Genomic DNA, 115343 nt, shown 5'->3' with positions numbered 1-115343 from the left:
TGTTGAAAAATAATATAAGTCTTAAACACTGGGGGTATTTTAATGAAAAAACTAAAAAAAAGTTTAGTACTTATTCTGGTTTTAATTGTCACAACTATGGCAGCAGGTTGCGGCGGTAGTCAGAGCTCAAGTGAGAAAAAATCAGATTCCTCTGCAAAACAGGAGAAGGCAGTGACTTTAACTGTATCTGCTGCTGCAAGTTTAAAGGATTCTATGAATGAAATCAAACAGCTATATGCAAAAGATCATCCGAATGTTACTATTACATACAATTTTGGATCATCAGGAACTCTTCAACAGCAAATTGAACAGGGTGCACCAGCAGACGTATTTCTTTCTGCATCAACAAAACAGATGAATGCATTAAAGGATAAAAATTTATTAGTAAATGATACTATAGCTGATCTTTTAAAAAATGATGTAGTACTTATAGTACCTAAAAATTCATCTTCTAATGTTAAGAGCTTTAACGACTTAGCAAGTGATAAGGTCAAAAAAATAGCTCTTGGAGAATTTAAGAGTGTGCCAGCAGGACAATATGCCCAGCAAATACTTACGAATTTAAAGCTAATGGATAAGGTTCAGCCAAAGGCTATTTTTGGTAAAGATGTAAAAGAAGTTTTGACCTGGGTTGAAACAGGAAATGCAGATGCAGGTATTGTTTATAAGACAGATGCATTAATATCAAAGAAAGTAAACATTGTAGCTACGGCACCTGAAGACTCTCATAAGGCTGTAATATATCCAGCAGCTATAATTAAAGCTAGCAAAAATCCTACTCAAGCTAAAGATTTTCTTAAATTTTTATCAAGTGATAAAGCTAAAGCTGTATTTCAAAAATATGGATTTAAGCTTGGCAAATAATTTATTGTAATGGAGAGGATAAGTTTATGAATTTTGATGCTTCGCCTGTATGGATTTCGTTAAAGACTACCTTTACGGCTACATTTATAACTTTTTTTATAGGAATTGCAGTAGCTTATTTAATGGCAAATTATAATGGAAAGTTAAGAAATGTTTTGGATACTATACTTACCCTCCCACTTGTTCTGCCACCTACGGTGGCAGGATTCTTTCTACTCCTTATATTTGGAATAAATAGCCCTATAGGCAAATTACTTTCTAGAATTGGAATCAATATAATTTTTTCTTGGCCTGCTACAGTAATAGCAGCAGCTGTTGTAGCTTTTCCTCTTATGTATAAAACTACAAAGGCAGCTTTTGAGCAGATAGATAGAAATATTGTAAGTGCAGCAAGAACATTAGGAGTTTCTGAATGGAAAGTGTTTTGGAAAGTTGTACTGCCTCTTGCCTGGCCAGGTATAGGGGCAGCTACAGTTCTTTCCTTTGCAAGAGCTCTTGGAGAATTTGGAGCTACTTTAATGATAGCAGGTAATATACCTAACAAAACGGAAACTATTCCTATAGCTATTTATTTTGCAGCTGAAAATGGAGAGATGGATAAGGCTCTTATGTGGGTACTGTTAATAGTTGCAATCTCAACTATAGTCATTTTACTTATGAATTATTGGAATGACTATCAACAGAAAAATATATACGGTGTTAGGAGAAATTAAAAATGGGACTGTATGTAGATATTGAAAAGAAGTTACCAGGGTTTAGTTTAAAAGTAAAATTCAACAGTGAAAAAAATATAGTAGGACTTTTAGGAGCTTCGGGATCTGGTAAAAGCATGACACTTAAGTTTATTGCTGGATTAGATACGCCTGATAGGGGAAAAATAGTATTAAATGAAAAAGTACTATATGATTCTGATAAAAAAATAAATATTCCAAGTAGAAAACGAAAAGTGGGTTTCCTATTTCAAAATTATGCTCTGTTTCCCAATATGAATGTAGGGCAAAACATAGGGTTTGGATTGCAGGACATGGATAAAGACAAGAAAAATAGAATAATTTCTGAAAAAATAAATATGATGAACCTTAAAGGATTGGAGGGAAGATTCCCAAGTCAGCTTTCAGGAGGACAGCAGCAGAGGGTTGCTATTGCCAGAGCCCTTGCAATAGAGCCTGAGATACTTCTATTAGATGAACCTTTCTCTGCATTAGATACTCATCTGAGAAGTAAAATGGAAGAACAACTTATAAATATATTGTCTAGCTATAATGGACATACGGTATTTGTGTCCCATAATAGAGATGAGATATATCGTATTTGTAAAAATATAGCGGTAATTAATAAAGGTAAAGTAGAGGCTTTTGGTGATAGAGATTACATATTTAAAAATCCACCTACCATTTCAGCAGCACAGCTTACAGGATGTAAAAATATATCTAAAGTTGAAGTAATAGATGAACATACTATAGAAGCTGTAGATTGGGGATGTACTCTTAAAGTTAAGTATAAAATTGAAGGTAAGGTATCCTACATGGGAATTAGAGCACATTACGTGGAATTAGCAGATGGTAATAAAAGTGAAAACACATTTAAATGCTGTGTAAATCATATAAATGAAAGTCCTTTTACTGTTTCAATTTATTTGGACTGTATAGATGAGAAACCGTATACTAGGACTAAAAGTTTACTGTGGGAAATTCCAAAGGAAAATTGGGTTGCACTGAAAAAAATTAGCCAGCCCTGGAATATGTATATAGACAAAGACAATTTCTTTTTGATTGAATAAGAGCCACAAGATAGGGGTAAACTACAACTATCTTGTGGCTTTTATTTTGTTTAAATTAAAAACACTACAAAATATATTAAAAGGAAGGTAATTTAATATGAAAATCAGTGCAAGAAACCAGTTAAAAGGAAAAGTTTCTGAAATTAAAGAAGGAGCTGTAAATGGTGAGGTTATAGTAGACTTAGGAAATGGAACAACTATATGTTCAATTATTACAATGGAATCTATTAAAAATTTAGGAATTAAAGTTGGTTCTGAAGTTACAGCACTTGTTAAAGCTTCTTCAGTAATTATTATGGCTTAAGGTATTTTTAAAGAAATAATCAGATTATTTACTAAATTAGCAAGAAATGTTTATTGCATGACTTGCTAATTTTTTTATGTATTTCCATTTAGAAATGTAACTTCCTGTATTGTTATATACGATGAATTGTATAAGAATAATGTAAACTTTAATACATTTATATTTTTTATAATAAAAAAACAAAAAATAAAGGAAAATGGATATAGATGTAGAATTTATAAACAAATGAAGATAATATAGAAAAATATAATTAATAATTAAATCGACTTCAAAATTTAATTATAAGGGGGATAAATTTATGTCAAAAGTACTTATTGTTGATGATGCATCTTTTATGAGAATATCGCTAAAGACTATGCTGTCTAAAAATGGATTTGAGGTTGTTGGAGAAGCTAAAGATGGAGTTTCGGCGATTACTAAATATAAGCAATACAATCCTGATATTGTAACAATGGATATTACAATGCCTGATATGGATGGAATTGAGGCGCTTAAAAAGATCAAAGAGTATGATAATAAAGCTAAGGTTGTTATGATAACCGCAATGGGACAAGAAGTTATGGTTAAAAGGGCAATAGTTAGTGGCGCCAGGTCATTTATTGTTAAACCCTTTAAAGAAGATCAATTGGTTAAAGCACTTAATAAAGTATTATCAGTCTAAATAATAAAACTGGGGGTGGTAAATTGTGTCAGATAAAAGCTCAGATGATGTCATACTTGAATCCTATATATTTGAAACATCCCAGCTTATTGATCAACTTGAAACATTGATATTGGAAAATGAAAGTGGAAATTGCTATTCGGAAGAAACTATCAATGAGATATTTCGCATTATGCATACAATTAAAGGATCTTCCGCTATGATGTCCTATGAATATATTTCAAAGTTGGCTCACTCTATAGAAGATTTGTTTTATTTTCTCAGAGAAGAGAAACCTAAAGATGTAGATTATGAAAGTTTATCGGATTTGATTTTAAAATGTGTGGATTTTATAAAAGTGGAACTTGAAAAAATAAAAAATGGAGATAAAGTTGATGGCAGCTGTGATTCTATAATAGATAATAATAAGAATTTCCTTACAAAATTAAAAGATAGGAACTTTAAGGAGGATGTTAATAAGGAAAATGCGGGTGAGGCCAAATCAGCTATTAATGTATATGAGGCAGTTGTATTTTTTGAAGATGACTGTGAAATGGAAAACTTAAGGGCTTATACCGTAGTGGAAACTTTGAGAGAGTTTTCAGAAGAGATTAACTATATACCTAAGGATATAATGGAAAATGATGATACCTGTAAAACAATACATGAGAGCGGTTTTAAAGTATTCATAAAATCCAGTAAGTCTTATGATGAGCTTTCTGAAATTTTAAATCAGACAGTTTTTTTGAAAACCTTTAAACTTGAAAAACTGGAAAATGATGAACAGTTTCAGCAATCTACTAAATCTAATCAGAGAACAAACCTGTGTGTTGAAAATACGAAGGATAAATCAATAATTACACAAGATTTTATAAATGTAAAAGTGGACAAGCTAGATAAGTTGATGTATTTAGTAGAGGAAATGGTTATTGCTGAAGCTATGGTTACTCAAAATCCTGATTTGAGAGGAATGAAACTGAGTAATTTTGAAAAATCATCAAGGCAGCTTCATAAAATTACAAGTGAACTTCAGGATGTGATAATGTCTGTAAGGATGGTGCCTATATCTATAGTATTTCACAAAATGAATCGTATAGTTCGGGATATGAGTAAAAAGTTAAAAAAGCAAGTTCACTTAAAATTAATTGGAGAGGATACTGAAGTAGATAAAAATATAATTGAACATATATCAGATCCACTTATGCATTTGGTACGTAATTCTATTGATCACGGAATAGAATCAATAGAAGATAGAAAATGTTTTGAAAAAAGTGAAACTGGAACGGTTACTTTAGAAGCAAAAAATGAAGGAAATGACATTGTTATAATTGTAAAAGACGATGGTAGGGGATTAGATAAGAAAAGTATATTAGAAAAAGCTGTTTCAAATGGGATACTTAAGAAAAATCCAGAGGAAATGAGTGACAAAGAAATCTATAATTTAATCTTTATTCCTGGCTTTTCTACCAATGAAAATGTTACAGAATTTAGCGGAAGAGGGGTTGGTATGGATGTAGTAGTTAAAAATATTCAAAATGTAGGTGGATCAGTTTCAATAGACAGTTTGGAGAATAGAGGATCTATTACAACTATGAAAATACCTCGAACCCTTGCAATTATAGATGGTATGAATATAAAGGTAGGAAATTCATACTATACTATTCCTATTACATCTATAAAAGAACTTTTTAGTGTGGAAAAAAATAATGTAATTTCTAATATTAATGATGATGAAATGATAATGGTAAGAGGTGAGTGCTATCCTATTTTGCGTATACACAAATTATATAATATAACTACTAATATTGAAAATTTAGAAGATGGAATAATTATTATGGTAGAAAAAGACAATAGGGGACTGTGTATATTTGCAGATGAATTGATTGGACAGCAGCAGGTTGTAGTAAAGTGTTTACCTAATTATATAAAAAAAATAAAAAATATAGATGGACTTTCAGGGTGTACTCTTCTTGGAGATGGGAGTATTAGTTTAATACTTGATGTAGGTGAACTTGTAAATATGCTTGTCAAATAGATGCTTACAGTGAAAGGATGATGTAAATATGTCGGAAGTTGTAATAGATGATAGCTTAATGGAAGAAGAAGATACGCAAAAGAATAAATATCTTACTTTTACTCTTGAGAATGAATTTTATGGTATAGAAATTAAATATGTTATTGAAATAATAGGAATCCAGCCTATAAGTGAAATACCTGAACTTCCTGAATACATAAAGGGAATTATAAATTTGAGAGGCAAAATAATACCTGTAATGGATGTTAGGTTAAGATTTAAAAAGGAAGCAATGGAATATAACGACAGAACATGCATTATTGTAATCCAGATTGAAGATATTTCTGTAGGACTTATTGTAGATGGTGTCTCTGAGGTGATAGATATACCTGATTGTGAGATTGTAGACCCTCCAGAAATCAGCAAAATCAAAAATAAGTTTATAAAGGGTATAGGGAAAATTCAAAATAATGTAAAACTACTTTTAGATTGTGACAAGTTATTAAATCACGAGGACGCAGACAGTTTAAGTAATATTTAATATCAAAGGAGTGGATGGATTTGAAATTATTTAATAATTTAAAAATAAGTATAAGATTATTTATAGGTTTTACTTTAATTACAGCTATTGCATGTATAATTGGAATATTTGGATTAACAAGTATAAATAAGATAGATAATTTGGACTCTCAATTGTATGAAAATAGGGCAGTTCCCCTAGGAAAGTTGACTGAAATTACTTTATCTTCCGGGGATATAAGATCAAATTTAAAGGATGTAATCTTAGAAGATAACCAATCGGATATAAATCAATCTATAAATAAGGTAAATTCTTTTAGCTCCAATTTTGACAGACAATTAGATGAATTTTCAAAGTCAGTTTTAACTGATGCCGGAAAAGAGGCAGTTGAAAAGCTTAAATCCTCTAAAGCAAAATATATGGAAACAGCTAATGAAATTATGGAAATCTCCAAAAACGGAAATAACAAAAGTGAAATAAATTTACTTAATAGTAAGCTTAATACGGCACAGAATGATGTGGCAAATAGCTTAAAAGTTCTTATAAATTTAGAAGAAAATAGTGCCAAAAGTTTTTCAGAGAGCAATGATAAAACAGCAAGTGCAAGTGGAAAACTAATCATAATTTTTATAATTATAGGAATGGCTGCTGCTGCATTACTAGGAACAATTATTTCATTATCTATAATAAGGCCTATTAAAGAACTCATGGCATCTGCAAATAAAATTGCAAGCGGGGATTTAAATGTACATATAGATACTAGTGGAAAAGATGAAGTGGGAATACTTTCAAAGTCATTTAAAAAGATGTCAGATAGTTTGAATGAAGTTATAACTAATATTGAAGCTGCGGCAAATCAGGTAGCTGCCGGTGCAAAACAGGTATCAGATTCGGGAATAGCTCTTTCAGAAGGTTCTACGGAACAAGCAAGTTCTGTGGAGGAACTGACCGCTTCTGTGGAAGAGATTTCTTCACAAATAAAACTCAATGCAGATAATGCAGGCAAGGCAAATAAGTTGACTGAACACGTGAAAGTTAATGCAGTTAAGGGAAATTCACATATGGAGGAAATGCTTAAAAGTATGGATGATATAAATGCAGCTTCAGGTAATATATCCAAGGTTATAAAGGCTATAGATGATATTGCTTTTCAGACAAATATTCTGGCTCTAAACGCTGCTGTTGAGGCCGCAAGGGCAGGTAGGTACGGAAAAGGCTTTGCAGTAGTTGCTGAGGAAGTAAGAAATTTAGCCGCAAAATCACGGGATGCTGCAAAAGAAACTACTGCACTAATAGAAGATTCAATTAAGAAGGTGGATACAGGTACTAAGATTGCAAATGAAACTGCTGAAGCTCTTGGTGAAATTGTAGAAGGAGTTACAAAAGTAGCAGATTTTGTGGAAAGCATAGCAGTAGCTTCTAATGAACAGGCCACTGGTGCAGAGCAGATTAACAGCGGAATAATGGAGGTATCCCAGGTGATTCAAGAAAATTCTGCTACAGCTGAAGAAAGTGCATCAGCAAGTGAAGAACTTTCAAGTCAGGCAGATATTATGCTGGAACAAGTTGAGAAATTTAAAATAAGAAGAGTAAATTCTAGTTATGATAAAATGGAAAATATAAATCCAGAAGTGATTAATATGCTAAAAAATATGAAGTCAAAAAAGAAATATCACGGAAAAATTGATTTAGGTGATGAAGAATGTTAAATAATTCCAATAGGCAGTTATCTAGGTGTCTATTAAGTATTTTTAAATTATTATATTTACAGAAAGGAAAAGACAAATGGAGGCAAAAAAAATAAGGGTTCTAATTGTGGATGACAGTCTAGTGTTTAGAGAAGTTATATCCATGGGTATTTCTTCTGAACCATATATAGAAGTAGTAGCTAGAGCGGTTGATCCTTTTGATGCCAGGGATAAGATACTTGCATTTAATCCTGATGTGATGATATGTGATGTGCAGATGCCAAAGATGAATGGTATTGAGTTTATAAAAAGATTGCTTCCACAGTATCCACTTCCTATAATAGTTGTAAGTTCTATAAATGAATCATTAGTAGATGCAATGGAAGCAGGTGCTGTAGATTTTGTTTCAAAGCCAGATGTACAATCTACAAATAGTGTAAAAGATTTTATAGACACTTTGATAGAAAAGATTAATACGTGCTATGGTGTAAATGTGGTATCTGGCGTAAAAAAGAAAGCCGTTCCATTTAATATAAGTCAGCACATTAATACAAATAAGATAATTGCAATAGGAGCATCTACAGGAGGTACTGAAGCTGTATACAATATACTTAAAACATTTCCAGAAAATATGCCTGGTATTTTAATTGTACAGCACATACCACCTGTCTTTTCAAGAATGTTTGCAGAAAGACTTAATAATCAAACGAAATTACGAGTAAGAGAGGCACAAGGGGGGGAGTATGTTGAGACTGGAAAAGTATTAATTGCCCCTGGTGATAAACATATGACCATTAAAAGGATTGGAAATAAGTATAAGGTTCAACTATTTCGTGGCGAAAAAGTCAATGGACATTGCCCTTCTGTTGATGTACTTTTTGAATCAGTAGCAAAGGAAGCTTCTAAAAATGCAATCGGTATTATACTCACGGGTATGGGCTATGATGGTGCTAAGGGACTTCGCTATATGAGGAGAAAAGGAGCTCAAACTATTGGACAAGATGAGAAATCATCTGTAGTATATGGCATGCCAAAAGTTGCCTACGAAATAGGAGCTGTAGAAAAACAAGTATCTCTTGGTAATATACCTGAGGTGCTGTTTGGCATGCTGCGCTAATTATGAGTTCTATGTTTTTTTGCCCATATTTTAAATACTAATGCGTTTATAATATCATATATACCATAAATGAATGGGAAGATACGATTTATAGTGTAATAACTAAGGGCGTATAAAGGTGAAGGGTAAACGGAATGAAAGTTAAATTTTATGCCTATGAGCATACAGAAGGCTACCCATTTAGGTGGATGAATCGGGAATGGAATGGGTGCCTTTTCACCTGCATTTTTAAAAAAATTTGATGCAGTTGCCACTGGATAAACAAGTGTAAGCTTCCCTCTGTCATTTTTTTCAAAACGGTATGTGTGAGCAAAATGATCTATAGCTGCTTTTGTTGAACAATAAAGGGCATAACCGGGAAGGGGTACGTGGCTTACTGCGGAACAGGTTATTACTACAGTATAACGCCTTCCTTTATTTAGCTCTTTCATTTTTTCAAAGGAGTATATTGGTGAAATTGCGTTTGTTTTAAAAATATTTTCTATATGATCCCAATCAGCTTTGTTTAGTTCTTCACAATAGGCAAAACCTGCATTTGCAATGAATAGATCTATTCCTCCCATCTTTTTTAGAGCAAAGTCAAATAATTTATCTATATTTTCTTTCTGAGATACATCACATTTATAGGGAGTTATTTTATTATTTATATCAGGTATATTTTTTACGTTTCGTCCCACTGCAATAATTGTGGTATCATATTTTGCTAGCATTTTTAAGAGTTCTCCTCCAATCCCAGAAGAAGCACCTGTAATTATAATTCGTTTTCCATTTAAGTTCATAGTATCCTCCTTTAACTAATTTAACTTTTGCACATATAAAGTTTGGACTTAATATAAAAACTTTGCGAAACAATTTGATTAGTTGAGAATTGAGAGTGGAAAGTGGAGAGTTAATGTGGATTTTTTCCGTTACACTACAAAAAATCTTTAATTAAATTTTTGAAGGCTCGTTTCGCTAAAGCGAGACATTGATGTTTCATATAAGTTTAAAGATTTTTTGTGATAGCTAAAAATCAACCTTCATTCTCAACTCTCAATTTTCAACTTTTAACTAAAAAAGTTAAGTTACTAATATTATACTATTTTGAAAAGGTATTAGGACAAAAAATATAAGAGCTAAGAATACAATAAAAGACATAAAATCAATACAAATTTTAATATAATTATATTTTTTATAATAAAATAACAAAAAATAAAAGGAATATGTATATAGATGTAGATGTTATAAACGAATATAAGTAATACAAATAATATTTTTAGTGCCAGTAAATTTAAGTTAATAATTACCATATTGATACTTTTTATCAATAGTTTACCTTATAAAGCTTTTTATAAAATTTAAAAAAACAATCAATGTGTTAATATAAGGGGGAAAAATTTATGTCAAAAGTACTTATTGTTGATGATGCATCTTTTATGAGAATATCTCTAAAGACTATGCTTGCTAGAAATGGATTTGAGGTTGTTGGAGAAGCTGAAAATGGAGCTTCAGCAATTTTTAAATATAAGCAATATAATCCTGATATTGTAACAATGGATATTACAATGCCTGATATGGATGGAATTGAGGCGCTTAAAAAAATCAGGGAACATGATGATAAGGCTAAGGTTGTTATAATAACTTCAATGGGACAAGAAGCTATGGTTAAAAGGGCAATAGTTAGTGGTGCCAGGTCATTTATTGTTAAACCCTTTAAAGAAGATCAATTGGTTAAAGCACTTAATAAAGTATTAGCAATCTAGATATTAAAACTGGGGGTGGTAAATTGTGTCAGATAAAAGCTCAGATGATGTCATACTTGAATCCTATATATTTGAAACATCCCAGCTTATTGATCAACTTGAAACATTAATATTGGAAAATGAAAGTGGAAATTGCTATTCGGAAGAAACTATCAATGAGATATTTCGCATTATGCATACAATTAAAGGATCTTCTGCTATGATGTCCTATGAATATATTTCAAAGTTGGCTCACTCTATAGAAGATTTGTTTTATTTTCTTAGAGAAGAGAGACCTAAAGATGTAGATTACGAAAGTTTATCGGATTTGATTTTAAAATGTGTGGATTTTATGAAGGTGGAACTTGAAAAAATAAAAAAAGGGAATAAAGTGGACGGAAACTGTGATTCTATAATAGAGTACAATAAAAATTTTCTTATGGAGTTACAAGATAAAAGCCCTAAAGATAATATTAGTAGAGAAAATATAAACGAAGAAGTTAAATTGACTAATAGATATAAAGCACTTATATTTTTTGAAGATGACTGTGAAATGGAAAACTTAAGAGCGTATACTGTAGTAGAAACTTTGAAAGAATTTGCGGAGAAGGTTAATTATATACCTAAGGATATAATGGAAAATGATGATACCTGTAAAATAATACATGAGAGCGGTTTTAAAGTATTCATAAAATCCAGTAAGTCTTATGATGAGCTTTCTGAAATTTTAAATCAGACAGTTTTTTTGAAAACCTTTAAACTTGAAAAACTGGAAAATGATGAACAGTTTCAGCAATCTACTAAATCTAATCAGAGAACAAACCTGTGTGTTGAAAATACGAAGGATAAATCAATAATTACACAAGATTTTATAAATGTAAAAGTGGACAAGCTAGATAAGTTGATGTATTTAGTAGAGGAAATGGTTATTGCTGAAGCTATGGTTACTCAAAATCCTGATTTGAGAGGAATGAAACTGAGTAATTTTGAAAAATCATCAAGGCAGCTTCATAAAATTACAAGTGAACTTCAGGATGTGATAATGTCTGTAAGGATGGTGCCTATATCTATAGTATTTCACAAAATGAATCGTATAGTGCATGATATGAGTAAAAAGTTAAAAAAGCAAGTTCACTTAAAATTAATTGGAGAGGATACTGAAGTAGATAAAAATATAATTGAACATATATCAGATCCACTTATGCATTTGGTGCGTAATTCTATTGATCACGGAATAGAATCAGGAGAAGATAGAAAATGTCTTGGAAAAAGTAAAACGGGAACGGTTACCTTAGAAGCAAAGAATGAAGGAAATGACATTGTTATAATTGTAAAAGACGATGGTAGGGGATTAGACAAGAAAAGTATATTAGAAAAAGCTGTTTCAAATGGAATACTTAAGAAAAATCCAAAGGAATTGAGTGACAAAGAAATCTATAGTTTAATCTTTATCCCTGGTTTTTCCACCAATGGAAATGTTACAGAATTTAGCGGAAGAGGGGTTGGTATGGATGTAGTAGTTAAAAATATTCAAGATATATGTGGATCAGTTTCAATAGATAGTTTGGAGAATTATGGGTCTACTACAACTATGAAAATACCTCGAACCCTTGCAATTATAGATGGTATGAATATAAAGGTAGGAAATTCCTATTATACCATTCCTATTACATCTATAAAAGAACTTTTTAGTATAGAAAAAAGCAATATGATTTCTAATATGGACAGCGGTGAAATGATAATGGTGAGGGGAAAGTGTTATCCTCTTATCCGTATACACAAATTATACAATATAAAAACTAATGTTAAAAATTTAGAAGATGGAATAATTGTCATGGTAGAAAAAGACAATAATGGATTATGTATATTTGCAGATGAATTAGCTGGACAGCAGCAGGTTGTAGTAAAGTGTTTACCTAATTATATAAAAAAAATAAAAAATATAGATGGACTTTCAGGGTGTACTCTTCTTGGAGATGGAAGTATTAGTTTAATACTTGATATAGGTGAACTTGTAAATATGCTTGTCAAATAGATGCTTACAGTGAAAGGATGATGTAAATATGTCGGAAGTTGTAATAGATGATAGCTTAATTGAAGAAGAAGATACGCAAAAGAATAAGTATCTTACTTTTACTCTTGAGAATGAATTTTATGGTATAGAAATTAAATATGTTATTGAAATAATAGGAATCCAGCCCATAAGCGAAATACCTGAACTTCCTGAATATATAAAAGGAATTATAAACCTAAGGGGTAAAATAATACCTGTAATGGATATTAGGTTAAGATTTAGAAAGAAACCAATGGAGTATAATGACAGAACATGTATTATTGTAATTCAGATTGAGGGGATTTATGTAGGACTTATTGTAGATGGTGTCTCCGAGGTAATAGATATACCTGATTGTGAAATTGTAGACCCTCCTGAAATCAGCAAAATCAAAAATAAGTTTATAAAGGGTATAGGGAAAATTCAAAATAATGTAAAACTACTTTTGGATTGTAACAAACTGTTAAACCACGAGGACGCAGACAGTTTAAGTAATATTTAATATCAGAGGAGTGGATGGATGTGAAATTATTTAATAATTTAAAAATAGGGATAAGGCTATTTGTAGGATTTTTTTTAATTGTACTTATAATGTGTATAATTGGAATATTTGGATTAACAAGTATGAATAAAATCAATAATTTAGACACTCAATTATATAAAAATATGACAGTTCCGCTAGGGCAGTTGACTGAACTTACTTTAACTTCCGGGGATATAAGATCAAATTTAAAGGATGTAATCTTAGAAGATAACCAATCGGATATAAATCAATCTATAAATAAGGTAAATTCTTTTAGCTCCAATTTTGACAGACAATTAGATGAATTTTCAAAGACACTTTTAACTGATGCTGGAAAAGAAGAAGTTGAAAAGCTTAAATCCTCTAAAGCAAAGTATATGGAAACAGCTAATGAAATTATGAAGATGTCAAAAGATGGGAACCGCAAAAGCGAAATAAATTCACTTAATAGTAAGCTTGCTGTGGCACAGAATGATGTGGCAAATAGTTTAAAGACGATTATAAATTTAAAGGAAAGTATTGCAGAAAGTTCTTCAGAGAACAATGATAAAACAGCCAGTGCAAGTCAAAAAATAATTATAATTTTTATAATTATAGGAGTGCTTGCTGCTGTAGTACTGGGAACAATTATTTCACTATCCATAATAAGACCAATTAGGGAGCTTATGATTTCTACAGATAAAGTTGCAGATGGAGATTTAAATGTAAATATAAATACTAGTAGAAAAGATGAAATAGGAATACTTGCCAGGTCATTTAAAAAGATGAATGATAATTTAAATGAAGTTGTAACAAATATTCAAGCTGCGGCAAACCAGGTGGCTTCCAGTGCAAAACAAGTATCAGATTCGGGTATAGCCCTTTCTCAAGGCTCTACGGAACAAGCAAGTTCTGTAGAAGAATTGACGGCTTCTGTAGAAGAAATTTCTTCACAAATAAGACTTAATGCGGATAATGCAGGTAAGGCAAATGAATTGACTGAACAGGTGAAAGTTAATGCAGTTAAGGGAAATTCACATATGGAGGAAATGCTTAAAAGTATGGATGATATAAATGCAGCTTCAGGTAATATATCCAAGGTTATAAAGGCTATAGATGATATTGCTTTTCAGACAAATATTCTGGCTCTAAATGCTGCTGTTGAAGCTGCGAGGGCAGGTAGGTACGGAAAAGGGTTTGCAGTAGTTGCTGAGGAAGTAAGAAATTTAGCCGCAAAATCACGGGATGCTGCAAAAGAAACTACTGCACTAATAGAAGATTCCATTAAGAAGGTGGATACAGGTACTAAGATTGCAAATGAAACTGCTGAAGCTCTTGGTGAAATTGTAGAAGGAGTTACAAAAGTAGCAGATTTTGTGGAAAGTATAGCAGAAGCTTCTAGTGAACAGGCCACTGGTGCAGAGCAGATTAACAGCGGAATAATGGAGGTATCCCAGGTAATTCAAGAAAATTCTGCTACGTCTGAAGAAAGTGCAGCAGCAAGTGAAGAACTTTCAAGTCAGGCAGATATTATGCTGGAACAAGTTAAAAAATTTGAGATAAGAAGAGTAAATTCTAGTTATGATAAAGGGGAAAATATAAATCCAGAAATACTTAATATGTTAAAAGATATGGAGACAAAAAAGAAATATCGTGGAATTGACTTAGGAGAGCAAGAATAAAAAATTGCAAAATTACCATTGACAATAGAAAAAAATAGGTATATATTGAAAGCATGATAAAACTTAATAAAGTTAAACTTTCGGGGCAGGGTGAAATTCCCGATCGGCGGTATAGTCCGCGAGCTTTTATAGCATGAACTGGTTTGATTCCAGTACCGACAGTAAAGTCTGGATAAAAGAAAGTAAAGATATAGTTTAAGCTATGTTTTTATGTGTTTTGTAATTTTATTCCCTGAAGGTTGTTTCAGGGAATTTTTATATGCAAAATTTCAAGAAAAGTAGGAGTTTTATAAGCATACAATGTTATATTTATACAAAAAAGTAAATAAATATATAATTAAAATTATGGAAGTGAATCTTATGGAAAAAGAAAATACAGATGAAAAGTATATGAAAGAAGCTTTAAAACTAGCTTTATTGGGAAGAGGATTTGTGAATCCAAATCCCCTTGTGGGAGCTGTGATAGTCAAAAATGGAAAGATAATAGGAAAAGGTTATCATAGTTTTTTTGGAGGGCCTCATGCGGAAATATATGCACTTAGAGAAGCAGGAGATAATTCAAAAGGTGCAGATTTGTATGTAACGTTAGAACCTTGTTCACATTATGGAAAAACTCCGCCTTGTGCAAAAGCTATAGTAGAAGCTGGAATAAAAAGGGTAGTAATAGGAAGTGTAGATCCAAATCCTCTTGTATCAGGAAGAGGCGTAAAAATTTTAAAAGATAAAAATATAGAAGTAGTTACCGGGGTTATGGAAAGAGAAGCTGTAAAAATAAATGAGATATTTATGAATTATATAAAGTCAAAGGTACCTTTTGTAATTTTAAAATCTGGAGTTACCTTAGATGGGAAAATAGCTACAGTTAGTGGTGAGTCTAAATGGATAACAGGTGAAGAATCAAGGTTAAAAGTTCATAAGATGCGAAATAGAGTTATGGCAATTATGGTTGGGGTAGGTACTGTGATTTTAGATGATCCTCTTTTAACTACAAGGCTTGAAGAAAAGTGCAAAAGTCCTAAAGCTGTAATTGTAGACTCAAAGCTGAGAGTGCCTGTTGAATCTCAAATTTTTAAAACTTCTCGTGAAAGGGAAATAATAATAGCATGTACAGAAAAGTTTGATAAGGACAAGGCAGAGTCTTTAAAATCTATGGGAGTAAATATAGTTGCCTGTCCAGAAAATAGAGAAGGAAGGGTGGATTTAAAATATTTAACTAAAAAACTTGGAGAAATGGGTATAGATAGTGTACTTGTTGAGGGAGGCGCAGAACTCAATTTTTCTGCAATTAAGTCTGGAATTGTAAATAAAGTTATTTATTTTATTGCACCTAAAATACTTGGAGGTAAGAATGCTAAAACTTCAGTTGAAGGATATGGAATTGAAAACCTCTCAGACAGTATAAAATTAAAAGATATATGTGCAGAAAATGTGGGAGAGGATATTATGATACAAGCCTATGTAATAAATGCTGAAAATTAGAAAGAAGGGATAAACTTGTTTACTGGTTTGGTAGAAGAAATAGGAGAAATATTAAAAGTATCAAAGGGAAGAAATTCTTCAAAAGTCTCCATAAAAGCAGGAAATTTACTAGATGGAGTTAAACTGGGAGACAGCATTGCTGTAAATGGAACTTGTGTTACTGTAGTTGATTTAAAAAAGGATTCTTTTACTGTAGATATTATGGCTGAAACTTTGAGAATAAGCAGTTTAAAAGATTTAAAAATAGGAAGCAAAGTTAACCTGGAAAGGGCTCTAAGGCTTGGAGACAGATTAGGTGGACATATAGTAAGTGGACATATAGATGGTACTGGAAAAATTGTAGATGTGAGAGAAGAGGACATCTCAACCTGGATAGACATAGAGGCGTCTTCTGATTTATTTAGATATATAGTACGAAAAGGTTCTGTGACTATAGATGGTGTGAGCCTTACTGTAGCAGAATTAAATAAAAATTGTTTCAGTGTGTCTCTTATACCCCATACTAAGATGGAAACTATTTTAGATTATAAAAAAATAGGAGATTTAGTAAATATAGAGTGTGATTTAATAGGAAAATATGTAGAAAAAATGGTTTTGAATCCAAAAAAAGAGCCAGAAAAGAGCGGCAGTATAGATGCTTTAAAACTAAAGGAATATGGCTTTATGCAATAAGGCATTTTTTTCAGATGTCTAAACATTTATTTTTGAAGGGAGATAAAAATCATGAATTTTAAATTTGATACTATAGAAGATGCAATAAAAGATCTTAAACAAGGGAAAATGATCATAATTGTAGATGATGAAGGAAGAGAAAATGAAGGTGATTTAGTTATACCTGCAGAGAAGGCAACTGGGGAAAATATTAATTTTATGATCAAATATGCAAAAGGTCTTTTGTGTGCACCAATTGAAGAAGAAATAGCAATAAAACTTGGATTAAATCCTATGGTTCAGCATAATACAGACAATCATGAAACAGCATTTACTGTAACTGTTGACTATAAAGATACTACAACGGGAATATCAGCTTTTGAAAGAGCACGTACCATAAATATGATAGCTGCTTCAAATTATAAAGATGACTTCAGAAGACCAGGACACATATTTCCGCTTATAGCTAAGGGAAATGGAGTATTTGACAGAACTGGTCATACGGAAGCTTCAGTTGATCTAGCTAAGCTTGCAGGATTTAAAGGCGCAGCAGCAATATGTGAAATAATAAAAGATGATGGAACTATGGCAAGAAGAGATGATTTGATGGAGTTTGCTAAAGAACATAATTTAAAAATTGTTACTATAGTGGATTTAATAGCTTATAGAAAGAAGACAGAGAAGTTGGTTAAAAGAGTGGCTTCTGCTAATCTTCCAACTAGATTTGGAAAATTTAAAATTATAGGTTATAAAAATATATTAAATGGTGATGAGCATGTGTGTCTTGTAAAGGGAGATAATTTTGAAAAAGAACCTGTTCTTGTGAGAGTACATTCAGAGTGTCTTACGGGAGATGTTTTTCACTCACTTAGGTGCGATTGTGGACAGCAGCTTCAATCTGCACTTAAACAGATAGAAAAAGAAGGCAAAGGTGTACTTTTATATATGAATCAAGAAGGAAGAGGCATAGGAATTTTAAATAAGATAAAAGCTTATAAGCTTCAAGAAAATGGAATGGATACAGTAGAGGCAAATTTGGCATTGGGATTTCCAGCAGACATGCGTGATTATGGGATAGGAGCACAAATACTTAAAGATATAGGTATTAAAAAAATAAAACTTCTTACGAATAATCCAAAGAAAATTGAGGGACTTTCAGATTATGGATTGGAAATAGTAAAGAGAGTACCTATTGAAGTAGATTGTTCAGAGGAAAGTAAGAGATATATGAGAACTAAACAAGAAAAGATGGGACATTTATTAAAATTATGTAAATAAAAATAGAAAAGAGAGGATTATTTATGAAGACATATGAAGGAAAATTAGTTGCAGAAGGTTTAAAATTTGGAATTGTAATTGCAAGATTTAATGAATTTATAGGTACAAAATTGCTAGAGGGTGCTTTAGACTGTTTAAAAAGACATGGAGCATGCGAAGAAGACATTGAGGTAGCCTGGGTTCCAGGAGCCTTTGAAATACCGATGGTTTCAAAAAAAATGGCTTTCTCTAAAAAGTATGATGCAGTTATTTGTCTGGGAGCAGTAATAAGAGGACAGACACCTCATTTTGATTATGTATCAAATGAAGTATCAAAGGGAGTGGCAAGTGTTTCCCTTGAAAGTGGTATGCCAGTGATATTTAGTGTCCTCACCACAGATAATATAGAGCAAGCCGTAGAAAGAGCAGGAACTAAAGGTGGAAATAAAGGATATGATGGAGCTATGTCAGCTATAGAAATGGCAAATTTGATGAAACAGTTTTAAATCAATTCACAATGAACGATGCACAATTCACAATTAAGGATGATTTTCTGTTGCCACAGAAAATCTACTGAAATTGTGCATTGTGAACTGTGAATTGTGAATTGATTATAGAATATGACAGCAGCTTCTGCTGCTTTTTTTTATTTCTTTCATGTTTAAAATTAAAGTGGTGGATGAAGTTATCATTAAACTTATTCCAGTACTGTATATATTTATCCATGATATGCCTGCAAGTATGTATATTAATATGACTTCTAAAATGGCAGAAATCAAAGAGTTTTTTAATAGTATATTTTGTTTGCCAATGCCATTTAAAATACCAAAAGTAGAGAAGGAGATAAAGGTAACAGGAGCAGCTAATGAAGCAAATTTTATATAATTTCCCAGGTCATTTCTATTATAAAATAATTGTCCTAAGTAATCTCCAGTGAAAAGGCAAATTACCATGGTACAGATACCTAAAAACAAAGATACTTTTATAATTTGATGAATTCTTTTTTCTATAGACCAGTAATTTTTACGGCTCATTTTTTCTGATAAATCTGGAATAAGAACCATGGATATGGAATTTATAATTGTAATTGGAAAAAATATTATATTTAAAGCCATGCCGTCAAATTTGCCTATCATAGCTAGGGCTAAGTTGTACTCTATGCCAGATGCTACAAGCCTTCTTGGAGTTATAAGTGTAGAGACAGCACCAAGTGCAGTAGACAAAAATCCATTTAAACAAAGGGGAAAAGATAGTACCAGTATATTGAATAAAAGCTGAAGTTTTTCCTCGGGATCTGAAGAACTAGATCTAAATTTTCTCCTTCTAGTTTTATACAGTATGTAAAGTAATATAAAACTTATAAATTCTCCTATAGTTAAAGTTATGTAAGCTGCTGTTACAGTGCTGCTTACATCTTTTAAGGAAAATATAGTTATTATGCTAATTATTATGACAATGCGGAGGAATTTTTCCGATATATCTATAAGTGCAGGTATTTTAACTTCAGATATTCCATAAAAATATCCTTTTAATATGGAAGACAAAGCTATAAAAAACATAGCTGGACACATAACCTGCAGGGCATGTACCGATCTAGGGTCATCTACTATTTTAGTACCTATGTAAGGAGCATTTATAAAGACGGTACAGACTATAAGTAAGGCAAAGAGTGAATTAAAAGTTAGAGATGCATCTATGGAATTATTTAAATTATTAAAATCATCTTTGCTAAAATATACAGCAGCTATTTTAGAAATGGCCGCTACCATACCTCCCGATATAAGGCATATGAACAAATCATATATAGGCATTATTAGTCCATAGAGACCTATTCCTTCAGCACCAAGTTCTCTAGATAATATTATGGGAAATATAAATGCAAATATAGAAGTAATTAAATTTGAACAAATTAAAATAAGTGAATTTTTTAAAAACCTGTCTCTTTTCATAAAAACTCCTGTAATTAAAATTAGAATTAATATTAATAATTATGATAAGGATTTGAAGTATATTCTTTTTACTCATAAAAGTTTCTACTAGGCATTTTGTGATATACTAAATTTAAATTACAAAGTTGTAGGAAAATTCATGATAGAAAGGATTGTTTTTGATGAATAAATTAATTTGCAGCATCTGTGGTATGGTTATAGATGATAAAAATTATTTTTTCAATAAGGAGGCTTTTCTTAGAAAAAACTCTTCAGGAAACATAATGTTTTGCCCTTTTTGTGGAGCTCCTGTAAGATATTTAGTTGAAGATGAAAATAAAATCAAAACTTTAGGACATAATTTGGATGAATGGCATTTAAAAATAGTGAGTAATGCGTTTAAGCTAGAAGTATTTAATGGAGATTTTTATAAAGAAGCTTCGAAATTAGCTGAAGATTCAAAAATAAAAGATATGTTTAAAGCACTTTCTAAAATAGAGTATATGCATGCTTCAGTGCACAAGAAAATAGGAGGATTTACTTCTGAACCTAATCTCAAAAAATTAGATTACTCCAAATACGCAGGTAATGGTAAATTGCTTGAAATGGCATGTAAAAGGGAAAAACATGCAGTGGAATACTATGAAAAGTATGCTAACCGTATGGAAGATAATAAAATTAGAGATGTATTTAATGTACTAGCATATGTAGAAAAAATACATATACAGCTTACAGATAAAAAATAAGCTAAAAATTTATAAACCATATATTAAAATTAAAAGGACTCTGCATTTAGTTATTCATATGCAGGGTTCTTTTTTAATATATATATTCTAGGATCTATAATTTTGAGGAGAGTAGTGTATATGAAAAAAATTATAAAAATTTTATTTACAACTATAGTTGTATTTGTGTTAACTTTTGTAATTGTAAATTATTTTTCTAAAACTCATTATAAAGTTGAAGTTCAAATGAAGGACAATACTCTAAGTTATGATTTAAAGTATTCCAGATTAAAAAGTGCAGTTGACTTTACAAAAGATGAAAAACAAAATTATTACATAGCATATAGTAATAGAATACAGATTATAAAAGATAACGGGGAAAGTTATGACATATTGAAAAATTCAAATTTGAATATTCACAGCATGGATTATTATAAGGGCAAGCTATATTATTCTTCGGGAGATAGTATATATTGCTATAATATGAATGAAGGTAAAAATACAATTTTAATAAGAGGATTGCCTAATTATGGTGATTATAAGGACAGCTTAGTAAAAGTAAGCAATGGATGTTTATATATTTCCATAGGTTCTGCTACTAATTCAGGTGTAGTAGGAGATGATAATAAATGGGTAAACGGCAATCTTTACGCCCATGATATGAGCCCGGAGAATATAACTCTTGGGGGAATAAATTTTGGAAAGAGTAAGACAGGTGCTTTTCAAAGCTATAATACTAAAAGTATAAAAGGTCAAATAGTTCCAGCACATTTCCCAGGAAATGCTTGCATTATAATATATAATTTGGAAAGCGGGACAAGTGATACTTTTGCCTGGGGAATAAGGAATGTTACAGGAATGGATTTTACAGATAGTAGTAAATTAATATGTGCTGTAGGTGGAATGGAAAATAGAGGCAGCAGACCTGTTATTGGAGATACAGATTATATATATGAAGTAAAAAAGGGAAGATGGTATGGATGGCCAGATTATAGTGGGGGAGATCCAGTTACTTCGCCTAAATTTAAAAGTGTGAAAAACTCTTCACTGCAATTTATACTGGACAATCACCCTACAACAAATCCACAAGCTCCTATATATCAGCATAAAACAGTGAGTAGTATTGGAACTCTTGCGGTGGATTCAAAAGGTGACTTAAGCGATAGAAATTGTATATTTTTTTATGATAAAATTGATAATATAGTATATAGCTTTCGAGAAACAGGTTTACCGAAGGAAAAAGTTAAATTTAATGGAAGAACTAAAATTTCAAGTATAAAAATATATGATAAATCTTTATTATTACTTGACGGTAAAGAAGGTTATTTATATAGTATAAAAAGAGGTAAGGTTAAAAAAGTTTCAGAGATAAATAAAAAAATTTATCCATACATACTTATGACAACAGTACTTGGAATAATATTAATTTTAAAAGTTCAAGGACGTTGATTTAAGTGTATATTTAAATTAAAGAGGAGATTGTAGTTAGATGAAACAAGAAATTGAAAAAACCTATGGAAGTGCTGTAAGAAAAATATTTTTTGCAGTTAACCCACTTAAGAAAAAAATTATGAAAACTAATTGTACTGTTCACAAATTTATAATCATACGTGCTATTGAAATATTAAAAAATGATAATTATATGGAAGAGTATAATTTTTTTAGAAAACATGTTAAAAGGTTAAATGCAGGAGTTACATGGGCAGATCAGGACTTTAAAAGTTCAAATCATTTCTACCATGTGAGTAAAGGAAAAGGGTTATATGGATTTTCGAATGCACTTACAGAATGTGAGAAATATTATGATAAGTCAATACAATTTCTAAAGAATAAAGAAGTGGAAAGAGCTCTATTTTATTTTGGTGCATCCTGCCACCTTATTCAAGATGTAACAGTCCCTCATCATGTAAATAATAAACTTTTGAGCAGCCATAGAAGATTTGAGCTGTGGATAATAGGAAGGCTTATGACAGATTATTCTTTTGTAGCTGAAGAGGGTGCTATAGTATATAATGAAGTGGAAGATTTTGTAAAAAACAATGCAATAATGGCTAACAGTGTATATATGAAAAATATAGATATACAATCTAGAGATGAAAGATATTCTAAAGTAGCTGCAGCTATTATAAAAGAAGCTGAGAGAACTACAGCAGGCTTTATGATTAAATACTATGGTGAACTAAAAAAACTTTAATATTTTCCCATAAACTGGAGGATTTTTTCCGCTTTTACAGAACATATATAATAGGGATTTAACTCTTTTTATATATGTTAGTAAAGGATAGTGATTAAATTGAGTAAGGATATATTTATAAATATGGAAAAAGAAATATTCAAAGGAAATTTGTTGGATATAGGTATGGATAATCAAGGCATAATTTATAATATATATAAGGAATTTAATGATAATATAAATGTGGAATATGTAAGTGGGAAAGAAGAAGGCAAAAATATAAAAGAAGATTATTATGATAATTGTATATTATTATTTTCCTTTAATAAATTATGGGTAAAATTTAAAAAGAAAAATTTTATAAAAGATATATACAGCCGTTTGGCAAAAAACGGGATTATCCATATATGGGATATTGATAAAGGGTATAGAAAAATTTTTAATGCAGATATAAAGATATTAATACCTGGAGGAAAACTGAAAAAAATAAAAATAAGAGATTTTAACATTTTAAAAGATAATTCTAAGGAAAGTACTATACGACTGCTAGATAATTATTTTAAAATTTTAGAATGTAGAAATTCTGACGGACTTTATTATATAAAGGCTGAAAAAAAGAACTTGGTTTGTAAAAGCTAGGACAACTAAAAAGGATTGGAGACTTATATTATGAAGGTACTATTAGCAGCACTTAATTCAAAGTTTATTCACAGCAATTTAGCAGTGAGATATTTAAAGGCTTATACAAAAAAACTCAATTATAATTGTATTATAAAGGAATTTACTATAAATGATAGAAGGGAAAAAGTATTAGAGGAAATTATAGGGGAGAAACCAGATGTAGTGGCTTTCTCCTGTTACATATGGAATATAGAATACATAAAATCTTTAGCAGTACTCATTAAACTTATAAATCCTAAAGTGGAAATTTTGTATGGGGGACCTGAGGTGTCTTATGATAGTGATAGATTTTTGAAAAACATGCCAGGAGAGTATGTAATAGTAGGTGAAGGAGAAGAAACCTACTATGAATTTGTAAAACTCAGGACAAAATATTTTGAGACTTCAGGAAAAGTTGATAATAAAGAATTTTTCTCAGAATTGAGAGATATAAAGGGTCTTTGCTTCAAACAAAATAAAAGTGTAATTTTGAATGAACAAAGAGAACCAATGGATATGAACAATATAGTATTTCCCTATACAAAAGAAGATAATTTGAAAAATAAAATTGTATATTATGAAGCTAGCAGAGGATGTCCCTTTAAATGTAAATATTGTCTTTCTTCAACTAGTTCAGAAGTAAGATTTTTAAATATAGAGAGAGTAAAAAAAGAACTTAAATTTTTAATGGACAAGGATATAAAGCTAATAAAATTTGTAGATAGAACTTTTAATTGTAATTATGAATTTGCTATGGGAATTTGGAAATTTGTAATAAATGCAGATACAGATGCTACATTTCACTTTGAGATTTCTGCAGATGTTTTAAAAGATGAAGAAATAAAACTTCTTAATACAGCTCCTAAAGGAAGAATCCAACTTGAAGTAGGAGTACAAACTACAAATGACACTGTGTTAAATAATATAAATAGATATGTTAAATTTAATTATATATATGACAGGGTGAAGAAAGTTCAAAAGTATCACAACATAAATCAGCATCTTGATTTAATAGCAGGACTTCCTGGAGAAGATTTTGAGTCCTTTAAAAAATCTTTTAATGATGTATATTCTATAAAGCCAGAGGCTCTTCAACTTGGATTTTTAAAGTTATTAAAAGGTTCATCTATGATAAAAGAAGTTTCCAAATGGGGAATGGTGTATTCACCCTATGCTCCTTATGAAATATTAAAGACGGATAGTATAAGTTATGATGAAATTGTTATATTGAAAAGAATAGAGGAGGTCTTTGATAAATACTATAATTCTGGCAAATTTAGAAATATACTAAATTATTTTGTACCTAAATTTAAAACAGCTTTTGATTTTTACTATGAACTTGGAAAGTTTTTTTATAATAAAGGATATTTAAATAAAAGTATATCTTCCTCAGATTACTATAGGGTATTTATAGAATTTGAAAATGAGTGTTTAAATGAAAAAAATATTGAATTAGAAGAGATAATAAAGTACGATTACTTGAAATTTAATAAGAAAAAATGGCTTCCAGATTTTTTAATGAGAGAAAGAAATAAGGAAGAAGAAAAAAATATAAAAGCTAAAATTGAGGATGGATTTATAGAGGTATCAAAAAAATATCATATAGAAAAGTTTTTTATAAATATAGAAAGATTTTTAAATGATTCTGTATTGGAGAAAAAAGAAGGGTATGTAGTATTTGATATTGAAAATGATAAAGAGATATATTTATTTTACGAATAAATATATTTAAAAAGGGGTCGGTATTGTGAATATAACTATTGAAGATAAAGCCCTAAGTTATGCAAAGGAAAAAGAAGGGGATTTTGTAGTAAGGAGTATTTCTGCACCAGGAGGATGTTTCTCTATGGATGTAAGAGAAATAACTGTAGAATTTATAAAAGATTTTAAAGTAAATGAAAAGATATTTAACAGTTATAGTTATAAAGGAATAAAGGTACTTATAGAAAAAGGCCTGGAAATAAGAGATGATGAGGTACTTATATATCAAAAAGCCAAATTACCTTTTATAGGAGAAAGATTTGGAAGCAAAGGGGTTTCAGTAAAATACCTGTAAATATAGAATGCCATGGAGGGATTAAATGGAGAAAATTTTGATTGTGGAAGATGATGAAGACATTCGAGATATATTAAAAATATATTTAAAAGCTGAATCCTTCGAAATATGGGAAGCTGAAAATGGCAAGCGAGCTTTTGAAATTCTTGAAGATAAAAAGCCAGATTTAGTTATTTTGGATTTAATGCTGCCAGATATAAATGGGTTAAACATTTGCAAAAGTATACGCACAAAATATAAGTATCCTATAATAATGATTACTGCAAAGACAGCAGATCAAGATAAAATAATAGGACTTACTTATGGTGCGGATGATTATATAACTAAGCCTTTTAATCCTTTGGAAGTTATGGCAAGGATTAAAGCTCAGCTTAGACGATACAAGGAATATGGAGAAGACACAAAGGAAGATAGCACTATATATTATAAAGGTTTAATCTTAGATACAAAAAGTAGACATGTTAATCTAAATGGCATGGAGCTAAAACTAACACCTACAGAATTTAAGCTTCTTGAAACATTATTATTAAATAAAGGACAAGTCTTAAGTGGAGAAAAATTGCTTCATTTGTTATGGAAAAATGAGTATTATTCAAAATCTACAAATACAATAACAGTTCACATTCGAAACTTAAGAGAAAAAATGGAGGACCCTTTTGAACATCCTCAATATATTAAAACTGTTTGGGGGGTGGGATATATAATTGAAGCGTAGAAAATGGAAATGGAATTATTATATTTTAGCTTTTTTCATGTTTATAATATTATTGTTCCTCATTGATTTAGAATTTGAAGGGTTAGTAGCAGAATATTTTCAAAATGAAATATTATTTGACAGAGAAAAGGTATTATTTTTGGGAATAGAGCGCTCCAAAGGTATTTTCTATTGGCCGCGGCTTAAAGATATATTAACATTTATAGCTGTTTTTGGTTTCCTTCTTTTAGAAATTGTTGTTTATTTTACATCAAAGTATTCAAAGAATAGAGAGAGAAAAATGACAATAGCTGAAATAGAACAACGTATATCTTTATTAATAAAGGCAGAAGTTCCACAAAAGTTTCAGGAATTAAAAATCATTGATTCAGAAATAAGTAATCTTATGCATGAGAATGACCTTGTAAAGCAGGAAATCTCACTAGAGATGAGCAAAAAAAATGACCTTGTAACCTATTTAGCACATGACTTAAAGACTCCACTTACAAGCATCATTGGGTATCTCACAATTTTAGATGAATCCGAAATACCAGAGGACGTGCGCAGGGACTATATTAAAAAACTTTTGAAAAAAGCCTATAGATTAGAAGATTTAACAAATCAGTTTTTTGATATTACTCGCTTTAATCTTCAGGAAATTCCTTTGAATAAAAGTTTATTAGATGCGGATTTTCTTTTAGAACAGTTGACTGAAGAATTATATCCTATGCTTCGTGATAAAGACTTAAAATTTGATATAAATCTTCCTCCTAATATGAAGCTTTACGTTGACGGGTCGCTATTTGCCAGGGTGCTTAACAACTTATTAAAGAATGCTATAGCATATAGTCACAAGGATTCTATTATAAAAATAAATGGGAAAGTTGGAAAATGCAGTACACAGTTATTTGTAGAAAATGATGGCGATGTAATAAGTAAGCAGGAATTAAAACTTATATTTGAAAAGTTTTATAGAAGAGATCAGTCAAGAAGTCAATCATCTGGAGCAGGACTGGGGCTTGCTATTGCAAGAGAAATTATAGAAAGACATAAGGGATCAATAGAGGCAGAAAGTGAGAGTGGACATACTACATTTACTATCACTCTACCTAATGCATAAGGAATTTATATATATTCCTTAATAAAATCTTTATAATTGCTAAATAATTTATGAATAAACCTTTCTTTTATCTTAGGTATACTTAGGGTAAAAGAAAGGTTTTTTATTATATAACCTTCTTAGAGATGAACTAAGAGGTTATTTCATAATGCATATTTATTAAGTAATTCTTAGACTCAGGTGGAGTTTGCTTATGAGGAATACCTTTCTTCATCTGAGTCTTAGAAGAACTTATCCAGGGACGTAGCTGCTCTTTGCTCCCACTTGGAGAAAAGCAGATATCCCAAATCTTTGATTTGGTGATAGTCGCTTTTACAGAGTGCGTGGGAGTATTAGAGCAGGTAGTCATTGGATAAATTTTGAGGAGGAAGAAACATGAAGTTAACAATTTACGATCTTTCTAAGGAATTTAAAGATTTAAAAGCTGCCTGTAATATGAATCTTGAATTTACTCCAGGAATTTGGGGACTTTTGGGACCAAATGGTGCAGGAAAAACTACATTAATGAGAATGTTGGTTGGAAATATAAAGCCAACTAGTGGAAAAATAATGCTTAATGATGTAAATATTAATGAACTTAAGGCTACATATCTAGATAAAATAGGATATTTGCCTCAGCAATTTGGATATGATAAAAATCAGTCAGTGGAAGATTTTCTTCATTATATTGGAGTTTTAAAAGGTATTAATAAAAAGTTAAGAAATGAGAGAATCGATGAATTATTAAATCAATTTAATTTATTGGAAGTTAGAAAGAAAAAGTTGGATAAGCTCTCAGGAGGTATGAAGCGTAGAGTTGGAATATGTCAAGCCATGTTAAATAATCCTGATATTTTAATAGTAGATGAACCTACTGCTGGTTTAGATATAGAAGAGAGAAGAAAATTTCGTCAATATTTAACCACAATAAGTAAAGAAAAAATTGTTATTTTGTCTACGCATATTGTTTCAGATATTGAATTTATTGCTAATTATCTTGTACTCATGGAAAAAGGTAAAGTAATCGCAGAGGGAGAAAATCGTTCTTTAATTGAAACACTTGCTGGCAATGTATTTGAAACAGTTGTTTCAGAAAGAGATATGGGAGAGGTAGAAAAAGAATATAGGATTATGAATTTTAGAAATGAAGATAAGGGACAGGTTACAATTCGTTATATTGCCGATGTTCCCTTGCCAAATAGTAAATTGGTTTCACCTTCTCTTAATGATTTTTATCTTTCAAAAGTGAAGGAGGTATAAAAATGGATGTGTTTTTTCAAGAGTTAAAAAGACAGCTTAGCCTTAAAAGACTACTGATATATATTTTAATTTCAATTACGCTGGCAGGATTATGGGCGTGGTTTATTGTAGGGGGAGCCACTGAAGATTTTATGCAGACAGGATGTTACAAAGGATATAAAGGCAAATCGGCAATAGAAGCAGCAGCTAAGGATAGAAACGTTACTGCAGGAGAAATGACTGAAGATAAATTTCAAAGAGGCTGTGATGCGTTACTTCACTCATTAAAGGGTGAGAAAGATAGTGACATTGTGATGAGCAAAGATTTATTGAATCATGCTGTTTATGCTGATATCTTGGTTATGCAGGAGTTAAGACTTAGAAACATGAGAGGAGAATCTACAAAGGATCTTTTGCATATTCCTAAGGATGAGGGAAAGCATTTTTATGAAAATGAAGATTTATATTATCGCAATTATATTGATAAAAATGCACATAATCAAAGTGAAAAGACATTAGCTCTGTCAACCTGGGATAATGTGAAAAAACCTTATATTTATTACAGTGGATTTAAAGAATGGGATGATGGAATTGAACACATGATGATTTTTTCATTTGTGCTTATGGTTATGGTGGGAATTTTTGCAGGTCCTATTATAGCAAGAGATAAAGAAAATGGAATGGATGAAATTATAAAAGCTACAATGAAAGGTAGAAAAAGTCTTACTACAGCAAAGATTGTTATACCATGGATTATGGCATTTATTATTTATCTTTGTGGAGTAGGTGTTTATGTTATACTTCTTAGAAATTCATTGCCTCATGATGCTTTAAATACATCAATACAGGTTTCGGGCAAAAGTTTTTTTCCCTACAATGAAGGAGAATTAATTAAAAAATTATTTATTTTTGGAGCAGTAGGAATTTTAACTATAGCAAGCTTTGCTACATGGATTTCGTCTAAAGCCCAAAAATCATCAAGAGCCATTGAGCTTTGTGTATTGACAATATTAGGGGCTTTTATTTTCGGTATATTTATCAATATAAACGCTCCTATTATGGATGCAATTAAGATATTGTTACCAGGAGGAGTAGTATTTTTATATCCAGAATTTGTAGAATTAGGGAAATTTCCTATGACAACAATTTTGGGAAAAGTTTTCTGGATGCCGTCAATTTTACTTATAGTGAGTGGAATTACATTTTTACTTAGTACAGTATTCACAGCATTAAACTATAGAAGGAGGTAAAGAGGTGATATATCAAGAATTAAAGCGACGACTTTTTACAAGGCATGTACTTTTTTCAATAATAGGAATATTCCTTTTGACCGCTGGATTAAGTGTGGCGTTGATAGGAGGAGAGAAAAATCTACCTGAAGTGATGAAAGAGGAGGCTGTGTATTCTGGTGAAATGACCGAAGACAAATTATGGCTGGGACTAAAAAATGTGAGAGATCAAAAATCAGAGGAAATAAAGTATCAACCGCTTGTAACTTTTATACAGGGTTTAGTGGAAGTTTACCCTGGAATGCTGTACTGTGAAAAAAGAATTCAAGATTACCCTGATGCTTATGCCAAGAATTTTTATGGATGCTGGAGAAAAAAATCAATTGCACTTATAGAAAAAATCCCTCAAAAGGATCAGAAAAAGGCACTTAAGGAATTAAACAAGGTAAAAACACCTTTTGTTAAGTATCCTGGATGTTATTTTTGGAATTTGGGAATTGATAATCTTAAGTTTCCTTATCTAATAATTATCTTTATGGTTACATTTTTTGCAGCAGCTACCTATTCTGATAGTATGGAAGATGGTAGTATGGAAATTATTTATGCAACAAAACTAGGAAAAAAAATGATGGCGCTTCGTCTTTTGCCAATTATGATATATGGTCTATTGTTAACATTAGTAGCAACACTTAGTACAGTGCTAATTCTAGGTTCCGTTACAGGATTTCAGACTTTGAAAAGTAGTTTGAAAGTATTTGCATTATTTTCTATAGGTAATTTTACATTAGGAGATGGAATGCTTTTGATGCTTATAAGTGAACTTTTAGGAGTACTGGCTTTAACAACTGTTATGGGGTGGATATCCTACAGAACAGCAAATACAAGTTTGGCGGGAGCAATAGGAATTGCAATAAATATTTTCTATATCATCATAGCTTTATTCATTAAGGTACCGTGGGAATTTTCTCAATTTATATTAAATGCATTTCCTATGGCATCATCACAGGTGATACGTGAGGTGTCTGGATTTTGTTTTGATATGGGGCTTTGGAGACCATATGCAGTTATGGTAAGTATGGTTATGGTGTTTATTGGATTTGGTATGTTACTTAATCATGCGATTTGCACAGAGAAACTATAATTAAATGATTTTAAAAAATCTAATATGGATTTTAAACAATGATCTTGAAAAATTATACAACCGATAGCTTGATATAAATTTATACTATCAAGTTACCGGTTTTTATATGTATCTCGGATTTCACCCTTTTGAACTGTTTGGGGTACAAGTTTTCAGAAGAATTTAGATTTCTTGAAATTTTTTACTAATATAGTTAGTTCAATTAGAACTCATCTACTTTGTATATTTTCTTTGCCTTATCTGTATATAAAATCCCATCTAGATGATCTATTTCATGACAAAAAGCCCTAGCAAATAGTCCTTCTGCATTGTATCTAACTTCATTTCCATTTATATCTTCACCTACTACAATTACTCTTTTAGGCCTAACTACAATACCCTCATATCCATTATAACTTAGACAGCCTTCTGGGCCTTCATTTCTACCCATTTTTTTTACTATTTTAGGGTTTATTAAGATTACAGGATTGGCATTTTCTTTTCTCAAATCAATAAATATTATTCTCTTAAGAATACCTATCTGTGGAGCAGATAATCCAACTCCAGAACTAGCATATAAAGTATCTTTTAAATCTTGTACAATGCCTAAAGTTTCTTCATCTATATTTTTCACTTTCCTGCTGACTTTTCTAAGTAATTTATCACCAAACTTCAATATTTCTCTTACGGCCAAATGTATTACCTCCTCTAAGTAAGTATATTTAAATTATACAGTTATTTGTTTAAACAATCAATAAAGTAAGGTTTTGGATAAAGCATGAAGTAAGGTCTTCTTATCTTGACATACAGCGTTATTAAATATAAAATTTATTTTTGTACTTGTATATTTATTGTAAAAACTATAAACTTCTATAGTATACGGGAGGTAAAAGATATGGCTATAAATGTTATGGATATGGAAAATGAAAAAGAACATTTAGAAGAAACCTTGAATTGGATAGATGCTCAGATTAAAAACGTAAATTCGGAAGATGAAAAGCTAAAAATAATTATAGATGGACTTAGAAAACAATCTAGAGGTAAATATAATGAAGAATTAGAAACAAAAGAAAAGCTATATAATATAACTCATAAGAATCTTGAAAAATATATGGAAAGTAAGAATAAGCCTTATTTTGGAAGAGTTGATTTTAGAGAATACAAGGGAGAAGAAGAGACTTTCTATATAGGTAAATTTGGACTTGGAGATATGGAAAAGGGAGATGAAAAGGTAATTGACTGGAGAGCTCCTCTAGCAGATCTTTATTATAGTGGAGTTTCAGGAGAAACTTTTTATAGATCTCCTCAAGGTATAATAAATGGAGAACTTAATTTAAAGAGAAAATTCTTGATTGAAGATGGAAAATTGAAAGATGCTTTTGATGAAGGAATAAATGAAATAATACTCCAGTCCGCAGATGAAAATGAAAATGTCCTGGTAGATGAATTTTTAAAAATAAATTTGGAACAAAGTGCAAATAGCAAACTTAAGGATGTAGTTGCTACCATACAAAAGGAACAAAATAATATAATAAGAACTGAAAAAAATATTTCACTTGTAGTTCAAGGATCTGCAGGTTCTGGAAAAACTACAGTAGCACTTCATAGACTTGCCTACCTACTTTATAGATATAAAGGTAAAATTCAGGGGGAAGATATTGTAGTTGTAGCCCCTAATAAATTGTTTTTGAACTATATTTCAGATGTGCTCCCAAATTTAGGCATAGAAAAAGTCAAACAGGTAACTTTTGAAAAAATGTGTTGCCAGATTTTGAATTTAAAAAGCAAAGTATATACCAAAGATAAAAAACTGTCCAGCATAATAGAAAATAAAAAATACAGTGATGTAGAAAACACACTTGAATCCAGTCGCGTTAGGGGAAGCATTTTATATAAAAATTTAATTGATAGATATATAGAATATGTAGAAGAAAGAGATGTAAATATTGATGATATAAAGATAGATAATTATATCCTGTTTAATAAAGAAGAAATATGCAGATTGTATTCAAGTGATATGAAACATCTGCCTATAAATAATAGAAAGCATGAGATAAAGAGATATTTTTTGCTAAAAATAGATGATAAAATAAATAAAATAATGGACAAAATAGACTTTTATTATGAATATATGATTGCAAGGCTGAAGAAAAGCATGGAGGATGGTCCAGATAGAAGAAAGACACTCACAAGCGTATACAATGAAAGAGATAAAAAGAAGAAAGACACTAAAAATAGGGCAATACAGGCGTTTGAATGCTATTTCAATAGATGGAGTGAGATTAATACAGAAAATCTTTATGAAGAGTTTTTAAATGACAAAGAAGTATTTGACAGAATTATAAAGGGAAATATTTCAGAGAACATATGGAATAATATAAAAGAGGAGGTAAAGGAAAATAGAGAAAAAAAAGTAATAGATAGTGATGATTTGGCTCCTCTTTGTTATTTGAAATTTAAAATAGAAGGAGTTTCTAAAAAGTTCAAATACAAGCACATTGTAGTGGATGAGGCGCAGGATTATAGTGCTTTTCAGATGATCATTTTAAAAGAAATTAGCATAAATGATTCCATGACTATAGTTGGAGATTTGGGACAGGGTATATACTATTATAAAGGAATAGCTAGTTGGAAAGATTTAATAGAAGATGTATTTGATTCTAATGCAAAATATACTCAACTTGAACACAGTTATCGTTCTACAATGGAAATAATAAAATTTGCAAATAAGGTTCTTAAGCTTCAGGAAAACAATCTAAAACCTGCAGTACCAGTACTTAGACATGGTAAAGTACCACAAGTAATAGAATTTAAAAACAATAGAGAATTTGGTGATGTTTTAGATATGATTGTAGAGGAAGTTTACAGTGCAGGTAAGAAAAGCATAGCTGTCATAGGCAAAACCTATGATCAGTGTAAGAAAATCAGAGAGTATTTAAAAAAGTACAGTTCTTATAGTTGGAGTCTGGTAAGGGAAAATGACAATAATTTAAGTTTTGAAAACATAATAATTCCATCTTATATGACAAAGGGATTGGAGTTTGACTGTAGTGTAATTTACAATTGCAGTGAAGACAATTATGGTGAAAATGAACTTGATAGAAAGATATTATATGTAGTTCTTACAAGGGCACTTCATATGGAATATATATTTTATTCAGGTGAAAAGTCTAAACTTATTGAAAATATTTAGCTATGAGGTTAATTTTGTAGATATAATGTCATGTATAAAATATAATTAAAAAATAATTATTATTACCAAATATTTAGTTTTACATTTTTCAAATTATGTGATAAAATATCAATAGTTAGATAAAATATAAATGTATTCATATTAAAAAAATAGGATGGTGAATTGCTATGGAAAATGTAAAATTAAAAGAAAATATTTATTGGATTGGTGTAAAAGATCCTGAACTAAAAATCTTTGACATAATAATGAATACTAAAGAAGGAAGTACTTATAATTCTTATTTAATTGACGATGAAAAAGTAGCAGTAATAGATACTGTAAAGGATAAAAATGGTTTTTTTGAAGAATATATATCAAATATAAAAGGTATAATAGGTAAAAGAAATATTGACTACATAATAGTACAGCATACAGAACTTGATCATAGTGGATCACTTGCAAAACTCATTGACTTATATCCTGAAGCTGTTGTAATAGGTACTAAAGCAGCTTTGATGTATTTAAAGGATATAACAAATAAAGAATTTAAGAGTATGGAAGCCCCAAATGAATTGAGTCTTGGAAATACCAATTTGCAGTTTATAAAGTCACCAAATTTACACTGGCCTGATACGATGTTTACTTATATACAAAGTAAAAAAGTATTATTTACCTGTGATTTTCTAGGATGTCACTATTGCCCTAAAGGTTCAATTACTGACAATTCAGCTGATTATGATTATGAGATGAAATATTATTTTGATGTAATAATGGGACCATTTAAAAAATTTGTACTTATGGGTCTTGATAAAATTAAGAATTTAGATTTTGATATGATAGGTCCAAGTCATGGACCTGTTCATATAGATGACATAAAGAAATCTATTGAATCCTATAGGAAGTGGGCTCTTACAGAATCTAAAGAAAAAAATGTTCAAATATTTTATATATCAGCTTATGGAAATACAGAAAAAGTTGCTAAATATATAGAAAATGTAATTAATTCAAGAGGAATAAAGGCAGAGGCACATGAAATAACTTCTATTCCTATGGAAGAGGCTATTTCTCTCATTGAAGGAGCTTCAGGTATATTAGTGGGCTCACCTACTATAAACCAAGATGCAGTGAAACCTGCATGGGATATGCTCTCACTTGTATGTGCTATAACAAATAGAGGAAAGGCAGCTGGTGCATTTGGTTCTTATGGATGGAGCGGTGAAGGTGTGCCTATGCTCACAGAGAGATTAAAGTCATTGAAATTTAAAGTAGCTAGCGGCTTTAGATTCAAATTTGTACCTAATGAAGAAAAGCTAAAAGAAGCAGACGAGTTTATAAATGAATTTTTAAATTTACTTTAAAATAAGGAAGGGCATATGTCCCTTCCTTATTTTAAATGCTGAAAAGTCCAGGAAAGCAAATCTATACATAAGTTAGAAGTTTTATCATCTCGATCCAATTTAGGGTTTAACTCCACCATATCCATGGATTTTACAAGTCCGGTTTCCATTAAATATTTTAATATATATTTAACTTCTGTAACGTTTATGCCTTTTTTAACTGGGGTACCTGTTCCAGGGACTAATTGAGGATTTAAAACGTCTATATCGAAACTCAAGTGAAGAGATTGTATTTTATTTCTTTTTAATTTTAAATAAATTTTATCCATTATATTTTTTATACCCATTACATGAATGTCATCGGTGGAGTATACACTTATATTTTGCTCTTTTAAAAGATTCTGCTCACCTTCATCTAAAGACCTAGCACCTAGTATAAATACATTTTCTGGCTTTACTTTAGGACCTTTATAATAGAGATTAGAAAGTTTATCATACCCAAATCCCATAGCAGCTGAAAGGGGCATTCCATGTACATTACCTGAAGGGGAAGTTTTATCTGTATTTATATCCCCATGGGCATCTAGCCATATAACTGCAATATTTTCATTGTATTTGCTTGTACCTGAAAGACTTCCAAGACCTATAGAATGATCACCGCCTATGGTCAAGGGAAAACTATGGGCACATAGTGAACTGTAAACTTGATGAGCTAAATTCTTATTTGCATCTAGTATTGGTTTTAAATACTTCATATGAGAATTAAATGTATATTTCTCATCTTCAGGTATATTTAAAACATGGATATCTCCAGCATCATAAGTCGTATGGCCACTTTTATTTAAAATATCTATTATATTTTTTTGCCTTAACTTTTTAGGACCGTATTCTGTACCTTTTTTGTCAGAACCAAAAAAGATAGGTACACCTATTACACTAACGTCCATTTAAGTTACCTCCCTAATTTAACTTTTGGTAAAATGCAAATTTAAGTTCAATGTTATTTTTAGAATTTATTTTAAGCATTATTCTATTTTAATTTTACATATATGGTTCAAATATCTATAACTTAAAATTCAAATGAATGTAATGATTTTAAGTCTATTGAGAAGAATAAATTTGAAAAGAAGAAAATAGAAAGAAAAAATAAAATTCAGCTAAAATAAATTAACTAAATTTATTTTCCTTTTGGTATTGTAGAATTAGCCTGTCCAATTTTTCACTGCACTTTACAACAATTTCGTCCGTAAGACTACTAGTTTTCATTAATAGATATAAAGTTTCCTTTAGATTGTTTATTTCAACATCTAAAATTCTCAAATTATCATTCATTATCATTCCTCCACAAGAAACTTTGTACTCTTATATTTTACCAGATAATAAGAAAATAACCATATCTTTTATTAGTCACCAATTTGCAGTATATTACAAAAATAAACATAACTTCTGTAGATAAGGTGTGGATTATTCTGTGGAGAAAATGTGGAAAAAAGAAAAAAATGTCTTCATATACTGATATGAATCACCATGGATAAATTTTACAAATCAAAATAATGTCTAAAAGTTTTTAGCATATTTATAAACTTACTATTTTAACTATTATAAAATAGTTGACAATATGGAGTAATTTGTGGAAAATAAAACTGAATAAGTGCATCAATGAATCTTACTTAGTGGAAATTTGTTTCTCCCACTAAGTTTAGATGAATTATCTAGGGGCGTAGCTACTGTTAGCTCCCGCTTTGATAGAAAAGCAGATATCTCAAATCTTTGATTTGGTGATAGTCGCTTTCACAGAGTGCGTGGGAGTGTTACAGTAGGTAGCCATCAGATAAATTATAAAGTTAGGAGTGCAGCTATAGAATGGACAAATTAACTGAAAGAATAAATTTTCTTTATAAAAAGAGTAAAACTTCACAACTTACAGAAGATGAAAAAGAGGAACAGAGAAGGCTTAGAGAGAAGTATATAAACAATATAAGGAAAAATTTAAAAGCTCAGCTTGGAGCTATACAACCAAAATCTGATGAAGATGAACTCAATTAAGAGGTGAGAAAATGCCAGTAACAGTAGTAGATATTATAAATGATTTGAATTTGGAAGTTATAAATAGAGGAGAAAATGTAAATGAAATAAAGGAAAGTGATATAAATAGACCTGGGCTTCAATTTAGTGGGTTTTATAATTATTATGCTAATGAGAGAGTTCAGATAGTAGGCAAGGCGGAATGGAGTTTTTTAGATGCTATGCAGCCTGAACTTAGGAAAAAAAGGCTGGGAAAATATTTTGAATTTGACAATCCATGTACCATAATAACTAGAAATTTGGTACCTCATAAGGAGTTCTTAGAGAGTGCTATCTTGAATAAAAGGTGGATACTAAGAACTGATAATATATCTACAAGGTTTATAAATAAGGTTATGAATTATTTAGATGATAAATTAGCACCTGAAACAAGGATACATGGTGTCCTTGTAGATGTTTATGGTATTGGAATACTTATAACTGGAGAAAGTGGTATAGGAAAAAGTGAGACTGCACTTGAACTTATAAAAAGGGGGCATCGTTTAGTTGCAGATGATGCAGTAGATATAAAGCAAATAGATGGGGTACTTCATGGAACATCGCCGTATATTACTTCAGGAATGATAGAAGTTAGAGGAATGGGGATAATTGATATACCTGCCCTTTATGGGTTGAGTTCTGTACTTAAGTCAAAGGATATTAACATGATAATATATCTGGAGCAGTGGAAAGAAGATGAAAATTATGATAGACTTGGAATAGACAAAGAGTATTTAAATATATTAAATGTACCTGTAAGAAAATTAAAAATTCCAATTAGGCCAGGAAGAAATCTGGCAGTCATAATAGAGGCCGCTGCAGCAAATTACAGATACAGTCTTATATCAAATGTAACTCCTGTAGATGTAATAAGTGAAAGAATAAATGAGGTGGCGAGAAAGAAAAATGGATAAGAGTATTATAAGAAAGAAAATGAAAGAAGAGAGAAATAAATTATCTAATTTGCAAAAAGAAAAATTGGACAACAGTGTACTTCAAAAAGTTATAGAGAGTGAAGAATATAATAAGGCTAACAGTATATTTATATTTGTAAGTTACGGAAGTGAAGTAGACACTCATAGAATCATAAAAAAGGCACTTGAGCAGGAAAAAAATGTTTGTGTTCCTAAAGTTATATCTAAAGAGGATGGAATGGTTGCAGTTAGAATACATGATTTTAGTGAATTAAAAAGTGGGGCATATGGTATATTGGAACCAGAAGATACAAAATCTAAAGTAGAAGAATACTCTATAGATTTGTGTTATATTCCAGGAGTAGCCTTTGATAAAAGAGGTGGGAGAGTTGGATATGGAGGAGGATATTACGATAGGTTTTTTAAAAAGCTTAGAGAGAACTCCAAAAAAATTGCCCTTGCATATAGGTTTCAGATACTAGATGAAGTCCCCATGGAAGAACATGATATGTTTATAGATGGTATAATTTCTGATTAAAATATTCATAGATAGATATTAAAAGTATTGCGTCCTTTATGTTGCTGAGAGGGTTTATGGACAATACTTTTTTTATTTCGTTTAACTTTGGCACTATAGTATTTTTATCTGATGCCAAGAACTCTGTTTATACTATATTTTTTGTCATAAAATTATATCTGTCAAGTAATGAATTATTTCTAATTAAAATTAACACACTAATAAGGATGAACTTATTTTTATGTTTACATTGGTGGTGTTTTTTATGAAAATACTTGATATAGATAATGGCTTTAAAGAAGTTACGGAAAAAATTGATTTTATAAGCAGACATTATTGGATATTACTTCATGCAGATGAAATTGAAAAGTTAAAGGATTTTGTAGACATAGATAGAGATAGTATAGAGGAATGTAAAAGTTTTTCACAAGTATCAAAAATAAACTTTTTCAATGGGTATCTTTTTATAATACTTAATATACTCAATTATGTAGAAGAAATAGTAATTCCTAAAGAATTGAATGTATTTTTAAGTAGAAATTATATAATAACTGTATACAAAGATAAAATTGATATATTAGATGATTTAATACAAGATATGGATGACTCCAAAAATTGCTTTTTACTAAAGGACAATCCGAGGGCATCTATATTACTTTACTATATTTTAGACAGAATAGTTATAAAAAACTATGATATAATATCTGCATTAGAGGTTAAAGCAGATAAAATTGAAATAGATGTTTTAAAAAATCCAAAACATGATCAGATAGATGGTTTGATAACCTTGAGAAGACAGGTTTATAAAGTAAGAAAATATTTGAATCCACTTATATACATAGGAGATAGCTTGGTTATGAATGACAATCTGGTAATAGAAAAAGATATCTTAGAATACTTTAGCAATTTAAATAGAAAAATAGAAAAACTTATGTTTTCTGTTGAAAGTTTAGTTCAAGATCTGGCTTTAGTGAGGGAAGCTTTTGAATCTGAAACTGCAAATAAAACCAATGAAGTTATGAAAGTTTTTACTGTAATAGCTAGTATATTCTTACCATTAGATCTCATAAGTAGTATCTATGGTATGAATCTAAAAGGAATACCATTTATGGAGATAGAAAATGGATGCCACTATGTAGTAATAATTATGTTTCTTGTGGCAGTCATTCTTATATGTATATTTAAGAGGAAAAAGTGGTTTTAATATAAAGTTGCAATGGGCTGCCTACTAATTAGTTACTTAATTTTCGGAGTTTAAAAACTTTGCGAAACAATATTTTTCATTATTAATTCTTAACTTACGAATCTTTGCTTTGCAATTTTTTTATATTAAATCAAAGTTTTATATATGTGAAAGTTGAGTTAATTGGTATGTGTTAGTCCTTTTAATTGATGATCTTTTTAGACTAACACCTCAGAAAATATAAATATTAATGTATTGGTGTATTTTGTGATAGAATATAATTGTTAATAAAGTGAAACGTAACATTTATTTGCTAATACAATAACATTAATATAGAAGAGGAGAGATAAAATGTCAAAAAATTTAACTAAGGAATATAAATATGCATGGGACAAATATTCAAAAAAAGATTTTAAAATACTCTTTAAAATTTCAGATGAGTATGAAAAATTTATGTCTAAATGCAAGACAGAGAGAGAATGTGTAAAAGAATTTATATTGAGAGCTGAAAAAAACGGATATAAAAATATAGAGGATATAATGAATGCAAAATCTACTTTAAAAGTAGGAGATAAGGTTTATGCTAATAATAAAAATAAAAATTTAGCTCTTTTTGTAATAGGTACGGAGAATATGGAAAAAGGGATGAGGATACTTGGAGCTCATATAGACTCTCCACGACTTGATTTAAAGCAAAACCCTCTTTATGAGGATGCTGACCTTGCGCTGTTTGATACCCATTATTATGGAGGTATAAAGAAATATCAGTGGGTTACCCTTCCACTTGCCATTCATGGTGTAGTTATAAAAAAAGATGGAACCAAGGTAGAAATAGTAATAGGAGAAGAGGATGGAGATCCTGTAGTTGGAGTATCTGACTTACTTGTACATCTTGCAGGAGATCAAATGGATAAAAAAGGAAACAAAGTTGTAGAAGGAGAAGATTTAAATGTTCTAATTGGAAGTATTCCAATAGAGGACAAAGAAGCTAAAAATAGAGTAAAAAAGAACATATTGAGAATTTTAAACGACAAATATGGAATAGAAGAAGAGGATTTTGTATCTGCAGAAGTAGAAGTAGTTCCAGCAGGGCCTGCCAGAGATTTTGGACTTGACAGCAGTATGGTTATGGCTTATGGCCATGATGATAAAATATGTGCTTATACTTCTTTTGATGCCATGATGAAAATAGAAAATCCAAACAAGACCTGTGTTACTCTTTTAGTAGATAAAGAAGAAATAGGAAGCGTAGGAGCTACAGGAATGCAATCAAGGTTTTTTGAAAATACAGTAGCTGAAGTAATGTCACTATGCGAAGAATACAGCGATTTAAAACTTAGAAGGGCTTTAACGAATTCGAAAATGCTGTCTTCTGACGTAAGCGCTGCCTTTGATCCAAATTATCCTTCTGTAATGGATAAAAATAATGCAGCATATTTCGGAAAGGGAGTAGTATTTAATAAATATACTGGTGCAAGAGGAAAGTCAGGTTGTAATGATGCGAATCCAGAATATATAGCTGAAATAAGAAATATAATGGATAAAAACGATGTATCCTGGCAAACCGCGGAACTTGGTAAGGTAGACCAGGGCGGTGGTGGAACTATAGCTTATATACTGGCAGAGTACAATATGCAAGTTATAGATTGTGGAATAGCACTTCACAATATGCATGCACCTTGGGAAGTAGCAAGTAAAGCAGATATATATGAAGCTGTAAAAGGATACGTTGCATTTCTAAAAGAGATATAAGAAATAATCTGTGGAGGAGCTTATGTACTAATTAATTAGTACATAAGCCATTTTAACACTAATCATGTTCTAAAACAGTTTATAATTGATAGTGAAAGGCTTCAACTGTCTATTGCCAATTATAAACTTTTAAGTTTGCTTAAAAAATCATTTATTTGATTTTCACTTAAATAAACTTCACCTATAGAATGACCGTGTTTTAAACTTTTTTTGTTTGTAGAATGGAAATCAGATCCTGCAGTTATGATTTTTTTATACTTTTTAGCATATTTTATAAATTTTTCTGTATCACAACCTTTATTAGCAGGATAAATAGCTTCTATACCGTGAAAAGGAAGTTTCATTAAATCTTCTATATTTATATCTTTTACAAGTACAGGGTGAGCAAGTACAACCATAGCATTTAAAGACGATAGCATTTTTATTCCTTCTATTGTAGAAAGTTTTTTATTTGGAACATAGGCAGGACTGGAATCTCCAATAAAATTTGAAAATATGTAATCAAAACTGTAATTATAACCTGCATTTATTATGGCTTTTGCTATATGGGGTCTTGCTACAACTCCATTAGCTATCTTTAATATGCTTTCAAAATCAAGTTTTATATTGAAAAATTTATATAAATTATTTACTATTTTTTTTGCTCTGTTTATTCTGTATAAGTTCATTTCTTTTAAGAAGTTTATAAACTTTGGAGATATATGAGAAATATCTTTAAAATACCCTAGTATATGAACGCTTTTATTTTCATACAAGGTAGATAGTTCTATTCCAGGAATAACTTTGATACCTATTTTTTCTCCTTCATTTAAAGCTTCATCTATACCAGATAAGGTATCATGGTCTGTTATTGAAATAATATCAACACCTTCTCGTTTTGCCATGCATACTAGTTTTGATGGAAATAAGTTACCATCAGAGGAAGTAGTATGTAAGTGAAAGTCTCCTTTTTTATACAACAAAATCACCTACTTTTAAAATTAACTTATATTTATTATACTACTTTAATCATGAAAAGTTTCAATAAGCTTTAAATTTAAGGCTTTTCACAGTATAGTAAAGAAAAATTTTCGCTTATAAAAGTTTCTAGATACCCTATAATATAGTATATTTTCATTTAATTTTATAGAGTAATAATTTTTATATAGAGCAAACTGATAGTGTAATACAAAACAAATAATTTAAAAATGAGGAGGGGAACAATTATGGCAAACAGTAGAGGAAACAGAGTCTTAGTTCCACAAGCTAAAGAGGCTTTAGATAAATTTAAAATGGAATCAGCTAGAGAAGTAGGAGTAAATTTAAAAGAAGGTTATAATGGAGATCTTACCTCTAGAGAAGCAGGTTCCGTAGGTGGAAATATGGTTAAAAAGATGATTCAGGCCTATGAACAGGGCTTAAAATAAGATATTGAGTATAGGTAAAAGCCAGATGATAGTTTCATCTGGCTTTTACACTATTTAATCCCAGATATTTTGCCTCTAAGTGCCTTTATACGGCCATTTACATAGCTTAAAAGTTCTGACTTATTGTCCTTTATGTTCACTGGTGCATTAATAACTATAGTTAAAATGTCCAGTTTACTGTATTTTATCTCATTTGCAATTTCATAAGCCAAATATTTATTCTTTATTTTCCAGTATGTAGTGTTAAATTCATTTGACTGTTTTTGATTATAATATCCTTTTTCTATACCAAATTGAAATAGATCTGCAGCAGATTCTAACTCATCTAAATCTTTAGCTTGTAAAGTTTCATCAATAAGAGTTTGAAATGTTTTCATTGTTACACTCCTTTTTAGTAATTTATAAGTATTTACTATATAGACAATATTACTTATACCTTTTTTCTTAAATTTTGTCAATATTCATTTTAAATTTAGTTTTATCTAAAAATAAAATAGTTATAACTTGTATTTAAAAAATTTTTTATTTTTAAATATTTTTTATGTTTTAGGCAAAAATATAAGTGAATAAATATTTTATTGAAAAAGGAGTGACTTCCATGGGTGATACAAATAAGCAACCTGAAAGATCTACATGGGGAGGTTATATATTAAGATTTGTTTTAACGGTGGTTGTACTGGCAATAACTTCATTTTTAACACCTGGTTTTAAGATATCAGGATTATGGTCATATGTAGCTGCAGCAGTTGTAATAAGTTTAATAGATTATTTAGTGGAAAGATTTATGAATATAGATGCGTCTCCTTTTGGGAAGGGAGTAAAAGGTTTTGTAATTGCAGCTGTAATATTATATTTAACTCAATTTTTAGTTCCATATATGAGAGTTACTATAGTAGGAGCTATTTTGGCAGCAATAGTTATTGGAATATTAGATGCCGTAATACCAGGAAGGGTTATGTAAAAATGTTTCCTACGGATTTAATGAGTGAATAATTTTTTATTTTCTTTACGCCGCCGGTGTTATTCCGGCGGCGTTTTAAATTAGTAGTAGTTTACTAATTTAAATTTTGTTATAATATGTACAGAAGCAGTGCAATCAGTAAGTTATAAAATTTTACAATAAAATATTTAGAAGGGAAGTATACTATGTTTGAATGGAAAGATGAATATGCTTGTGGAATTAAGAGAATAGATGATGAGCACCAAAAGTTATTTGAAATAGGACAGTCCATATATGAGTTAGCTGTCAATGAAAATCATGTGGACTATTTTGGTGATATTTTAAATTTAATTGATGATCTAAAAGAGTATACTGTTTATCATTTTGAGGATGAAGAAAAGATTATGCAAATGTATGACTATCCAGGTTATTCGGAACAAAAACGAGTGCATGATAAATTTATAGAAAAAATAGAAAACTTGGATTTAGATGAAATAGATGAGGATACACAAAAATCAATTTTGGATATTTTGGATTTTGTGTACAATTGGATATCAAGTCATATATTAGGCATGGATCTGAAGATAAAAGATTATTTTGATGAGTTAAAAGTAAGTAGGTTGAAAAATAGCAAATAAAAACATAGATGTAGTGAGAAAAGAGGAGAAATATACTTGGATGAAATTGAAGAAATCTACTGCAGAAGAAAAAAGCATTATGACCATCTTGTGAAAAGACAAAGTTCTGCTGTAGTATGTATGAGTAGGTTACGTTTTTTAATATTTTTGCTAGGAATAATCTTTATAGTAGGTTTATATATTAAAAACTATTACTATATGAGCTTAAGTATTTTTCTGGTTTCAGCTATATTGTTTGTACTTGCAGTAAGAGTCCATGAAAAGTTAAAACAAAATACAGATTTTACAAAAAAACTAGTAAAAATAAATTGTAATTCGCTAAAAAGAATAGTTGGTGATTGGAAAGAATTTAACGAAAAAGGAGAAAATTTTAGGAATGTAGAGCATAATTATTCCTGGGATCTTGATATATTTGGTGAAAACTCATTATTTCAATGCATTAATTGTTGTAATACTTATCTTGGAAAGGAAAACTTAAAAAATGTGCTGTCATCACCTTTAGGAAATTCTAAAGATATAGAAAAAAGACAAAGTGCGGTTTTGGAATTGTCATCTAAATTGAAGTGGAGACAGCATCTAGAGGCACAGAGTTCATCCATAGAAGATAATAAGGAGAGTGTTTCAAAGCTTAAAGAAATAGTTTCAACTAAGAATTCAACATACAGAAATAAATACATTATAGTTGTATTTAAAATAATTCCTATTGTAACTATAATGCTTTTGTTTATGAGTTTTGTATTTCACTTTTTTAATAATTCTATAGGGTATGCAGCACTTGTAGTTCAAATAATTTTACTTTTACCAGGGGCTAAAAACAGATTTAGTACTTTAAACACGGTTTTTAATTTAAAAAGTAATATAAGATCTTATGAAAAAACTATATCTTTAATATGCAAAGAAGAATTTCAGAGTGATTACTTAAAAGACTTAAAAAGTATGCTATTAAAAAAACAAAATGGAAAATTGAAAAATGCAGCAGAAGAAATATATAAGCTAAAAAAGATATCAGAGAGCATATCTCAGCGCCAGAACATTGCATATATAATACTTAATATATTTTTCCTTTGGGATTATCAGTGTATGTTTGCCTTTGAAAAGTGGAGGGAACAAAATGGAAGTGAGCTTTATGGCTGGATTGAAACTGTTGGAAAATTTGAAATGTTGAGTAGTCTTGCAGTTATAGCATTTGACCATTCAAATTGGACAATGCCTCAAATTTTGGATAATTCCTTGGTTTTAAAAGCAGATTCTATGGCACATCCTCTTTTATGGGATAAGGCAGTTTGTAATAATCTGGATTTGAATAAAAATTCTAAAGTAGCGCTTATCACGGGATCAAATATGTCTGGGAAAAGCACTTTTTTAAGAACAGCAGGTATAAATTTAGTACTTGCTTATTCGGGGGCACCGGTTCGTGCAAAATCATTTTGTTGTTCTATAATGAGTATTTACACCTGTATGCGAATAAGTGACAATTTAGAAAAAAATATATCTTCTTTTTATGGAGAAATTTTGAGAATAAAATCTATTGTAGAAGCTGCAAATAGAGGAGAAAATATTTTTTTCTTATTAGATGAAATATTTAAAGGCACTAATTCTATAGATAGGCACACTGGAGCTAAGATACTTATAAATGAATTAATGGATTCTAATACCTGTGGTATGGTATCAACTCATGATTTGGAATTATGTGATATAGAGAGGGAAAGTAATGAAAGAGTAAAAAATTATCATTTTAGAGAATATTATAAAGATAATAAAATACAGTTTGATTATAAATTACATAGAGGTGCATCGAAAACGAGAAATGCTCTGTATCTTATGAAAATGGCAGGAATTAATGTACCTGACGATTAATATGATATATTTTTTGCATATTCAATAATATTTTTACAAAATGTACTTTAGAGTACAAAATCTGTTGACTAACTTAAAGTTTTAGTTCATAATATATTAATATAAGTGAATAACTGAGGTAGAGGTGCAGAATTTAAGAGTAGAGTTGAGGAGTTAAGCACTATGATACAACTTGAAAGGAAATTTTGCCGAAGTTATTTAGCAGATGCTTTAATGCTAAGTAATTGGTTTTACATAAAATATATGTAAAACTGTCACAAGGTTAATTTGTGGAGAGCTATCATTCGTTAGAGGATTAATATGTCTTTATATAACCTTGAGTATACTCTCAAGGTTATTTTTATGATCACCTTATGTCCGTCTTAGTTATATCACTTATCGGAAATTAAAAACCGATAAGGGGGGAAAAAAATGCAGAGTGTTGCAGAACAAAAACAAGAGGGGACCTATGAACTTAAAAGAGGTCTTAAAGCCAGGCATTTAAATATGATTGCTTTGGGCGGAGCTATAGGAACAGGATTATTTTTAGCTCTAGGAGCTACGATTAAACAGGCGGGTCCTGGAGGAGCACTTGTGGCTTATGGCTGTATAGGAGTTATGGTTTATTTTTTAATGACAAGTTTAGGAGAAATGGCAACGTACATGCCTGATTCAGGTTCCTTTAGTACATATGCCACTAAGTTTGTAGATCCGGCACTGGGTTTTGCACTTGGATGGAACTATTGGTACAATTGGGCTATAACTGTTGCAACAGAAATGGTGGCAGGGGCCTTGATAATGAAATTTTGGTTTCCAGGTGTACCGTCTATTATATGGAGTGTATGTTTTTTAGTACTTATAGTTGGACTTAATTTATTGTCTGCAAAAGCCTACGGAGAATCAGAATTTTGGTTTGCTGGTATAAAAGTTTTTACAGTTATCGTATTTTTAATTGTAGGTGTGGCAACTATTTGTGGAATATTTAATGGAAAACCTGTAGGATTTAAAAACTTTACAGTAGGAGATGCGCCTTTTGTAGGTGGCTTTAAATCTATATTTTTAGTTTTCTTAATTGCAGGATTTTCTTTTCAAGGTACAGAACTTATAGGTATAGCAGCAGGAGAAAGTGAAAATCCAGAAAAAACTATACCAAAGGCAATTAATGCTGTATTTTGGAGAATATTATTATTTTATATAGGTACAATATTTGTAGTAGGAGCTCTTATACCTTATATGAATGCAGGAGTTGATACAAGTCCTTTTACAATGGTATTTCAAAAGGCAGGTATAGCAGGAGCGGCTTCTCTTATGAATGCAGTTGTTTTAACTTCTGTTTTATCTGCAGGAAATTCTGGAATGTATGCTTCAACGAGAATGTTATATTCTATGGCTAAAGAAAAAAATGCACCAGCATGTTTTGCAAAAGTTAATTCAAGGGGAGTACCGGTAAATTCACTTATACTTACTACTATAGTAGCATCTGCTTGTTTTTTAACTGGATTTTATGCAGAAACTACGGTGTATGTATGGTTAGTAGCAGCTTCAGGACTTGCAGGATTTGTAGCCTGGGTTGGAATAGCATTTTGCCATTATCGTTTTAGAAAGGCTTATACTTTACAAAAACGTGATTTTAGTAAGTTAAAATATAAGGCTAAATTATTTCCACTGGGTCCGATTATAGCACTTGTGCTTTGTATTGTGGTTATCTTAGGCCAAGGTATTACTTATTTTGGAGAAGCTAAAATAGATTGGGGTGGAGTTATTTCTTCATATATAGGACTGCCTTTATTCTTCGGTCTATGGGTATGGTATAAAAAAAGGCATAGTACAAAAGTTATTAAATTAGAAGATGTAGATTTTAATAGTATAGAAAAAGAAGTGGAAAATATGAAATAATATTTTGATAAAAAGTTTCCAGGAAGTTTAACTTTCTGGAAACTTTTTTGCTATGCTTTATATGATGATTATTTTACCCTAACATTTTTGATATCTTTTTTTAGACTATATTTATATGTTCATTATCATATAGATGTATTAGGAGGAATAATTTTGGCTCTTATATGCAGCAAAATTATTATATATATTTTTCGTAAATTAGACTATTATAGATAATTTATGATAGAATTAGAAGAGTAATAATGAGAAAAATTATGTTTTTGTCTAGTATGGTATTTCTAAGCTAAGATTAGATTTGCTAAGATATTTAGTTAAGTTTAAAGTTTTATTAATAAGGGGGGAAATAGTATTTATAAAAAGATATTTACAAATGTTATCCTTATATTGTTTACTGTATTACTTTTGAAAGTTATGGCTGTAACTTTTTATTACAATACCAATTCTCTTTCTTTTAAATATTCATCTAATATAAAAATTAATAAATTAAGTAATGTAAGTTATAAAAGAAAGAACAATATACCAAAAAAAGTTAATAATACTGTAATGTCAAATGAACCTATAGTAATAGCTCATCGTGGAGCAAATAAATTTGCTCCTGAAAATTCCATTCCTGCTATTGATGTTGCAGGTAAAATGGGATATTGGGGAGTAGAATTAGATGTATGCTCTTCCTCCGATGGTGTTTTATATTTACTCCATGATCCTACACTTAATAGAACAACTAATGGAAGGGGACTAATAACAAAAAAGTCGTCAGATGAAATAGATGAGCTTAAGATTGATAAGGGTGCAAATATAGCTCAATATCCTAATTTAAAAGTGCCTAGATTTGAGGAAGCATTGACGGAATGTTCTAAATACAATCTTGTACCAATATTTGAAATTAAATTTCTAAGTAAAAGAAATAGAGATATTAATACATTTTTAGATATTATCCATGAATATGGTTACGAAAAAAAAGTCATCGTCCATTCATTTAATTATCCAGCTTTGGAATATTTAAAAAGTAAAGATAATGAGATTCGTATAATGCCAATTATAAATCCCAATAGTAGACTCCATGGTTATATGTATGCAAAGTCTATAGGGGCTGTAGCTTTAGATTCCAGATATGATTTACTTACTAAGAAAATTGTACAATTGGCGCATAAAGATGGGTTAAAGGTATTTTGTTGGACAATTGATAGAAGACAAGATTTTAAAAGAGCTGCTAAAATGGGCGTAGATTATATATATTCTGATACCATTTATCCAAGTAAACAAGAAGTAAAGTTAAGAAAAAATTCTGTATAGCTATTAAAGTACAATTAAAAATTGAGAATTAAGAATTAATAGTTATGGATAAGGATATTGCTTGAGCCCTTTTGTATGAAAGATTATTAGTCCTAAGGAGTTTTCTAACTTAAAAATCAACTTATACGTAGGCATATTTTTACAATATTTAATCGAGCTGAATGTTGTAAAAAATATTTGGAGTATAAGTTGATTTTTTTGTTTGAACTCTATAGATCATTGAAATTACTTAAATAAAACATGAATTAAATCAATAGCTGTTTTATTACAAACATTGTAATTAACTTCAAGTCCGTTCCTAGTTCCTTCTATAATTCCTGCTGTCCTTAATTTTTGTAGGTGTTGTGATAAAGTTGACTGAGGAATTTGAAGGCAATTTTGCATATGGGTAACATTACAGCAGCCCTTATCTAATAGTCCTCTGACTATGCATAGTCTAATAGGATGTGCCAGTACCTTAAGAAGTTCAGCAGTATTGGCATATTCTTTATAATTATTGTCCATAGTTCTACCTCGTTATTTTTCTATATTTGAATCTTTACATTTACATATTATGATATACAAATATAAACGTCAATATATAATAATTATAAAAGATTTATTAAATTTTGAAATACGAAAGTATAATTATGTAATATATAATATAGGTAAAACTAATTAGTATACGAGCAAGTACACTAGATATGTAAAGGAGATTAACTATGAATTATGATAAGATCGACAAAAATGCTATAAAATTATGGATTATTGGAAGAACAGTAATTAGTGTTATATTTATAGCTTTATATGTGATATGTGTGAATTTGTTCTTAATGCCCAAAATTGAAGATATGAAAGTACTAAAATGTATTTTGAATTTTTTAACTGCAATAATAATATTTGTTTCAATTTTGGATAGTTTTATATGGCCTTTTTTAGAGTATAAGCAGTGGAAATATGGCATATTTGAAGATAAAATTGAACTTATAGAAGGTATAATCATAAGAAAAAGAACAATAATTCCAATTTCTAGAATTCAAAATTTAAAAATAGAACAGGGACCAATTGAAAGAATGTGTAAAATAGCTTCTGTAAATATTATAACGGCAGGGGGTACACATAAAATCCCTGCTATAGCTGTGGAAGATGCTGAAAAAGTCGCAAATAACCTTAAAAATGTTATAGAATTGGGTGATAAAATTGGATAGGATAGAGAGAAATCATTTCTTTAAATTATTTTATAGTTTAGGAACAATATTAAAAGAAATGATAGGAATTATTTTTGCATCAGGATTCCTAATTAAGTGGATTGGATTTAGATTAGGAATTTTAATTGCAGTAATTTTATTAATACTACTTCTAGCATATGAAATTATAGAATGGAGAAAAAACATTTTTATAATAAGAGAAAAGTCTATTTATCACAAAGAAGGGGTTTTTAGCATAAAAAAAGTAGAAGTTCCTTTAGAAAAAATCAATACAGTTGACATTTCAACAAATTTCTTTGAACAAGTTTTTAATGCAGCAACTATAAAAATTGATACAGGAGATGCAAAGGATCATGGAAGTGAATTGAAATTTACTTTAAATAGAGATAGGGCTGAGGAGCTTAGAAGTATACTGCTTAAGGAAAATACGAATACACTTAAAAATAAATATGGACAGGAATCTTATAGTTTAGGTTCAAAAGAATTATTTATATATTCTATTATTTCTAATTCACTGTTTAAGGGACTAGCTATATTGCTTGCCATACAGCAATTTTTTGAGGAACGTGCTAAAAAATTACTTAAACTTAATATTGATACATCCCAATATTTTAAAGGATTTAATTATACAACTTTTTATGAAAAAATTTATATAATCGCAATTATAGTTTGTATTATTTTATTTGTAAGTTTATGTCTGTCCATTATATATAATTTTACAAAATATTATAATTTCAGGATGTGGGCTGATAATAATAAAATTTGTATAAATTACGGAGTCTTAAATAAAAAAAATTATAGTTTTGATAGAGAAAAGATTAAGGGTATACATCTTAAACAGACTATTTTAATGCAAGCTTTTGGGTATTTTACTATAGAAATAGAAAGTATTGGATACGGAGATGAAAAAGGAGAAAAAGCTATACTGTATCCCATATGCAGTACCCAATTGAAAGATGAAATATTAAAAAATTTGCTTGATGAATTTTTGTATGAAGATAATTTTAATAAACCTCTTAGTAATGTATATGTTAGTTTTTTTTATAAAAAAATTATATTTTGGGTAAGTGTAACTTGCATAATTGCATTTATAAAACCAAGTTTTATTTTATTTAGCATAGCCATGTTTATAATATTATTTATTATAGGGCATATGGAATTTAGAAATACAGCACTAGGAATAAATAGGGATTTGGTTTGTATATGCCATAATAGTTTTAATAAAACTCAATCTGTTTTAAAGCTATCCACTATACAATCTGTGACTTTATCATACAATTATTTTCAGCACAATAAAGGAGTTTGTAATTACAAATTTATTTTATATAGTTCTAATTATGGCAAAGAATTAAAGGTTAAAAATTTAAAAGATAATGCTGTTGAGAAATTTTTTAGATAAGGAAAGACTCAATGGAGTTTATTATGTAATAGTTAATGGACATATAGTAGTTGAGTATGGTAAAATTAAGAAAGATATCTTGCCTTGAATGGCAATTAGAATGAATTAAATTATAAAGAGCATACCGTTTTTTAATTAGGTTATGCTCTTTATAACATTATATATATAGTATAATTACAACTATAGTAGACAAATAGGATGAAATAGATATAAAATATAAAATATAGTATTTAAATGACTATAAAGTTATAATTTATATTGGAGGATTTATAATGGCAATTTTAGTTTGCGGTGGAGCCGGATACATAGGCAGTCATATGATTGCTGAGTTATTGGAAAATAAAAAAGAAGTTATTGTATTAGATAATTTTGAAAAGGGACATAGATCTGCAGTTTTAGGTGGAAAGGTATATAAGGGAGATTTAAGAGATGATAATATACTTGACAGAGTATTTGGAGAAAATGAAATTGAAGCCGTAATAGATTTTGCTGCTTATTCTCTTGTAGGGGAAAGTGTAGATGAACCTCTTAAATACTTTGATAATAATGTAGGTGGAACTTTAAATTTACTTAAAGCAATGAGAAAACATAATGTAAAGTATATTGTATTTTCATCAACTGCAGCTACTTATGGTGAACCTGAAAGCATACCAATTTTAGAAAATGCAGTTACATATCCTACTAATCCCTATGGAGAATCAAAGCTTACAGTGGAGAAAGTTTTGAAGTGGAGTGATAGGGCATATGGTATAAAGTATGCTGCACTGAGATATTTTAATGCAGCTGGAGCACATATAAATGGGTATATAGGAGAAGATCACAGGCCTGAAACTCATTTAATTCCAATAATACTTCAAGTAGCTTTAAAAAAGAGAGATAAAATATTCATATTTGGGGATGATTACAATACAGAAGATGGTACCTGTATTAGAGATTACGTTCATGTAACTGATTTAGCTAATGCTCATCTTTTAGCACTAAATAAAATTATGAAAGAAAATGAAAGTAAGATTTATAATTTAGGTAATGGAAAAGGATTTTCTGTAAAAGAAGTAATTGAAGTTTCAAGAAAGGTAACTGGAGAAAAAATAGAGGCTGAAATTGCACCTAGGAGACAAGGGGATCCGGCAGTGCTTGTGGCTTCTTCTAAGAAAGCCCAGGAAGAGCTTGGATGGAAGCCAAAGTATAATTCTCTGGAGAACATTATTGGAACTGCCTGGAATTGGCATAAAAATCATGCAACTGGATATGAAAAATAATAGAATGTAAACAGGAGAGGAGTTGAATAATGTTAAATAAATATAAATTTATTTAACATAAAGTTATGGACTATAAAGAAATAATAGCAGAAAGAATTAAAGAAAATGTAGATTTAGAATTGGATTTTATAAAAGGCTTGATAGAGATACCTCCAAAGCCTGAGATGGGGGATTATGCCTTTCCATGTTTTCAATTGGCAAAGACGTTAAGAAAAGCTCCAAATATGATTGCAGAAGAATTGAAAAGTAAATTAGACAAAGAATATTTTGAAAAAGTTGAAAATCTAGGACCTTATTTAAACTTTTTTGTGGATAAAGCAGCTTTTACAAAAGATACTTTAGAGAAGGTATTAAAAGAAGGAGAGAATTATGGGAAGTCTGAGATAGGTAAAGGAAAAAATGTAGTTGTAGAGTTTTCCTCACCTAACATTGCAAAGCCATTTCACGTAGGACACCTTTTTAGTACATCTGTTGGAAATGCGTTGTATAAAATGATAAGTTCTCAAGGATATAACTGTACCAGAATAAATCATTTGGGAGATTGGGGAACTCAATTTGGAAAGCTCATATCTGCTTATAAAAGATGGTGTGATGAAGATTCCCTACATAAAGATCCAATAAAAGAGCTTTTAAGAATATATGTTAAATTTCATGAGGAAGCTGAAAAAGATCCTTCACTCAATGAAGAAGGTAGAATGTATTTTAAGAAATTAGAAGATGGATGCGAGGAAGAAGTTACCCTCTGGAAAAAGTTTAAAGATTTAAGCCTTAGAGAATTTAAAAAGATATACGATCTTCTAAATGTGGATTTTGATTCTTATGCAGGAGAGAGTTTTTATTCAGATAAAATGGATGCTGTTGTAGAGGAAATAGACAAGACAGGTATTTTAGTTGATAGTAATGGAGCAAAAGTTGTAATGCTTGATGATTATAATTTACCTCCTTGCATTGTAAAGAAATCGGATGGAGCTACTATATATGCAACTCGTGATTTGACTGCAGCTATATATAGAAAGAAAACTTATGACTTTGATAAATGTATATATGTAGTGGGACTCGATCAGTCACTTTATTTTAGACAGATATTTGCAACTCTTAAATTAATGGGAAAAGATTGGGTTGATTCATGTGTACATGTAGGTTTTGGTCTTGTAAGATTTGCAGATAAAAAACTTTCTACAAGGAAGGGAGACGTAATATTCTTAGAGGATTTGTTGAACAGAGCTATAGAGAGGACCCTTGAAATAATAAATGAAAAAAATCCTGAGCTTGAAAATAAAGAAGAAGTTGCAAAGAAGATAGGTGTAGGAGCTGTTGTATTCACTTATTTAAAAAACAACAGAGAAAGAGATATAGTATTTGACTGGAATGAAATGCTGAGCTTTGAAGGAGAAACTGGTCCTTATGTACAATATAGCTATGCTAGAGGAAAAAGTATATTAAGGAAAGCTCCTGCTGGTATAAGTGAAAATGTAGATTACAGCAAATTAAATAGTAAAGAGGAATTTGAACTTGTAAAAATACTTCATGGTTTTAATAAGGCAGTATTAAATGCTATAAATAAGTTGGAACCATTTATAGTAACTAGATATGTAATAGATGCAGCTAAAGCCTTTAATAAGTTTTACAATGCACATAGTATTATAAATGCTGAAGATGAAAGTGTTAAGGAAGCTAGGATTCAACTTGTAAAGGCTTCCTGCCGGGTAATAAAAAATGGTTTGAATTTACTTGGAATAGATGTAGTAGAAGAAATGTAAAAATAGCATTTGTATTTTCAATTCTACAGCAGAATGGAGATGGAGAAGTTACTTAGTAACTAGGTTATGGAAATCAAAGAATATAAACAGCGTATAAATATTTCAGAAGATATATTTTCAAGTTGTAATATGGATGATGTGGCATATTTTGATATAGAGACAACAGGATTTGACAGAGAACATGACAACATAATACTTATATCTTTTGGGAGATTTTTAAGCAGGAATGACTTTGAAATGAAACAGTATTTTTCTGATGTTTTAGAAGATGAAAGAGAAGTTATATATAATTTTGGATTAGATGTAAAAAAATACAGCAGCTGGTGTTCCTATAATGGAATAGCATTTGATGAGCCTTTTATAAAAGAGAGGGCTCATCAAAACAATATGTGTTTTGAAGCTCCTGAACATCACATAGATTTGTACAGGCTTATAAGACCTTACCATAAACAACTTGGAATGGAAAGATGTAATTTAAAGACTGTAGAGAAACATGTGGGAATAGAACGAAAAGATAAAATAGATGGTGGAATTAGTGTAGATCTGTATAAAGAATTTCTAGAAAGTAAAAATGAAAATGTAAAGAAAACTATAATGCTTCATAATTATGAAGATGTTTTAAATTTACCTAAAATACATGAATTTGCTTGCAAAATTAAAAATAATAATTTGCTTGTAAGGGAAGATTGTATTACAGAGAAACAGTTAAAATATTTGAAAGTACTTTTGAAAAAGAATAATATACGACTAGATGTTCCATTAGAAAAAGTATCTAAAAGAGCTGCTTCTCACGTCATAAACCATCTCCTAAAAGGTGAAAATGATTGTGATGAATTAGTAAATATAATAAATAATAGTTACTAGTAATTTTAATATAAAATTAAATTTTTGAAATATTTGTACTTTATATTGAAAAATAACTGTATAATTGAAATAGGGAGGGATAATAGTATGGTAGGAGAGATAATGCATTCTGATATTGTGAAATTAAAGAGAGAAGATAGTCTCCATAAGGCTCTAGATGTAATGTATGACCATAATATAAATGGAGCACCCGTGGTTGATGAAAACGGTAAACTAACAGGTATGATAGTAAAAGCAGATATATATAGGTTTCTAATGGAAGAAGGACATTATGATACATGTCCTGTTGACTGGGTTATGGCAAAGAATGTAGTTACAGCTAAAAGTGACGAGGACATTTTAACTGTTGCGAAAAGGTTGAGGGAAAAGAACATAGTATCTATTCCTGTAATAGATGATGAAAATACGGTTAAAGGAATTATATCCATCGAAGATATATTGGATTATGTTATAAAAAGGTTCTGATATTTATATCAGAACCTTTTTATATTATTACAATCTTTTGTATGATAGGGACATTTTGAACCAGTACAGCATCCACAATCACATTTACCTTTGGCTCTATTTTTAATATTTCTATAAAGTATATACAAGGCTGTTCCTGCAATAAGTATTGTTACTATAATTTCTAACAATTAAAACCCCTCCATTACTTAAATATAAGTGAAGCTATATTAAATACAGTAAAAGAAGATATCCATGCCAGTAAAAGTTGGTATGTTACGGAAAATACTGCTATTTTGTTTCCGTATTCTTTTTTCATGGTTGCTATTGCAGATATACAAGGGGTATATAGTAATACAAAAACTAAGAATGCATAAGCGGAAATAGGGGAAAATTGACTTTGAAGAGAGGTGACTAAATTTCCACCATATACAATACTCATAGTACTTAATACAATTTCTTTTGCGGTGATACCTGTAATAAGTGATACTGAACTTTGCCAGGTGCCAAATCCCATTGGTGAAAATATAGGACTTATTAATTTACCGATAGAAGATAGAATACTTTTATCCATGGATACCATACCAGATAAATTGAAATTAGACAAAAACCAGATTAAAACCGACATGGAAAATATTATGGTACCTGCTTTTTTTAAGAATCCCTTAGCTTTTTCCCAAGTGTGAAATAACAAACTTTTTAATTCAGGAATATTGTATTCAGGAAGTTCTATTATAAAAGGTTCTTCGTCTTTTTTAAATAAGGTATTTTTAAAAATCAGGCCAATTAAAAAGGCTATAAAGATTCCAAGAATGTACAAAGAAAATACTACAGTAGTTTTATTTTTAGTGAAAAAAGCTGATGCAAATAGTGCATATATAGGTAATCTAGCGTTACATGACATTAAAGGTATAAGTAATGCTGTTAATTTTCTATCTTTTTCACTTTCAAGTGTTCTAGAAGTCATAATTGCAGGTACGGAGCAACCAAAACCTACTATAAGTGGTATAAAAGCTTTTCCAGACAACCCCATTTTTCTCATAAGTTTGTCCATTATAAAAGCCCCTCTTGCCATGTATCCGCTGTCTTCCAAAAAAGATACTCCTAAAAATAAGCAAAATATAACGGGGAAAAATACAACTACAGATCCTACACCAGATAGAATACCATCTACTAAAAGAGAACTAAACCAGTTACTTGTTCCTGCTAAGAGTATCTTTAAATCTGGTTTTAAGAAGCTTTCTAAAAAGTTGTCAAAAATATCTGCAGTAGGCTGGCCTACCCAACTAAAAGTAAATTTGAAGATCAATATTAAGCATATTAAAAATATTGGATAAGCTAAAAATCTATTTAAAACTACTTTATCTATTTTTTCAGTAGTTGAAGTAATATTTTTTTTTGTTTCCTTAACACATTTGTTTAAAATATTATTTATATAGGAATAGGCTGTTTTTTCATTTTCAAAGATAAATTTGCTATTATCTGTTTCTTTTAAAAAGTTACCACTTTTAAGAATTTCAAGAAGGTTGTCTATACCTTTTCCTTTAGCTGCTACAATTGGAACCACTGTTACTCCTAGTTCTTTAGAAAGTGCTGAAAAATCTATTTTTAATCCTTTAGATTCTGCTGCATCCATCATATTCAAAACTAATATAATAGGTTTATTAAATTGTTTCAATTGAGTTGTAAGATATAGATTCCTATTTAGATTTGATGAATCTACAATATTTATTATTACGCTTGGATTTCCTGTAAGTAAAAATTCTTTGGATACTTTTTCTTCGTTAGAATATGTATCCATGGCATATATTCCGGGCAAATCTACAATTTTTATAAAATTATCTACGTAACCTTCCTTTTTTTCAACGGTTACTCCAGCCCAGTTTCCAACATATTGATTTGAACCAGTTAGATGATTAAATAAAGAAGTTTTACCCACGTTTGGGTTGCCAAGTAAAGCTGCTACGATCATATTACTCCTCCCGTCTATAACTTCATTATTAATAATTTTATGCAGGGACATTTACTGATATATTTTGTGCATCCTTTTTACGTATAGCTAAATTGAAACCTCTTAAGTTTATAACTATAGGATCCCCTAAAGGAGCACAATTTTTTAATAATACTTCAGTCCCTTCTATGCATCCAAGAGCAAGAAGTCTTTTAACTAATTTTTCATTACCATTTATACTTTTTATCATTCCAATTTCACCTAGTTTTAAATCGCAAATACTCATATAAAGCCACCTCCCAATTTGTTAAATATAATGAAAATCATTATCATTTCTGATATTATAATATCATATTAGAAATATACTGTCAACCGATTATTTTTTTTTGAATATTGATATTATAAGTATGTATGTTAAAATAATAAGATATATTTATGTTTTTTCAAATAATAGTTAAGGAGAATAAAGAGTATGAGTATAGCAGCTTTTTTTGATATTGATGGTACTTTATATAGAGAGGGTCTTATAACAGAGGTATTCAAAAAATTAGTGAAATATGAAGTAATACCTGGAGAAAGATGGTATAAGGAAGTTAAACCAGAATATGAAAAGTGGGATAAAAGAGAGGGAAATTATGATAATTATCTTTTAAAGATTGCTGGTATATATATTGAAGCTATAAAAGGTCTTCACAGATCTCAAATAGAATTTATAGCCAAAAATGTAGTTTCACAAAAGGGCCATAGGGTGTATTCTTATACTAGGGATATGATAAAATGGCATAAGGAGCAGGGGCACAAGGTTATAACTGTATCTGGAAGCCCGGTGGAGCTTGTAAGGGAGATGGCTGTTAGATATGGATTTGACGATTATGTAGGAGCTGTGTATATTATAGATAGTAGTGATATTTATACGGGAGAAGTTGTTCCTATGTGGGATAGTGTTAGCAAGAAAAAAGCCATAGAATTATTAGTTGAAAAATATGGTATAGATTTAGCAAAAAGTTATGCATATGGGGATACTTCAGGAGATTTTGCAATGCTTAATATGGTTGGAAACCCTGTCTGTGTAAATCCAACCCGGGAACTTTTGAAAAAAATAAAAGATAATAGTGTTTTAAGCGAAAAGGCAAAAGTAATAGTGGAAAGAAAAGATATGATATATAAACTAGAAACAAAGTGCATAAATGATATATAAATTGTCTATGTTTTAAAATGAATTGGAGAAGAGTGATAAAGTGATAGAAAGACTTAATGATGTTGGTGTTGAAATGCCTATGACAGAAAGTTCACTAAAAGTAGAGAATAATAACTGTGTTTTTAAAGATTCTATATTTTTTGATTTAGAGCATTATATATATAAGAAACCAATATGTATAGGAGTATTTGGATGCTGTTTTTATGATTACAAAAATCAAATTTTAAAAGTAACTCAGTATATGATAGAAAACAGCAAAGATGTAAGAGATATACTTGATTTAGCAAGAAGTTACTTTGAAACTATGATTGAAATGGGAAAAAAATATATAGTGACTTTTTCAGGCAATAATGATTTTACAGTAATAAACTATCTTTTTGAGAAATATGGTATAGAATTTAATATAAAAGATTATTTTATAAGTATAGATTTGCAAAAAGAATATGAAAAAGAAATGCATAAATCCATAGGTCTAAAAGCATTGGAAAAAGAATTTGGAATAAATAGAGAAAATGAAGTGATAAGTGGTTCAAATTTGGCGAAAACCTTTAGTAAAATATCAAAGGACAATGAATATATAAAGAGAATGCCTGAAATGAAAAAACAAAAAATATTATTGTATAATGAGCAGGATGTAGTAAGTTTATTTGATATATATACAAAGTGGAATAATGTTTTTGTAGGTTCTGCTCAAAATATATAGAAGAAGTTATGCAAATATAAGATAAAATGAATTGAGGTGGCTCATTTGATGTTTACACCTATAAAGAACACAAAGGTATATGAACATGTAATAGTGCAAATTGAAAATATGATTATGGATGGTACTTTAAAAAGAGGAGACAAACTTCCGTCTGAAAGAGAGTTAGTTGATAACTTTAAAGTGAGTAGGACGTCTATAAGGGAAGCTTTAAGGGCGCTTCAAGTTATAGGGCTAATAGACAGCAGGCAGGGGGAAGGAAATTTTATAAAACAAAGCTTTGAGGACAGCTTATTTGAACCATTGTCTATAATATTTATGCTCCAGGGTGGGAAACCTGAAGAAATAATGGAAGTGAGAAAAATTATAGAAGTGAGAACAGCAGCTATAGCTGCAGAAAAAATAAATGATGAGCAGCTAGGTAATCTGGAGAGATTAGCAAATGCTTTCAAAACTTCTAAAGATGAGAAAGATAATGTAGAACTTGATAAACAATTTCATTATCAAATTGCCCAAGTTACTGAAAATTTTTTGATAAAAAATATTTTAAATTCAATGTCTTTTTTAATGGATTCCTTTTTAAAAGAGGCTAGAGGTAAGATACTTGTAAATGAAGGAAATCTATCAGTACTTGCAGCACAGCATATTAAAATATATGAAGCTATTAAAAATCATGATGCTAAAATGGCTTCAGAAGAAATGAAAAAACATTTAGATTTTACGGATAAGTATATTAGAAATAATATGTAATCATCGGATAAACAGAGTTCTTGGCATTATATGGAGTCAAGACTCCATATAATGATTAGAAATCGTTATCCAGGGATGTAGCTGCTCTTTGCTACCACTTGGAGAAGCGGGAGCATTAGAGCAGGTAGTCATCGGATAAATGTAAAAAACCTTTTGCTTAAATAGTTAACTTATTAACGTTAATAAGTTAACGGCTAGTACACTATAATATGAAAATTAGGGTACAGATAAAAATTTTTATCTGTACCCTAATTTTATGAAAACGTTACAACTGCAACATAATTTAATTAATTCAATTTATTATAAGTAATGTTAACAATATAACAATTGTAGAAAAATTGAAATGATTATGCTAATATAATGTCAAAAGTGGTATTACCATAATACCAATAAGGTTTTTTAAGGGGGATTAAAATGAACAATTATTTACTTTTTTTTATTGCACTCATACCAATTGTTTGGTTAATGGTATCACTTGGGGCTCTGAAAATTCCGGGACAAAAAACATGCCCTTTCACATTAGCTGTTACTATGATTTTAGCTATAATTGTATGGAAAATGCCAATTTTTAATGCAATTACAGCGGCGCTTGAAGGTATAGCTCTTGCAATATGGCCTATTATGATTGTCATTATAGCTGCTGTTTTTACCTATAATATTACAGTTTATACTAAAAGCATGGATGTAATAAAAAAAATGATGACAGGTATTACTACAGATAAAAGAATATTAGTTCTCATTTTAGCCTGGGCATTTGGAGGATTTATGGAGGCTATAGCGGGATTTGGAACTGCAGTTGCAATACCTGCAAGTATACTAGCAGGACTTGGATTTGATCCTGTATTTGCAGCTATAATATGCCTTATTGCAAATACAACACCTACTGCTTTTGGAGCAATAGGAATTCCTGTAACAACTCTTGCAAAAGTTGCAAATATTAATGTAACTCAGCTAAGTTATGCAGTAGGACTGCAGCTTGTAATTTTAATTGTGGTTGTTCCAGTTGTGCTAGTAATGCTTACAGGAAAAAGTGTGAAGGCCATAAAGGGATTTTGGGGAATTTCCCTTGCATCAGGAATTTCTTTCGCAGTTCCACAGCTTTTAGCTGCAAAATATCTTGGAGCTGAGCTTCCAGCTATACTTGGATCTGTTTGCTGTATGATAGTTACAATTGCCGTAGCTAAAATATTCTATAAAGATACTGCTGATAAGCAAGCAGAAAAGGTTTCCACAAAAGAAGGAATACTTGCATGGATGCCTTTTATACTGGTATTTTTATTTGTAATATTGAGCAGTGCACTGTTCCCACCAATAAATAAGGCATTGTCTTCCGTAAAAACTTCAGTACTCATTTATTCGGGAAAAGGAGGATCACCTTATACATTTAACTGGTTGTCAAATCCAGGAACTTTAATTATAATAGCTACATTTATTGGCGGACTTATCCAGGGTGCTAAGATTACTGAAATAATTGGAGTGCTTGGAAGTACCTTTAAGCAGATGTATAAGTCAGCTATTACTATAATTGCAATAGTAGCTCTTGCAAAGATAATGGGTTACAGCGGAATGATAAAGTCTATATCGATCGTTCTAGTAGCTGCAACGGGAAGATTTTATCCACTTATTGCTCCTATAATTGGTGCACTTGGAACTTTTGTAACTGGAAGTGATACTTCAGCTAATGTACTCTTTGGAGGACTTCAGGTTGAAGTTGCCAAATCGCTTGGATTAAATCCGTATTGGCTTGCAGCAGCTAATACTGGTGGAGCAACAGCAGGAAAGATGATTTCACCTCAAAGTATAGCAGTTGCGACAGCGGCTACTGGACTTGTAGGTCAAGAAGGAAAAATACTAAATTCAACTTTAAAGTTTTGCATAGTTTATGTAATTGTTTTAGGAATTATTGCTTACTTTGCAGGACCTATGTTTGGATTTAATTAGATTAATACTTACGAAAGGAGAATTTGATTATGTCTAAAGTATGTTTACCTTATAGTAAAAAGACAATTGAAATTCAAATTGATGATAAAAATTTAGTTGGAGTTTTAAGATCAAGGGCAGAAGAGTACAAACCTCAATTCGGGGAAGTTGAAATAGTTGAAAGGGCACTTGATAATCCGGTTGCTTCACCTAAATTGGAGGATTTAGTAAAGGGCAAAAAGGATATGGTTATAATAACCAGCGACCATACAAGACCTGTACCAAGTAAAATAATAACACCGATACTTTTAAAAAGAATAAGGAGGGTAAATCCAGATATTGATATAAAAATTTTAATAGCAACGGGATTTCACAGGGCTACTACTAAAGAAGAACTTATAGGTAAATTTGGAAAAGATATAGTTGAAAATGAAAATATAATAATACATGATTCTAGAGACGAAAAGAGCCTTGTTAAAATTGGAACACTTCCATCTGGTGGAGATCTCATAATAAACAAAATTGCTGCTGAAACTGAGCTCTTAATAGCAGAAGGTTTTATAGAATCTCACTTCTTTGCAGGATTTTCAGGAGGAAGAAAAAGTATTTTACCTGGGATAGCTTCGGCAAAGACCATAATGGCAAACCATTGTTCTGAATTCATAGCAAGCCCTTATGCAAGAACAGGTAAGCTTAACAATAACCCTATACACAGGGATATGATATATGCTGCAGAAAAAGCAAAGCTTGCATTTATAGTAAATGTAGTTATAGATGAAGATAAGAAAATAATAAATGCTTTTGCAGGAGACAGCAGGATTGCCCATGAAAAGGGATGTAAATTTGTGATGGACTTATCTAAAGTAGATAAAGTTCAGGCTGATATTGCCATTTCGACCAATGGAGGATATCCGCTAGATCAAAATATATATCAATCAGTTAAAGGCATGACTGCAGCTGAAGCTACTTGCAAAGAAGGTGGTGTAATAATAATGGTAGCTGCCTGTGATGATGGTCATGGCGGTGAAGGGTTTTATAATAATTTGGCAAATGCAAATTCTCCAAAGGAGTTTTTAGAGAAAGTTTCTAAAGTGCCTAGAGGAGAAACAGTACCAGATCAGTGGGAATCTCAAATACTTGCCAGAATACTAAGTACACATACTGTAATAATGGTAACAGATATGTGTGATCCTGAAATTATAAAAAATATTCATATGCAGCATGCTTCAACTATTTCTGAAGCTTTAACAAGAGCATATGACATTATGGGAAAAGATGCTAAAGTAGCAGTTATTCCTGATGGAGTTTCAGTTATTGTAAGTTAATTTATAAATTCATATAAAAATTTTGGAGGTAACTTAAATGGATATATTAGTATGTATAAAACAGGTACCAGGAACTTCTAAAGTTGAAGTTGATCCTGTAACTGGTGTTTTAAAAAGAGAAGGAATAGATTCCAAAATGAATCCTTATGATCTGTATGCACTTGAAACTGCACTTAGAATCAAAGCAGAAAAAGGAGGAACAGTAAAAGTTATAAGTATGGGCCCTCCCCAGGCTGCTGATGTTATAAAAGAAGCTTATATGATGGGCGCAGATGAAGGTGTGCTTCTTTCAGATAGAAAATTTGCAGGAGCGGATGTACTTGCAACTTCCTATACTATTGCTCAGGGAATAAAAAAAATGGGACATATTGATTTAATATTATGTGGAAAGCAGACTACAGATGGAGATACTGCACAAGTTGGGCCTGAAATGGCTGAATACTTGCAAATACCACATATAGCTAATGCACTTAGCATAGAAAAGGTTGAAGAAAAATCCATGGTAGTAAAAATGGATATGCCAAATACAGTTGAAGTAGCTGAAATAAAATATCCTTGTCTTTTAACAGTGGAAAAAGATATATTTCAACCTAGACTTCCATCATATAAAAAGAAACTTGAAACCAAAGATAGAGAAGTAAAAGTATTTGGATACAAGGATTTTGAAGATAAAGATGAAAATAAATATGGATTAAATGGATCTGCAACCCAGGTAGAAAGAATATTTCCACCAGAAGTGAATAATGATAAAGAAATGTGGAAGGGAAATGGAATTGAACTTGCAGACAGACTTTCAAAAAAACTTAAAGAACTTAAATTCGTAGATTAGAGTTTCAAGGAGGAATTGATATGGGTAAATTAGTAATAAATGAAAATAAGCTTACTCCTTCAATTATAGAAGAATTGATTGGAATATGTCCGTTTGGAGCAATGGAAAATAAAAATGGAAGATTAGAAATAAGTGCTGCTTGTAAAATGTGCAAGATGTGTGTGAAAAAAGGACCTTGTGGGGTAGTTGAATTTGTAGAAGATGAAATTAAGCAAATAGATAAAAGTTTGTGGAAGGGAATAGCTGTATATGTAGACCATGTAGAAGGAAATATACATCCTGTAACTTATGAACTTATTGGAAAAGCAAGGGAGCTTGCGGCTAAAATAAAGCATCCTGTTTATGCAGTTTTTGTTGGATGCAATATAAAAGACAAAGCAGAAGAATTGCTGCATTATGGTGTAGATGAAGTATTTATATATGATTATAATGAGCTTAAAGATTTTAGAATAGAGCCTTATACTGCAGCTCTTGAAGATTTTATAAACAAAGTAAAGCCTTCTACATTTTTGGTTGGTGCAACTACGGTTGGTAGGTCACTGGCACCTAGAATAGCAGCTAGATTTAGAACTGGGCTTACAGCTGACTGTACTGTACTTGACATTAAGGAAAATACAGATCTTGTTCAAATAAGACCTGCATTTGGAGGAAATATAATGGCTCAAATATTGAATCCAAATAACAGACCACAACTTGCTACTGTTAGATACAAGGTTATGAATGCACCTGACAGATCAGAAAAAATATCAGGTAAAATAACTGTAGAATCTATGGATAAAAATAAACTTAAATCAGATATAGAAGTATTAAAAATAATCAAGAAGAAAATTGAAGAGGAAATATCTGAAGCTGATGTAATAGTTGCAGCAGGAAGAGGTGTTAAATCCGAGAAGGATATGGAACTTATAAAAGAACTTGCTAATTTAGTTGGAGGACAAGTTGCTTGCACAAGACCTCTTATAGAAGCAGGATGGTTAGATGCAAAGAGACAGATTGGTCTTAGTGGAAGAACAGTTAAACCAAAACTTATAATAACTTGTGGTATATCCGGTGCTATACAATTTGTAGCAGGAATGAACAATTCAGATTTGATTGTTGCAATAAACAAAGATTCAAAAGCTCCTATATTTAATGTAGCAAACATAGGCATTGTAGGAGACATATATGAAATTATACCTAAGCTTATAGAAAATATAAAGTCTGGTAAAAATTTGTGTGAAGCAATTTAAGGAATATTTTAGTTTGGAGGAAATGATATGGAAAAGTGTATTGAAAAGTATAAAAAATTGGACAATACTGATATAGATTTTTTAATAAATTTACTTGGAAAAGATAGAGTCTTTGTGGGAGAAGACATAAACGCAGATTACAGCCATGATGAATTAGGAGGTGTAAGTAAATATCCTGATGCAATGGTAGAAGTATTGAGTGCACAAGAAGTATCAAAGATAATGGCCTATGCATATAAAAACAACATTCCAGTAGTGGCAAGAGGGTCAGGCACTGGTCTTGTTGGTTCATCTGTTCCAATAGAAGGTGGAATAATGATAAATTTAACAAAGATGAACAATATACTTGAATTGGATGAAGATAATCTTACATTGACATTAGAACCTGGAGTACTTCTAATGGATATAGGCAAATTTGTAGAGAGTCATGATTTATTTTACCCACCAGATCCTGGTGAAAAATCTGCAACAATTGGTGGAAATGTAAGTACTAATGCAGGAGGAATGAGAGCTGTTAAATATGGAGTTACAAGGGATTATGTAAGAGGCATTGAAGTAGTTCTTCCTAATGGTAAAATATTAGAGTTTGGTGGGAAAATTGTAAAAAATAGTTCCGGTTATAGCATAAAGGATTTGATATGCGGTTCAGAAGGTACTCTTGGAATAATTACAAAGATAATATTAAAACTAGTGCCACTTCCTAAAAAATCAATAAGCCTTCTTATACCATTTCCTGATTTAAATAGGGCTATAAGCACGGTACCTAAAATAATAAAATCAAAAGCTGTACCTACTGCTATAGAATTTATGCAAAGAGAAGTAATACTTGCAGCAGAAGAATTTTTAGGCAAGAAATTCCCGGATAACTCTTCGGATGCCTATTTGCTTCTTACATTTGATGGAAATAGCAAAGATCAAATAGAAGGAGATTATGAAAAGGTAGCGGATATATGCTTAAAAGAAGGTGCACTGGACGTATATATTACAGATACTGATGAAAGAAAGGAATCCGTTTGGTCTGCAAGAGGTGCTTTCCTTGAAGCTGTTAAGGCAACTACTACTGAGATGGATGAATGTGATGTTGTAGTACCTAGAAATAGAGTAGCGGAATTTGTTAAGTACACAAATGACGTTCAAGATAAATTTAATATTAGAATAAGAAGTTTTGGACACGCAGGTGATGGAAATTTACATGTTTATATTTTAAAAGATGACTTATCAGAAGATGAGTGGCATAAAAAATTAAGTGGTGTATTTGACTGCCTGTACAAAAAATCTGAAGAACTGGAAGGTGCAGTTTCAGGAGAACATGGAATAGGATATGCTAAAAAGAAATATATAAGAAGACAATATGGAGAAGATTATATTGAGCTTATGAGAAATATAAAATTTGCATTTGATCCTAAAAATATCCTAAATCCAGATAAAGTATGCGAATAATTGTAGTAAATTTCTAAAGAGAATCTTATAAAATAAAATTATCAGATGGGCAAATTAACTAAATAAATTTAGGCTTAATTGCCGACTTAAGAGAAACATCTTCCAGTAATGGAGGGTGTTTTTCAATATTATTTTAACTTTAAATAATTGCAATAAAATTCCTTTGGTGCTATTATTATACCATAGTAAATAAAGTAATTTTAGAAAGGCACAATATTTTATGGGAAAGTTGAGCGAATTAGTTGGATTAGTAAGTGGAACACCTCAGTTTAGAATTACTGAAGTGTTTGATGAGAAGGCATCTCTTTTTAATTATTATAGTCAAACAGATTTAACAGATGATTTGGTAGGCATTATTTCAAAAGATGTGAATAATAAAAAAGTCAGAACTAATGATAAAGTGAACACCTTATGCAATGGTGATGTGGTATTTAGTCTAATTACGGGAATAGCCACCATAGTAAGAAGAGAGCATGAGGGATATCTTTATACGCAAAACTATGTTAAGTTACTAACTAGCCATAACATTGATTCAAAGTTTTTGGTTTATCTTCTTAATGAAAACAAAACAGTAAAGAAACAGTTTTTGCTAGGATTGCAAGGTTCTAAGGTTTTAAAATATACTCTAAAACAACTTAAAGAACTTGAAATACCAAAAGTACCTTCCATAGATAATCAAAAAATTATAGGACAAGTCTATTTTAATCAGTTAAGGCTGCAAAGACTTAAAAATAGAGCAGCAGAACTTGAAACAAAAATCACATTATTGAGGTTAGAGGAGGCAAGTGAGAAATGACTGAAGATGAATTTGAAACTGAATTAATACAATATATTACCAGTGGAACCATAACTAAACCTGAACACCTAGAAGGAATCAGCAGCTTTATGGTTAATGAAAAACCTGCCCATTACGGTGTAAAAACGAAGCTGTGGAAATATGAACCCCAAATTAAAACTACAGAAAAGCTTTGGGATAATTTCAAAGAGATTCTTGAGAGGCATAATCAAAGGACACTTGACCATCCATTAAGTACTGTAGAATTTAATCAAGTTAAAAAGATTATATCTAATATTCAAACACCTTATAAGGCTGGACAATTTTTATATGGACTTAATGGTGTATCACAAATTGAAATTGATTTAGATGACGGTCGTCATGTATTTTTAACAGTTTTTGATCAAAAACAAATTGGTGCTGGATATACGGTTTATCAAGTAGTTAATCAAATAGAACGTCCTGCAATTATAACTGGAAAAGAAGATCGTCGTTTTGATACCACACTTCTTATTAATGGGTTACCTATTATACAAATTGAAGAAAAACGGGATACACATAATGTGGATGAAGCACTAAATCAAATGCATCAATATGCAGATGAAAATCAATATGGTGATATTTTTTCTACTTTACAGATATTAGTTGCAATTACGCCAAATAATGTGAAGTATATGGCAAATACAACTTCGGACAAGTTCAACAAGGATTTTGCCTTTAACTGGCAGCGTAAGAGTGATAATTCAATTGTACGTAATTGGAAAGAATTCGCTGATTCAATGTTAAGTATTCCAATGGCACATCAGATGGCTACTAATTATATGATTTTGGATGGCACAAAAAACAAAGAAACTTTAAAGGTAATGCGTCCATATCAAGTATATGCTACTCAAAATGTAATTGAAAGTTTAAAGAAAGTTGATTTTGAATTTGGCACAAATAAGGTAGGTTATATCTGGCATACAACTGGTTCTGGTAAGACTATAACTAGTTTTAAAACAGCATGGCTTGCAAGTCGTATGCCGAAAGTTGATAAAGTTGTTTTTTTAGTAGATAGGATTGCTTTAACAAAACAGACAAATGAAAAATATAGAGCCTATGACCCAGATGCTACTAGTAAGGATAAGAGTGGTAGTGTTCAAGATACTGATAATACAAATGATTTGAGCCGTAAATTAAAGAGTAAAGATAATAATATCGTTGTTACTTCTGTTCAAAAGCTTGATACCTTGGTGAAGCGTAAATCTTTTAAATCACCTGATAAAAACATTGTATTTATTGTGGATGAGGCACATCGTTCAACTGGTAGTGAAAATTTTGAAAAGATACAAGAGGCTTTTAAGAAATCTGCTTGGGTTGGGTACACAGGAACGCCAATGTTTGATGAAACTACTAGCGGCATGCGTACTGAAGATATTTTTGGACCTTTATTACATGCTTATACTATTCGTGAAGCAATTGCAGATAGAAATGTTTTACCATTTAAAGTGGATTTTGAAACGACAATTGATAAAGAGCAAATGAAATCGAAATATCTACCAAATTTTTATAGAGAGCGTTATCCTAAATGGTCTGAAGAAAAAATTGCAGAAAAGATTAATAATCTAACTCAAGAAGATATGGATGATGCGGTTGAACCAAGTTTTTATGATGAAAATCCTGATCATATAAGGTTGGTTGTTGAAGATATTTTTAAGAATTGGAGAAATCGTTCAAACGAGGGTAAGTATAATGCACTTTTCACCACTCATGTTGGTGGGGGTAAAGCAAGTACTCCAATGGCAATGATGTATTTTAATGAATTTCAGCGGGTAAATGATGAAAATAAGAAAAATGGTAGGCAAACATTAAAGGTAGCAGTTACATTTAGCCAAAATTCATCCAATAATGATAGTATGCTTGAAACTAATCAAGGTTTATATGATGCTATTAAAGCCTATAACGAAGAATTTGGTACAAGCTTTGGTATGGATGATGTAGCGGCGTATACAGAAGATGTTACCAGTCGTTTAAATAGAACTACTACAGACAAGCGCTTCTTGGATATTGTAATTGTGGTAGATCAACTTTTAACTGGATTTGATGCACCAGAGCTTAACACACTTTATGTAGATAGAACACTTAAAGGGGCTGGACTTATTCAAGCCTATTCAAGAACAAATCGTATTGCTGATATGCAAGAAAAACCTTGGGGACGTATTGTAAATTATCGCTGGCCTGCTCAAAATGAGAAGCGAATGAATAGAGCTCTTGCAATTTATGCTAATAAAGATTCTGCAATTTTATCAGAAGATGAACAGCGTGAATCTAACCAAAAAGATGGTATTATTGCTAAACCTTTTGAAGAGGTATTTAATGAAGTAAAAGAGGTTGTTAGTAAGTTGGGTAGCTTAACTAATGAGTTTCAACAATTACCACCTTCTGAGAAGAAAAAAGAAAATATGCTTGATTTGCTTCATGATTACAATGCTGGTATGGCTAAATTAAAACAATATTCCCCTGAAGAAGTTGAAGGAAATTCAATAGGTTTTAATTACGATAATCCTGATGAATTAGTTGAAAAATTAGGAATGACAAGTGAACAAGAAACTATGCTTACTACAGTATTAACCAATGAGCTTAAACAACATATATCAAAAGAAAAGAAAATTCCTTTTTATCAAATTGAGCTAAAAATGACTCATGTGAAGGATGTAAAAGTGGATTATGACTATTTAACTGAATTGGTGGAGCAATTATTGAATCAGGTGCATGAAGGAAAGAAACAAGAAGCAGAAGTTACTAAAGATAGGATTGATCAATTTGCCAATGGTTTGGAAGACAGAAATTATGCTAATAAGGTTATGAATGCAGCAAAGGCTATTATAAAAGGGCATTTTCCGCCGGAGGGCTATGATCTTAAATATCCAGTAAAATTAAGCGATAGTGAACAAATTATTCAAGCAGCTAATAATGTGAGCATTGATAGAATGTTCCTAGATTTTAGAGTTAAGTGGGGAATTACAGATATTATTACAAGTGCTCAAATGCGTGAATTATTTAGCCGTCATCGTTATGGTATGCAGGATTTAGATGATGCTGGCCAAATTCGAGATATAATTGCAAAAGCAAGTGTGGACTATAAGACATTGGCACATGGCGAAGAAATACAAGTTTTGTCTAAAATCAAATATCGTAATAGTTTGCGTGATGCTATTTATGAATTAGCTGATGACCATGCAGAGAGTTAATTTATATATAATGACACTTTAAAATTTAAGCATTCGATAAGATTCTTTAGAATAATAATAGTAATTAACTCAATTTTTGCACATACAAAATTTTGACTTAATATAATCAAAATGCGACGCAAAGCTTTTGAAAAGTTCAAAGTTTAAATAACAAAGAATAAATAAGGATGATTTTTAGCTATTGCAAAAAATCTTTAAATTTATAAGAATAAGCAATGTTTCGCTTTAGTGAAAAAGCCCTCAAAAATTTAATCAAAGATTTTTTGTAGTATAACGGAAAAAAATTATCCTTACTTGATATTTCTTATTTGTACTTTGTTCTTTAAAAATATTGCTTTGCAATATTTTTAAATTGCGAAAGTTGAGTAATTAATTACTGACTACTAAATTGACAGTTAAGATAGGAGATAAAATGGATAAAAATAAAACTAATGTACCTAAAATAAGATTTCCGGGATTTACTGACCCTTGGGAAAAGCGGAAGTTGGGAGAAATATGCGAAGAGTTTAAAAGTGGAAAAAATATAAAGGCTGATGATATAAAAGAAAATGGTACATATCCAGTATATGGAGGAAATGGATTACGTGGTTATTCAGATAAATATAATCATGATGGAATATATGCACTTATTGGAAGACAGGGGGCACTCTGTGGAAATATGAACATTTCATTTGGAAAGGCCTATTTTACTGAACATGCTATTGCTGTTAGTGCAAATAAAAGCAGTGAAACAACATTTTTGTTTTATCTTTTGGGAAAGATGGATTTAGGTAAGTATTCTGGTCAATCAGCTCAGCCTGGATTAGCAGTAAATAAACTTTTAGAATTATCAGCTTTTGTACCAAATTATGATGAACAGAAGCAAATAAGTGGATTTTTAGTTTTACTCGACAACCTTATCACCCTTCATCAGCGTAAGTTAAATCACCTGAAAGATAAGAAGAAAGGTTTGTTACAAAAAATGTTTCCCAAAAAAGGAAAGGGTTTTCCAGAACTTCGTTTTCCAGGATTTACTGATGCTTGGGAACAGCGTAAGTTGGGGGAAACTCTAAAAGGTTTAAAGAGCGGACTTTCCAGGATGTTGTCTAATGATGATATTGGATTACCTGTAATTCGTGCAAACAATATTAATGATGGTAAGCTTGATATGGAATCAGATATTAAGTATTGGTATAAAGAAGATCCTCAAGGTGCAAAAACAGAAAATTATTTAGTTTGCAAAAATGATATTCTTATCAATTTTATTAATAGTGAAGCAAAGATGGGAACATCAACAATTGTTTTACAAGAGCCCAAAAGAGACACTATCTATACTACTAATATTTTGAGAGCTCAAATAAATAGAGAGTATTATCCTTATTATTGGTTTACACTAACACAAACTCATAAATATAAAACAGATATTAAAATTATTACTAAGCCAGCAGTAAATCAAGCAAGTTTTACAACTGTAGACTTTAAAAAATTAGAATACCAATTTCCAAGTTTAGAAGAACAGAAGAAAATTGGAGAGCTTTTTCAAACATTTGATAACCTCATCACTTTTCATCAGCGTAAGTTAAATCACTTGAAAGAACAAAAGAAAGCATTACTACAACAGATGTTTGTGTAAACTAATTTGAAAAGAGAAAGGAAATAAAAACAATGAGTAATAAATTACAATCAATTACGAGTAAACTCTGGGCTATGGCAAACGAACTTAGAGGCACAATGGATGCATCAGAGTATAAAAATTATATATTGGCATTTATGTTTTACAGGTATCTTTCAGAACATCAAGAGAAGTATCTAGCAGCAAATAATGTTATTGATGTTTTGGAGGGAGAATCTATAAATGATGCTTACCTAAAACAAGCGGTAGATGAAGATTTAAATGACTATTTAGAGGATATTTCATCAAGTCTTGGATATGCAATTGCGCCAAAGGATACATGGGAGTCTCTGATTAATAAAATTAATAATTCACAAGTTATTCCCAGTGACTATCAAACTATTTTTGATAACTTTAATAAAAATGCAGAATTAAATAAACAAGCAGTGAAAGATTTTCGTGGTATATTCAACGATATTAACTTGGGAGATTCACGTCTTGGAAGTTCTACAAATGAACGTGCAAAGTCACTTAACAATATAGTTAAATTAGTTGATGAAATTGAATACAAGGGAGATGATGGAAAAGACATTTTAGGTGAAATCTATGAATACTTAATCGGTCAATTTGCTGCAAGTGCCGGTAAAAAAGGTGGAGAATTCTATACCCCCCATCAAGTAAGTAAGATTTTAGCAAAAGTAGTGGCTAATGGTGTAGAAAAATCGGATGAATTCTTCAATGTATATGATCCAACAATGGGATCTGGTTCCTTACTACTTACTGTTGGACAAGAATTGCCTAAGGGTACTTCTATGAAGTATTTTGGTCAAGAGCTTAATACAACAACTTACAACTTGGCTCGTATGAACTTGATGATGCATGATGTGTCTTATAACAATATGACATTAAATAATGCTGATACTTTGGAAAGCGATTGGCCAGATGGACCAGATGAAAAAGGCATTGATCACCCACGTAGTTTTGATGCAGTAGTTGCAAATCCACCCTATTCTGCAAAATGGGATAATGATGAAACGAAATTAAAAGATCCACGTTTTAGCGATTATGGGAAATTAGCACCGGCATCAAAGGCAGATTATGCGTTTGTCTTACATAGTATATATCATTTAAGCAGTACTGGCACAATGGCTATTGTCTTGCCTCACGGCGTTTTATTTCGTGGTGCAGCAGAAGGTAAAATCCGTAAAGCTATCATTGAAAAAAATTATCTTGATGCGGTTATCGGTTTGCCACCTAACTTATTTTATGGAACAAGTATACCAACAATCATTTTAGTATTTAAGAAGAATCGTAAAAAGAAAGATGTATTATTTATTGATGCAAGCAGTGATTTTGAAAAGGGAAAGAATCAAAATAATTTAACTGATGAAAATATAGATAAAATCATAAGTACATTTAAAGAACGTAAAGATGCTCCTAAATATGCTCATGTAGCATCAATTGAGGAAATCAGGGAAAATGATTTTAACTTAAATATTCCACGTTATGTTGATATCTTTGAAGAAGAAGAGCCAATTGATTTGGGAGAAGTAAATAGAAAGTTAGAACAAGATAATAAGGAAATTGCAGAACTTGAAGCAGAGATTAATGAACAATTGAAGATTTTAGGTGTAAAAAATTAGATTTGTTGTAGTGGGTATTAAAGAAGATATTTTAACGGAATCACAAGAAAAGAGTTTGAGAGATAAGTATGATATAAATGATAGCTATTATAAAATATTTGATGATTATGTTACAATAAATTGGAAACTACCCCAATAGAGCACTTGGCTAGTCCCAACACACGAGCAGACAGTAGTAAAGCTATATAAAAATTAAAAAAGAGGAGTTTTGATTATGGATGGAACGATACGAAAAAATATAAAAGTAGGAACAAAAGTCTTAGTTGTACAAAAGCAAGATCAGCGTTCTGGAAAATTAACTGAGGGTGTAGTACAAAGGATACTTACAAACTCAGAAGTTCATCCTCGAGGCATCAAAGTTATGCTTGAAGGTGGGATTGTAGGAAGGGTTAAAGAAATTAAACATGAGATTAAATAAACAGAGTTCTTGGCATCAGATGGAGTTTTGACTCCACCTGATGCTTATTAATAGGCTTTCTTAGTGCTTCAGCACTTATAGAAGGAGTTATTCTTTAGGAGAAATCGTTATCCAGGGAGGTAGCTGCTTATAGTGGAAAAGTACAAAATGGGTTATAATAGATAAAAGATGCTCTAGGTAATAATTTTTTGTAAAAGGATGAAATTTCATGATATTACATAGTAAAGAAAAAACAGAAAATAAGAGATTAATTGTTTCTCTTAAAGAAAACGGATCTTTTGAACTTGATTTTGAGGTTATAAAAGAACATGTTGATGAAAGTGAAATTACATTATTTAAGAAAATATATAAGCAATTCATAGAAAATGATATCAAATCACTTTTCTACATGGGATTTTTAAGAAAAACAGAGGCTGAATCTGAGTCTTTTAATTTTTTAAGGCTTATTGCAGCTAGCTTTGTAAAAAAATTATCTATGAATGTTGACATTGAAGCTTTGCGTGAAAAAGTTGTAGTCCCTATAGAAGATGAAGAAATTAACCATATACTTGATATTGCACCATATTTAAATGGATACGAATACCTAAGCTATAATTGGATGCAACAGGTATGGAAAAAACTTAATAAATGTTTTTGCCAAATGATTAGTGATTACAAAGGAACTGTTCAAGAATTTTTAACTTCTTTTAATCCTGATATCCATGTTGCTGGAAAGGTTTTTTTCCACTTAGTTGAAAGTAGAAAGGAGGACTATCCTTTTGCTTTTTTAGCAACTTATTCTACATATGTTTCAAAGGATGGTACATCAAAACACCTGCCACTTAAAAATGCACTTATTGAATATGGGGAAAATAGTGAAAAAATTTTAGAATTACTTTCTACAGTAAATAAGGCTTGCGAAAAAAGTTCTTTTATTTCAGAGCTTGTTGAGTCCGGTGAGATATTCCACCCGCTTGGATTAAACGCTAATGAAGCCTATACTTTTTTAAAGGAAATACCTTTATATGAACAATCAGGTATTTTATGTCGTGTTCCTAAGTGGTGGAAAAACAAATCAGATTCATTAAAGATGTCTATAAGTGTTGGAGAGAAAAATCCATCAAGGGTAAATTTTGATGCTTTAGTAGATTTCAATGCTGAATTATTTCTTGGTGAACAATCTATTGATGCTGTGGAAATTAAAAAGCTTCTTTCAGAAGCAGAGGGACTTGCTTTTATAAAGGGAAAATGGGTGGAAGTAAACCACGAAAAATTAAAAGAAATGCTTAAGGCTTATGAGAAAGCACAAAAACTCATGAGTAAAAAAGATGTAAATTTAATTGAAGCTATGCGTTTTGAGTTAAATGCTCCTAAAATATTAAATATGACTGATGATACTTGTGAACTTGAAATAACTAATGGACAGTGGCTTAATTCAGTAGTTACAAGATTAACTCATCCAGATACAATTGAAACTATTCCAAGTGGAGATGATTTTCATGCTAATTTAAGAGAATATCAGGCAAGAGGATTAAGCTGGCTTAATTTTATGAAAAAACTTGGACTTGGTGCATGTTTAGCAGATGATATGGGACTTGGAAAGACTATACAGGTTATTGCTCTACTTAATTATATCAGAACTAATGAGCATGAAAAAACACTGCTCATTGTTCCGGCATCGCTTATTGCGAATTGGATGAGTGAAATTGTAAAATTTGCACCTTCATTAAAGTATTATGTTATACATCCTTCAGAAAATAAAAATTTAGAAGATGTAGATGAAAGTATTGTAGAAAAATATGATATTTTTATAACTACCTATGGTATGCTTTCAAAGCATGAATGGTTAAAGAATGTAAATTGGGATTCATTAGTTCTAGATGAAGCTCAGGCAATTAAGAATCCAGGAACTAAACAAACAAGGCTTGTTAAGCAATTAAAAGCTTCTTATAGAATTGCTATGACAGGTACACCTATAGAAAATAGACTTTCTGATTTGTGGTCATTGTTCGATTTCTTAAATAAAGGTCTTCTTGGCACAGCAAAAGAATTTTCTAATTTTGCGAAAAGGCTTAAGGAAAATGAAGAGAATTATGGTAGATTGAAAAAAGTAGTGAGTCCATTTATTCTTAGAAGATTGAAAACGGATAAGACAGTTATTTCGGATTTACCAGATAAAATTGAAATGAAAACTTATGCAGAACTTACTAAAAAGCAGGTAGTTCTTTACAATAAACTTGTTAAGGATTTGAAAGTAAAACTTGAATCTACTGGAGAGGGTATAGAGCGTAAAGGACTTGTACTTTCATCTATTATGAAATTTAAACAAATATGTAATCATCCATCACAGTACATGGGACAGGATTATTATAATGAAAAAGAAAGCGGTAAGTTTGCAAGACTTCGTGAAATTTGTGAAACAATTTATGAAAAGAGAGAAAGAGTTCTTGTATTTACACAATTTAAAGAAATAACTGAACCACTAAGTCATTTTCTTGAAAATGTATTTCAGCATAAAGGACTTGTACTACATGGAGGAACTACTGTTAAGAAGAGAAAAGAAATGGTAGAAAAATTTCAAGGAAGTGAATACGTACCTTTTATGGTACTTTCTATTAAAGCAGGTGGTGTAGGATTAAACCTTACATCAGCTAATCATGTTATTCATTTTGATAGATGGTGGAATCCAGCTGTTGAAAATCAAGCAACGGATAGAGCTTTTAGAATAGGTCAAATGAAAAATGTAATAGTTCATAAATTTATTACAAAAGGTACAATTGAAGAAAAAATTGATTTGATGATTGAGGATAAAACCAAATTAACTAAAGAAATTATGCCTGACACTAAGGAAAATTGGATTACTGAAATGGACAATAAGCAGCTTATGGATTTGTTCAGATTGTCAATATGATGTATGGAGGTAGATTGAATGTCGTATTATGGAGGTTTTCCGGAGTATGTTCCAGTATCAGAAAAAAGAGAAAGGGCACAGAAAGCTATTGAAAAGTTAAGAAAAAAAGATCCTACTATTTCCCCAATTATAATTGAAGGAAGAAGTATATCTAAAACCTGGTGGGGAAAATCCTGGAATGATAATCTTGAAAGCTATGCAGATTATTCAAATCGTATTGGAAGAGGACGAAGCTATGTAAGACATGGAGCTGTTTTAGATTTAAAAATTAATGTGGGAAGTATTAGCGCCCTTGTACAGGGAAGTACTAAAAAACCATATAAAGTTGAAATTAATATTAAGCCTATTTCTAAGAAACTTTGGAAAACAATTGAGAAGGAATGTGTCGGCAAAATTCATTCTTTAGAGGAACTTACGCAGGGAAAGTTTCCTAAAGCATTATCGGATCTATTTACAGCCAAAGGTAAAGGGTTATTTCCAACACCTAAGGAAATAACAATGGAGTGCAGCTGTCTTGATTGGGCAGATATGTGTAAACATATAGCAGCAGTACTTTATGGAGTAGGAGCTAGGCTTGATGATGATCCATTACTATTTTTTAAATTGAGAGATATAAATATTCAAGATTTAATTAAGGAAGCAGTAAGTGAAAAATCGAAGGTGCTTCTTGGAAAATCTGAAGTTAAAAGCCGTAGAATTCTTGACGACACTGATATTTTTGGTATGTTTGGAATTGATATGGATACTGATGCTAAAAAAGTTAAAAGTAAAAAAACAATTAAAAGCAAAAAGTAAAAATTTAATGACAATAATAAAAGTCTCGTCCATTTCTATGATGGATGGGGCTTTTATTTTTTCGATTGAAATTATGCAGTAAATAAGATAAGAGGTTACTTTCAATCAGTTATAACTTATTTATGATATAATAAAAGGATTGAAAAATTTAAATTTATAGGGAGAAGTTATGTTAACTGAAGATGCATTGTTACAAATATTTAATGAACAAACTACAGGTGAAAATTATTTAAAAGGTCACAGAGTTCTAGACAATGATCTAGTATCCTCCGTAGATATAATAGATGAAGACAAATTAATTTGTATAGAGGGAAATGTGATTTCAGAAAATCTTTTTAATGAATACAATACTAAGATTGAAATGGATATGGGTAATAAAAGCATTTTTTCTACATATTGCAGCTGTCCGGATTATGAAAAAAATGAATTAAAAAAAACAAACTACTGCTGTAAACATCTCACAGCGACTTTTTATAAGGCTCTAGGGGATTTAGTTCAGCATGAAGCTTTAAAAGATGATGATATAAATAGTATATTTAAAAATAAAAGTAATGTTTTATCCTTGCTTTTAGGAGATGAAAAAGATAAGGAAAAATTAAAAATAGAGGTTTATATAAATAAAAACCAATGGAATGGTAATATAACAGCTGAATTTAAAATAGGAGTTAAGTCCACAAGCTCAAGTAATCTCTATGTTTTAAAGGATATAAATCATTTTTTTACATGCTATTATAATAACGTTCCTATAAAATATAGTAAAAATTTTACCTTTGATATAAAAAAGCAAAAGTTATCCACTAAGGATAAGAGACTCATTTCCTTTATAGAAACTTTAAAGGAAATGGAAAAGGATTATAAATATTTTCGAAAAAAAGGTGATGAATGTGTAAGTGGAAAGTACATTATTATTCCTAAGTATTTAATTAGAGAATTTTTTGAAGTTATAAAAAAGCATAGAATATATTTAAATGAAGGATTTTTTTCTAGACCTATAGAAACGGAAATCCTATTTGAAAATCCAGCTGTGGAGTTTGACTTGAAAACCATAAAAGACAATTATGTTTTAAAATCCTTATCGGGTATGCCAGAGTCTCTTAGTTCTAAAAATGATGTCTTCTTATATGGTTCTACTATATATCTGCCAGATTATGAATTCTGCTATAAAATAAGTCCTTATTTGAAGGTATTTAACGAAGCTAGAGTAGTAACTATAGATGAAGCTCAGGAAGATACTGTATTAAAAAAGCTCATCCCCAATCTCAATTTTTTATCAGATAGAGTTACATTGTCAAAGACTATAAGAAATAAGGTAGTAATTGATAAGTGTAAGTTTAACTTCTATTTTAACAAGGAAGGTAAGGACATCACACTTGTTTTAAAAGTTAAATATGGACAATTTGAATTTAATATTTTTGAAGATTGTGATGAAAAGATTATATATAGAGAATCTAAAAGGGAATCTCAGGTTATTGGAATTCTCACCTCACTAGGATTTGAAGAGGTAAATGGAAAATTTTATTTCCTTATGGGTGATGATTATATTTTCAATTTCTTTAAAAATGAAGTATTTAAAATTCAAGAAATAGGGGAAGTTTACTATTCAGAAAACTTTAAAGGTATAAAATCCATAGGAAGTAAAGGTATAAATGGGGATATCAAAACAGGTAAATATAATTATTTTGAAATGGATTTTAAAATAGGGGATATAGATCCAAGAGAAACTACAGGTATATTAAAAGCTTTTAGAGATAACCTGAAATATTACAAGCTGAAAAGTGGAGAATATCTTGATCTTGAAGAATTAGAACTTAAGAAGTTTTTAAAACTTTTAGATGCTGTTTCCTATAATAATATAGAAGATAATAATATAAAGATAGATGCAAACAAGGCTATTTTCATTGATGGATATTTGGAAGATAACAATATTACATATATAAAGGGAAAAAAAGAAATAAATAAAATAAGAAATAAATTTAGAAATTTAGATAAATTGAAATTTGAAGTTCCAAAAGAATTACATGCTTCTCTCAGGGAATATCAAAAAGTAGGGTATAAGTGGTTAAAAAATTTAGATTACTTTGGATTTGGTGGAATTCTAGGAGACGAAATGGGACTAGGAAAAACACTGCAAACTATTACTTTTATACTTTCCAGCCAAGGAAGTAAATCTTTAATTATAGTCCCCACATCCTTGGTTTACAATTGGATAGATGAATTTGAAAAGTTTGCGCCTACTTTAAAAGTATTACCTGTTGTAGGGACAAAAGAAGAAAGAGAAACAGATGCTTTTCATATGGAAAACTACGATGTTATTATAACTACATATAACCTTCTAAAAAGGGATTTGAAAATGTACTCTGAAAGAGAATTTGATTACTGTATATTGGATGAAGCACAATATATAAAAAATCCAAATGCCCAAAATACAAAGGCAGCAAAACAAATAAAAGCAAAGACGCGGTTTGCTCTATCTGGAACCCCTATGGAAAACTCTCTTATGGAACTTTGGTCTATATTTGATTTTATAATGCCAGGTTATCTATATGATAAAAATAGATTTAGTGTAAGATACTATAAAAAGCTTAAAGAGAGTCCTGAGGTAATTGAAGATTTAAATAGACTAATAGCTCCTTTTATACTTAGACGTAAGAAAAAGGATGTTATAGTGGAATTACCTGATAAAATAGAAAAGACACTTATGGTTACTTTAGATGATAAGCAGAAAAAAGTTTATAAGACTTATGCAGATCATGCAGTTGACCTCATTGAAAAAAAAGTAAAAGAGGATGAATTTAAGAATAGTAAAATAGAGATACTTTCTTATATAACGAAACTTAGGCAATTATGTTTAGATCCTAGTATATTAATAAATAATTATACCGGCGGCAATGGAAAAATGGATGCACTAGTAGAACTTCTTCATAAAAGTATAGCACAAGGACATAGAATACTTGTTTTTTCTCAATTTACATCTGTACTTAAAAATATAGGAGAAAAAATTTCTGGAGAGAAAATTCCATTTAGTTATTTAGATGGTACTGTAAAATTACAAGAAAGAATAAATATAGTAAAAAAATTTAACAGAGGTAAAAATTCAGTATTCTTAATAAGCTTAAAAGCTGGAGGAACAGGACTAAATTTAACTTCAGCAGATGTGGTAATTCATTTTGATCCCTGGTGGAATACAGCTGTAGAAGAACAGGCTGCAGACAGGACTCATAGAATAGGACAAAAAAATGTAGTGGAAGTTATAAAAATTATAGCTAAAGGTACAATTGAAGAGAAGATAGTACTTCTTCAAAACGAGAAGAAAAAGCTTATAGAAAAATTGATAGAAAATAAATTGGTGACAGGTGAAAATTTAAAAAGTTTTACTGAAGAGGATATACTTGGATTATTTGAAAACAGATAAACAGAGTTTTTAGTATCAGATAAATTTTTGTATAGTAATCTTAAAAATTGTATATTTATAATTAAGCAAAATTTAAAGTAAAGTGCTTTATACATTGATAATGTTTGGCTTACATGAAGTTTAGTAAAAAAAATATATTTATTTTTATAAAAAATATTGCATATTTATTTATAAAGTCATATAATAACTACATATTTATAAAGTTATATTACTTTTCATATGGAATTAGAAGGAGGCAAATTAAATTGGTACAAGTAGGAATTATTGGAGGAACTGGCTATGTAGGTGCAGAGTTATTAAGACTTTTATCAAATCATAATAAAGTGAAAATATCTTCTGTATCTTCTACCAGTTATAGTGGAAAAACTATTTCTAGTATATATCCCAATTTTTATGAAATAAATGAAATTGTATATGAAAATGAAGATGAAGTTATAGAAAAAAGTGACCTTATTTTTTTAGGCCTTCCAAGCGGATTAAGTGAAAGCATTGTGGAAAAGGCAGTGAAAAAAAATAAAATATGCATAGATATGGGAGCGGATTTTAGATTTAAAAGTGAAACTGCATATAAAAAATGGTATAAAAAAGATTTTGAAATAATGGATTTACACAAGAAGTCCGTATATGGGCTTCCTGAGTTAAATAGAAAATATATAAAAGAAGCAAAAATTATAGGTAATCCAGGGTGCTATGCTACATCTGTTGAACTTGCTCTTCTTCCACTTATTTCAGGGGGCTTCATAGAGGAAAAAGGAATAATTGCAGATTGTAAATCAGGGGTAACAGGTTCAGGAAGATCGTTAAATGAAAGCAGCCATTTTGTAAATTGCAATGAAAGTTTTAGTGCTTATAAAGTAGCAAATCATAGACATACTCCTGAAATAGAAGAAAACTTAAGCAGTGTGTCAAAAAAAGATGTTAAATTAACTTTTATCCCGCATTTAATTCCTATAAACAGGGGAATATTATCTACAGTATATACAACTCCTAAGGATAAAATAGATATGGAAAAACTACATGAAGATTACTGTGAATTTTATAAGGCAGAGCCCTTTGTAAAAGTACTTCCTCTAGGAGAAGTAGCAAAAATAAATAATGTTAGGCTATCGAATTATTGTCATATTTCTCTTCACTATGATGAAGAAAACAATAAACTTATAATGATATCGTGTTTGGACAATATGGTAAAGGGTTCTGCAGGACAGGGAATTCAAAATATGAATATTGTACTGGGGTTTGACGAAAAAGAAGGACTTAATGCTGTTCCAGCCATTTTTTAATCAAAGACATATTCAAAAAATAACTAGTCACAATGCTAGCCTATTTTGAGTCTTTGACTTGTTATTTTCTTTTATATACCTAAATTTTAAGGAGGACATTAAAATGAACTTTGAAATTATAGAAGGAGGGGTTACTTCTCCAAAAGGATTTGTATCTGCAGGGATTAGCTGTGGTATTAAAAAAAGAAATTCAAAGGACTTGGCTCTTATAAAATCAATTAGTCCTTGTAATTCAGCAGGTGTCTACACAAAGAATATAGTTAAAGGAGCCCCACTTATAATTACTAAAAAGCACCTGGAAAATAAAAAAGCTCAAGCTGTGATTGCAAATAGTGGAAATGCCAACACTTGTACTGGTGAAGAAGGGTTAAAAAATGCAGAAGAGATGTGTGAATGTGCAGCAAGAGAACTTAAGATTGAAAAAGAAGATGTACTTGTAGCATCTACTGGCATTATAGGGGTTAAATTAGACATTGAAGCTATAAAAAATGCAGTACCGGATTTGGTTAAAAAACTAGATAAAGATGGATATAAAGATGCATCCAAAGCTATAATGACTACAGATACTTTTCAAAAAACTATAGCCATAAAATTAGAACTTGGAGGAAAGATAGTAACTATTGGTGTTATGGCTAAAGGATCAGGAATGATACATCCTAATATGGGAACTATGCTTTCTTTTATAACTACAGACGTAAATATAGATCCAGATCTTCTAGACAAGGCTTTGAAAGAAAGTGTACGAATAAGTTATAACAGGGTTTCAGTAGATGGAGATACTTCAACCAACGATATGGTTGTTATACTGGCAAATGGATTGGCTGAAAATCCATTTATAAATGAAGAAAATGAGGATTACAGATTATTTTTAGAGGCACTTAAAAAATTAAATGTTGAAGTGGCCAAAATGATTGCAAAAGATGGAGAAGGTGCTACTAAATTAATAGAATGTAAAACACTAAATGTTTCTAGTGAAGAAAAAGGTGAGATACTTGGTAAATCTGTAATTTGCTCTAATTTAGTAAAAACAGCTTTATTTGGATGCAATGCAAATTGGGGCAGAATACTTGATGCCATAGGATATTCAGGAGTTGAATTTGATATAAACAAGATTCAGGTAACAATGGAAAGTAAAAAAGGAAGCGTATTAGTATTTGAAAAAGGAGAACCTGTTCCATTTTCAGTGAAAGAAGCAACTGATATATTAGCAGAAGATGTAATAGATATAATTATAAACTTTAATTCAGGTAATTATAATGTATGCTGTTGGGGATGCGATCTAACCTATGATTATGTAAAAATTAATGGAGAATATATGTCTTAAATAATAATAGAATTATTATAATGCATAGGGGGCACGGGAGTTGAATTATAATGAAGTGGCTAAAATTTTAGCAGAATCACTGCCATATATTCAAAAATATAGAGGAAAAACAATAGTTGTCAAATATGGCGGTAATGCAATGATAGATGAGGAACTCAAAAAATATGTTATAAATGATTTAGTACTTATGAAATGTGTTGGAATAAATTTAGTGGTTGTCCATGGAGGAGGTCCTTTTATTTCATCTTATTTAAAAAAATTAAATAAGGAAAGTGTATTTATAGACGGACTTAGATATACTGACGATGAAACTATGGATATAGTACAGATGGTTTTAAGTGGAAAAATAAATAAAGACCTTGTTAAATTAATTCAAAGCTATGGTGGAAAAGCTATAGGACTTTGTGGACTAGATGGGGCCATGATAAGAGCTAAAAAGCTTTCCGAAAAAGTAGATTTAGGAAGAGTTGGAGAAATAACTGAAATAAATACTGAAGTAATAAAAAACTCTATAGACAGTGGATATATTCCCGTAATAAGTAGTGTGGCGCTTGCAAATGATAATGAAGGTGTTTATAACATAAATGCAGATACCTGCAGCTATAAAATAGCTTCTGCACTAAAAGCGCAAAATCTAATATTGCTTACGGATGTACCAGGAGTAATGGCAGATATAAAGGACCCTTCTACACTTATTTCAGAACTTAAATTAAAAGACATTTCAAAATTATATGAAAATAATATTATAAAAGGTGGAATGCTTCCTAAGATAAACTGCTGTGTTGAAGCTATAAAATCAGGGGTTAAAAGTGCACATATTATTGATGGTAGAGTACCTCACTGCCTTTTAGTAGAATTATTTTCTAAGCAAGGTATAGGAACTATGATTTATTAAGGAGGAAAAAATATGAATTATTTAGACTATGCAAAGGAATATCTTATGAATACCTATAATCATCTTCCTGTAGTATTTACTCATGGAGAAGGATGTAAGGTGTATGATACTTCAGATAAGGAATATTTGGATTTTACATCAGGTATTGGAGTAATGTCACTAGGCTATGGAAACGAAAATTGGATAAAGGCTGTAGAGAAACAGCTTGAGAAAATACCACATACTTCTAATATATTTTTAAATATTCCAGTACTTGAACTTGCCAAGAAGTTTACAGAACTTTCAAAAATGAGCAAGGTGTTTTTCTGTAATTCAGGAGCAGAAGCCAATGAAGGAGCTATAAAACTTGCGAGAAAATATAGCTTTGATAAATATGGAAAAGGTAGATCTACTATAATTACATTGAATAAGAGCTTCCATGGTAGAACTATAACTACACTGGAAGCAACTGGGCAAGAAAAATTTCATAACTATTTTTATCCCTTTACAGAAGGATTTAAGTATACTGATGTTGATGTTAAATCACTAGAAGATACTATTGATTCTACTTGCTGTGCTATTATGATAGAAGCTGTTCAAGGTGAAGGCGGAGTAAATCCTCTAAGTAAGGAATTTGTAAACAAAGTATTTGAAATAGCTGCAAAGAGAGATATTTTAGTTATATGTGATGAAGTACAGTGTGGTATAGGCAGAACTGGAAAGATGTATGGTTTTAATAATTATGATGTACATCCTGATATTGTATCTACAGCAAAAGCTCTTGGAGGAGGTCTTCCTATGGGTGCTGTACTCTGCAATGACAAACTAAAGGATACCTTTAAATATGGGGATCATGGATCTACATTTGGAGGAAATCCAGTTTGTACAGCAGGGGCTATAGAAGTTTTAAATACAATTAGCAAAGAAGGTTTCTTGGATAAAGTAAGTGAGAAAGGACAATTTATTAAGAAATACTTTAAAAATAAACCTTCTAAAAATGTAGTAGAAGTACGAGGAATAGGGCTAATGATTGGAGTAGAAATTAAAGGAGAATCTTCAAAGGTACAGAAAAAGGTACTGGAAAAAGGACTTCTTGTTTTAACTGCAGGACCAAATGTAATAAGGCTGCTTCCTCCACTTGTGATCTCGGAAGAAGAATTGGAAAAAGGACTTAATATACTTTATGAAGTTATAGAAAATATGTAATTTATATTTTTACGCTGCTGTAAAATTATTTTATAGCAGCATATTTTTATGCAGTAATTGCGTCTAAAATATCATATATAAATCTTTCATCTTTAAGTACTTATAGACGTTTTAAAGATGTACTTAATTTATACTAAATGAAAACTAAGATAATAAGCCACAGTAAATTTAAGGAGGCAGTTGATATGTCAAAATTGGTAGAGTGTGTCCCAAACTTTAGTGAAGGAAGAAATAAAGAGGTAATAGAAAGCATTGTAGATGAAGTTAGAAAAACTGAAGGTGTTAAACTTTTAGATTATTCATCAGATAAAGACCATAATAGATCTGTAGTAACTTTCTTGGGCGGACCAGAAGAAGTAGAAGAAGCCGCATTTAAGCTTATAAAAAAAGCTGCTGAGCTTATTGATATGAGAAATCATCAAGGTGCCCATCCTAGAATGGGAGCTACTGATGTAGTTCCATTTATACCTATTAAAGATGTCACTACAGAAGAATGTGTTGAAATTTCTAAAAAGCTTGGAAAAAGAGTAGGAGAAGAATTGAAAATTCCAGTTTACTTATACGAAGATGCAGCTACATCTGAAGAAAGAAGAAATTTAGCTGCTATTAGGAAAGGACAATATGAGGGATTTTTTGAAAAAATAAAACAACCTGAATGGAAACCAGATTTTGGACCTTGTGAGATGAATGTAAAAAGCGGAGCTACAGTTATAGGAGCTAGATTTCCACTTATAGCATATAATGTGAACTTAGGTACAGATAATATAGAAATAGCTAATGCTATTGCTAAAAAAATAAGATACATAGGTGGAGGATTAAGATATGTTAAGGCTGTAGGAGTAAAGGTAACTGAAAGAAATATAGTTCAGGTATCTATGAACTTAGTAAACTATGAAAAGACTCCTATATATACTGCACAGGAAATGGTTAGAATGGAAGCTAAAAGATATGGAGTACCTATAGTAGGAAGTGAAGTTATAGGTTTAGTTCCTATGAAAGCTTTGTTAGATTGTGCAGAATATTACCTTCAAATAGAAAACTTTAGTGTAGATCAAGTACTTGAATCCAGACTAAGTGAATAAATTTTAACTTAAAAGACTGCAGTTGAGTTTTACTTAAAAACAATCAACTGCAGTTATATTTACATAATGCAAATTAAATTTTATCCTTTAATTTTATAAGTACATCAATTTCATAGTTATCTAGAGACTTTTTTAAATAGTCAATGCCTATATTGCAATATTTTTTTGTATTTTCAGGGAGATATTCTTTAAATATAGTATTTAGTTCCTTGTTTTCTCTAAGTTGTGTACTTATTTCGGCTTTTACCCGGTAAACTAGTCCTATTTCATGGGGACTCTTTAACATCTCAGAGTGAGTATGGGCATCCTTTAAGTAGCTTAAAGCTTTAATGTAGTTTTTCTCATTTATTTTTAGTAAAGCCATAAAAGCCTCAGCTATAGAACGTCCCCAAACTAAATCAAAATGATTGTATATATTAAGAGACCTTTTAAAGTACTCATTTGCGGCAGCATAATTTCCCATGTCAAAGGCTGTTTCACCTGCATTTATATTAAATATAGCAGTGCTGGACATAACACCTTTACCGTCACATATTTTAATGGCCTTATCGTAGTAGCAGATAGCTTTAGAAAATTCTAGGGAGTGTCTCCTAATTTCACCTATGTAATTGTAACAAGCAGCTATGTTAAGTACATATTTGTCCGATGTTATTGCATCTCTAGTAAATATATGTATTGCTTCATTTAACAGTTTTTCTGCTTCCTTATAATTACCACACATATTATTATAAAGAGCTTTTAATTTTAATAGTATGGCTTTTTCATCTTCATAGTTTTGTTCTTTGGCAATGGAAAGTGCTAGGTTTATGTACATAATCATGTTTTCTACGTTATAAGTTTGAATACAATAATAAATCATTTGTTTATAACCTTCAATGGCGTAACTAAGAGCGTCTATGTTAAGAGCTTTATCTATCATATTTTTTATTATGGAAGTCCCGTTTTCGTACTCTCCTATTTTAATTAAGTATCTGCCTTTCATAAGTAAGAATGTTATTTCTAAATCTACAGTTTCCTTGGATCTACTTTGATTTTCAACTTTAGCTAAGAGTTTTTCCACTTTCTCTAAACTTTTCAAAGTTTTTTCATCATTAAAGTACAAATTGCTGTACTTATTTTCACCATAATGAAGTACAGGAAAGAGTTCATGGCTGAAACTAAGATATATGTTCAAATTTTTCATACTGTATTTAAGTTCTTTAACATGATTATTGGAATTTGAAAAATGATATATTAATTTATAATAAGTATTTAAATCATTTTTATCATTAATAATGTTTTTCTCCAAAAGTTCACCTATTTTATTATGTAAGATCTTTTTCCTGGCCATGGATTGGTTTGAGTATATGAACTCTCTAAACTTTTGGTGGGTAAATTTTAAGCTTATATTATTGTCATTTAGTATTTCCTTAAGTATAAATTTGTTTTCCAGTTCTTCAACCACATCAATTATTTCCAGTTCATCTTTGCCAATAATGCTGGCTAGTATGTCAAGGGGTACTTCATCAAAAAACATTGAACATATGTTTAAAATCTTTCTACCGTCCTCAGAAACATCTAAATATCTGCTTCTTAATATATCTTGCATTTTAGAGGACATTAAATTTATATTTCCATTGGATTTTATTATATTCATGTATTCAGTTAAAAAGAATAGATTCCCTTCTGTTTCACTGTATATTTTATTTGTCATTTTTTTAGACAAATTGTAGTTAGGTAGTGCTTTTTTTATAAAATCTTCTGTTTCTATATGATTGAGTCTTTCTAATTTAAGTGTATTTAATTTATTATATCTGTTCATAGAAGTTATGAATTTATCTAGTTCTTCATTATATTCATTTCTACAAGTAGAAATTAAGATTATATTTTTAGATTCGCTTAAGAGTATACTATTTAAAAGAGATAGGCTCATTGAATCCAACCATTGAATATCCTCAAATACTAACAGTATTTTTTTATAAGAACTAATTATCTTTAGAATATCTCCTAAGGCATTTCCTATTATTTCATATTTCAAATTATTGCCTTCAATAAGTTTTAAATTGTCTGAATAATTTTTGCTAAATTCAGGGAAAAAGCTAGCTATTATATTTTCACAAGATAGAGGTATATTTATATTATTCATTTTTATTATTTTTGATAATTTTAGTATGATATTATTCCAAGGTTTTAATATATATTCTTTTTCAAATTGATAACAAGATGTTTCTAAAATAAATATGTTATCTTTAGAAATACTTTCTAAGAACTTTTCTTTAAGTTTTGTTTTGCCAATACCAGCTTCACCTAGTATTAAAATAGATTTTCCACCTATATCATCTTTAAATTTTAAGTAAACATCTTCTAAATATTTTAACTGTTTATATCTACCAAAAAAGAATTCTTTTGATTTTAAATTACAATTTGTAAGACTCATTTCGTTTAATATCTCATTAAATAGTTTTTTTGTACTTGTCTGAGGTTCTACATTTAATTCTCTATTTAAAATTTCTGAAAGTTTATGATATACTTCAATGGCTTTATTGTATTTGTGGCTGTTTTTTAAACTTTTCATCAATTCTATGTAGGGCTCTTCATCAAATTCATCCATTTTTATCAATGCTTTACAATAGGTTTCCACTTTACTATAGTTTTTATTTTCTTTTTCAATAGAGATACTTTTTTTTAATTTATTTATGTATATTTGCTGGAAATGTTCTCTAGCTTCTAGCACCCAAGTTTGAAAATTTTCTGCGTTTTTTACATAAAATCCAGTTAAAAAATGTCCCTTATATAAGTCCAATTGATATTTATTATTCAAAAAGTCATCTACATCTGTTTTTATTTGTATATCAGGATTTATCATAACTGTTGATTTTCTTGGGGATATTAATATTTCTAAGTTAAAAGCTTTTTTAATTTTATAAATAGCATTTCTTAAATTTTTTTTTGCTATATTTTCTTCTTCTTCTGGCCATAAAAGACCAGCTAATTTTTCCCTTGTACATTCTTTATTAATAATTAAATAACAAAAGAGTGCTTGCACTTTGCTATATGGAAACAAAATTTTATTATTATTTAGAGTTACATTAAAATTTCCTAACATTTTTACATATATAATGTTCAATATATCCCTTCTCCCATAACATATATTTTAATAAATACACATACATTTTATTAATTTAATATTTAATATATAAATTATTTAGTATTTTTATTATATTATAATACAATATTAAGGTAAATTTCCATTACTAAAGTAAATTTTCATTGTTAAAATTTATACAATGAATTAAGCACCTACAATCCAAAAAAATTGAGAAATATTTTATTCACGTTTTAGACAAATTTGACTTTTTAAAGACGTAAACGTTTTACTATATAATCAAACAGATATTTCATTATATTCTGTATATTAGAAATAATTTAAATATAATGAAATTATTTATAGATAACATGGGAGGGCACATTATGATCAAAAATATTGATGTTAGTGAAGCTATGACTGTAAAACTAGATAATGAATTACCTGAAATGCCAAAATTCGTGGAGGGCATCAGGAGGGCACCGGACAGGGGATTCAATTTGACACAATCCCAGACGGAAATTGCTTTGAAAAATGCACTTAGGTATATCCCACCAGAATATCATAAACAATTAATACCAGAATTTCTAGAAGAACTTACTACAAGGGGAAGAATTTATGGCTATAGATTCAGGCCTGAAGGAAGAATACATGGAAAACCTATAGACGAGTATAAGGGAAAGTGTACAGAGGGGAAAGCTTTTCAGGTAATGATAGATAATAATCTTGATTTTGAGGTAGCTTTATATCCTTATGAATTAGTTACTTACGGAGAAACAGGAAGCGTATGCCAGAACTGGATGCAGTACAGGCTTATAAAAAAATATTTGGAGATTATGACACAGGACCAAACTTTGGTAGTTGAATCAGGACATCCCCTTGGATTATTTAAGTCAAAACCGGAAGCACCTAGGGTAATAATAACAAATGCCATGATGGTTGGAATGTTTGACAATCCAAAGGATTGGGAAATAGCAGAAGAAATGGGAGTAGCAAACTATGGACAGATGACAGCAGGAGGATGGATGTATATAGGACCTCAGGGAATAGTTCATGGAACGTTTAATACATTGTTAAATGCAGGAAGAATGAAGCTTGGTATTCCAAATGATGGAGACTTGAGAGGCCATCTATTTATAACTTCAGGTCTTGGAGGAATGAGTGGAGCCCAGCCAAAAGCTATAGAAATAGCAAATGGGGTAGGTATAATAGCAGAAGTAGACCAGTCAAGAATTGACACAAGACTTAACCAGGGATGGGTGAAGGAATGCTCCTCTGATCTTGATAGGATATTTAAGGTTGCAAAGGAGTACATGGAGAAAAAAGAACCTATGTCCATTGCATACCATGGAAACATAGTGGACTTGCTGGAATATGTAGTTAAAAATAATATAAAAGTAGAATTACTGTCAGACCAGACATCCTGTCATGCTGTATATGAAGGAGGATACTGTCCTCAGGGAATTAGCTTTGAAGAAAGGACAAGACTTCTTGCAGAAGACAGGGAAAAATTTGATAAATTAGTAGACAAGAGTTTGAGAAGACATTTTGAATTGATAAAAGCCCTTGTAGATAAGGGAACATATTTCTTTGACTATGGAAATTCCTTTATGAAAGCAGTATATGATGCAGGAGTTAAAGAAATATCCAAAAACGGAATAGATGAAAAGGATGGATTCATATTCCCTTCCTATGTAGAGGATATAATGGGACCACAACTTTTTGATTATGGATATGGACCATTTAGATGGGTATGTTTAAGTGGAAAGAGTGAAGATTTAATAAAAACAGATAAAGCTGCCATGGAATGTATAGATCCAAACAGAAGGTACCAGGATAGAGATAACTATAACTGGATAAGGGATGCAGAAAAGAATGAGCTGGTAGTTGGAACCCAGGCAAGGATACTATACCAGGATGCAACTGGAAGAATAAAGATTGCACTTAAGTTTAATGAAATGGTAAGAAAGGGTGAAATTGGACCTGTAATGATGGGAAGAGACCACCATGATGTAAGTGGAACAGACTCTCCATTTAGAGAGACTTCAAATATTAAAGATGGAAGTAATGTAATGGCAGATATGGCTGTCCAGTGTTATGCAGGAAATGCAGCAAGGGGAATGAGCCTGGTTGCACTGCACAATGGAGGCGGAGTTGGAGTAGGAAAGTCTATAAATGGAGGTTTTGGACTTGTACTTGATGGAAGCTATAAAGCAGATGAGATAATAAAATCAGCATTAAGCTGGGATGTAATGAGTGGAGTTTCAAGACGTTCCTGGGCAAGGAACGAGCATGCCATTGAAACAGTAGTAGAATTTAATAAAAACAATAAGGGAACAGACCATGTAACCCTTCCATATTTAGCAAATGAAGAAGATGTAAAAGAAGCAGTAAGCAAGTATTTTCGAAAGTAAGGGAATTAAACACATTGGATACTGTAGTAAAGAATGGTACAATTGTAGTACAAAATGGACAACTAGCATGTTAAAAAGTAAAGATAAAAAACAGAAAGTTATAGAAAATAAATTGACATAATGACATTAGGAGGTAATATAAGATATGAAAACTGTTAATTTAAATGGAGAAAATCTTACTATAGATGATATTGTAAATGTTGCATACAACGGATATAAGGTTTCTGCTACAGAAGAAGCTAAAGAAAAAATTAAAAAATCAAGAAAAGTAGTAGATGGTATAGTTGAGAGAAATGATATAAAATATGGTATTACTACAGGATTTGGAAAGTTTTCAGATGTAACTATAACAGGGGAAGAATGTAAAACACTTCAGAAAAACTTAATAATGTCTCATGCCTGTGGTGTTGGACGAAACTTTCCCAAAGAAGTAGTAAGGACAATAATGTTATTGAGAGCAAATAACCTAGTTAAAGGATATTCAGGAATAAGACTTAGTGTTTTTGAAACTCTCTTAGATATGTTAAATAAAGGTGTGCATCCATGTATACCTGAAAAAGGTTCCTTAGGAGCATCGGGAGATTTAGCTCCTCTAGCACATATGGTATTGCCTATGCTTGGCGAAGGAGAAGCTGAGTTTCAAGGTGAAATTTTACCTGGAAAGGAAGCTATGGAAAAGGCAGGAATACCTACAGTAGAACTTGTTGCTAAAGAAGGTTTAGCTCTTATAAATGGAACTCAGGTAATGACTGCAGTGGGGTCATTAGCTTTGTATAAAGCTATAAATCTTTTAAAGGTTAGTGATATTACAGCAGCACTTACTGTAGAAGCTTTGAGAGGAATAAGAGATGCTTTTGACTTAAGGACACATATGTTAAGACCACATAAAGGTCAAATCCAAACGGCTAAAAATATAATTGATTTAACAGAAGACAGTTCTTTTATGACTAATCAAGGTGACCTAAGAGTACAGGATGCTTACACTTTAAGATGTATACCACAAGTTCATGGTGCTAGCAAAGATGCTGTAAATTATGTTAAAGATAAAGTAGAAATAGAGATAAATTCTGTTACAGATAATCCTATTATATTTGACAATGCAGATGTAATATCAGGAGGAAATTTCCATGGGCAGCCTATGGCTTTAAGTTTTGATTTTCTTGGAATTGCCATGTCAGAAGTTGCTAACATATCAGAAAGAAGACTAGAAAGATTAGTAAATTACCAATTGAATGATTTACCTCCGTTCTTGGCAAAAAATGGTGGGCTTAATTCAGGATTTATGATTACACAGTATGCAGCAGCAGCGTTGGTATCAGAAAACAAGGTGCTTGCACATCCAGCTAGTGTAGATTCTATTTCTTCATCAGCTAACCAAGAAGATCATGTAAGTATGGGTACTATTGCAGCAAGAAAGAGTTTGCAAATTATAAATAATGCAACAAGAGTAGTCGCAACAGAACTTATGGCTGCTTGTCAGGCTATAGATTTTAGAGATGGACTTAAGTTAGGTAAGGGCACTCAAGAAGCATATAATGTAGTAAGAAGTAAAGTAAGTTTTATAGAAAAGGACAAGATTATGTACAAAGAATTGGAAAAATGTGATGAGATTATAACAAGTGGAGAACTTCTAAAAGCAGTTGAAGAAAAAGTAAAATTAGGAATATAAACAGAGTTCTTGATTTCAGGTGAGTTTTTTTACCATCTGAAACTTATTAACAGGATTCTTAGTGCTTTAGCACTTAGAAGGCGTTATCCTTTAGGGAAAATCGTTATTCAGGGGCGCAGCAGCCGTTATCCCCCACTTTATAAGAAAAGCAGATATCCCAAATCTTTGATTTGGTGATAGTCGCTTTGGCTGTGTGCCATGGGGGGATTACGGTTGGTAGCCATCGGATAAAATAAATTGGGACTAGGTATTTATAGCTGGCATTAAAATCAATATAAAGTTTGTTTTGCGTCCAGCTATAAATCAAGTACCTTATATAAATTATGCTTTTATATGTTATAATATCAAAAACTATTATTTTTATAAATGTAAACGTTTCACAAAATATGATATTTTTAGCACTAAAAATATAGCTAGTCCCTTAAATTTAAAGAAAGTTATTCAATTAATAAAATAATTATTAAAGTGTTATTTTTAGTTACTACTTTTATCTTAGGCGTTTTGATTATTGAAAATACGATTAACTACTAAACTAATCATATGGGGGGATTAGATATGAATTTATTTAGAAAAAAAACCGTGGAAGATTTTAGTATTTCCGTAAAAAAGAGTGGACTTAAAAAAGAACTAAATTATATGGATTTAGCATGCTTAGGTATTGGATCTGTAGTAGGTAGTGGGGTTTTTGTTTCTGCAGGACAAGGGGCTCATATAGCAGGACCTGCGGTTATAATGTCATTTATAATAGCTGCTATTACAAGTGGATTTTGTGGACTTACTTATTCAGAACTTGCTACCATGTTTCCTGTTGCTGGAAGCACTTATTCCTACTGCTATGTTGCCTTTGGTGAAATTATAGCCTGGATTATTGGATGGAACTTAATGCTTGAATATCTTGTTTCTGGAGCAGCAGTTGCTTCAGGATGGTCAGGTACTTTTGTGGGGGTTTTAAAATCTTGTGGTATTAATTTACCTGCGTCACTTACTGCGTCTCCACTTAAAGGTGGAATTGTTGACTTACCTTCTGTTTTAGTTGTCGCTGCTATAACATGGCTATTATATATTGGTGTAACCCAAAGTACTAAAGTAAACAATATTATAGTTGCTATAAAAGTAGCTGTAATACTTATATTCATATTTATTGGCGTAACTCATATAAATCCTGCAAATTATCATCCTTTTGCACCATACGGAATGAAAGGCGTAATGTCCGGTGCTGCAATTATATTTTTTGCATTTATAGGTTTTGATTCAGTATCTACTGCTGCAGAAGAAACAGCAAATCCTAAGAGAGACGTGCCTATTGGGCTGGCTATTTGTTTAGGTGTAACTATTGTATTATATGTAGCTGTTGCATGCGTACTTACAGGAATGGTTCCATTTAAAGCTATAGATATAACTAACGCACTTCCAGCTGCTTTAGCTAGAGTGGGAATCAATTGGGGCTCTGCACTAGTTGGTGTAGGTGCAGTTGTTGGAATGATTTCTACAATTCTTGTAATATTATATGGACAGGTTAGGATATTTATGGTTATGGCAAGAGATGGATTACTGCCTAAAACATTTTCTAGTGTAAACAAAAAACATAGTACGCCAGGTATGTGTACTATAATAACAGGAGTTATAACAGCTATTATATGTGGACTTTTCCCACTTGATGTAATTATTGATTTATGCAATATTGGTACATTGTCGGCTTTCTTGTTTGTGTCTATAGGAGTAATTGTTCTCAGAAAGACTTTGCCTAATGTTGAAAGAAAATTTAAATGTCCGGGAGTTCCATTTATACCAATAATAACAGTGCTATGTTGTTTATATCTTATGATAAGTTTACCAGGTGTTACGTGGATTAGGTTTGCTATATGGACTGGAGTAGGTTTGTTAGTATACTTTATTTATGGAATGAGACACAGCATACTAAATGATGAAAAGCATAATTGTATTGAAGATAAAAATTAGGGGATAAATTTCTAAGGTATAAACAAAGTTTTGCAATGTATAATTAAATAGGGAAGAGAAAGATACATTTTATAAGCGATAAAATGTATCTTTTTTTTACAAAAATACAATAATTATGAAGCGTCTATAAAATAATTATGCATAAAGTTTAATTATTTTTAATTTATACTAAAATTGACTTTCAAACGACGCAATCCTCTTATTATGTAAATAAAGATATATTTAATTATATTTAAATAATTTTCAATGTTTAATGAATTGAATTTATATAAAATATATCTTGCGCTGTATAAAATTATAAATTATTATAAATAACATGGGAGGGCACATTATGATCAAAAATATTGACGTCGGTGAGGCTATGACTGTAAAACTAGATAATGAATTACCTGAAATGCCAAAATTCGTGGAGGGCATCAGGAGGGCACCGGACAGGGGATTCAATTTGACACAATCCCAGACGGAAATTGCTTTGAAAAATGCACTTAGGTATATCCCACCAGAATATCATAAACAATTAATACCAGAATTTCTAGAAGAACTTACTACAAGGGGAAGAATTTATGGCTATAGATTCAGGCCTGAAGGAAGAATACATGGAAAACCTATAGACGAGTATAAGGGAAAGTGTACAGAGGGGAAAGCTTTTCAGGTAATGATAGATAATAATCTTGATTTTGAGGTAGCTTTATATCCTTATGAATTAGTTACTTACGGAGAAACAGGAAGCGTATGCCAGAACTGGATGCAGTACAGGCTTATAAAAAAATATTTGGAGATTATGACACAGGACCAAACTTTGGTAGTTGAATCAGGACATCCCCTTGGATTATTTAAGTCAAAACCGGAAGCACCTAGGGTAATAATAACAAATGCCATGATGGTTGGAATGTTTGACAATCCAAAGGATTGGGAAATAGCAGAAGAAATGGGAGTAGCAAACTATGGACAGATGACAGCAGGAGGATGGATGTATATAGGACCTCAGGGAATAGTTCATGGAACGTTTAATACATTGTTAAATGCAGGAAGAATGAAGCTTGGTATTCCAAATGATGGAGACTTGAGAGGCCATCTATTTATAACTTCAGGTCTTGGAGGAATGAGTGGAGCCCAGCCAAAAGCTATAGAAATAGCAAATGGGGTAGGTATAATAGCAGAAGTAGACCAGTCAAGAATTGACACAAGACTTAACCAGGGATGGGTGAAGGAATGCTCCTCTGATCTTGATAGGATATTTAAGGTTGCAAAGGAGTACATGGAGAAAAAAGAACCTATGTCCATTGCATACCATGGAAACATAGTGGACTTGCTGGAATATGTAGTTAAAAATAATATAAAAGTAGAATTACTGTCAGACCAGACATCCTGTCATGCTGTATATGAAGGAGGATACTGTCCTCAGGGAATTAGCTTTGAAGAAAGGACAAGACTTCTTGCAGAAGACAGGGAAAAATTTGATAAATTAGTAGACAAGAGTTTGAGAAGACATTTTGAATTGATAAAAGCCCTTGTAGATAAGGGAACATATTTCTTTGACTATGGAAATTCCTTTATGAAAGCAGTATATGATGCAGGAGTTAAAGAAATATCCAAAAACGGAATAGATGAAAAGGATGGATTCATATTCCCTTCCTATGTAGAGGATATAATGGGACCACAACTTTTTGATTATGGATATGGACCATTTAGATGGGTATGTTTAAGTGGAAAGAGTGAAGATTTAATAAAAACAGATAAAGCTGCCATGGAATGTATAGATCCAAACAGAAGGTACCAGGATAGAGATAACTATAACTGGATAAGGGATGCAGAAAAGAATGAGCTGGTAGTTGGAACCCAGGCAAGGATACTATACCAGGATGCAACTGGAAGAATAAAGATTGCACTTAAGTTTAATGAAATGGTAAGAAAGGGTGAAATTGGACCTGTAATGATGGGAAGAGACCACCATGATGTAAGTGGAACAGACTCTCCATTTAGAGAGACTTCAAATATTAAAGATGGAAGTAATGTAATGGCAGATATGGCTGTCCAGTGTTATGCAGGAAATGCAGCAAGGGGAATGAGCCTGGTTGCACTGCACAATGGAGGCGGAGTTGGAGTAGGAAAGTCTATAAATGGAGGTTTTGGACTTGTGCTTGATGGAAGCTATAAAGCAGATGAGATAATAAAATCAGCATTAAGCTGGGATGTAATGAGTGGAGTTTCAAGACGTTCCTGGGCAAGAAACGAGCATGCCATTGAAACAGTAGTAGAATTTAATAAAAACAATAAGGGAACAGACCATGTAACCCTTCCATATTTAGCAAACGAAGAAGATGTAAAAGAAGAAGTAAGCAAGTATTTTAAAAAGTAATGAAATTATATGCTAACGAAATATTAAATGTGAGAAATTTTCATTTAATATAATAAAAACTGATATAAGTTGTGGAGAAATTTCTACAACCTATATCAGAAAAAAACAATGAGGATGAAGGGGTGATTATATTGAAAATAGAAACAAGAAGTATAGAATGGGTACCTAGAGAAGAAAGACATGGAAAACCTAGTGATTTGTTTTCTATTTGGTTTGGTGGAAATATGCATATTACCACACTTGTTACTGGTGCACTATGTGTAGTTTCAGGTTTGAACTTATTTTGGAGTGTTGTTGCTATCTTACTTGGTAATTTAATTGGGGCAGTTTTTATGGCTCTGCATTCAGCTCAAGGTCCAATACTAGGAATACCTCAGATGATTCAAAGTCGTGCACAATTTGGCATTATTGGTGCTATTGTTCCTTTAATCATAGTAATTTTTATGTATTTGGGTTTCTTTTCAACGAGTAGTTTACTTGCTGCCCAGACCATAAATGGTGCGTTTTCAATTCCTATAACTGCTTCCATATTGATAATAAATTTAGTAGTTTTTATTGTAACATTATATGGTCATGATTTAATACAAAGAATGCAGAAGGTTTTATCTTGGGTTTTTTTAGCTGTATATATATTTGTTACATTTGTAGTGTTCAATACAGCAGTACCAGCAGGATCTTGGAATCCAGGAAATTTTAATTTAGCTGTATTTCTACTTGCAGTGTCAATTACTGCCACCTGGCAAATAGCCTATGCACCTTATGTAGCTGATTATTCAAGATATCTTCCAGAGGATACATCTGAAAAGGCAACTTTTTGGTATACCTATGCAGGTTCAGTATGTGCTTCAGTTTGGATGATGATTTTAGGATCATTTTTAGTAGCTGCTAATTCAAAATTTTTGGATGCTTCAGGGCCAAATTTGGCTAAATTATTTGGTGCATTTGCAATCGGAATATATATTATCATTATTTTGGGACAAATTTCAATAAATTCTTTTAATTTATATGGAGCATTTATGTCAACTACTACAACAGTAGAACCATTTCTAAAAATGAAAGTTACACCTGCAGTCCGCGGCGTATTTATTGCCTGCATAGTAGCTATTGCGTCAGTAATAGAAATATTAGGACAAGGAAGTTTTATTTCACTATTTAAAAGTTTCATATTGTTTATCTGCTATTTCTTAATTCCTTGGACAGCAATCAACCTTATTGATTTTTATTTGTTAAGAGATGGCAAATACAGTGTAAAAGATATGTTTGATTTAGATGGTAAATATGGTAGGGTAAATTGGATTACTATGGTAGCTTATGTAATTGCAGTTTTAGTTGAAATACCATTTGTCAATACTACATTTTATGTTGGACCACTTTGTAATGCATTAGGTGGTGCTGATATTTCATGGGTTTTAGGTCTCGTAATACCTTGTTTCCTTTATTATTTCCCAATGAAGAAGAAATTAAGGGAAACTGGTCTTTAAAAAAGTAAAAGTTTAAATTAATATAATTGCAATAATTTCTTATGATATTCATTTTCGCAGTATGTGTTAATTAGTTTTAACATATGCTGCGAAATATAATAGTTAGGAGGAAAATTATGGATTTAACAAAAAAACAACAGGACATGCTACAAGGAAAATATGGAAAAGGAGTTTCCTTGGCAATGAAGATTCAGGTTGCAATTGGGGAGTCTTTTTATGCCAAACGTATGGTACCTATAACTAGAGCACATGTGGCACTTAGCAATCAGGAAGCAGATCTTTGGTTTGCTGAAAAGATGTTGAATGCAGGTGCTCATTTTGTAGTTCCTCCAACAGTAAACCCTGGATTTTGTCTTTCTTATTTTAAGAATAAAAAAATGGTTACTGAGAAAGACGCTGCATTTATGCAGAGAACTAATGATGCATATAAAAAATTAGGTGCCGTGCTTTCATATAATTGTACACCTTATTTAGGGAGCAATGTTCCACATTATGGAGAAGTTATAGCTTATTCTGAATCCAGTGCAACTCCTTATGTAAATTCTGTTTGGGGTGCAAGAAGCAATAGAGAGGCTGCTCAAAGTGCATTATGTGCTGCCATAACGGGATTTGTTCCAGAGTATGGATTACTTTTAGATGAAAACCGAAAAGGTGATATTTTAGTAGAAGTTCAGGCAGATATGAAATCGGATTTTGAATACCAGCTCTTAGGCTATATGGGAAAAAAAATAGGTAATGGAATCCCTGTATTTACAGGACTGCCAAAGACAATTACACCGGAAGCTTTTATGAATTTAGGTGCACAGCTAAATACTTCAGGAGCATATGGCATGTATCATGTAGTTGGTGTAACTCCTGAAGCACAAACTATAGAAAAAGCTTTTGGTGGGAAGGAGCCAAAGAGAAAAGTAATAATAACTGATGAAGATTTGCAAGATATTTTAAAGCAGATATCCTGCAGTGGAAATAGAAAGATTGATTTTGCCATGTTTGGGTGTCCTCATTTTACAATAAGCCAAGTTGAGCAGATTGCTAAAATAGTAAAAGGCAAAAAATTAGCCGTTCCTATGTGGATTTTGACTTCAAGTTATACTAAGGAAATGTCTGAAAGAATGGGATTTACCCAGATAATTCAAGATGCTGGCGGAGATATAGTTTCAGACACATGTCCTGATCAGCCTTGTTGGCATCATTTAAAAGGTAAAATAGGGGTAACGGATTCTCCTAAATGTGCATATTATCCAAAACGTAGAGGAATTAATTTTATCATTCGTGATTTAGAAACTTGTGTTGAATCTGCATTGAAAGGAGATATAGAATAATGAATAATAAAGTATTTTCCTGTCATAAGATATCTGAAGGTGTAGTAGAAGGAGAAGCACTCATTTCTACAGATGACATCATGTTTTATTTAATTGATCCTAAAACTGGCACAGTAATTGAAAAGGGACATTCCCTGGAAGGAAAAAGTGTATCAAATAAAATTCTCATATTTCCCGGAGGTAAAGGAAGTTCGGTTGTTCAGGCAGACGGATTATATCAGCTGAACATGAACAATAATGCGCCAAAAGCAATGATTATACAAAATCCAGAAACTGTTCTTGTAGCTAGTTCTATTATAATGGAAATACCTATGGTGGACAGAGTTTGTGAAGATTTTTATAGTATCATAAAAGATGGTGATACTATAAGAGTTGATACAAATACTGGAGAAGTTACTGTTGTAGAGAAATAAAAATTTAAAACATTTATAATAAGGCATTTGAAAGAAAATACCTAAGGTGAGAAGGTGAACATATCGTGCAAGAAAACATGACAAATATATCATTGCCCTATGGTGACACATATATACATGCTAAAATACAAGCTTCATCACTTATTTTTAAAGGAGTGATGAAAAAATTCACTCCTTTAAAAAGCTTAAAGAAGAGGATGTTTGAAAGATTGGACAATCCTATCGGCTGTAGGGCATTAAAGGATGAAATGGAAAAAGACAGTAAAGTGTTGATATTAATTGACGATAATACAAGAAGTACCCCTATAAGTAAAATGCTTCCTATTTTAATAGAGTATATAACTACAAATGTAGGAGTAACATTAAACAATATTGAGATAATGGTAGCTAATGGAACTCACCGTATTATGACAGAAAAAGAAATTATTGAAAAGGTTGGAAAAGAGATTTTTGACAATATTAAAATTTACCAACATGACGTTACTGATAAAAATGCCCTTGTGGATTTAGGAATGGTTGAAATCGATGGCTTTAAATTTCCAGTTAGCGTAAATAAAAAAGTTCAAGAAGTAGATTATATAATTGGACTTGGAAATATAATTCCACATTCAGATGCTGGATTTTCAGGTGGTGCTAAAATTGTACAACCTGGAATATGTGGAGCTGTAACTACAGCAGCTACTCATATTTCTGGGGCATTGATGAAAGAAATTCCTCTTGGAAATGTTACGGATAATATTTGCAGGAAAGGTATAGAAGAAGTGGCAAGAAAAGTAGGATTAAATTTTATTGTCAATGTAGTTATGACACCAGAAGGAGAAATAGTTGATATCTTTACTGGAGACTTTGTAAAAGCACATAGGGAAGGAGTAAAGCTATCAGCAGAAGTTTATGGTACTAAAATTTCAGAATTAGCTGATATTGTGGTAGTAAGCTCAAGTCCTTGTGATATTGATTACTGGCAAGCTGAAAAAGGGTTGGTATCTGCATATTTTTGTGTCAAACAGGGAGGATATATTATTTTTGCTGCACCATGTTATGAAGGTATGGAACATAATCATCCCAAATTGAGAGAATGGGCAAAGGTTTCTTATAAAGAAGCAGAAATTATTGCCAGAAAAACTTCATTGGAAGACGAAACTTGTGATTTAGTAGCAGCAGATATTGCCATGTCCAATGCACGAATTAGAGAAAAAGCTAAAGTACTTATTGTAACAGAAGGACTATCTGATGAAGAAATTTCAATTCTTGGTTATAAGAAATTTGAAACCCTTCAAAAAGCTGTTGATTATGCTTTAAAGGAAAATCCTAATTTTAAAATTGGAATTTTACCTAGGGGTGGAGACTGCTTGCCTTGTTCCAATTTCCATTAAATTTTTTAAAATTAGAAATTACATATAGGAACTTAGCATATTAATTAAATTTTTATTTGGGGAGGAATTAGAATGATAATTAAAAATATAGACTGCCTGGTAACTTGTGCTGGCAGTTATCCAAAAACAAAGGAAAAATTGAAAGATGCACAAGTAATTAAAAATGGATATATAATTACAGAAAATGATACAATAGTAGATGTTGGCAGTGGAGATGGATACAAAAAGTATTTAAATGACTATGAAGTTGTAATAGATGGTAAGGGTAAAACAGTGACTCCAGGACTTGTAGACAGCCATACCCATGTAGTATATGCAGGATCCAGAGAATTTGAGCTATCTTTAAAACTTAAGAATGTAAAGTATATAGATATACTTAAAGCTGGAGGTGGAATATTAAGCACTGTAAACAGTGTTAGAAATACTTCCATTAAGGATATCGAAAGTGAAACTAAAAGTAGATTGGACTTAATGCTCTTACACGGAACAACTACTGTTGAAAGTAAGTCAGGTTATGGACTTGATTTTGAGAATGAAATAAAAATGCTAAATGTAAATAAAAACTTAAATGAACAGCATCCAATTAGCATAGTTTCTACTTATTTAGGTGCCCATGCAGTTCCAGAGGAATTTAAAGATAACAGGGATGGATACATAGACCTTATAATAAATAAGGTAATTCCCTATGTTAAAGAACAAAATCTAGCAGAATTTATTGATTGTTTTTGCGAAAAAGGTGTATTTTCGGTTGAGGAAGCAAGAAAAATTTTAGAAGCAGGAAAGAAAGCTGGATTTAAGGCTAAAATTCATGCAGATGAAGTAGAATCCATATCAGCAGCAGAACTTGCAGGTGAAATTAAGGCAGTGTCTGCAGAGCATTTAGTGTCAGCTTCTGATGAAGGAATAAAGTCACTGGCAGATAACAAAGTAGTTGCAGTACTTTTACCTACGACTTCTTTTTATTTGATGTTAAATAAATTTGCAAGAGCAAGAAAGATGATAGAAGAAGGAGTAATAGTTGCACTAGCTACAGACTGCAATCCAGGTACTTCTCCTACAGAGTCTCTTCAAAGCACAATGACTTTTGCATGCTTTGGACTTAAGATGCTGCCAGAAGAAATAATAAATGCAATGACAATAAATGCAGCAACTGCAATTTCAAGAGAGAAAGAAATAGGGAGTATAGAAAAAGGCAAAAAAGCCGATATATCTATATTTAATGCCAAAAACCTAGATTATTTAATCTATCATTTTGGTGTAAATGCAGTAGATACCGTAGTAAAGAATGGCACAGTTGTAGTGAAAAATGGACAATTAGTGTATTAGAAAATGGAGTAGATATTTTATTTTAGGGGGAGAAAATATGCTGCAAGATTTAAAATTAAAAGATTTTATAGAAGAATTGGGTTCTAATTCACCAGCACCAGGTGGTGGAAGCATTGCTGCTCTTTCAGCAAGTATGGCTGGTGCTCTAGCAAGTATGGTGTTTAATTTGACTATAGGTAAGAAGGAATATTTAGAATATGATGATTCTATAAAAAAGAATATTGATACTTCCTTAGAGGAAGTAACCTTGTGTAAAAAAGATTTCTTGAATTTTATGGAAAAAGACACAGATGCTTTTTTATCTGTGATGAAGGCATACAAGATGCCTAAAAAAACAGAAGAAGAAATAAAGGTTAGAAAAGAAGCTATAAAAAAAGGTAATGAAAATGCACAAAATATACCTTTTGAAGTAGCTAAAAGTGCTTACAAACTGTATTCTTACATAGAAATAGCAGTAAATTATGGAAACAAAAATGCAATTTCAGATGCTGGTGTTGCAGCTTCATTGACAGAGACGGCAATAGAAGGAGCTTTACTTAATGTAAAGATAAACATTCAGGGTATCAAAGATGAAGTTTATAAGAAAAAAATGATGGATGAATGCAGCAAGCTGTTGAAAAAAAGCACTGGTAAAAAGAAAGAAATTATGGAAATTATAGATGAAAAATTAAAATAAATAGTAATTTACAATAATTTTATGATGAAATGTATTGATATTGGGGGGCTGTAGAACTAAAAATAAATTCTACAACATATTGTATTAGCAAGTGGCTTATAAAGCAATATATTGTATGTAAATTTCTTAGTGCGGCAGCCCCTTTAAGTTGATACGTTTTATTGTGATAGCCATAATAATTTAAGAAAAATATAACAAAATAGGAGATTATTTATGAAAAGTATTAAATCAAAAATAGTAGTACTTGCTTCATTAATATGTGTTTTTAGTTTATTGATATCGTCTGCAGTTACATATTACATATCTTATAAGGTTGTTACAAATCAATCCAAAGATAAAATTTTAGTTTCATCAGACAAGTATGCAGAGACAATTGATAAGTGGTTTGATGGATATGGAAAAATAGTAAATGAAATTGGAGATTCTGTGGAAAACATAAATATTGCACAAAAGGATAACGTACTTAGTTATCTTCAGCAAAAATTAAAGGATAATAAATCTGCTACAGACATATATATTGTGCTAGCAGATAAAAGTCTCATTGATGCTGGTGGATGGGTGCCTCCAGCTGGATATGACGGTACTCAGAGGGAATGGTACAAGAAAGCTTTAGAGAAAAAAGGGATAATTTATTCTTCTCCTTATTTGGACAAGCAGATAAATAGAATGGTAATAACTATAGGAAGACCTATAGTTGAAAATGGAGTTACAGTTGGAGCTCTGGCTTATAATATTGATCTGCAGACAATTACAAATATTGTTCAAAAGTCTAAAGTAATAAGTAATAGCTATGGATTTTTGATAGATAGTGACAACGATTTTATAATTCATCCAAATAAAGATTTTCAGCCTAAAGATAAAAAACTTCAAAATGTGAATAATGTCATGAATGGACAATTTAAAAATATTTTAAGTAGTAATTTTGTAAAGTTAAAAGATTATGATGGTGGTGAAAAATATTTTGTAACTTCCAAAATACCATCCAGTAACTGGACAGTTGGATTTTCAGTACCTGTATCCGAACTTACTAAACCACTTCAAAGTTTAGTGAAATCCTTTATAATAATTATTGTTCTATGTATAATTGCAGCTTTTATGGTTTCTGTATATTTTGGTAAAAAAATAGGAGATCCTATATTATCTCTATCAAAGATGGCAGATAAAATATCTAAGTTTGATTTAACTTATGATGATAAATACGATTACCTGCTAAATTATAAAGATGAAATAGGTAAACTATCAAATTCTTTTAATATAATGCATAAGGAACTGGTTCAACTTGTAAAAGAAATACTGGGTGATTCAGATGATATAAATAAATCTAGTACGGAATTAACTAAGCTTGCAGAGCAGTTATCTTTAAAGTCTGAAACTATGAATAGTGCAGTAAAAAATATAGTAGACAGCATACAGGAAACAAGCGCAGTATCAGAAGAAATAAGTGCCTCTATAGAAGAAATAGGTGGAAATGTAAACCAGTTATCTGAAAGGGCTGTAGAGGGAAATAGTAGTGCAGAGCAAATTCAAAATACAGCTGTGGATATACGAAATAAAACAGGTGAATCCATAGAGAAAACGAGAAAAATATATGAAGAAAAACGAGAAAAAATGCTAAAAGTAATTGAGGACATCAAAGTAGTAGAAAATATAAAAGTTATGGCAGATACCATTGCAAGTATAGCAGAAAATACAGAACTATTGGCATTAAATGCAGCTATAGAAGCAGCTAGAGCAGGGGAAAAGGGCAAAGGATTTGAAGTAGTAGCAGGAGAGGTAAGAAGACTTGCAGAACAGTCCTCACAGGCTGTTGTAGCTATTCAGGGTACTATTTCAAAGGTATATGAAGCTTTTAAGTCTTGCTCGGGTAACGGAAATGATATACTGGATTTTATACACGAAAATGTAGATCCCCAATTAGAAGCCTTCAGAGATACAGGAGACAAGTATTACAAGGATGCTGAATTTTTAAATAAGATGTCTTATGATGTAGCGTCTATGTCAGAAGAATTAAATGCTACTGTAAGCCAAATGAATGATGTAGTACAAAATATGGCACAAAATGCATTTAAATCTTCTGAAAATGCAGAGACAATAAGAGGAAACATTGATGAAACTTCTGCACATATAGAGAAAATAGTATCAACAGCCGAAAGGGAAGAGCAATTAGCAGAAAAGTTAAATAGTATAGTTAAAAAATTTAAAATTTAAAAAATATGTCCTGCCTTTAAAGCAGGACATATTTTTTAATAACCTACAAATAGATTATTTATTGTACATAATGTGTTTACTACTGAAAATATTATGACAGCAGCTAAATTTGCTGTAGTTTTATCCTGATCAAACCTAGGAGAAACTTCACATATGTCAAAACTTACTACCTTGTTGGATTTTAATATGTATTTTAAGAATTTCAAAACTTTTTCTGGGTCAAGGCCAAGGGATTGGGTAGCACTTACTCCAGGTGCGTAAGATGAAGTAAATACGTCAGAGCATATTGTTATGTAAATATTATCGTGCTTTTTAATAAAATCATTCAGCTTGTCTAAGGTATTCCACTCAGTATCGTTAGTTACGTCTTTAGCTAGTACATATTTTACTCCAAATTTATGTGCAGTTTTAAAAAGATCTACAGTATTACTGTGATTTTGTATTCCCATGCAAAAATATGAATAGTCAATTCCTTTATCTATGTTAAGATCATGAATCTGCCTAAACATTGTTCCTGAACTAGCACCATTTTCATAAGGTCTAAGGTCAAAATGAGCATCAAAATTTATAATACCAATATCAGGGGTTTTAGTATGTTTACTTAAGTGATTTAAAACTCCTTTGTAATGTCCAAAAGTGGTTTCATGGCCTCCACCTAGAATTATGGGGAAAAGATTTAAACTTAATATTTTAGATACTGCTTTTGAAAGTATCTTCTGACTTTCTTCTAGAGAATTATCATCACAAATAATATTTCCAAAGTCAAATAAATTAACGTCTTTTGTAAAAAAACAAGGAAGGTTTGCCATTTCTTTTCTAATACTTTCTGGACCTTTTGAAGCACCTGTTCTTCCATTATTGCGTCTTACACCTTCATCGCAGCAAAATCCAATAAAACCAAATCCCAGCTTGCCGGTATAAGGAGAAATGTCATCTTTCCTTAAATCAATGCACTTAATCCATTGATGCCATCTGAAAGCATCAAAATTAGTTTCACTATCAACTCTGCCTTTCCATAGTATTTTGTCCATAGGTTTGTATTTAGAATCAAACATTTTAAAAAGTCTCCTTCTAGCTAATTTGTAGTTTAAATATATAGTAGCATATATATATTTATAGTATATATTTTTTTGATAAAAATGAATAAATTTTTTTAGTAAAGTCTTATATTTCTTTTATAAATACAATTAGTTAACAGTATAAATATTATGTAAATTAAAAAAATGTAAACCAAACTAGATATTACAAAAAATAAATGATAAAATATAAAAGAAAACGTACTTAGGAGGGAAAAACTTGAAAGAAAAATATACAGCAGTAATTTTATGTGGTGGAAAAAGTAAAAGGATGGGATTTGACAAAAGTAAAATAAAAATAGGAGAAAAATTTCTAGTAGAAATAACAGCCGAAAAGCTAGAGAATATATTTGATGAAGTAGTTTTTGTAGCTGAAAACAAATATAAATTTGGAAATATAAAATACACTGTACTAGAAGACTTAAAAAAAGAATATGGACCTGCAGGTGGAATATTTACAGGACTTAATTATTCTTCATCTCCATATACATTTTTTATAGCCTGTGATATGCCTTTTGTAAATTTAGAATATATAAAATATATGATGAATTTTACAAAAGAAAAAAATTTTCATGTTATAATGGCTCACAATGGAAAAGATATAGAGCCCTTGTATTCTTTTTATTCTAAAGATCTTGTACCTTATTTTAAACGGGGTATAGATGCTGGAAGATTATCTATTAGAAAAATAATAGAAGGTACTAATATAAAATATATACCAGAAACTATAAAAGAAAAATATGATAATTCACTAGGCATGTTTACCAATTTGAATTACAAAAGCGATCTAGACAACATATATGGTAAATATAAACAAGATTAATGCAATATTTCTTTACAAATTAAAAAGACACAGACTAAAATATAAGTAATTAAAGCCTGTATCTTTATATGAGTTTAGATATCTATTATATCTTTTATAACCTCTCCGCCTATTATCATTCCTGCTACAGGAGGTACAAAAGAATTACTAGCCGGTATCTGACGTTTGGCAAGACATTTTCTAGATCCTCCTGCACATACACATCCTTCTTTGCAAGTTACAACCTCATCTATCTTTGGTTTTCTAGGGACTTCTTCTGAATAAAGTACTTTTACTTTATCTATACCTCTTTTTCTAAGTTCATGTCTCATAACTTTAGCCAAAGGGCATATTTTCGTATCATATATATCAGCTATCTTAAATTTAGTAGGGTCTAATTTATTTCCAGTACCCATGCAGCTTATTATATCAACATTGTGTTTTTTACACCACATTATTAAGGATATTTTTGAAGATACGGTATCCACTGCATCTATTACATAATCTGTTTTATCTGGTATGATTTCATCTATGTTGTCTTCCTTTACAAAGGTTTTGTAAGCTTCTATTTTACAATTTGGATTTATGTCCAAAACCCTATCTCTTAAAACATCTGCTTTATATTTACCTATTGTATGAAAATTAGCTTGTATTTGTCTATTTATATTTGTTAAACAAACAGTGTCATCATCTACAATTACAATATGGCCTATACCTGCTCTGGCTATAGCTTCAAGACTAAAACTACCTACGCCGCCTAATCCAAATATAACCACTGTACTATTCTTCAATTTTTCCAAAGCTTCTTTACCAATTAATAATTCAGTCCTTGAAAGTGAATGTTGTTTCATTAAATAATCTCCCTCTTATCTTATAGTAATATCATAAAAATTATATAATTTTACCTATTTTTAAGCAATAGATTCTTTGCAGTAATTCTAAAAACAATAAACATTATTAAATTATGAAATTTTTACGAAAACTTAAATAGTTTGGAGTAATAAATTATAGTTAATGTTATAATATAAATTATACAACTTATGGCTATAATATATTTTAACGATTAAATAAAATGATTTAATTTTAAGAGGTGTTTCTGTGGTAAAGATAGGTTTATGCCAAATGAAAGTTTTAAGTTCTTCTAAAAAAAGTAATATAGAAAAGGCAAAAAACATGATAGTACAAGCTACAGATAAAGGTGCAGATATAGTAGCTCTACCTGAGATGTTTAACTGTCCTTATGACATCAAAAATTTTAGAAAATATGCAGAATCAGAATATTGTTATGGTGATACCTTAAAAATGCTTTCCTCTATATCAAGAGAAAAAAGGATACTTTTAATAGGAGGTTCTATACCAGAACTTGACAGCAAGGGGAATGTCTATAATACTTCTTTTGTATTCAATAAGGACGGAAATTTAATCGGTAAACATAGGAAAATACATTTATTCGATATAGATATAAAAAATAGAATGACTTTTAAAGAATCTAAAGTTTTAACTCCAGGTAATAAAATTACAATAATAGATACAAAATGGGGAAAGATAGGTATAGCGATTTGTTATGACATAAGATTTCCTGAACTCATACGATTAATGGCTCTTAATGGTACTAAAATAGTATTTATTCCAGCAGCCTTTAACATGACTACTGGTCCAGCTCATTGGGAACTTTTGTTTAGAAGCAGAGCAGTGGATAATCAAATTTACATAGCAGGAATATCACCTGCTAGAGATATAAATTATTCTTATGTAGCTTATGGACATTCCCTTGTAGTAAATCCTTGGGGAACAATAACAGATATATTAGATGAAAAAGAGGGAATACTAATATCTGAATTAGATTTAGACTATATAAATGAGGTTAGAGAATCTTTACCTATTATTAAAAACAGAAGAAAAGATATATATGACCTAACTCTTTTACACTAAAAATTAATAAGATGATTAATTATTAAACTGAATATTGTAATTTCATCAGATATAATGAAAAGAAATGAGTAGCTTTTCGTTATATCTGATGAACAGGTGAATGTAAATACTTAAATTACAGCTTTATAGTTTTATCTGAAGAATTCATTTTTTCAACTATATCATACATATTAGTTATTTCACCTACAGATAATTTTTCTTTTAAGCCATAGAAATCAAGGCAAGTTCCACAGCTGTATATATTTACTCCTTTTTTATCAAGCACTTTTAAATTGTCAATGCAATCGGAACTGTCCACTGTTAGTTTTACACCACCATTTAAAAATATTAAGTTAGTTGGAAGATATTTGCTTTCACTCAGTGCATATAGATAACTTTTCATTAAAGTGGTTCCAAGTTTATCATCGCCAAGTCCAAGTTTATTATTTGATATAACTATTGTAAATGTTTCTTCGTTACAATCACATAGTTCACAACTACTAATATCTTTTTTAATAGTTATATAGAATAGATCTTCCTTTTGTTCTACTTTGGCAGTAAAACTATTGTTCTTAGCAAACTTGCATACGTTATTTTTTGAGACTTCATTATCTACAACAACAGTAGCAGTTCCTTCCTCTATGGAATCAAAGTATTTTTTAGTATTTATTACTGGTTGAGGACATTTTAGACCTTTACAATTTATTATATGTTCCATTATTTTATCACCCCTTAAAATATCTATGTTTCATGATAATTATAACATAGTTGAAAATATGCAAATTATATTTTTTAGTAATATAAAGTCACTTGACTATTAAAAAAATTTATAGTGTGGATATATATATTAATCAGAATATTACAACAAATACAGTATAACTAAAAATTTGTGGTATTATGATATACGATAATTATGTTTATTCGTTATATAAAATAATAGAGTAAATATATTAAGGAAGGATTTTATGATGAAAGGGTTTATTTTTAATTCTACATTTATTTTCCAAATATTAGTTTGTATACTTGCATCTTACTACCTGATACTTTCTCTATTTGGATTATACAAAAAAAAGGATAATGGCGCTGAAAAATGTACACCTAAAAATACTTTTGCACTTTTAGTGGCAGCTCATAATGAAGAAATGGTAATTGCACAAATAATAGAAAGTTTAAAAGACATTGATTATCCTAAAAATATGTATGATATTTTTGTCATTGCAGATAATTGTGACGATAATACTGCAGCTATATCAAAAAAATACGGCGTTAATGTATGCGAAAGAAAAGTTCCTGATAAAAAAGGAAAAGGTTATGCTCTTGAATGGATGTTTAACAAAATATTTAAAATGGATCGTAAATACGATGCCATAGCTATCTTTGATGCAGATAATTTAGTTTCAAAAAATTTTTTAACTGAAATGAATTACAAATTGTGCAAAGGATATAAAGTTGTTCAAGGTTACATAGATAGCAAGAATCCAAATGATTCATGGATAACAGGTTCCTATTCAATTTCTTTCTGGTCTACAAACAGACTTTTTCAACTTTCTAGATCAAATCTTGGATTGTCAACTCAAATAGGTGGAACTGGGTTTTGTATGAAAACAGATATATTGAAGAAATTAGGTTGGGGTGCTACTTGCTTGACAGAAGATTTGGAATTCACATGCAAATTAGTATTAAATGGCGAAAAAGTTGGTTGGGCTCACAATGCAATAGTTTATGATGAAAAACCTTTGACCTTAAAACAATCTTGGACTCAAAGAAAAAGATGGATGCAGGGATTTACTGATGTTGCTTCTAGGTTTTTCTTTAAGCTTATAAAAAAATCTATTGTAAACAGAAGCTTTACAGCATTTGATTGTGCAATATATACAATACAACCTTTTGTAACTTTATTACTTGGAGTCTCAGCACTCTTAACTATACTGCAAAACAACAATCCACATGGATTAAATATATTTGTTGTAAATTCGCTGTTTTCATCGATTGAATGGAAAATTTTCAGTATATTTCAGTTTTTATTTACTCCTTTAATAATGCTTTTAGAGAGTAAACTTTCTAAAAAAATGTTTTCTGTATTTGCATTGTATTCTTTAAATATAATTGTACTTTCATATGTATTTACGTCTCCAACTTTCTATGAAATGCTAATTGGAAACATATTGTATCTCTTAGTGTTTTTAGTAGGTGTATCTTTATTATGTGGTAAAAATTGTTTTAAAATATTTATATGGTATCTTTTATATGGTATATATACCTTAACATGGATACCTATAACAATACAGGGCATATTGGACAAGAATAATAAGGAGTGGAATCACACAAAACATATAAGACAAATAAGTATACAGGAAATGGAATAGTATAAA

General features: G+C 30.7%; 98 protein-coding genes, 1 pseudogene and 2 riboswitches. Of the genes and pseudogenes, 84 read left to right on the top strand and 15 right to left on the bottom strand.

The genetic code is table 11. From position 1 onward, the window contains the following. Positions 1-42: 42 nt before the first annotated feature. The 9 genes from modA to DMR38_RS11405 all read left to right on the top strand — a co-directional run bounded on the left by modA (position 43) and on the right by DMR38_RS11405 (position 8927). On the top strand, positions 43-864 hold the full coding sequence (modA, locus tag DMR38_RS11445; RefSeq protein ID WP_127721448.1) for a molybdate ABC transporter substrate-binding protein: 822 nt from the start codon (positions 43-45) through the stop codon (positions 862-864). Between the two features lie 26 nt (positions 865-890). Further along, positions 891-1577, top strand: a complete 687-nt coding sequence (modB, locus tag DMR38_RS11440; protein ID WP_127721447.1) for a molybdate ABC transporter permease subunit — start codon at positions 891-893, stop codon at positions 1575-1577. 2 nt (positions 1578-1579) lie between these two features. Next, positions 1580-2644 (top strand): sulfate/molybdate ABC transporter ATP-binding protein, encoded by a 1065-nt coding sequence (locus DMR38_RS11435; protein WP_127721446.1) that lies wholly within the window; start codon positions 1580-1582, stop codon positions 2642-2644. Between the two features lie 97 nt (positions 2645-2741). Next, positions 2742-2948, top strand: coding sequence for a TOBE domain-containing protein (locus DMR38_RS11430; RefSeq protein ID WP_013238864.1), 207 nt, complete (start codon positions 2742-2744; stop codon positions 2946-2948). Positions 2949-3246: 298 nt separating this feature from the next. Then, complete coding sequence (locus DMR38_RS11425) at positions 3247-3609, top strand: response regulator (RefSeq protein WP_127721445.1); 363 nt, start codon at positions 3247-3249, stop codon at positions 3607-3609. A 25-nt stretch (positions 3610-3634) separates the two neighbouring features. Beyond that, positions 3635-5623: a chemotaxis protein CheA gene (locus DMR38_RS11420; RefSeq protein ID WP_127721444.1), complete on the top strand. Its 1989-nt coding sequence runs from the start codon at positions 3635-3637 to the stop codon at positions 5621-5623. A gap of 28 nt (positions 5624-5651) precedes the next feature. Next, positions 5652-6143, top strand: coding sequence for a chemotaxis protein CheW (locus DMR38_RS11415; protein WP_127721443.1), 492 nt, complete (start codon positions 5652-5654; stop codon positions 6141-6143). A 20-nt stretch (positions 6144-6163) separates the two neighbouring features. Further along, positions 6164-7831, top strand: coding sequence for a methyl-accepting chemotaxis protein (locus DMR38_RS11410; protein WP_127721442.1), 1668 nt, complete (start codon positions 6164-6166; stop codon positions 7829-7831). A 76-nt stretch (positions 7832-7907) separates the two neighbouring features. Further along, positions 7908-8927 carry a chemotaxis response regulator protein-glutamate methylesterase gene (locus DMR38_RS11405; protein ID WP_127721441.1) on the top strand — a complete coding sequence of 340 codons (1020 nt, stop codon included), beginning with the start codon at positions 7908-7910 and terminating at the stop codon, positions 8925-8927. On the opposite strand, the gene DMR38_RS11400 is transcribed toward DMR38_RS11405, so the two are convergent. Continuing rightward, positions 8924-9706: an SDR family NAD(P)-dependent oxidoreductase gene (locus DMR38_RS11400; RefSeq protein ID WP_127721440.1), complete on the bottom strand. Its 783-nt coding sequence runs from the start codon at positions 9704-9706 to the stop codon at positions 8924-8926. The genes DMR38_RS11405 and DMR38_RS11400 overlap by 4 nt on opposite strands. Before the next feature lie 600 nt (positions 9707-10306). Between DMR38_RS11400 and DMR38_RS11395 the strand changes: the two genes are divergently transcribed. From DMR38_RS11395 to ribE, 8 genes are all read left to right on the top strand, one after another. Further along, positions 10307-10669: a response regulator gene (locus DMR38_RS11395; RefSeq protein ID WP_127721439.1), complete on the top strand. Its 363-nt coding sequence runs from the start codon at positions 10307-10309 to the stop codon at positions 10667-10669. A gap of 25 nt (positions 10670-10694) precedes the next feature. Continuing rightward, positions 10695-12683, top strand: a complete 1989-nt coding sequence (locus tag DMR38_RS11390) for a chemotaxis protein CheA (protein WP_127721438.1) — start codon at positions 10695-10697, stop codon at positions 12681-12683. Between the two features lie 28 nt (positions 12684-12711). Next, a complete protein-coding gene (locus DMR38_RS11385) occupies positions 12712-13203 on the top strand; it encodes a chemotaxis protein CheW (protein WP_127721437.1) in 492 nt (163 codons plus the stop codon). Between the two features lie 20 nt (positions 13204-13223). Continuing rightward, on the top strand, positions 13224-14885 hold the full coding sequence (locus tag DMR38_RS11380) for a methyl-accepting chemotaxis protein (RefSeq protein ID WP_127721436.1): 1662 nt from the start codon (positions 13224-13226) through the stop codon (positions 14883-14885). A gap of 72 nt (positions 14886-14957) precedes the next feature. Next, positions 14958-15073: riboswitch (FMN riboswitch) on the top strand. A gap of 172 nt (positions 15074-15245) precedes the next feature. Next, positions 15246-16364, top strand: coding sequence for a bifunctional diaminohydroxyphosphoribosylaminopyrimidine deaminase/5-amino-6-(5-phosphoribosylamino)uracil reductase RibD (gene ribD, locus DMR38_RS11375; protein WP_127721435.1), 1119 nt, complete (start codon positions 15246-15248; stop codon positions 16362-16364). A gap of 15 nt (positions 16365-16379) precedes the next feature. After that, positions 16380-17036, top strand: a complete 657-nt coding sequence (locus DMR38_RS11370; protein ID WP_127721434.1) for a riboflavin synthase — start codon at positions 16380-16382, stop codon at positions 17034-17036. A gap of 51 nt (positions 17037-17087) precedes the next feature. Then, positions 17088-18293: a bifunctional 3,4-dihydroxy-2-butanone-4-phosphate synthase/GTP cyclohydrolase II gene (locus DMR38_RS11365; protein ID WP_127721433.1), complete on the top strand. Its 1206-nt coding sequence runs from the start codon at positions 17088-17090 to the stop codon at positions 18291-18293. Positions 18294-18316: 23 nt separating this feature from the next. Beyond that, positions 18317-18778 (top strand): 6,7-dimethyl-8-ribityllumazine synthase, encoded by a 462-nt coding sequence (gene ribE, locus DMR38_RS11360; RefSeq protein ID WP_127721432.1) that lies wholly within the window; start codon positions 18317-18319, stop codon positions 18776-18778. 105 nt (positions 18779-18883) lie between these two features. Here ribE and spoVB read toward each other — a convergent pair whose 3' ends face one another. Further along, positions 18884-20221, bottom strand: a complete 1338-nt coding sequence (spoVB, locus tag DMR38_RS11355; RefSeq protein WP_127721431.1) for a stage V sporulation protein B — start codon at positions 20219-20221, stop codon at positions 18884-18886. Positions 20222-20382: 161 nt separating this feature from the next. Here spoVB and DMR38_RS11350 point away from each other — a divergent pair, with 161 nt between their 5' ends. The 11 genes from DMR38_RS11350 (at position 20383) to DMR38_RS11300 (ending at position 31216) form a co-directional block, all read left to right on the top strand. Continuing rightward, positions 20383-20946 (top strand): ferritin family protein, encoded by a 564-nt coding sequence (locus DMR38_RS11350; RefSeq protein WP_127721430.1) that lies wholly within the window; start codon positions 20383-20385, stop codon positions 20944-20946. A gap of 120 nt (positions 20947-21066) precedes the next feature. Further along, entirely contained in the window at positions 21067-22374 is a 1308-nt protein-coding gene (locus tag DMR38_RS11345; RefSeq protein ID WP_127721429.1) for a hypothetical protein, read from the top strand. Positions 22375-22414: 40 nt separating this feature from the next. After that, complete coding sequence (locus DMR38_RS11340) at positions 22415-23119, top strand: zinc dependent phospholipase C family protein (RefSeq protein ID WP_127721428.1); 705 nt, start codon at positions 22415-22417, stop codon at positions 23117-23119. Between the two features lie 123 nt (positions 23120-23242). Then, positions 23243-23737 carry a class I SAM-dependent methyltransferase gene (locus DMR38_RS11335; RefSeq protein ID WP_243124286.1) on the top strand — a complete coding sequence of 165 codons (495 nt, stop codon included), beginning with the start codon at positions 23243-23245 and terminating at the stop codon, positions 23735-23737. A 30-nt stretch (positions 23738-23767) separates the two neighbouring features. Continuing rightward, positions 23768-25480 (top strand): B12-binding domain-containing radical SAM protein, encoded by a 1713-nt coding sequence (locus DMR38_RS11330; RefSeq protein WP_127721426.1) that lies wholly within the window; start codon positions 23768-23770, stop codon positions 25478-25480. 25 nt (positions 25481-25505) lie between these two features. Then, positions 25506-25814: a hypothetical protein gene (locus DMR38_RS11325; protein WP_127721425.1), complete on the top strand. Its 309-nt coding sequence runs from the start codon at positions 25506-25508 to the stop codon at positions 25812-25814. A 25-nt stretch (positions 25815-25839) separates the two neighbouring features. Continuing rightward, positions 25840-26529: a response regulator transcription factor gene (locus DMR38_RS11320; protein ID WP_127721424.1), complete on the top strand. Its 690-nt coding sequence runs from the start codon at positions 25840-25842 to the stop codon at positions 26527-26529. Then, positions 26519-27628 (top strand): HAMP domain-containing sensor histidine kinase, encoded by a 1110-nt coding sequence (locus tag DMR38_RS11315; protein WP_127721423.1) that lies wholly within the window; start codon positions 26519-26521, stop codon positions 27626-27628. Before DMR38_RS11320 ends, DMR38_RS11315 begins: the two co-directional genes overlap by 11 nt. Positions 27629-28003: 375 nt before the next feature. Beyond that, positions 28004-28867 carry an ATP-binding cassette domain-containing protein gene (locus tag DMR38_RS11310; protein ID WP_127721422.1) on the top strand — a complete coding sequence of 288 codons (864 nt, stop codon included), beginning with the start codon at positions 28004-28006 and terminating at the stop codon, positions 28865-28867. 2 nt (positions 28868-28869) lie between these two features. Then, entirely contained in the window at positions 28870-30096 is a 1227-nt protein-coding gene (locus DMR38_RS11305) for an ABC transporter permease subunit (RefSeq protein ID WP_127721421.1), read from the top strand. A gap of 4 nt (positions 30097-30100) precedes the next feature. Continuing rightward, positions 30101-31216 (top strand): hypothetical protein, encoded by a 1116-nt coding sequence (locus DMR38_RS11300; protein WP_127721420.1) that lies wholly within the window; start codon positions 30101-30103, stop codon positions 31214-31216. 202 nt (positions 31217-31418) lie between these two features. Here the strand turns inward: DMR38_RS11300 and def are convergent, their stop codons facing one another. Further along, complete coding sequence (gene def, locus DMR38_RS11295; RefSeq protein WP_127721419.1) at positions 31419-31889, bottom strand: peptide deformylase; 471 nt, start codon at positions 31887-31889, stop codon at positions 31419-31421. A gap of 201 nt (positions 31890-32090) precedes the next feature. Here def and helD point away from each other — a divergent pair, with 201 nt between their 5' ends. Further along, a complete protein-coding gene (helD, locus tag DMR38_RS11290) occupies positions 32091-34388 on the top strand; it encodes an RNA polymerase recycling motor HelD (RefSeq protein WP_127721418.1) in 2298 nt (765 codons plus the stop codon). A 167-nt stretch (positions 34389-34555) separates the two neighbouring features. Then, positions 34556-35725 (top strand): FprA family A-type flavoprotein, encoded by a 1170-nt coding sequence (locus DMR38_RS11285; RefSeq protein WP_127721417.1) that lies wholly within the window; start codon positions 34556-34558, stop codon positions 35723-35725. Between the two features lie 26 nt (positions 35726-35751). Here the strand turns inward: DMR38_RS11285 and rocF are convergent, their stop codons facing one another. Together rocF and DMR38_RS11275 are read right to left on the bottom strand one after the other, a co-directional pair. Next, on the bottom strand, positions 35752-36651 hold the full coding sequence (gene rocF, locus DMR38_RS11280; protein ID WP_127721416.1) for an arginase: 900 nt from the start codon (positions 36649-36651) through the stop codon (positions 35752-35754). Between the two features lie 220 nt (positions 36652-36871). Then, a complete protein-coding gene (locus tag DMR38_RS11275) occupies positions 36872-37036 on the bottom strand; it encodes an aspartyl-phosphate phosphatase Spo0E family protein (protein ID WP_023161755.1) in 165 nt (54 codons plus the stop codon). 531 nt (positions 37037-37567) lie between these two features. Between DMR38_RS11275 and DMR38_RS11270 the strand changes: the two genes are divergently transcribed. From DMR38_RS11270 to DMR38_RS11250, 5 genes are all read left to right on the top strand, one after another. Further along, entirely contained in the window at positions 37568-37750 is a 183-nt protein-coding gene (locus DMR38_RS11270; RefSeq protein WP_127721415.1) for a DUF896 domain-containing protein, read from the top strand. Positions 37751-37761: 11 nt separating this feature from the next. After that, the gene (hprK, locus tag DMR38_RS11265; RefSeq protein ID WP_127721414.1) at positions 37762-38682 is read left to right on the top strand and encodes an HPr(Ser) kinase/phosphatase; all 921 of its coding nucleotides are present in this window, start codon (positions 37762-37764) and stop codon (positions 38680-38682) included. Then, positions 38675-39220 carry a 5-formyltetrahydrofolate cyclo-ligase gene (locus DMR38_RS11260; RefSeq protein ID WP_127721413.1) on the top strand — a complete coding sequence of 182 codons (546 nt, stop codon included), beginning with the start codon at positions 38675-38677 and terminating at the stop codon, positions 39218-39220. The genes hprK and DMR38_RS11260 overlap by 8 nt, the downstream gene beginning before the upstream one ends. 244 nt (positions 39221-39464) lie before the next feature. Further along, on the top strand, positions 39465-40403 hold the full coding sequence (locus DMR38_RS11255; protein WP_127721412.1) for a magnesium transporter CorA family protein: 939 nt from the start codon (positions 39465-39467) through the stop codon (positions 40401-40403). Between the two features lie 330 nt (positions 40404-40733). Continuing rightward, positions 40734-42134 (top strand): aminopeptidase, encoded by a 1401-nt coding sequence (locus DMR38_RS11250; protein ID WP_127721411.1) that lies wholly within the window; start codon positions 40734-40736, stop codon positions 42132-42134. A 119-nt stretch (positions 42135-42253) separates the two neighbouring features. Here the strand turns inward: DMR38_RS11250 and DMR38_RS11245 are convergent, their stop codons facing one another. Further along, positions 42254-43093 (bottom strand): PHP domain-containing protein, encoded by an 840-nt coding sequence (locus tag DMR38_RS11245; protein WP_127721410.1) that lies wholly within the window; start codon positions 43091-43093, stop codon positions 42254-42256. 246 nt (positions 43094-43339) lie between these two features. Between DMR38_RS11245 and DMR38_RS11240 the strand changes: the two genes are divergently transcribed. Further along, positions 43340-43540 (top strand): alpha/beta-type small acid-soluble spore protein, encoded by a 201-nt coding sequence (locus DMR38_RS11240; RefSeq protein ID WP_127721409.1) that lies wholly within the window; start codon positions 43340-43342, stop codon positions 43538-43540. 50 nt (positions 43541-43590) lie between these two features. Here the strand turns inward: DMR38_RS11240 and DMR38_RS11235 are convergent, their stop codons facing one another. Beyond that, on the bottom strand, positions 43591-43917 hold the full coding sequence (locus DMR38_RS11235; RefSeq protein WP_127721408.1) for a hypothetical protein: 327 nt from the start codon (positions 43915-43917) through the stop codon (positions 43591-43593). Positions 43918-44138: 221 nt separating this feature from the next. On the opposite strand from DMR38_RS11235, the gene DMR38_RS11230 reads away from it, so the two are divergent. From DMR38_RS11230 to DMR38_RS11210, 6 genes and pseudogenes are all read left to right on the top strand, one after another. Next, positions 44139-44501: a phage holin family protein gene (locus DMR38_RS11230; RefSeq protein ID WP_127721407.1), complete on the top strand. Its 363-nt coding sequence runs from the start codon at positions 44139-44141 to the stop codon at positions 44499-44501. A gap of 185 nt (positions 44502-44686) precedes the next feature. Further along, positions 44687-45118 carry a hemerythrin family protein gene (locus DMR38_RS11225; RefSeq protein ID WP_127721406.1) on the top strand — a complete coding sequence of 144 codons (432 nt, stop codon included), beginning with the start codon at positions 44687-44689 and terminating at the stop codon, positions 45116-45118. A 36-nt stretch (positions 45119-45154) separates the two neighbouring features. Then, on the top strand, positions 45155-46975 hold the full coding sequence (locus DMR38_RS11220; protein ID WP_127721405.1) for a MutS family DNA mismatch repair protein: 1821 nt from the start codon (positions 45155-45157) through the stop codon (positions 46973-46975). A 111-nt stretch (positions 46976-47086) separates the two neighbouring features. Beyond that, positions 47087-47263, top strand: a riboswitch (Lysine riboswitch). A gap of 123 nt (positions 47264-47386) precedes the next feature. Continuing rightward, on the top strand, positions 47387-48850 hold the full coding sequence (locus DMR38_RS11215) for an amino acid permease (RefSeq protein ID WP_127721404.1): 1464 nt from the start codon (positions 47387-47389) through the stop codon (positions 48848-48850). Between the two features lie 45 nt (positions 48851-48895). Beyond that, a pseudogene (locus DMR38_RS22630) lies at positions 48896-49066 on the top strand (phosphatase PAP2 family protein); the annotation flags it as partial. Positions 49067-49234: 168 nt separating this feature from the next. Then, a complete protein-coding gene (locus DMR38_RS11210) occupies positions 49235-50143 on the top strand; it encodes a glycerophosphodiester phosphodiesterase family protein (protein ID WP_243124285.1) in 909 nt (302 codons plus the stop codon). A 225-nt stretch (positions 50144-50368) separates the two neighbouring features. On the opposite strand, the gene DMR38_RS11205 is transcribed toward DMR38_RS11210, so the two are convergent. After that, positions 50369-50647, bottom strand: a complete 279-nt coding sequence (locus tag DMR38_RS11205) for a metalloregulator ArsR/SmtB family transcription factor (protein ID WP_127721403.1) — start codon at positions 50645-50647, stop codon at positions 50369-50371. 197 nt (positions 50648-50844) lie between these two features. On the opposite strand from DMR38_RS11205, the gene DMR38_RS11200 reads away from it, so the two are divergent. The 6 genes from DMR38_RS11200 (at position 50845) to DMR38_RS11175 (ending at position 57077) form a co-directional block, all read left to right on the top strand. Further along, positions 50845-51330: a PH domain-containing protein gene (locus DMR38_RS11200; RefSeq protein WP_127721402.1), complete on the top strand. Its 486-nt coding sequence runs from the start codon at positions 50845-50847 to the stop codon at positions 51328-51330. After that, the gene (locus DMR38_RS11195; protein WP_243124284.1) at positions 51314-52729 is read left to right on the top strand and encodes a PH domain-containing protein; all 1416 of its coding nucleotides are present in this window, start codon (positions 51314-51316) and stop codon (positions 52727-52729) included. Before DMR38_RS11200 ends, DMR38_RS11195 begins: the two co-directional genes overlap by 17 nt. 272 nt (positions 52730-53001) lie before the next feature. Then, positions 53002-53988 carry a UDP-glucose 4-epimerase GalE gene (gene galE / locus DMR38_RS11190; protein ID WP_127721400.1) on the top strand — a complete coding sequence of 329 codons (987 nt, stop codon included), beginning with the start codon at positions 53002-53004 and terminating at the stop codon, positions 53986-53988. 65 nt (positions 53989-54053) lie between these two features. Continuing rightward, a complete protein-coding gene (gene argS / locus DMR38_RS11185; protein ID WP_127721399.1) occupies positions 54054-55748 on the top strand; it encodes an arginine--tRNA ligase in 1695 nt (564 codons plus the stop codon). A gap of 66 nt (positions 55749-55814) precedes the next feature. Further along, the gene (locus tag DMR38_RS11180; RefSeq protein ID WP_127721398.1) at positions 55815-56612 is read left to right on the top strand and encodes a ribonuclease H-like domain-containing protein; all 798 of its coding nucleotides are present in this window, start codon (positions 55815-55817) and stop codon (positions 56610-56612) included. A gap of 87 nt (positions 56613-56699) precedes the next feature. Further along, complete coding sequence (locus DMR38_RS11175) at positions 56700-57077, top strand: CBS domain-containing protein (RefSeq protein WP_127721397.1); 378 nt, start codon at positions 56700-56702, stop codon at positions 57075-57077. A gap of 8 nt (positions 57078-57085) precedes the next feature. Here the strand turns inward: DMR38_RS11175 and DMR38_RS11170 are convergent, their stop codons facing one another. From DMR38_RS11170 to DMR38_RS11160, 3 genes are read right to left on the bottom strand one after another with little or no spacing between them, the layout of a single operon-like run. Continuing rightward, complete coding sequence (locus tag DMR38_RS11170) at positions 57086-57247, bottom strand: FeoB-associated Cys-rich membrane protein (RefSeq protein ID WP_127721396.1); 162 nt, start codon at positions 57245-57247, stop codon at positions 57086-57088. 14 nt (positions 57248-57261) lie between these two features. Next, positions 57262-59028, bottom strand: coding sequence for a ferrous iron transport protein B (gene feoB, locus DMR38_RS11165; RefSeq protein ID WP_127721395.1), 1767 nt, complete (start codon positions 59026-59028; stop codon positions 57262-57264). A 37-nt stretch (positions 59029-59065) separates the two neighbouring features. Next, positions 59066-59293 carry a ferrous iron transport protein A gene (locus tag DMR38_RS11160; RefSeq protein ID WP_127721394.1) on the bottom strand — a complete coding sequence of 76 codons (228 nt, stop codon included), beginning with the start codon at positions 59291-59293 and terminating at the stop codon, positions 59066-59068. A gap of 186 nt (positions 59294-59479) precedes the next feature. Between DMR38_RS11160 and DMR38_RS11155 the strand changes: the two genes are divergently transcribed. The 22 genes from DMR38_RS11155 (at position 59480) to ftcD (ending at position 88918) form a co-directional block, all read left to right on the top strand. Next, positions 59480-60205, top strand: coding sequence for an HAD-IB family hydrolase (locus DMR38_RS11155; RefSeq protein ID WP_127721393.1), 726 nt, complete (start codon positions 59480-59482; stop codon positions 60203-60205). A 73-nt stretch (positions 60206-60278) separates the two neighbouring features. After that, complete coding sequence (locus tag DMR38_RS11150) at positions 60279-60908, top strand: ribonuclease H-like domain-containing protein (protein WP_175413127.1); 630 nt, start codon at positions 60279-60281, stop codon at positions 60906-60908. A gap of 48 nt (positions 60909-60956) precedes the next feature. After that, complete coding sequence (locus tag DMR38_RS11145; protein WP_175412989.1) at positions 60957-61655, top strand: FadR/GntR family transcriptional regulator; 699 nt, start codon at positions 60957-60959, stop codon at positions 61653-61655. Between the two features lie 414 nt (positions 61656-62069). Then, positions 62070-63596 carry an L-lactate permease gene (locus tag DMR38_RS11135; RefSeq protein WP_127721390.1) on the top strand — a complete coding sequence of 509 codons (1527 nt, stop codon included), beginning with the start codon at positions 62070-62072 and terminating at the stop codon, positions 63594-63596. Between the two features lie 29 nt (positions 63597-63625). Next, positions 63626-64900, top strand: coding sequence for a nickel-dependent lactate racemase (larA, locus tag DMR38_RS11130; protein ID WP_127721389.1), 1275 nt, complete (start codon positions 63626-63628; stop codon positions 64898-64900). 37 nt (positions 64901-64937) lie between these two features. Further along, entirely contained in the window at positions 64938-65729 is a 792-nt protein-coding gene (locus DMR38_RS11125) for an electron transfer flavoprotein subunit beta/FixA family protein (RefSeq protein WP_127721388.1), read from the top strand. Between the two features lie 20 nt (positions 65730-65749). Then, on the top strand, positions 65750-66958 hold the full coding sequence (locus DMR38_RS11120; RefSeq protein WP_127721387.1) for an electron transfer flavoprotein subunit alpha/FixB family protein: 1209 nt from the start codon (positions 65750-65752) through the stop codon (positions 66956-66958). Positions 66959-66985: 27 nt separating this feature from the next. Further along, positions 66986-68398, top strand: a complete 1413-nt coding sequence (locus DMR38_RS11115) for an FAD-binding oxidoreductase (RefSeq protein ID WP_127721386.1) — start codon at positions 66986-66988, stop codon at positions 68396-68398. Positions 68399-68618: 220 nt separating this feature from the next. Beyond that, on the top strand, positions 68619-69194 hold the full coding sequence (locus DMR38_RS11110; protein WP_127721385.1) for a restriction endonuclease subunit S: 576 nt from the start codon (positions 68619-68621) through the stop codon (positions 69192-69194). Then, positions 69191-72403: an HsdR family type I site-specific deoxyribonuclease gene (locus tag DMR38_RS11105; RefSeq protein WP_127721384.1), complete on the top strand. Its 3213-nt coding sequence runs from the start codon at positions 69191-69193 to the stop codon at positions 72401-72403. Before DMR38_RS11110 ends, DMR38_RS11105 begins: the two co-directional genes overlap by 4 nt. 412 nt (positions 72404-72815) lie before the next feature. Beyond that, positions 72816-74015, top strand: a complete 1200-nt coding sequence (locus DMR38_RS22140; protein WP_207670758.1) for a restriction endonuclease subunit S — start codon at positions 72816-72818, stop codon at positions 74013-74015. A 32-nt stretch (positions 74016-74047) separates the two neighbouring features. Next, positions 74048-75637, top strand: coding sequence for a type I restriction-modification system subunit M (locus DMR38_RS11090; protein ID WP_127721383.1), 1590 nt, complete (start codon positions 74048-74050; stop codon positions 75635-75637). A gap of 10 nt (positions 75638-75647) precedes the next feature. Then, the gene (locus DMR38_RS22540; RefSeq protein ID WP_279230779.1) at positions 75648-75776 is read left to right on the top strand and encodes a hypothetical protein; all 129 of its coding nucleotides are present in this window, start codon (positions 75648-75650) and stop codon (positions 75774-75776) included. 75 nt (positions 75777-75851) lie between these two features. After that, positions 75852-76055 carry a YwbE family protein gene (locus DMR38_RS11085; RefSeq protein ID WP_127721382.1) on the top strand — a complete coding sequence of 68 codons (204 nt, stop codon included), beginning with the start codon at positions 75852-75854 and terminating at the stop codon, positions 76053-76055. Positions 76056-76263: 208 nt separating this feature from the next. Then, positions 76264-78945 (top strand): DEAD/DEAH box helicase, encoded by a 2682-nt coding sequence (locus tag DMR38_RS11080; RefSeq protein WP_127721381.1) that lies wholly within the window; start codon positions 76264-76266, stop codon positions 78943-78945. A gap of 18 nt (positions 78946-78963) precedes the next feature. Next, a complete protein-coding gene (locus DMR38_RS11075; protein ID WP_127721380.1) occupies positions 78964-79740 on the top strand; it encodes a hypothetical protein in 777 nt (258 codons plus the stop codon). Between the two features lie 169 nt (positions 79741-79909). Continuing rightward, positions 79910-83152, top strand: a complete 3243-nt coding sequence (locus DMR38_RS11070) for an SNF2 helicase associated domain-containing protein (RefSeq protein WP_127721379.1) — start codon at positions 79910-79912, stop codon at positions 83150-83152. 245 nt (positions 83153-83397) lie between these two features. After that, positions 83398-84432 carry an N-acetyl-gamma-glutamyl-phosphate reductase gene (gene argC / locus DMR38_RS11065; protein ID WP_127721378.1) on the top strand — a complete coding sequence of 345 codons (1035 nt, stop codon included), beginning with the start codon at positions 83398-83400 and terminating at the stop codon, positions 84430-84432. A gap of 103 nt (positions 84433-84535) precedes the next feature. After that, entirely contained in the window at positions 84536-85756 is a 1221-nt protein-coding gene (argJ, locus tag DMR38_RS11060; RefSeq protein ID WP_127721377.1) for a bifunctional glutamate N-acetyltransferase/amino-acid acetyltransferase ArgJ, read from the top strand. 40 nt (positions 85757-85796) lie between these two features. Next, the gene (argB, locus tag DMR38_RS11055; RefSeq protein WP_127721376.1) at positions 85797-86651 is read left to right on the top strand and encodes an acetylglutamate kinase; all 855 of its coding nucleotides are present in this window, start codon (positions 85797-85799) and stop codon (positions 86649-86651) included. A 12-nt stretch (positions 86652-86663) separates the two neighbouring features. After that, positions 86664-87836 carry an aspartate aminotransferase family protein gene (locus tag DMR38_RS11050; RefSeq protein ID WP_127721375.1) on the top strand — a complete coding sequence of 391 codons (1173 nt, stop codon included), beginning with the start codon at positions 86664-86666 and terminating at the stop codon, positions 87834-87836. Between the two features lie 185 nt (positions 87837-88021). Next, on the top strand, positions 88022-88918 hold the full coding sequence (gene ftcD, locus DMR38_RS11045; protein ID WP_127721374.1) for a glutamate formimidoyltransferase: 897 nt from the start codon (positions 88022-88024) through the stop codon (positions 88916-88918). A gap of 73 nt (positions 88919-88991) precedes the next feature. On the opposite strand, the gene DMR38_RS11040 is transcribed toward ftcD, so the two are convergent. Beyond that, positions 88992-92024: a BTAD domain-containing putative transcriptional regulator gene (locus tag DMR38_RS11040; RefSeq protein WP_127721373.1), complete on the bottom strand. Its 3033-nt coding sequence runs from the start codon at positions 92022-92024 to the stop codon at positions 88992-88994. Positions 92025-92368: 344 nt separating this feature from the next. Here DMR38_RS11040 and DMR38_RS11035 point away from each other — a divergent pair, with 344 nt between their 5' ends. The 11 genes from DMR38_RS11035 (at position 92369) to DMR38_RS10985 (ending at position 109182) form a co-directional block, all read left to right on the top strand. Continuing rightward, on the top strand, positions 92369-94396 hold the full coding sequence (locus DMR38_RS11035) for a urocanate hydratase (RefSeq protein WP_127721372.1): 2028 nt from the start codon (positions 92369-92371) through the stop codon (positions 94394-94396). A 145-nt stretch (positions 94397-94541) separates the two neighbouring features. Continuing rightward, a complete protein-coding gene (gene hutH / locus DMR38_RS11030) occupies positions 94542-96065 on the top strand; it encodes a histidine ammonia-lyase (protein WP_127721371.1) in 1524 nt (507 codons plus the stop codon). A 555-nt stretch (positions 96066-96620) separates the two neighbouring features. Then, positions 96621-98024: an amino acid permease gene (locus DMR38_RS11025; RefSeq protein WP_127721370.1), complete on the top strand. Its 1404-nt coding sequence runs from the start codon at positions 96621-96623 to the stop codon at positions 98022-98024. Between the two features lie 331 nt (positions 98025-98355). Beyond that, complete coding sequence (locus DMR38_RS11020) at positions 98356-100383, top strand: urocanate hydratase (RefSeq protein WP_127721369.1); 2028 nt, start codon at positions 98356-98358, stop codon at positions 100381-100383. A gap of 131 nt (positions 100384-100514) precedes the next feature. Beyond that, complete coding sequence (locus DMR38_RS11015) at positions 100515-101864, top strand: cytosine permease (RefSeq protein WP_127721368.1); 1350 nt, start codon at positions 100515-100517, stop codon at positions 101862-101864. A gap of 116 nt (positions 101865-101980) precedes the next feature. After that, entirely contained in the window at positions 101981-103186 is a 1206-nt protein-coding gene (locus tag DMR38_RS11010) for an aconitase X catalytic domain-containing protein (RefSeq protein WP_127721367.1), read from the top strand. Then, positions 103186-103599, top strand: a complete 414-nt coding sequence (locus DMR38_RS11005; RefSeq protein ID WP_127721366.1) for a DUF126 domain-containing protein — start codon at positions 103186-103188, stop codon at positions 103597-103599. The genes DMR38_RS11010 and DMR38_RS11005 overlap by 1 nt, the downstream gene beginning before the upstream one ends. A 77-nt stretch (positions 103600-103676) precedes the next feature. Beyond that, complete coding sequence (gene larA, locus DMR38_RS11000; protein ID WP_127721365.1) at positions 103677-104972, top strand: nickel-dependent lactate racemase; 1296 nt, start codon at positions 103677-103679, stop codon at positions 104970-104972. Positions 104973-105044: 72 nt separating this feature from the next. Continuing rightward, the gene (gene hutI / locus DMR38_RS10995) at positions 105045-106298 is read left to right on the top strand and encodes an imidazolonepropionase (protein ID WP_127721364.1); all 1254 of its coding nucleotides are present in this window, start codon (positions 105045-105047) and stop codon (positions 106296-106298) included. A 37-nt stretch (positions 106299-106335) separates the two neighbouring features. Continuing rightward, entirely contained in the window at positions 106336-106974 is a 639-nt protein-coding gene (locus tag DMR38_RS10990; protein ID WP_127721363.1) for a cyclodeaminase/cyclohydrolase family protein, read from the top strand. Between the two features lie 213 nt (positions 106975-107187). Continuing rightward, complete coding sequence (locus DMR38_RS10985; RefSeq protein WP_127721362.1) at positions 107188-109182, top strand: methyl-accepting chemotaxis protein; 1995 nt, start codon at positions 107188-107190, stop codon at positions 109180-109182. Between the two features lie 35 nt (positions 109183-109217). Here DMR38_RS10985 and hutG read toward each other — a convergent pair whose 3' ends face one another. Continuing rightward, entirely contained in the window at positions 109218-110237 is a 1020-nt protein-coding gene (gene hutG, locus DMR38_RS10980; protein ID WP_127721361.1) for a formimidoylglutamase, read from the bottom strand. 241 nt (positions 110238-110478) lie between these two features. Between hutG and DMR38_RS10975 the strand changes: the two genes are divergently transcribed. Next, positions 110479-111081, top strand: a complete 603-nt coding sequence (locus tag DMR38_RS10975) for a molybdenum cofactor guanylyltransferase (RefSeq protein WP_127721360.1) — start codon at positions 110479-110481, stop codon at positions 111079-111081. A gap of 74 nt (positions 111082-111155) precedes the next feature. Here the strand turns inward: DMR38_RS10975 and DMR38_RS10970 are convergent, their stop codons facing one another. Then, positions 111156-111911, bottom strand: a complete 756-nt coding sequence (locus DMR38_RS10970) for a tRNA threonylcarbamoyladenosine dehydratase (protein ID WP_127721359.1) — start codon at positions 111909-111911, stop codon at positions 111156-111158. Between the two features lie 247 nt (positions 111912-112158). On the opposite strand from DMR38_RS10970, the gene DMR38_RS10965 reads away from it, so the two are divergent. Next, complete coding sequence (locus DMR38_RS10965; protein ID WP_127721358.1) at positions 112159-112992, top strand: carbon-nitrogen hydrolase family protein; 834 nt, start codon at positions 112159-112161, stop codon at positions 112990-112992. A gap of 115 nt (positions 112993-113107) precedes the next feature. Here the strand turns inward: DMR38_RS10965 and yedF are convergent, their stop codons facing one another. Continuing rightward, positions 113108-113689 carry a sulfurtransferase-like selenium metabolism protein YedF gene (gene yedF / locus DMR38_RS10960; protein ID WP_127721357.1) on the bottom strand — a complete coding sequence of 194 codons (582 nt, stop codon included), beginning with the start codon at positions 113687-113689 and terminating at the stop codon, positions 113108-113110. Positions 113690-113939: 250 nt separating this feature from the next. Here yedF and DMR38_RS10955 point away from each other — a divergent pair, with 250 nt between their 5' ends. After that, a complete protein-coding gene (locus tag DMR38_RS10955; protein ID WP_175413125.1) occupies positions 113940-115337 on the top strand; it encodes a glycosyltransferase family 2 protein in 1398 nt (465 codons plus the stop codon). Positions 115338-115343 lie beyond the last annotated feature (6 nt).

It is taken from the genome of Clostridium sp. AWRP (genome assembly GCF_004006395.2).
In the GTDB taxonomy this organism is placed as follows: domain Bacteria; phylum Bacillota; class Clostridia; order Clostridiales; family Clostridiaceae; genus Clostridium_B.
This window is presented reverse-complemented; position numbering and strand designations above follow the sequence as displayed.

What these genes read in the sequence shown, in the direction of transcription:
- modA (WP_127721448.1), top strand. Translation starts at nt 43, where the DNA reads ATGAAAAAACTAAAAAAAAGTTTAGTACTTATTCTGGTTTTAATTGTC.
- modB (WP_127721447.1), top strand. Translation starts at nt 891, where the DNA reads ATGAATTTTGATGCTTCGCCTGTATGGATTTCGTTAAAGACTACCTTT.
- DMR38_RS11435 (WP_127721446.1), top strand. Translation starts at nt 1,580, where the DNA reads ATGGGACTGTATGTAGATATTGAAAAGAAGTTACCAGGGTTTAGTTTA.
- DMR38_RS11430 (WP_013238864.1), top strand. Translation starts at nt 2,742, where the DNA reads ATGAAAATCAGTGCAAGAAACCAGTTAAAAGGAAAAGTTTCTGAAATT.
- DMR38_RS11425 (WP_127721445.1), top strand. Translation starts at nt 3,247, where the DNA reads ATGTCAAAAGTACTTATTGTTGATGATGCATCTTTTATGAGAATATCG.
- DMR38_RS11415 (WP_127721443.1), top strand. Translation starts at nt 5,652, where the DNA reads ATGTCGGAAGTTGTAATAGATGATAGCTTAATGGAAGAAGAAGATACG.
- DMR38_RS11405 (WP_127721441.1), top strand. Translation starts at nt 7,908, where the DNA reads ATGGAGGCAAAAAAAATAAGGGTTCTAATTGTGGATGACAGTCTAGTG.
- DMR38_RS11400 (WP_127721440.1), bottom strand. Translation starts at nt 9,706, where the DNA reads ATGAACTTAAATGGAAAACGAATTATAATTACAGGTGCTTCTTCTGGG.
- DMR38_RS11395 (WP_127721439.1), top strand. Translation starts at nt 10,307, where the DNA reads ATGTCAAAAGTACTTATTGTTGATGATGCATCTTTTATGAGAATATCT.
- DMR38_RS11385 (WP_127721437.1), top strand. Translation starts at nt 12,712, where the DNA reads ATGTCGGAAGTTGTAATAGATGATAGCTTAATTGAAGAAGAAGATACG.
- ribD (WP_127721435.1), top strand. Translation starts at nt 15,246, where the DNA reads ATGGAAAAAGAAAATACAGATGAAAAGTATATGAAAGAAGCTTTAAAA.
- DMR38_RS11365 (WP_127721433.1), top strand. Translation starts at nt 17,088, where the DNA reads ATGAATTTTAAATTTGATACTATAGAAGATGCAATAAAAGATCTTAAA.
- ribE (WP_127721432.1), top strand. Translation starts at nt 18,317, where the DNA reads ATGAAGACATATGAAGGAAAATTAGTTGCAGAAGGTTTAAAATTTGGA.
- spoVB (WP_127721431.1), bottom strand. Translation starts at nt 20,221, where the DNA reads ATGAAAAGAGACAGGTTTTTAAAAAATTCACTTATTTTAATTTGTTCA.
- DMR38_RS11350 (WP_127721430.1), top strand. Translation starts at nt 20,383, where the DNA reads ATGAATAAATTAATTTGCAGCATCTGTGGTATGGTTATAGATGATAAA.
- DMR38_RS11345 (WP_127721429.1), top strand. Translation starts at nt 21,067, where the DNA reads ATGAAAAAAATTATAAAAATTTTATTTACAACTATAGTTGTATTTGTG.
- DMR38_RS11340 (WP_127721428.1), top strand. Translation starts at nt 22,415, where the DNA reads ATGAAACAAGAAATTGAAAAAACCTATGGAAGTGCTGTAAGAAAAATA.
- DMR38_RS11335 (WP_243124286.1), top strand. Translation starts at nt 23,243, where the DNA reads ATGGAAAAAGAAATATTCAAAGGAAATTTGTTGGATATAGGTATGGAT.
- DMR38_RS11330 (WP_127721426.1), top strand. Translation starts at nt 23,768, where the DNA reads ATGAAGGTACTATTAGCAGCACTTAATTCAAAGTTTATTCACAGCAAT.
- DMR38_RS11320 (WP_127721424.1), top strand. Translation starts at nt 25,840, where the DNA reads ATGGAGAAAATTTTGATTGTGGAAGATGATGAAGACATTCGAGATATA.
- DMR38_RS11310 (WP_127721422.1), top strand. Translation starts at nt 28,004, where the DNA reads ATGAAGTTAACAATTTACGATCTTTCTAAGGAATTTAAAGATTTAAAA.
- DMR38_RS11305 (WP_127721421.1), top strand. Translation starts at nt 28,870, where the DNA reads ATGGATGTGTTTTTTCAAGAGTTAAAAAGACAGCTTAGCCTTAAAAGA.
- helD (WP_127721418.1), top strand. Translation starts at nt 32,091, where the DNA reads ATGGCTATAAATGTTATGGATATGGAAAATGAAAAAGAACATTTAGAA.
- DMR38_RS11285 (WP_127721417.1), top strand. Translation starts at nt 34,556, where the DNA reads ATGGAAAATGTAAAATTAAAAGAAAATATTTATTGGATTGGTGTAAAA.
- rocF (WP_127721416.1), bottom strand. Translation starts at nt 36,651, where the DNA reads ATGGACGTTAGTGTAATAGGTGTACCTATCTTTTTTGGTTCTGACAAA.
- DMR38_RS11275 (WP_023161755.1), bottom strand. Translation starts at nt 37,036, where the DNA reads ATGAATGATAATTTGAGAATTTTAGATGTTGAAATAAACAATCTAAAG.
- DMR38_RS11270 (WP_127721415.1), top strand. Translation starts at nt 37,568, where the DNA reads ATGGACAAATTAACTGAAAGAATAAATTTTCTTTATAAAAAGAGTAAA.
- hprK (WP_127721414.1), top strand. Translation starts at nt 37,762, where the DNA reads ATGCCAGTAACAGTAGTAGATATTATAAATGATTTGAATTTGGAAGTT.
- DMR38_RS11260 (WP_127721413.1), top strand. Translation starts at nt 38,675, where the DNA reads ATGGATAAGAGTATTATAAGAAAGAAAATGAAAGAAGAGAGAAATAAA.
- DMR38_RS11255 (WP_127721412.1), top strand. Translation starts at nt 39,465, where the DNA reads ATGAAAATACTTGATATAGATAATGGCTTTAAAGAAGTTACGGAAAAA.
- DMR38_RS11250 (WP_127721411.1), top strand. Translation starts at nt 40,734, where the DNA reads ATGTCAAAAAATTTAACTAAGGAATATAAATATGCATGGGACAAATAT.
- DMR38_RS11240 (WP_127721409.1), top strand. Translation starts at nt 43,340, where the DNA reads ATGGCAAACAGTAGAGGAAACAGAGTCTTAGTTCCACAAGCTAAAGAG.
- DMR38_RS11235 (WP_127721408.1), bottom strand. Translation starts at nt 43,917, where the DNA reads ATGAAAACATTTCAAACTCTTATTGATGAAACTTTACAAGCTAAAGAT.
- DMR38_RS11230 (WP_127721407.1), top strand. Translation starts at nt 44,139, where the DNA reads ATGGGTGATACAAATAAGCAACCTGAAAGATCTACATGGGGAGGTTAT.
- DMR38_RS11225 (WP_127721406.1), top strand. Translation starts at nt 44,687, where the DNA reads ATGTTTGAATGGAAAGATGAATATGCTTGTGGAATTAAGAGAATAGAT.
- DMR38_RS11215 (WP_127721404.1), top strand. Translation starts at nt 47,387, where the DNA reads ATGCAGAGTGTTGCAGAACAAAAACAAGAGGGGACCTATGAACTTAAA.
- DMR38_RS11205 (WP_127721403.1), bottom strand. Translation starts at nt 50,647, where the DNA reads ATGGACAATAATTATAAAGAATATGCCAATACTGCTGAACTTCTTAAG.
- DMR38_RS11200 (WP_127721402.1), top strand. Translation starts at nt 50,845, where the DNA reads ATGAATTATGATAAGATCGACAAAAATGCTATAAAATTATGGATTATT.
- galE (WP_127721400.1), top strand. Translation starts at nt 53,002, where the DNA reads ATGGCAATTTTAGTTTGCGGTGGAGCCGGATACATAGGCAGTCATATG.
- argS (WP_127721399.1), top strand. Translation starts at nt 54,054, where the DNA reads ATGGACTATAAAGAAATAATAGCAGAAAGAATTAAAGAAAATGTAGAT.
- DMR38_RS11180 (WP_127721398.1), top strand. Translation starts at nt 55,815, where the DNA reads ATGGAAATCAAAGAATATAAACAGCGTATAAATATTTCAGAAGATATA.
- DMR38_RS11175 (WP_127721397.1), top strand. Translation starts at nt 56,700, where the DNA reads ATGGTAGGAGAGATAATGCATTCTGATATTGTGAAATTAAAGAGAGAA.
- feoB (WP_127721395.1), bottom strand. Translation starts at nt 59,028, where the DNA reads ATGATCGTAGCAGCTTTACTTGGCAACCCAAACGTGGGTAAAACTTCT.
- DMR38_RS11160 (WP_127721394.1), bottom strand. Translation starts at nt 59,293, where the DNA reads ATGAGTATTTGCGATTTAAAACTAGGTGAAATTGGAATGATAAAAAGT.
- DMR38_RS11155 (WP_127721393.1), top strand. Translation starts at nt 59,480, where the DNA reads ATGAGTATAGCAGCTTTTTTTGATATTGATGGTACTTTATATAGAGAG.
- DMR38_RS11150 (WP_175413127.1), top strand. Translation starts at nt 60,279, where the DNA reads ATGCCTATGACAGAAAGTTCACTAAAAGTAGAGAATAATAACTGTGTT.
- DMR38_RS11145 (WP_175412989.1), top strand. Translation starts at nt 60,957, where the DNA reads ATGTTTACACCTATAAAGAACACAAAGGTATATGAACATGTAATAGTG.
- DMR38_RS11135 (WP_127721390.1), top strand. Translation starts at nt 62,070, where the DNA reads ATGAACAATTATTTACTTTTTTTTATTGCACTCATACCAATTGTTTGG.
- larA (WP_127721389.1), top strand. Translation starts at nt 63,626, where the DNA reads ATGTCTAAAGTATGTTTACCTTATAGTAAAAAGACAATTGAAATTCAA.
- DMR38_RS11125 (WP_127721388.1), top strand. Translation starts at nt 64,938, where the DNA reads ATGGATATATTAGTATGTATAAAACAGGTACCAGGAACTTCTAAAGTT.
- DMR38_RS11120 (WP_127721387.1), top strand. Translation starts at nt 65,750, where the DNA reads ATGGGTAAATTAGTAATAAATGAAAATAAGCTTACTCCTTCAATTATA.
- DMR38_RS11115 (WP_127721386.1), top strand. Translation starts at nt 66,986, where the DNA reads ATGGAAAAGTGTATTGAAAAGTATAAAAAATTGGACAATACTGATATA.
- DMR38_RS11110 (WP_127721385.1), top strand. Translation starts at nt 68,619, where the DNA reads ATGGGAAAGTTGAGCGAATTAGTTGGATTAGTAAGTGGAACACCTCAG.
- DMR38_RS11105 (WP_127721384.1), top strand. Translation starts at nt 69,191, where the DNA reads ATGACTGAAGATGAATTTGAAACTGAATTAATACAATATATTACCAGT.
- DMR38_RS22140 (WP_207670758.1), top strand. Translation starts at nt 72,816, where the DNA reads ATGGATAAAAATAAAACTAATGTACCTAAAATAAGATTTCCGGGATTT.
- DMR38_RS11090 (WP_127721383.1), top strand. Translation starts at nt 74,048, where the DNA reads ATGAGTAATAAATTACAATCAATTACGAGTAAACTCTGGGCTATGGCA.
- DMR38_RS11085 (WP_127721382.1), top strand. Translation starts at nt 75,852, where the DNA reads ATGGATGGAACGATACGAAAAAATATAAAAGTAGGAACAAAAGTCTTA.
- DMR38_RS11080 (WP_127721381.1), top strand. Translation starts at nt 76,264, where the DNA reads ATGATATTACATAGTAAAGAAAAAACAGAAAATAAGAGATTAATTGTT.
- DMR38_RS11075 (WP_127721380.1), top strand. Translation starts at nt 78,964, where the DNA reads ATGTCGTATTATGGAGGTTTTCCGGAGTATGTTCCAGTATCAGAAAAA.
- DMR38_RS11070 (WP_127721379.1), top strand. Translation starts at nt 79,910, where the DNA reads ATGTTAACTGAAGATGCATTGTTACAAATATTTAATGAACAAACTACA.
- argJ (WP_127721377.1), top strand. Translation starts at nt 84,536, where the DNA reads ATGAACTTTGAAATTATAGAAGGAGGGGTTACTTCTCCAAAAGGATTT.
- DMR38_RS11050 (WP_127721375.1), top strand. Translation starts at nt 86,664, where the DNA reads ATGAATTATTTAGACTATGCAAAGGAATATCTTATGAATACCTATAAT.
- ftcD (WP_127721374.1), top strand. Translation starts at nt 88,022, where the DNA reads ATGTCAAAATTGGTAGAGTGTGTCCCAAACTTTAGTGAAGGAAGAAAT.
- DMR38_RS11035 (WP_127721372.1), top strand. Translation starts at nt 92,369, where the DNA reads ATGATCAAAAATATTGATGTTAGTGAAGCTATGACTGTAAAACTAGAT.
- hutH (WP_127721371.1), top strand. Translation starts at nt 94,542, where the DNA reads ATGAAAACTGTTAATTTAAATGGAGAAAATCTTACTATAGATGATATT.
- DMR38_RS11025 (WP_127721370.1), top strand. Translation starts at nt 96,621, where the DNA reads ATGAATTTATTTAGAAAAAAAACCGTGGAAGATTTTAGTATTTCCGTA.
- DMR38_RS11020 (WP_127721369.1), top strand. Translation starts at nt 98,356, where the DNA reads ATGATCAAAAATATTGACGTCGGTGAGGCTATGACTGTAAAACTAGAT.
- DMR38_RS11010 (WP_127721367.1), top strand. Translation starts at nt 101,981, where the DNA reads ATGGATTTAACAAAAAAACAACAGGACATGCTACAAGGAAAATATGGA.
- DMR38_RS11005 (WP_127721366.1), top strand. Translation starts at nt 103,186, where the DNA reads ATGAATAATAAAGTATTTTCCTGTCATAAGATATCTGAAGGTGTAGTA.
- larA (WP_127721365.1), top strand. Translation starts at nt 103,677, where the DNA reads ATGACAAATATATCATTGCCCTATGGTGACACATATATACATGCTAAA.
- hutI (WP_127721364.1), top strand. Translation starts at nt 105,045, where the DNA reads ATGATAATTAAAAATATAGACTGCCTGGTAACTTGTGCTGGCAGTTAT.
- DMR38_RS10990 (WP_127721363.1), top strand. Translation starts at nt 106,336, where the DNA reads ATGCTGCAAGATTTAAAATTAAAAGATTTTATAGAAGAATTGGGTTCT.
- DMR38_RS10985 (WP_127721362.1), top strand. Translation starts at nt 107,188, where the DNA reads ATGAAAAGTATTAAATCAAAAATAGTAGTACTTGCTTCATTAATATGT.
- hutG (WP_127721361.1), bottom strand. Translation starts at nt 110,237, where the DNA reads ATGTTTGATTCTAAATACAAACCTATGGACAAAATACTATGGAAAGGC.
- DMR38_RS10970 (WP_127721359.1), bottom strand. Translation starts at nt 111,911, where the DNA reads ATGAAACAACATTCACTTTCAAGGACTGAATTATTAATTGGTAAAGAA.
- yedF (WP_127721357.1), bottom strand. Translation starts at nt 113,689, where the DNA reads ATGGAACATATAATAAATTGTAAAGGTCTAAAATGTCCTCAACCAGTA.
- DMR38_RS10955 (WP_175413125.1), top strand. Translation starts at nt 113,940, where the DNA reads ATGAAAGGGTTTATTTTTAATTCTACATTTATTTTCCAAATATTAGTT.